This window comes from Desulfobacter postgatei 2ac9, from assembly GCF_000233695.2.
GTDB classification, from domain to species: domain Bacteria; phylum Desulfobacterota; class Desulfobacteria; order Desulfobacterales; family Desulfobacteraceae; genus Desulfobacter; species Desulfobacter postgatei.
This window is the reverse complement of the sequence record NZ_CM001488.1, coordinates 131,892-247,234: the sequence shown is the minus strand read 5'-3', so window position 1 is coordinate 247,234 and position 115,343 is coordinate 131,892. Positions and strand designations below refer to the sequence as shown.

Annotated in this window: 105 protein-coding genes (2 of these 105 cut by a window edge); 61 read left to right on the top strand and 44 right to left on the bottom strand. The window is 46.9% G+C overall.

Annotated features, from left to right (window positions below):
* From DESPODRAFT_RS01295 to DESPODRAFT_RS01245, 12 genes are all read left to right on the top strand, one after another.
* Nucleotides 1-1,714, top strand: the 3' portion of a protein-coding gene (locus DESPODRAFT_RS01295) for a TIGR03960 family B12-binding radical SAM protein (protein ID WP_004070718.1). 818 nt of this gene lie to the left of the window's left edge; 1,714 of the gene's 2,532 nt are visible here — the last part of the coding sequence; the start codon falls outside the window, past its left edge; its stop codon occupies nt 1,712-1,714.
* Nucleotides 1,715-1,739: 25 nt separating this feature from the next.
* Nucleotides 1,740-3,323 (top strand): Rne/Rng family ribonuclease, encoded by a 1,584-nt coding sequence (locus DESPODRAFT_RS01290; protein ID WP_004070716.1) that lies wholly within the window; start codon nt 1,740-1,742, stop codon nt 3,321-3,323.
* A 171-nt stretch (nt 3,324-3,494) separates the two neighbouring features.
* A complete protein-coding gene (gene rpmH, locus DESPODRAFT_RS01285) occupies nt 3,495-3,632 on the top strand; it encodes a 50S ribosomal protein L34 (RefSeq protein WP_004070715.1) in 138 nt (45 codons plus the stop codon).
* A 16-nt stretch (nt 3,633-3,648) separates the two neighbouring features.
* Nucleotides 3,649-3,996, top strand: coding sequence for a ribonuclease P protein component (rnpA, locus tag DESPODRAFT_RS01280; RefSeq protein ID WP_004070714.1), 348 nt, complete (start codon nt 3,649-3,651; stop codon nt 3,994-3,996).
* A complete protein-coding gene (gene yidD / locus DESPODRAFT_RS19150) occupies nt 3,997-4,209 on the top strand; it encodes a membrane protein insertion efficiency factor YidD (protein ID WP_004070713.1) in 213 nt (70 codons plus the stop codon). It begins immediately after the preceding gene.
* 87 nt (nt 4,210-4,296) lie between these two features.
* On the top strand, nt 4,297-5,970 hold the full coding sequence (gene yidC, locus DESPODRAFT_RS01275) for a membrane protein insertase YidC (RefSeq protein WP_004070712.1): 1,674 nt from the start codon (nt 4,297-4,299) through the stop codon (nt 5,968-5,970).
* A gap of 9 nt (nt 5,971-5,979) precedes the next feature.
* Complete coding sequence (gene jag, locus DESPODRAFT_RS01270) at nt 5,980-7,014, top strand: RNA-binding cell elongation regulator Jag/EloR (protein ID WP_004070711.1); 1,035 nt, start codon at nt 5,980-5,982, stop codon at nt 7,012-7,014.
* A complete protein-coding gene (mnmE, locus tag DESPODRAFT_RS01265) occupies nt 7,015-8,391 on the top strand; it encodes a tRNA uridine-5-carboxymethylaminomethyl(34) synthesis GTPase MnmE (RefSeq protein WP_004070710.1) in 1,377 nt (458 codons plus the stop codon).
* A 10-nt stretch (nt 8,392-8,401) separates the two neighbouring features.
* Nucleotides 8,402-9,052: a YkgJ family cysteine cluster protein gene (locus tag DESPODRAFT_RS01260; protein ID WP_004070708.1), complete on the top strand. Its 651-nt coding sequence runs from the start codon at nt 8,402-8,404 to the stop codon at nt 9,050-9,052.
* The gene (locus DESPODRAFT_RS01255; RefSeq protein ID WP_004070706.1) at nt 9,045-9,404 is read left to right on the top strand and encodes a hypothetical protein; all 360 of its coding nucleotides are present in this window, start codon (nt 9,045-9,047) and stop codon (nt 9,402-9,404) included. Before DESPODRAFT_RS01260 ends, DESPODRAFT_RS01255 begins: the two co-directional genes overlap by 8 nt.
* Entirely contained in the window at nt 9,391-10,203 is an 813-nt protein-coding gene (locus tag DESPODRAFT_RS01250; protein WP_004070705.1) for a 50S ribosomal protein L11 methyltransferase, read from the top strand. The genes DESPODRAFT_RS01255 and DESPODRAFT_RS01250 overlap by 14 nt, the downstream gene beginning before the upstream one ends.
* Nucleotides 10,170-10,829, top strand: coding sequence for a thermonuclease family protein (locus DESPODRAFT_RS01245; protein WP_245531983.1), 660 nt, complete (start codon nt 10,170-10,172; stop codon nt 10,827-10,829). Before DESPODRAFT_RS01250 ends, DESPODRAFT_RS01245 begins: the two co-directional genes overlap by 34 nt.
* Before the next feature lie 31 nt (nt 10,830-10,860).
* Here the strand turns inward: DESPODRAFT_RS01245 and DESPODRAFT_RS01240 are convergent, their stop codons facing one another.
* A complete protein-coding gene (locus DESPODRAFT_RS01240; RefSeq protein ID WP_004070701.1) occupies nt 10,861-11,940 on the bottom strand; it encodes a GGDEF domain-containing protein in 1,080 nt (359 codons plus the stop codon).
* Nucleotides 11,941-12,330: 390 nt separating this feature from the next.
* Here DESPODRAFT_RS01240 and DESPODRAFT_RS01230 point away from each other — a divergent pair, with 390 nt between their 5' ends.
* The 3 genes from DESPODRAFT_RS01230 to DESPODRAFT_RS21400 all read left to right on the top strand — a co-directional run bounded on the left by DESPODRAFT_RS01230 (nt 12,331) and on the right by DESPODRAFT_RS21400 (nt 14,169).
* Nucleotides 12,331-13,212, top strand: a complete 882-nt coding sequence (locus DESPODRAFT_RS01230) for an IS630 family transposase (RefSeq protein WP_004070698.1) — start codon at nt 12,331-12,333, stop codon at nt 13,210-13,212.
* Complete coding sequence (locus DESPODRAFT_RS21650; RefSeq protein ID WP_280985105.1) at nt 13,148-13,342, top strand: transposase; 195 nt, start codon at nt 13,148-13,150, stop codon at nt 13,340-13,342. The genes DESPODRAFT_RS01230 and DESPODRAFT_RS21650 overlap by 65 nt, the downstream gene beginning before the upstream one ends.
* A 320-nt stretch (nt 13,343-13,662) precedes the next feature.
* Complete coding sequence (locus DESPODRAFT_RS21400; RefSeq protein ID WP_280985104.1) at nt 13,663-14,169, top strand: ATP-binding protein; 507 nt, start codon at nt 13,663-13,665, stop codon at nt 14,167-14,169.
* A gap of 33 nt (nt 14,170-14,202) precedes the next feature.
* Here DESPODRAFT_RS21400 and DESPODRAFT_RS01215 read toward each other — a convergent pair whose 3' ends face one another.
* The 3 genes from DESPODRAFT_RS01215 to DESPODRAFT_RS20790 form a co-directional block, all read right to left on the bottom strand.
* Complete coding sequence (locus DESPODRAFT_RS01215) at nt 14,203-16,926, bottom strand: cation-transporting P-type ATPase (RefSeq protein ID WP_004070696.1); 2,724 nt, start codon at nt 16,924-16,926, stop codon at nt 14,203-14,205.
* 525 nt (nt 16,927-17,451) lie between these two features.
* The gene (locus DESPODRAFT_RS20795; RefSeq protein WP_004070694.1) at nt 17,452-18,297 is read right to left on the bottom strand and encodes a hypothetical protein; all 846 of its coding nucleotides are present in this window, start codon (nt 18,295-18,297) and stop codon (nt 17,452-17,454) included.
* Entirely contained in the window at nt 18,255-18,857 is a 603-nt protein-coding gene (locus DESPODRAFT_RS20790) for a hypothetical protein (RefSeq protein ID WP_004070686.1), read from the bottom strand. The genes DESPODRAFT_RS20795 and DESPODRAFT_RS20790 overlap by 43 nt, the downstream gene beginning before the upstream one ends.
* 374 nt (nt 18,858-19,231) lie before the next feature.
* Between DESPODRAFT_RS20790 and acsA the strand changes: the two genes are divergently transcribed.
* The 7 genes from acsA to lpdA are packed head-to-tail and all read left to right on the top strand — an operon-like array spanning nt 19,232 to nt 26,532.
* Nucleotides 19,232-20,983: an acetate--CoA ligase gene (gene acsA / locus DESPODRAFT_RS01205; protein WP_040016119.1), complete on the top strand. Its 1,752-nt coding sequence runs from the start codon at nt 19,232-19,234 to the stop codon at nt 20,981-20,983.
* Between the two features lie 22 nt (nt 20,984-21,005).
* Nucleotides 21,006-21,974, top strand: a complete 969-nt coding sequence (gene pdhA / locus DESPODRAFT_RS01200; RefSeq protein ID WP_004070682.1) for a pyruvate dehydrogenase (acetyl-transferring) E1 component subunit alpha — start codon at nt 21,006-21,008, stop codon at nt 21,972-21,974.
* Nucleotides 21,971-22,960, top strand: a complete 990-nt coding sequence (locus tag DESPODRAFT_RS01195; RefSeq protein ID WP_004070680.1) for an alpha-ketoacid dehydrogenase subunit beta — start codon at nt 21,971-21,973, stop codon at nt 22,958-22,960. The genes pdhA and DESPODRAFT_RS01195 overlap by 4 nt, the downstream gene beginning before the upstream one ends.
* On the top strand, nt 22,957-24,114 hold the full coding sequence (locus DESPODRAFT_RS01190; RefSeq protein WP_004070678.1) for a dihydrolipoamide acetyltransferase family protein: 1,158 nt from the start codon (nt 22,957-22,959) through the stop codon (nt 24,112-24,114). The genes DESPODRAFT_RS01195 and DESPODRAFT_RS01190 overlap by 4 nt, the downstream gene beginning before the upstream one ends.
* A complete protein-coding gene (locus tag DESPODRAFT_RS01185; RefSeq protein ID WP_004070676.1) occupies nt 24,111-24,362 on the top strand; it encodes an acyl carrier protein in 252 nt (83 codons plus the stop codon). The genes DESPODRAFT_RS01190 and DESPODRAFT_RS01185 overlap by 4 nt, the downstream gene beginning before the upstream one ends.
* Nucleotides 24,363-24,383: 21 nt before the next feature.
* Nucleotides 24,384-25,199: a lipoate--protein ligase family protein gene (locus DESPODRAFT_RS01180; protein ID WP_157488388.1), complete on the top strand. Its 816-nt coding sequence runs from the start codon at nt 24,384-24,386 to the stop codon at nt 25,197-25,199.
* Nucleotides 25,186-26,532 carry a dihydrolipoyl dehydrogenase gene (gene lpdA, locus DESPODRAFT_RS01175; RefSeq protein ID WP_004070672.1) on the top strand — a complete coding sequence of 449 codons (1,347 nt, stop codon included), beginning with the start codon at nt 25,186-25,188 and terminating at the stop codon, nt 26,530-26,532. Before DESPODRAFT_RS01180 ends, lpdA begins: the two co-directional genes overlap by 14 nt.
* Nucleotides 26,533-26,627: 95 nt before the next feature.
* Here lpdA and DESPODRAFT_RS01170 read toward each other — a convergent pair whose 3' ends face one another.
* The gene (locus DESPODRAFT_RS01170) at nt 26,628-27,536 is read right to left on the bottom strand and encodes an HpcH/HpaI aldolase/citrate lyase family protein (RefSeq protein WP_157488387.1); all 909 of its coding nucleotides are present in this window, start codon (nt 27,534-27,536) and stop codon (nt 26,628-26,630) included.
* Nucleotides 27,537-27,798: 262 nt separating this feature from the next.
* On the opposite strand from DESPODRAFT_RS01170, the gene DESPODRAFT_RS01165 reads away from it, so the two are divergent.
* Together DESPODRAFT_RS01165 and DESPODRAFT_RS01160 are read left to right on the top strand one after the other, a co-directional pair.
* Entirely contained in the window at nt 27,799-29,499 is a 1,701-nt protein-coding gene (locus tag DESPODRAFT_RS01165) for a 4Fe-4S dicluster domain-containing protein (RefSeq protein WP_004070669.1), read from the top strand.
* Nucleotides 29,496-30,317 (top strand): CoB--CoM heterodisulfide reductase iron-sulfur subunit B family protein, encoded by an 822-nt coding sequence (locus tag DESPODRAFT_RS01160; protein WP_004070667.1) that lies wholly within the window; start codon nt 29,496-29,498, stop codon nt 30,315-30,317. The genes DESPODRAFT_RS01165 and DESPODRAFT_RS01160 overlap by 4 nt, the downstream gene beginning before the upstream one ends.
* Nucleotides 30,318-30,373: 56 nt before the next feature.
* Here the strand turns inward: DESPODRAFT_RS01160 and DESPODRAFT_RS01155 are convergent, their stop codons facing one another.
* Together DESPODRAFT_RS01155 and DESPODRAFT_RS01150 are read right to left on the bottom strand one after the other, a co-directional pair.
* The gene (locus tag DESPODRAFT_RS01155; RefSeq protein ID WP_004070664.1) at nt 30,374-30,913 is read right to left on the bottom strand and encodes a gamma carbonic anhydrase family protein; all 540 of its coding nucleotides are present in this window, start codon (nt 30,911-30,913) and stop codon (nt 30,374-30,376) included.
* 14 nt (nt 30,914-30,927) lie between these two features.
* Complete coding sequence (locus DESPODRAFT_RS01150) at nt 30,928-32,349, bottom strand: glycine--tRNA ligase (protein WP_004070662.1); 1,422 nt, start codon at nt 32,347-32,349, stop codon at nt 30,928-30,930.
* Nucleotides 32,350-32,624: 275 nt separating this feature from the next.
* On the opposite strand from DESPODRAFT_RS01150, the gene DESPODRAFT_RS19800 reads away from it, so the two are divergent.
* Nucleotides 32,625-32,783, top strand: coding sequence for a hypothetical protein (locus tag DESPODRAFT_RS19800; protein WP_157488386.1), 159 nt, complete (start codon nt 32,625-32,627; stop codon nt 32,781-32,783).
* 79 nt (nt 32,784-32,862) lie between these two features.
* Here the strand turns inward: DESPODRAFT_RS19800 and DESPODRAFT_RS01145 are convergent, their stop codons facing one another.
* Nucleotides 32,863-34,089, bottom strand: a complete 1,227-nt coding sequence (locus tag DESPODRAFT_RS01145; RefSeq protein ID WP_004070660.1) for an FprA family A-type flavoprotein — start codon at nt 34,087-34,089, stop codon at nt 32,863-32,865.
* Nucleotides 34,090-34,222: 133 nt separating this feature from the next.
* Nucleotides 34,223-35,056: a glycosyltransferase family 2 protein gene (locus tag DESPODRAFT_RS01140; protein ID WP_004070658.1), complete on the bottom strand. Its 834-nt coding sequence runs from the start codon at nt 35,054-35,056 to the stop codon at nt 34,223-34,225.
* Nucleotides 35,057-35,399: 343 nt separating this feature from the next.
* Between DESPODRAFT_RS01140 and DESPODRAFT_RS01135 the strand changes: the two genes are divergently transcribed.
* Genes DESPODRAFT_RS01135 through DESPODRAFT_RS01120 form a run of 4 tightly spaced genes read left to right on the top strand, consistent with a single transcriptional unit; the run spans nt 35,400 to nt 38,132 of the window.
* Nucleotides 35,400-35,609 carry a 4Fe-4S dicluster domain-containing protein gene (locus DESPODRAFT_RS01135; RefSeq protein WP_004070657.1) on the top strand — a complete coding sequence of 70 codons (210 nt, stop codon included), beginning with the start codon at nt 35,400-35,402 and terminating at the stop codon, nt 35,607-35,609.
* Between the two features lie 3 nt (nt 35,610-35,612).
* Nucleotides 35,613-36,764: a 2-oxoacid:acceptor oxidoreductase subunit alpha gene (locus tag DESPODRAFT_RS01130; protein ID WP_004070655.1), complete on the top strand. Its 1,152-nt coding sequence runs from the start codon at nt 35,613-35,615 to the stop codon at nt 36,762-36,764.
* A 1-nt stretch (nt 36,765) separates the two neighbouring features.
* Complete coding sequence (locus tag DESPODRAFT_RS01125; protein ID WP_004070653.1) at nt 36,766-37,587, top strand: 2-oxoacid:ferredoxin oxidoreductase subunit beta; 822 nt, start codon at nt 36,766-36,768, stop codon at nt 37,585-37,587.
* Nucleotides 37,588-37,592: 5 nt separating this feature from the next.
* Nucleotides 37,593-38,132: a 2-oxoacid:acceptor oxidoreductase family protein gene (locus DESPODRAFT_RS01120; protein ID WP_004070651.1), complete on the top strand. Its 540-nt coding sequence runs from the start codon at nt 37,593-37,595 to the stop codon at nt 38,130-38,132.
* 112 nt (nt 38,133-38,244) lie between these two features.
* Here DESPODRAFT_RS01120 and DESPODRAFT_RS01115 read toward each other — a convergent pair whose 3' ends face one another.
* Together DESPODRAFT_RS01115 and DESPODRAFT_RS01110 are read right to left on the bottom strand one after the other, a co-directional pair.
* The gene (locus DESPODRAFT_RS01115; protein ID WP_004070649.1) at nt 38,245-39,039 is read right to left on the bottom strand and encodes a response regulator; all 795 of its coding nucleotides are present in this window, start codon (nt 39,037-39,039) and stop codon (nt 38,245-38,247) included.
* A gap of 26 nt (nt 39,040-39,065) precedes the next feature.
* Nucleotides 39,066-43,907, bottom strand: a complete 4,842-nt coding sequence (locus tag DESPODRAFT_RS01110) for a response regulator (protein ID WP_371905017.1) — start codon at nt 43,905-43,907, stop codon at nt 39,066-39,068.
* Nucleotides 43,908-44,568: 661 nt separating this feature from the next.
* Between DESPODRAFT_RS01110 and DESPODRAFT_RS01105 the strand changes: the two genes are divergently transcribed.
* Nucleotides 44,569-44,937: a pyridoxamine 5'-phosphate oxidase family protein gene (locus DESPODRAFT_RS01105; RefSeq protein ID WP_004070645.1), complete on the top strand. Its 369-nt coding sequence runs from the start codon at nt 44,569-44,571 to the stop codon at nt 44,935-44,937.
* 73 nt (nt 44,938-45,010) lie between these two features.
* Here the strand turns inward: DESPODRAFT_RS01105 and DESPODRAFT_RS01100 are convergent, their stop codons facing one another.
* From DESPODRAFT_RS01100 to DESPODRAFT_RS01090, 3 genes are all read right to left on the bottom strand, one after another.
* Entirely contained in the window at nt 45,011-46,054 is a 1,044-nt protein-coding gene (locus DESPODRAFT_RS01100; protein ID WP_004070644.1) for an FAD:protein FMN transferase, read from the bottom strand.
* A 47-nt stretch (nt 46,055-46,101) separates the two neighbouring features.
* Nucleotides 46,102-46,311: a hypothetical protein gene (locus DESPODRAFT_RS01095; RefSeq protein WP_040015784.1), complete on the bottom strand. Its 210-nt coding sequence runs from the start codon at nt 46,309-46,311 to the stop codon at nt 46,102-46,104.
* Nucleotides 46,312-46,375: 64 nt separating this feature from the next.
* Entirely contained in the window at nt 46,376-47,656 is a 1,281-nt protein-coding gene (locus tag DESPODRAFT_RS01090) for a nickel pincer cofactor-dependent isomerase, group 22 (protein ID WP_004070642.1), read from the bottom strand.
* Nucleotides 47,657-47,925: 269 nt separating this feature from the next.
* On the opposite strand from DESPODRAFT_RS01090, the gene DESPODRAFT_RS01085 reads away from it, so the two are divergent.
* The 6 genes from DESPODRAFT_RS01085 (at nt 47,926) to DESPODRAFT_RS01060 (ending at nt 54,965) form a co-directional block, all read left to right on the top strand.
* Nucleotides 47,926-49,803, top strand: a complete 1,878-nt coding sequence (locus DESPODRAFT_RS01085; RefSeq protein ID WP_004070640.1) for an acetate--CoA ligase family protein — start codon at nt 47,926-47,928, stop codon at nt 49,801-49,803.
* A complete protein-coding gene (locus DESPODRAFT_RS01080; RefSeq protein WP_004070638.1) occupies nt 49,796-50,023 on the top strand; it encodes an RNA-binding S4 domain-containing protein in 228 nt (75 codons plus the stop codon). The genes DESPODRAFT_RS01085 and DESPODRAFT_RS01080 overlap by 8 nt, the downstream gene beginning before the upstream one ends.
* Before the next feature lie 99 nt (nt 50,024-50,122).
* On the top strand, nt 50,123-50,560 hold the full coding sequence (locus DESPODRAFT_RS01075) for a DUF2914 domain-containing protein (RefSeq protein WP_245531981.1): 438 nt from the start codon (nt 50,123-50,125) through the stop codon (nt 50,558-50,560).
* Nucleotides 50,561-50,565: 5 nt separating this feature from the next.
* Nucleotides 50,566-52,014, top strand: coding sequence for a diadenylate cyclase (locus tag DESPODRAFT_RS01070; RefSeq protein WP_004070635.1), 1,449 nt, complete (start codon nt 50,566-50,568; stop codon nt 52,012-52,014).
* A 40-nt stretch (nt 52,015-52,054) separates the two neighbouring features.
* Nucleotides 52,055-53,917, top strand: coding sequence for a bifunctional acetyl-CoA hydrolase/transferase family protein/GNAT family N-acetyltransferase (locus DESPODRAFT_RS01065; RefSeq protein ID WP_004070633.1), 1,863 nt, complete (start codon nt 52,055-52,057; stop codon nt 53,915-53,917).
* A 118-nt stretch (nt 53,918-54,035) separates the two neighbouring features.
* A complete protein-coding gene (locus tag DESPODRAFT_RS01060) occupies nt 54,036-54,965 on the top strand; it encodes a hypothetical protein (RefSeq protein WP_245531980.1) in 930 nt (309 codons plus the stop codon).
* Nucleotides 54,966-55,700: 735 nt separating this feature from the next.
* Here DESPODRAFT_RS01060 and DESPODRAFT_RS21395 read toward each other — a convergent pair.
* Nucleotides 55,701-56,414, bottom strand: coding sequence for a transposase (locus DESPODRAFT_RS21395; RefSeq protein ID WP_371905016.1), 714 nt, complete (start codon nt 56,412-56,414; stop codon nt 55,701-55,703).
* A gap of 73 nt (nt 56,415-56,487) precedes the next feature.
* Nucleotides 56,488-57,063, bottom strand: a complete 576-nt coding sequence (locus DESPODRAFT_RS21390) for a transposase (RefSeq protein ID WP_052314648.1) — start codon at nt 57,061-57,063, stop codon at nt 56,488-56,490.
* A gap of 110 nt (nt 57,064-57,173) precedes the next feature.
* On the opposite strand from DESPODRAFT_RS21390, the gene DESPODRAFT_RS01050 reads away from it, so the two are divergent.
* On the top strand, nt 57,174-57,869 hold the full coding sequence (locus DESPODRAFT_RS01050) for a tetratricopeptide repeat protein (protein ID WP_371905015.1): 696 nt from the start codon (nt 57,174-57,176) through the stop codon (nt 57,867-57,869).
* A gap of 889 nt (nt 57,870-58,758) precedes the next feature.
* Entirely contained in the window at nt 58,759-59,427 is a 669-nt protein-coding gene (locus DESPODRAFT_RS01040; protein WP_004070626.1) for a hypothetical protein, read from the top strand.
* 328 nt (nt 59,428-59,755) lie between these two features.
* Here DESPODRAFT_RS01040 and DESPODRAFT_RS19145 read toward each other — a convergent pair whose 3' ends face one another.
* The 4 genes from DESPODRAFT_RS19145 to DESPODRAFT_RS01015 form a co-directional block, all read right to left on the bottom strand.
* The gene (locus tag DESPODRAFT_RS19145; protein WP_371905014.1) at nt 59,756-60,136 is read right to left on the bottom strand and encodes a CapA family protein; all 381 of its coding nucleotides are present in this window, start codon (nt 60,134-60,136) and stop codon (nt 59,756-59,758) included.
* A gap of 104 nt (nt 60,137-60,240) precedes the next feature.
* Nucleotides 60,241-61,410, bottom strand: a complete 1,170-nt coding sequence (gene alr / locus DESPODRAFT_RS01025) for an alanine racemase (protein WP_004070624.1) — start codon at nt 61,408-61,410, stop codon at nt 60,241-60,243.
* Nucleotides 61,410-62,258 (bottom strand): aminotransferase class IV, encoded by an 849-nt coding sequence (locus tag DESPODRAFT_RS01020; protein WP_004070623.1) that lies wholly within the window; start codon nt 62,256-62,258, stop codon nt 61,410-61,412. Before DESPODRAFT_RS01020 ends, alr begins: the two co-directional genes overlap by 1 nt.
* A gap of 165 nt (nt 62,259-62,423) precedes the next feature.
* Nucleotides 62,424-63,260: a class I SAM-dependent methyltransferase gene (locus DESPODRAFT_RS01015; protein ID WP_004070621.1), complete on the bottom strand. Its 837-nt coding sequence runs from the start codon at nt 63,258-63,260 to the stop codon at nt 62,424-62,426.
* A gap of 113 nt (nt 63,261-63,373) precedes the next feature.
* On the opposite strand from DESPODRAFT_RS01015, the gene glk reads away from it, so the two are divergent.
* From glk to DESPODRAFT_RS01000, 3 genes are all read left to right on the top strand, one after another.
* The gene (gene glk / locus DESPODRAFT_RS01010) at nt 63,374-64,384 is read left to right on the top strand and encodes a glucokinase (protein ID WP_004070618.1); all 1,011 of its coding nucleotides are present in this window, start codon (nt 63,374-63,376) and stop codon (nt 64,382-64,384) included.
* Nucleotides 64,385-64,507: 123 nt separating this feature from the next.
* On the top strand, nt 64,508-65,614 hold the full coding sequence (locus DESPODRAFT_RS01005; protein WP_004070616.1) for a saccharopine dehydrogenase family protein: 1,107 nt from the start codon (nt 64,508-64,510) through the stop codon (nt 65,612-65,614).
* A gap of 113 nt (nt 65,615-65,727) precedes the next feature.
* Nucleotides 65,728-66,525 (top strand): sulfite exporter TauE/SafE family protein, encoded by a 798-nt coding sequence (locus DESPODRAFT_RS01000; protein ID WP_004070613.1) that lies wholly within the window; start codon nt 65,728-65,730, stop codon nt 66,523-66,525.
* Nucleotides 66,526-66,663: 138 nt separating this feature from the next.
* Here DESPODRAFT_RS01000 and DESPODRAFT_RS00995 read toward each other — a convergent pair whose 3' ends face one another.
* Nucleotides 66,664-68,580: an aconitate hydratase gene (locus DESPODRAFT_RS00995; protein WP_004070612.1), complete on the bottom strand. Its 1,917-nt coding sequence runs from the start codon at nt 68,578-68,580 to the stop codon at nt 66,664-66,666.
* 704 nt (nt 68,581-69,284) lie between these two features.
* The gene (locus tag DESPODRAFT_RS00985) at nt 69,285-70,646 is read right to left on the bottom strand and encodes an IS1380 family transposase (protein WP_004070609.1); all 1,362 of its coding nucleotides are present in this window, start codon (nt 70,644-70,646) and stop codon (nt 69,285-69,287) included.
* A gap of 150 nt (nt 70,647-70,796) precedes the next feature.
* On the opposite strand from DESPODRAFT_RS00985, the gene DESPODRAFT_RS00980 reads away from it, so the two are divergent.
* Nucleotides 70,797-71,363 (top strand): Hsp20/alpha crystallin family protein, encoded by a 567-nt coding sequence (locus DESPODRAFT_RS00980; protein WP_004070605.1) that lies wholly within the window; start codon nt 70,797-70,799, stop codon nt 71,361-71,363.
* A 201-nt stretch (nt 71,364-71,564) separates the two neighbouring features.
* Here DESPODRAFT_RS00980 and DESPODRAFT_RS00975 read toward each other — a convergent pair whose 3' ends face one another.
* On the bottom strand, nt 71,565-72,281 hold the full coding sequence (locus tag DESPODRAFT_RS00975; protein WP_004070601.1) for a DnaJ domain-containing protein: 717 nt from the start codon (nt 72,279-72,281) through the stop codon (nt 71,565-71,567).
* Between the two features lie 248 nt (nt 72,282-72,529).
* On the opposite strand from DESPODRAFT_RS00975, the gene DESPODRAFT_RS21640 reads away from it, so the two are divergent.
* The gene (locus DESPODRAFT_RS21640) at nt 72,530-72,838 is read left to right on the top strand and encodes an IS1 family transposase (RefSeq protein ID WP_083843528.1); all 309 of its coding nucleotides are present in this window, start codon (nt 72,530-72,532) and stop codon (nt 72,836-72,838) included.
* Nucleotides 72,839-72,882: 44 nt separating this feature from the next.
* Here the strand turns inward: DESPODRAFT_RS21640 and DESPODRAFT_RS00970 are convergent, their stop codons facing one another.
* From DESPODRAFT_RS00970 to DESPODRAFT_RS00960, 3 genes are read right to left on the bottom strand one after another with little or no spacing between them, the layout of a single operon-like run.
* Nucleotides 72,883-74,244 (bottom strand): restriction endonuclease subunit S, encoded by a 1,362-nt coding sequence (locus DESPODRAFT_RS00970; RefSeq protein WP_004070600.1) that lies wholly within the window; start codon nt 74,242-74,244, stop codon nt 72,883-72,885.
* The gene (locus DESPODRAFT_RS00965) at nt 74,223-74,468 is read right to left on the bottom strand and encodes a nucleotidyltransferase domain-containing protein (protein ID WP_004070599.1); all 246 of its coding nucleotides are present in this window, start codon (nt 74,466-74,468) and stop codon (nt 74,223-74,225) included. The genes DESPODRAFT_RS00970 and DESPODRAFT_RS00965 overlap by 22 nt, the downstream gene beginning before the upstream one ends.
* A 16-nt stretch (nt 74,469-74,484) precedes the next feature.
* Entirely contained in the window at nt 74,485-76,143 is a 1,659-nt protein-coding gene (locus tag DESPODRAFT_RS00960; RefSeq protein WP_004070598.1) for a class I SAM-dependent DNA methyltransferase, read from the bottom strand.
* Nucleotides 76,144-76,429: 286 nt separating this feature from the next.
* Between DESPODRAFT_RS00960 and ispG the strand changes: the two genes are divergently transcribed.
* The 4 genes from ispG (at nt 76,430) to DESPODRAFT_RS00940 (ending at nt 82,898) form a co-directional block, all read left to right on the top strand.
* Nucleotides 76,430-77,524 (top strand): flavodoxin-dependent (E)-4-hydroxy-3-methylbut-2-enyl-diphosphate synthase, encoded by a 1,095-nt coding sequence (gene ispG, locus DESPODRAFT_RS00955; RefSeq protein WP_004070597.1) that lies wholly within the window; start codon nt 76,430-76,432, stop codon nt 77,522-77,524.
* The gene (proS, locus tag DESPODRAFT_RS00950; RefSeq protein WP_004070596.1) at nt 77,508-79,013 is read left to right on the top strand and encodes a proline--tRNA ligase; all 1,506 of its coding nucleotides are present in this window, start codon (nt 77,508-77,510) and stop codon (nt 79,011-79,013) included. The genes ispG and proS overlap by 17 nt, the downstream gene beginning before the upstream one ends.
* Nucleotides 79,014-79,045: 32 nt before the next feature.
* On the top strand, nt 79,046-81,229 hold the full coding sequence (locus DESPODRAFT_RS00945) for a RelA/SpoT family protein (protein WP_004070595.1): 2,184 nt from the start codon (nt 79,046-79,048) through the stop codon (nt 81,227-81,229).
* Between the two features lie 349 nt (nt 81,230-81,578).
* The gene (locus DESPODRAFT_RS00940; RefSeq protein WP_004070593.1) at nt 81,579-82,898 is read left to right on the top strand and encodes a PhoH family protein; all 1,320 of its coding nucleotides are present in this window, start codon (nt 81,579-81,581) and stop codon (nt 82,896-82,898) included.
* A gap of 260 nt (nt 82,899-83,158) precedes the next feature.
* On the opposite strand, the gene rpmB is transcribed toward DESPODRAFT_RS00940, so the two are convergent.
* The 6 genes from rpmB to aroB form a co-directional block, all read right to left on the bottom strand.
* Entirely contained in the window at nt 83,159-83,353 is a 195-nt protein-coding gene (gene rpmB / locus DESPODRAFT_RS00935) for a 50S ribosomal protein L28 (RefSeq protein ID WP_004070591.1), read from the bottom strand.
* Nucleotides 83,354-83,434: 81 nt separating this feature from the next.
* Entirely contained in the window at nt 83,435-84,118 is a 684-nt protein-coding gene (locus tag DESPODRAFT_RS00930) for an outer membrane protein assembly factor BamD (protein WP_004070589.1), read from the bottom strand.
* Nucleotides 84,119-84,120: 2 nt separating this feature from the next.
* On the bottom strand, nt 84,121-85,035 hold the full coding sequence (gene trxB, locus DESPODRAFT_RS00925) for a thioredoxin-disulfide reductase (protein ID WP_004070588.1): 915 nt from the start codon (nt 85,033-85,035) through the stop codon (nt 84,121-84,123).
* An 11-nt stretch (nt 85,036-85,046) separates the two neighbouring features.
* Nucleotides 85,047-85,373: a thioredoxin gene (trxA, locus tag DESPODRAFT_RS00920; RefSeq protein ID WP_004070587.1), complete on the bottom strand. Its 327-nt coding sequence runs from the start codon at nt 85,371-85,373 to the stop codon at nt 85,047-85,049.
* 156 nt (nt 85,374-85,529) lie between these two features.
* On the bottom strand, nt 85,530-86,105 hold the full coding sequence (gene rbr, locus DESPODRAFT_RS00915; RefSeq protein WP_004070586.1) for a rubrerythrin: 576 nt from the start codon (nt 86,103-86,105) through the stop codon (nt 85,530-85,532).
* 74 nt (nt 86,106-86,179) lie between these two features.
* The gene (gene aroB, locus DESPODRAFT_RS00910) at nt 86,180-87,217 is read right to left on the bottom strand and encodes a 3-dehydroquinate synthase (RefSeq protein WP_004070582.1); all 1,038 of its coding nucleotides are present in this window, start codon (nt 87,215-87,217) and stop codon (nt 86,180-86,182) included.
* Nucleotides 87,218-87,429: 212 nt separating this feature from the next.
* Between aroB and DESPODRAFT_RS00905 the strand changes: the two genes are divergently transcribed.
* Genes DESPODRAFT_RS00905 through minE form a run of 5 tightly spaced genes read left to right on the top strand, consistent with a single transcriptional unit; the run spans nt 87,430 to nt 91,059 of the window.
* A complete protein-coding gene (locus DESPODRAFT_RS00905) occupies nt 87,430-88,080 on the top strand; it encodes a response regulator (protein WP_004070581.1) in 651 nt (216 codons plus the stop codon).
* A 36-nt stretch (nt 88,081-88,116) separates the two neighbouring features.
* Nucleotides 88,117-89,268 (top strand): hybrid sensor histidine kinase/response regulator, encoded by a 1,152-nt coding sequence (locus DESPODRAFT_RS00900; RefSeq protein ID WP_004070580.1) that lies wholly within the window; start codon nt 88,117-88,119, stop codon nt 89,266-89,268.
* The gene (locus DESPODRAFT_RS00895; RefSeq protein WP_004070579.1) at nt 89,265-89,954 is read left to right on the top strand and encodes a septum site-determining protein MinC; all 690 of its coding nucleotides are present in this window, start codon (nt 89,265-89,267) and stop codon (nt 89,952-89,954) included. Before DESPODRAFT_RS00900 ends, DESPODRAFT_RS00895 begins: the two co-directional genes overlap by 4 nt.
* Nucleotides 89,955-89,987: 33 nt before the next feature.
* A complete protein-coding gene (gene minD, locus DESPODRAFT_RS00890) occupies nt 89,988-90,782 on the top strand; it encodes a septum site-determining protein MinD (RefSeq protein ID WP_004070578.1) in 795 nt (264 codons plus the stop codon).
* A 10-nt stretch (nt 90,783-90,792) separates the two neighbouring features.
* Nucleotides 90,793-91,059, top strand: coding sequence for a cell division topological specificity factor MinE (minE, locus tag DESPODRAFT_RS00885; protein ID WP_004070577.1), 267 nt, complete (start codon nt 90,793-90,795; stop codon nt 91,057-91,059).
* A 130-nt stretch (nt 91,060-91,189) separates the two neighbouring features.
* Here the strand turns inward: minE and aspS are convergent, their stop codons facing one another.
* Entirely contained in the window at nt 91,190-92,977 is a 1,788-nt protein-coding gene (gene aspS / locus DESPODRAFT_RS00880) for an aspartate--tRNA ligase (protein ID WP_004070576.1), read from the bottom strand.
* A gap of 26 nt (nt 92,978-93,003) precedes the next feature.
* Entirely contained in the window at nt 93,004-94,260 is a 1,257-nt protein-coding gene (gene hisS / locus DESPODRAFT_RS00875) for a histidine--tRNA ligase (protein ID WP_004070575.1), read from the bottom strand.
* 988 nt (nt 94,261-95,248) lie between these two features.
* On the opposite strand from hisS, the gene DESPODRAFT_RS00865 reads away from it, so the two are divergent.
* The 7 genes from DESPODRAFT_RS00865 to DESPODRAFT_RS00840 all read left to right on the top strand — a co-directional run bounded on the left by DESPODRAFT_RS00865 (nt 95,249) and on the right by DESPODRAFT_RS00840 (nt 103,793).
* Nucleotides 95,249-96,442: an ATP-grasp domain-containing protein gene (locus DESPODRAFT_RS00865; protein WP_216594031.1), complete on the top strand. Its 1,194-nt coding sequence runs from the start codon at nt 95,249-95,251 to the stop codon at nt 96,440-96,442.
* Between the two features lie 109 nt (nt 96,443-96,551).
* Nucleotides 96,552-99,272: a CoA-binding protein gene (locus tag DESPODRAFT_RS00860; protein ID WP_004070571.1), complete on the top strand. Its 2,721-nt coding sequence runs from the start codon at nt 96,552-96,554 to the stop codon at nt 99,270-99,272.
* Between the two features lie 116 nt (nt 99,273-99,388).
* Nucleotides 99,389-99,901: a cob(I)yrinic acid a,c-diamide adenosyltransferase gene (locus DESPODRAFT_RS00855; protein ID WP_004070569.1), complete on the top strand. Its 513-nt coding sequence runs from the start codon at nt 99,389-99,391 to the stop codon at nt 99,899-99,901.
* The gene (locus tag DESPODRAFT_RS00850) at nt 99,891-100,373 is read left to right on the top strand and encodes a hypothetical protein (RefSeq protein ID WP_004070567.1); all 483 of its coding nucleotides are present in this window, start codon (nt 99,891-99,893) and stop codon (nt 100,371-100,373) included. The genes DESPODRAFT_RS00855 and DESPODRAFT_RS00850 overlap by 11 nt, the downstream gene beginning before the upstream one ends.
* Nucleotides 100,374-100,376: 3 nt before the next feature.
* On the top strand, nt 100,377-100,520 hold the full coding sequence (locus tag DESPODRAFT_RS20220; protein ID WP_172635710.1) for a hypothetical protein: 144 nt from the start codon (nt 100,377-100,379) through the stop codon (nt 100,518-100,520).
* 194 nt (nt 100,521-100,714) lie between these two features.
* Complete coding sequence (gene ltrA / locus DESPODRAFT_RS00845) at nt 100,715-102,121, top strand: group II intron reverse transcriptase/maturase (protein WP_004072687.1); 1,407 nt, start codon at nt 100,715-100,717, stop codon at nt 102,119-102,121.
* A gap of 19 nt (nt 102,122-102,140) precedes the next feature.
* Nucleotides 102,141-103,793, top strand: a complete 1,653-nt coding sequence (locus tag DESPODRAFT_RS00840) for a FapA family protein (RefSeq protein ID WP_083843611.1) — start codon at nt 102,141-102,143, stop codon at nt 103,791-103,793.
* Here DESPODRAFT_RS00840 and DESPODRAFT_RS19135 read toward each other — a convergent pair.
* The 10 genes from DESPODRAFT_RS19135 to cobT all read right to left on the bottom strand — a co-directional run bounded on the left by DESPODRAFT_RS19135 (nt 103,726) and on the right by cobT (nt 114,678).
* Nucleotides 103,726-104,157, bottom strand: a complete 432-nt coding sequence (locus tag DESPODRAFT_RS19135) for a 2'-5' RNA ligase family protein (protein ID WP_004070560.1) — start codon at nt 104,155-104,157, stop codon at nt 103,726-103,728. The genes DESPODRAFT_RS00840 and DESPODRAFT_RS19135 overlap by 68 nt on opposite strands.
* Nucleotides 104,158-104,257: 100 nt before the next feature.
* Nucleotides 104,258-105,322 carry an elongator complex protein 3 gene (locus DESPODRAFT_RS00835; protein ID WP_004070558.1) on the bottom strand — a complete coding sequence of 355 codons (1,065 nt, stop codon included), beginning with the start codon at nt 105,320-105,322 and terminating at the stop codon, nt 104,258-104,260.
* Between the two features lie 6 nt (nt 105,323-105,328).
* The gene (rnc, locus tag DESPODRAFT_RS00830) at nt 105,329-106,888 is read right to left on the bottom strand and encodes a ribonuclease III (protein WP_004070556.1); all 1,560 of its coding nucleotides are present in this window, start codon (nt 106,886-106,888) and stop codon (nt 105,329-105,331) included.
* 28 nt (nt 106,889-106,916) lie between these two features.
* On the bottom strand, nt 106,917-107,279 hold the full coding sequence (dksA, locus tag DESPODRAFT_RS00825; protein ID WP_004070554.1) for an RNA polymerase-binding protein DksA: 363 nt from the start codon (nt 107,277-107,279) through the stop codon (nt 106,917-106,919).
* A 116-nt stretch (nt 107,280-107,395) separates the two neighbouring features.
* Nucleotides 107,396-108,409, bottom strand: coding sequence for a hydrogenase expression/formation protein HypE (gene hypE / locus DESPODRAFT_RS00820; RefSeq protein ID WP_004070551.1), 1,014 nt, complete (start codon nt 108,407-108,409; stop codon nt 107,396-107,398).
* 17 nt (nt 108,410-108,426) lie between these two features.
* On the bottom strand, nt 108,427-109,515 hold the full coding sequence (hypD, locus tag DESPODRAFT_RS00815) for a hydrogenase formation protein HypD (protein WP_004070542.1): 1,089 nt from the start codon (nt 109,513-109,515) through the stop codon (nt 108,427-108,429).
* A 9-nt stretch (nt 109,516-109,524) separates the two neighbouring features.
* A complete protein-coding gene (gene hypF / locus DESPODRAFT_RS00810; protein ID WP_004070540.1) occupies nt 109,525-111,873 on the bottom strand; it encodes a carbamoyltransferase HypF in 2,349 nt (782 codons plus the stop codon).
* A 9-nt stretch (nt 111,874-111,882) separates the two neighbouring features.
* Entirely contained in the window at nt 111,883-112,113 is a 231-nt protein-coding gene (locus DESPODRAFT_RS00805) for a HypC/HybG/HupF family hydrogenase formation chaperone (RefSeq protein ID WP_004070539.1), read from the bottom strand.
* Between the two features lie 71 nt (nt 112,114-112,184).
* A complete protein-coding gene (locus DESPODRAFT_RS00800) occupies nt 112,185-113,423 on the bottom strand; it encodes a DEAD/DEAH box helicase (RefSeq protein ID WP_004070538.1) in 1,239 nt (412 codons plus the stop codon).
* A gap of 172 nt (nt 113,424-113,595) precedes the next feature.
* Nucleotides 113,596-114,678: a nicotinate-nucleotide--dimethylbenzimidazole phosphoribosyltransferase gene (cobT, locus tag DESPODRAFT_RS00795; RefSeq protein WP_004070537.1), complete on the bottom strand. Its 1,083-nt coding sequence runs from the start codon at nt 114,676-114,678 to the stop codon at nt 113,596-113,598.
* A 42-nt stretch (nt 114,679-114,720) separates the two neighbouring features.
* Between cobT and DESPODRAFT_RS00790 the strand changes: the two genes are divergently transcribed.
* Both DESPODRAFT_RS00790 and DESPODRAFT_RS00785 read left to right on the top strand, forming a co-directional pair.
* Nucleotides 114,721-114,918 carry a hypothetical protein gene (locus DESPODRAFT_RS00790; protein ID WP_040015776.1) on the top strand — a complete coding sequence of 66 codons (198 nt, stop codon included), beginning with the start codon at nt 114,721-114,723 and terminating at the stop codon, nt 114,916-114,918.
* 41 nt (nt 114,919-114,959) lie between these two features.
* On the top strand, nt 114,960-115,343 hold the 5' end (the start) of the coding sequence (locus tag DESPODRAFT_RS00785; protein WP_004070535.1) for an MATE family efflux transporter. The gene runs 1,014 nt beyond the window's last position; only the first 384 of its 1,398 coding nucleotides appear in the window; its start codon is at nt 114,960-114,962; its stop codon lies beyond the right edge, outside the window.

Genomic DNA, 115,343 nt, shown 5'->3' with positions numbered 1-115,343 from the left:
TTGCCAGGCGGGAATGATTTACAGGCCTGTTCGGGAACGAAGCCTGGAAGATCTTCTTAAAATCACCCAAAAATCTCTGGCAAACACGGGCTACTCGGATATCTCCCTGCTCTCTTTGAGCACCGGAGATTATTCGCAACTGCCAACACTCATGGAAGAACTTCTGTTGCTGAGCCAGGGCCAGTGCAATGCCATCAGCCTGCCGTCCATCCGGGCGGAAAAACTGACACCCCAGCTCATGGAACTGATCAAAAGTGTCCGTAAAACCGGTTTTACCATTGCGCCCGAGGCCGGAACCCAGCGCCTGCGAGACATCATCAACAAGAACCTCACCGAAGAGAGCATTGCAAAAACCGTTGAAAACGCCCTCTCTCTGGGCTGGAAAAACATCAAGCTGTACTTTATGACAGGCCTTCCCTTTGAACAGATGGATGATATCCAGGGGATTGCAGATCTTTCCCGGCGCCTGGCCTCCAAATACACCAAAGGAAAGCAGATGATCAACGTATCGGTTACCTGCTTTATACCCAAAGCCCACACCCCATTCCAACGCCATGCCCAGATGACCCTGGAGCAAACCCGTGAAAAACTGCAGTACCTGAAGGACAATCTGCGGCATCCCAAGGTCAATCTGAAATGGCAGGACCCCAAAATGAGCCTTCTGGAAGGGGTCTGGGCCAGGGGAGACCGGGCCCTGTCGCCCTTACTGATCAAGGCATTTGAACTGGGATGCCGCCTGGACGGATGGAGTGACCGTTTCAATTTCAGCCTGTGGGAACAGGCCTTTGAAGCCACAGGCATTGATCCTGCCTTTTATACCTCCCGCCAAAGAACCCCTGGCGAACCCCTGCCCTGGGACCACATTGATTCCGGCATTAAAAAAGCGTTCCTGGAAAGCGAATTAAAAAAAGCCGAACAGATCGCCCTGACACCGGACTGCCGGGAGAACGCCTGCACCGGGTGCGGCATTTGCAACTTTAAAACCATTGCCCCGGTGGTTCAAAAAAATAATGCGGCTCAGGACGCGCTTTCAGATAAAAGCCCGGATAAAAGGATAGGCGCGCAACCGGCCCGCCTGCCGGACGATGCGTTTATCAAATATGAATTGAAATTTTCCAAACTGGAAGACGCCAGATTTTTCGGCCACCTGGAAATGGCGACCATTTTCGAACGGGCAGTCAAGCGCACAGGCTTTGCCGTAAAATACTCCAAGGGGTTTAATCCGTCCATGCGTATCTCCTTTGCAACCGCCCTGCCTTTAGGCATGGAAAGCGAGGAGGAAACGCTTTACATCTATCTTGAAAAAGGATTGAAGCCCCACAGAATTATCTCCGGTCTGAACACCCAACTACCCCGGGGCATTGAGATTACAAACTGCACGCTTTTTCGTAAATCACCGCAAACCCCCATACCCCGGGACCGGGACACCTATGAGATCTCGTTTGAAGCCCCCTGTATCGGTCAGCCCGACCTGGACCGGTTTCTGGCCCTGTCTGAATTTATGGTTGAAGATATCAGCAAAAAGGGTAAAATTCGAAAGACAAATTTGCGAAAAGCGCTTTCATCTGTACGGCTGATATCCCCTATCCGCCTTGAAATGACGCTGACATCCTATAATGAACGCATCGTGAGGCCTGCAGAAATTCTGGCCGGGGGGTTTGATGTTGATGATACAGTTGTACAGGATGCAAGAATAAAGAAATTGAAGGGTTAACTTAAGTAGACCATAAGGATTTGTTATGCTCAAAGAGCTTGTTGTCAATTGTGCTCCCCATGAAACCCGGGTCGCCCTGCTGGAAGACGGGACCATTGTTGAAGTTTTTAATGAACGCAGGGATGACACAAGTATTTCAGGAAACATTTACAAAGGCAGGGTCCAGCGGGTACTGCCGGGTATGCAGGCTGCGTTTGTGGATATCGGATTTGACCAGGCTGCATTTCTTTATGTGGATGATGTACTGGATTCCGCCAGTCTTAAACTGTGCAGACAGCTGGAACAGGACACGGATGCCGAAGAACCGGATGATGGACTGGTGGTTGATGAGATAGACGAAGAATCCGACTCCTGGAAAGCACCCGCACCGGAGTGCGCCATCCAGGGACTTCTTGTGGAAGGCCAGGAAATTCTGGTCCAGGTGGCAAAATCATCCATCGGGTCCAAGGGCCCACGGGTCACCACTCATATTTCCCTGGCCGGCAGATATATGGTGCTCATGCCCACGGTGGATCATATCGGCATTTCCAAGCGAATTACGGATGAAACAGAACGAATCCGGCTGCGGGAAATGCTCAAAGGGCTGCGTAAAAATAATTTCGGCTATATTTTCAGAACCCAGGCCAAGGACATTGATGAAGCCACATTGTCAAACGAGATCGAATTTTTAAACAATACCTGGCAGGATATCCAGGAAAGAAGCCGAACCATATCGGCCACCGCCCTGGTTTACAAAGATCTTAATGCCACATTCCGGGCTGTCAGGGATCTTCTGGCCAATGAAGCGGACAAACTGATCATTGATTCAAAAAGGGAATATGAACGCGTCCAGAATTTTTTGAAAAAACTGATGCCCGATCTCAACCTTTCCGTTGAACTTTACCAGGGAAAGGAATCCATTTTTGACGCGTACAATATTGAAGGGGATATCACCCGGGCACTGAAAAAAAAAGTCTGGCTCAAATCAGGCGGGTATATTGTCATTGAGCAGACCGAAGCACTCGTGGCCATTGACGTGAACACCGGACGGTATGTAGGCAAACGCAACTTTGATGAAACCGTCCTGAAAACCAACCTGGAAGCAGTCAAGGAGATTGCCTACCAGATCCGGCTGCGCAATATCGGCGGCATCATTATCATTGACTTCATTGACATGCGTAAAACCGCCCACAAGGACAAGGTCATGGCCCAGATGCACGAAGCCATGAAAAAAGATAAAAGCCAGACAAATATTCTCCCCCTTACGGAACTTGGTCTGGTTCAGATGACGCGCAAACGCACCCGCCGCAATCTGACCCGGACCCTTTGTGAACCCTGTTTTTACTGTAATGGAAACGGCTACCTGCTGTCGGGCAAATCCATCTGCTACAAAATTTACAGGGATCTGGCCGCCGAAGCCAAGGATATGATGGGCAACAGGTTTACGGTAAAAGTACATCCGGAAATTGCCCAACTTTTCCACGGCAGTGAAAACCATCTACGGGTTTCCCTGGAATCAAAATTTTCAAAACCTATTTCCATTTACCCGGAACCCCATTATCATATTGAGGAATACCATATATTTGAGTCCCTTTCCCCTAATCCTTCAAAAGAAGAAGATCTGCCATAGGGACGATTCAATAACATCCGCCCGCCCTTATTTTTCTATTTGATTTTTAAAAACCAACGTCTGTTTGATTGACATTAATGAATATATGGATTAGTATTCCATGTTTATTGCAGTTTATGCAACTGATATATTGACAATTAATAACAAGACAGGACAAGGAACAAGAATTTTATGAAACGCACTTATCAGCCAAGCAACCGGAAAAGAACTAGAAAACACGGATTCCTGAAAAGAATGTCCACCCCGGGCGGCAAACGCATCATTAATGCCAGGCGGGCCAAGGGAAGAAAAAGACTGACCACAGTTTAAATCTTTCAGGGGTGTATTGAGTAACTTTTCTTTACCCAAAGATGCTCGGCTCCGGAAACGGGCCGAATTTTTAACGCTTTCACAACATGGCAGAAAGATACGAACCAGTTATTTTATAGCTGCTGTTTCCAAGGGAACAGAAAAAAACAATCGAATTGGAATTACCGTATCTAAAAAAGTGGGGAATGCAGTCGCGCGCAACAGAATAAAAAGGCTTGTAAGAGAATATTTCAGACACAGGAAAAATTTTGCATCCGGAACAAACGACATCAGCATAATTGCAAGAAAAGGTCTGACAGCACTGTCCAATAAACAGATTAATGAAAAGCTTAATAAACTTTTTGAAAAAATTGCATCGACATAAATGAGCAGGCCGATGTTATCCATATTGATCAGGTTTTATCAGATTTTTATATCGCCGCTCCTTGGCAACCATTGCAGGTATGTGCCATCATGTTCGCACTATGCCCTGGAAGCGATTCAAAAATATGGCAGTATAAAAGGCAGCATTTTAGCAATAAAAAGAATATTGCGTTGCCACCCGTTCCGACCTGGCGGTTATGATCCGGTTCCTTAAAATAGCTTTAAAAACAACCTGTTAAGCGTCACCTGCTTCCTCTTCTTTACAGTTTTGAAACAACCCCCCTTGTTTTTAGGAGAGAAGATGGATGAGCAAAAACGATTATTCTTAGCTGTGGCTCTGTCAGTTGTAGTCCTTTTCGGCTATCAGTTTTTTTTCGCACCTACACCCCAGCCTGATAATCAAAACCAGGAAGCTCCTTTACAGACGATGGATTCGCCTGTACCCGACTCGGCCAAGGTTTCGAACGTCACCCCGGAGGCAGTACCCGCACCTGTCCCTGGAAACCAGGTCGGCTTACGGGACTTTCGTACTATTACGTTGTCCACCCCCTACTACACCATTGGCGTCAGTGAGCATAAAGCTGCGGTAACAAGCCTGACCCTGAATGATTACAGGGAAACCAATGATGAGGGCTCTCCTGCAAAACAACTGGTAACCAAGGAACTGGCCGATCTTACCGGGGGTATTTTTTCAATTAATACCACCCAGGGCAGTATCAGGGGACTGGCCGATGCTGTTTTCTCATCCGATGCGGACAGCAAGGATATTTCCCTGAACCAAGGGGAAAAAAATATTACCTTTTCCTGGACAAACCCGGACGGTATTACCGTAAAAAAAGTGCTGACCTTCAAGGCGGACTCCTACCTTATCCATTGTAACATCATTGTTCAGAATGGTTCGGACATACCGGTCAACGACGCCATCAGCATCAGTGTTCCAGGTTATTTCGATGAAGAGGTCAAGCAACGCTCCCGGTTCGCATTTGAAGGGCCGGCAGCCTATCTTGACAACAAGTTTACCACCATCGATCCCAAGGATATTGAAGACAAGGACACGTATTCGGGTGTTGTGGGCTGGGTCGGTTACACCACCCGTTATTTCCTGACGGCAGTGATGCCGGACACCCCGGAGACAGCCACCCTGAAGCTCTCCTTTGCCAATGACGTTGTAACCAACCGACTGGTTTCCCAAATGCCCAGATTGGATCCGGATAAACAAAACCAGTTGTCCTTTACCCTGTATATGGGCCCCAAAAGCCATAAAATTTTAAGCCAGTATGACAATTTTTTAAAAAAATCCGTTAATTTCGGTTTTTTTGATATCCTGGCCACGCCGCTGCTCATTGCCATGAACTTTATCCATGACATTCTCCCCAATTACGGGGTGGCCATCATTCTTCTGACCATCTTCATTAAACTGATTTTCTGGCCCCTGGGCACCAAAAGCTACAAGTCCATGAATGAGATGAAAAAAGTACAGCCTTTAATGATGCAAATCCGGGAAAAGTACAAAAACGACAAGCAACGCATGAATCAGGAAATTATGGCATTGTACAAAACATACAAGGTCAACCCGGCTTCCGGGTGCCTGCCGCTGCTGGTACAGATGCCCATTTTCTTTGCCCTGTACCGAATGCTCTACATGGCCATTGAGTTGCGCCACGCACCATTTGTGGGATGGATTCAGGATCTGTCCGGTCCGGACCGCCTGTTTCACTTTAATTTTTCCATCCCTTTCATGGACGCCCCTTACGGTATTCCTGTGCTGACGCTTCTCATGGGTGCATCATTCCTGCTCCAGCAGAAAATGACACCTACGGCCGGAGATCCCATGCAGGCAAAAATGATGATGCTTATGCCCATATTCATGACGGTTCTGTTTATCAACTTTCCGGCAGGACTGGTTCTGTACATGTTTGTCAACAATATCATTTCAATGGGCCAGCAGTATTACACACAAAAGATCTTAGCCTAAGGAGGACGCATGAACCAACCTCTTGAATTTACCGGAAAGAATGTCACATCAGCCGTTGAGGCGGCATGCAGGCAGCTTAACATCCCCAAAAAAGAATTAAAATACAATGTGATCTCAACGGGAACAACCGGTATTTTCGGTATCGTCGGCCGCAAAGACGCCCGGATCCGTGTGACGGTTCCGACCCAAAAGGTACAGCCATCAAAGGAAGACAAAGAGGGCATTCTTTCCATTGTGGATGAGGCCTTTGGCCAGAGCGATCCCAAACCGAAACCCAAACAATCCCCCCCTGCAACCCAAAAGCCGGCATCGAAACCAAAGCCGTTAAAAGAAAAAGAACCGCAAGAGACACCTGAGAGTCTTGATAAAGAAATTCAGAATCCGGAGAACGAGCCGCTACTTGAAGATACTGAGTCTCTACTTGAAGATGATCAGCTGCTATTTGAAGATGATGAGCCGCTACTTGAAGATGATGAAGATACGGGCCGGTGGGATGCCAGCCCGACACCCAGGCCTGAAAAGCCGGACAAAGAGGAACTGCCCCCTGAGCCGGTCTCCCAGGCATCCATTGATCTAGGTGTTAAAACAGTACAAAAAATGGTAGACCTGATCACCGAAGATGCACATGTTGAAGGCATAACCGAGGAGAACAAACTCACTCTTCAAATCAGCGGTGGCAATACCGGCATTCTGATTGGGCGTAAGGGACAGACCCTCGACGCCATGCAGTTTCTTGCGGATAAAATCATCAACCGCCAGAGCGAAGCCCGTGTCAGGGTTAAAGTTGATATTGAAGGCTATATGGAAACCCGGAAGGCAAATCTAAAGCACCTGGCCTTAAAAATGGCGGAAAAGGCCAAAAAAACCGGACGGCCTGCCACCATTAACCAGATGAGTGCCCAGGATCGCCGTATTGTCCACCTTGCCCTAAAGGAAGATGCTCAGGTCCGCACCCAGAGCATGGGTGACGGTTACTACAGACGCCTGGTTATTTTCCCAAAAAAACGCAACTCCTACAGAGGAAAAAAGCGGTTCAAAAAGTAAATGACTGATACAATTGCCGCAATAGCCACCCCGTTTGGAAGCGGTGGCATCGGTGTCATTCGGATTTCAGGACCCACCTCCTTTGATCTGGCTGCTAAAATTTTTTCAAAGACACCGGCCGATGGGGAAAAAAGGGCACCGCAATTTATCTCCCACAGGGTAAGCCACGGCTTTATATGCGACGGAGATACCACGGTTGACGAAGTGCTTGTCATCCCCATGAAAGCCCCGCGTTCCTATACGGCTGAGGATGTTGTGGAGATCCAGGCCCACTCCGGCACCATTGTTCTTCGGCGTATATTAGATCTGCTGTTCAGTCTTGGGGCACGCCCTGCAGAACCCGGAGAATTTACCCGGCGAGCCTTTTTAAACGGCCGTATTGACCTGACCCAGGCCGAAGCTGTGGCAGACATCATTAATGCGCGGTCAGACTCATCCCTTAAATTTGCCGCCTCCCAGAACCTTGGTGTGCTGCGCCAAAATATCCGGGATATGATATCTGTCTTGACTCAGTTTCTGGCCCGACTTGAGGCTGCCATTGATTTTCCCGATGACGCAGGCGCGTTTTCCTACACCATTGAGGACAAAACCACCCTTCAATCCGTTGCAGACAACATTGGGAGTCTTATCCAACAACACAAGGATGCCTGTTTTTTAAAAACCGGCATACGCCTGGCCATCTGCGGGGAGCCCAATGTTGGAAAATCCAGCATCATGAACCGGATTCTGGAAAAGGAAAAATCCATTGTCACGGCCATTCCCGGTACCACCCGGGACCCCATTGAAGACAGCCTGACTATTGAGGGTATTCCCTTTGTCATTGTTGATACGGCGGGTATCCACCAGACAGATGATCTTGTGGAGATCATCGGCATTGAAAAGGCCAGGGATCAGATAGATGCTGCGGATATTGTCCTGTATGTGATTGAACCCGGAAAACCCTTTCCCGGAAAAACCGTATCAAAGATTCTTCCGGAAGATAAGCCGGTCTTTTTTGCCATCAATAAAATGGACCTGGCTGATAAACTTGATATTCCCCAACTGCCCGAAAAATATTCAGACCCTTGCCCCCTCGAGGTTTCCGCGCTCACAGGAAAAGGCATAAATACACTGAGAACAAAACTTCTGGAGACCTGCATCGGCAATCTGGAAATTGGAAATGATGCGGTCATTCCCAATCTGAGGCATAAAAACGCCCTGGTTCAGGCCCTTGGGCATATGACAACGATGATGGAAGGGCTTGAAAACGGTCAGGAGGAAGAGACCCTGGCGCTGGATGTTAAGAATTGTATTGACGATCTGGGAACAATTACCGGAGATACCGCATCTTTGGACATCCTTGATGCTGTTTTCAATAATTTTTGCATTGGTAAGTAAAGGTATACCCATGGACTTAGATAAACATTTTGTAAAATACGAAGCGATTGTCAGCATGATTGACCAGGTCTTTGACCGGGTTAAAAAGGAGTTTCCCAAAGAGGTGTTCTGCAGGGAAAAATGCTCGGACTGCTGCTATGCCATTTTTGATCTGACCCTGATTGAGGCGCTGTATCTGAATCACAAATTTAATGAAAAATTTTCAGGCAATGAAAAGGCCAATCTGCTTGCCATTGCCGATAAAACAGACCGTGCTTTGGTCAAAATGAAGCGAGAGGCATACAAAAAAGTCAGGGAAGGAGCTGATCAGATTGAAATTGTTGGAAAAATGTCCCAGGAACGGGTCCGCTGTCCCCTTCTGGGGGAAAACAATCTGTGCCTGATGTACGAGTACCGCCCTATTACCTGTCGGGTATACGGGATTCCTACCTCCACGGCAGGCGCTTCCCACATCTGTGGCCGGACCAATTTTGTCCAGGGTAAGGCCTATCCCACCCTGAACATGGACAAAATATACACCCAGCTCCAGCTTTTGTCTGCCGAACTGGTAAAAGATATTAATTCAACCAACATTCGGATGCATGAACTGCTTATTCCCGTATCCATGGCCATGGTTACCCTGTTTAACGATGAATTTCTTGGAGTAAAAAAAGATGGCTGAGACACACTTCTCCCGCGAAGAAATTGAAGAAAGAAAAAAAGCCATTTTCGATGCCATGGGAAAACGAGGCCAGCGGCAGATAATCAAAACAGGCTATGACAAATGGGACCCGTTTCAGGAACCCAAAGATCCCATTGACATCCGCAAGGATAAAACCAAACGAACCTCCCAGGAGCTGATCCGTGAGTTTCTCACAGCCATTGATGCGGATGATTATTCCAACAGCTATGCCCAGGGTGCCCTTGAAATGTGCCTTGGCATAATAAATGACGAGGAGAAAATCAGGGGCATGTTTGATTTTGCCCAATGGTATACAAAACTGCTTGTCAAAGAGGGACATGACCCTCTTTGACCGGAAGCGAGCCCTGGGTATTCTCAATGATGCCACGGCACGCCTGACAGCCAGGGCTTATATCCGTCAAATCAGCCGGGAATTTTCCCTGACACCATTCCAGGCAAAAAAAGTGCTTACATCCCTTGTTCAGAGCCAGGATGTGGACTACCAGGATTTGTATGGGTCCACCTATGTCATGGAAAGCTTTTCAAAACCGGTCCGGATCACGGACCGGTTTTTTATTCTGCCCCCTGATATTGAAAGCGTTGCAGGCCCAAATGATATAGATATCCGCATAGTCGCCGGCATCTCCTTTGGTACCGGGCATCACCCCACCACCCGGCTTTGCCTGGCCGCCCTGGACAGACTTTTTTTTTCAACCGGGGCGTCAGATCATCTTCAAGGCTGTAAGGCAGGAGATATCGGCACAGGTTCAGGGGTGCTTGCCATTGCCGCCTGCCTTGCAGGCATGTCCCGGTGCACGGCTTGGGAAACAGACCCCAATGCCGTCAGCGAAGCCTGCCGGAATGTTGCAGCCAACGGCCTTGAAAACCGGATAAACGTCATCCACGACATCATGACGCCCCGGGATTTAAGGCTCTCCCTTGTTATGGCCAATTTAAGAATTCCCACCCTTAAACAGATCGCATCTGATATTTGTTCAATTCTGGTGCCCGGCGGATACCTGATTCTTTCAGGGGTGAGGGCCTGGGAAATGGACGACTTAAAAAATTATTACAGCACCATGGGATTTTCCATAGACTGGGAACGGGAAGAAAAAATGTGGGGAGCCCTAACCCTGACAAAAAAACCATAAAGAAATCCATGCGGCCAGCCATTCAAATTCTTGTAACCGTCCTTTTGGCCTTAAGCGTATCCCAGGCCAGGTGTGATGTTTACAGCTGGATCGACGAAAACGGCATCCGGCACTTTTCCAATGTCAGCTCTCCTTATGATAAAACGGCGACGCAAATACCGGAATCCGTCAGTTCCACCATAGATAAATCCAATTTTACGGTCATAAAAGTTTTTGACGGGGATACGGTTCAGGTTCAGGGGGAGGATCTTGAATTTCGAATCCGCATGGTGGCCATTGACGCCCCGGAGACCGGCGGGTCAAAAAAGAAGGGGCAGCCCTATTCCCAACAGGCAAAAAAGTTTTTAGAACGACTCATTCAGGGAAAAAAAGTCCGCTTGAAACAATACGGTACCGGCGGGTACAACCGGATTCTGGCGGAAATTTTTTCCCAGGACGTGAACATTAATCTGGCCATGGTCCGCCAGGGCCTTGCCGAAGTTTACCGGGGTAAATTACCTAAAACGCTTGATCCCGCTTCCTACAGGAAAGCTGAAGCTGATGCCAGACGCAGAAGATCAGGTATGTGGTCACAGGGGAAGGCGTACAAGAGTCCAAAAACATGGCGGAAAGAAAACCCCTGGTAGCGCCCATCCCAAAACAGCCTTTTTGGCGGGGTCAATGAACTTTTGCCAGGATCGATGATTGTGCATTCTCATCCCTATGCACCTTTATCAGTCCCGGCATAACCGTATTGCGTCCGTTGAATTTTGCTTTATAAAGCATGGAATCGGCATCTTCAACCAGTTTCACGATATCGGCATCGCCCCCCAACTGAGCCACGCCAAAACTGGCAGTCACGCGTATGGTACGATTATTGAACGGGATACGCAATGCGGAAATCTTTTGTCTGAGTCTGTCTGCAAGTTCAATGGCATGGATTTTATCGGTTTCCGACAGGATGGCGATAAATTCTTCACCGCCATACCTGGCAAAAATATCCTCTGTACGTATATTCCGGCGAACCAGACCGCTGACTTGCTTTAACACCTCATCGCCGCCTAAGTGGCCGTAAGTATCGTTTAAAGATTTAAAATGATCCAGATCAAACATGACAACAGACAATGGTTTTTTGTGCCGGTCGGCAGCGGCTGCATGGCCTATGAGCTGGGCCTCAAAAGCCCTGCGATTATAGCAGCCGGTTAAAGGATCAATGGTGGCGGCATCTTTGAGCTGCTCGATCTTAATCTGCCTTGAAAGGGCTGCGCTGCAGCCCTGGAGAACAATGCGGACAACATCATCATGGAATGCGGAGATGGGCCTGCGGGGCATCATATAAAGCCGTGAATAACAATTTTCTTCTTTATGGTCGTAATGCACCAGGGAATCCAGATTGAATTTTTCCAGGCACGCCCCCCGGTCTTTATGCGTATTGAGATAGGTGAGATCCTTGGCGTCCTTAATCTGGAAATCTCTTATGATAATATCTTCTATGGAGCGTTTATACATTCTGGGATCCAGCCAGACATCCACTCCGGCATTCTTTTTATTCACAAAGGCAAATAGCCTGTACCCAAGAATACCTTTCAGGCAGTCCGCCACTTCAGTTATAATTTCTGCGGGAGATGTTTTTCCATTCAGAGCCACAATATGGCGGGCCAGTTTGTTCTGTGCATGGGCCCTATTCAGGGAAGATCCGAATACCAGGCCGAAAACAGCTGATAATTGATGGCTGAATCTATCAAGCGTTGTACTCATGACCCTTCCTTTTTTATAAAATTAAATTTTTTGCCTTTTTGTAAATATTAAAATTATAAAAAAGCAACAATCATGCCAGGCATACTTTCACAAAAATATTCAATTAAATTTAAATACATTACGCCAAATTTGTATTTAACATAAATCAACAAAGAGGAAAAACTTGCAGGGTTCTGCGTCACTGTTCTGTCATCCCCCGCCAAAGGAGTGACGCCGGAAGAGACCTTTAATTTCAAAAGAATATTTTCTTGTTATCTGTTGCGTTTTTGAGTTATTTTAGATGAAAGTTCAAATACCCCTTAACTAAGTAGGTGGACAAATATAATTCCTGTATAATCTTGCTTTGCAACAAATCATTGTTTTTTTAAATTTGCATAGCAAGGATATCAGATGAGACGTACGGGTAAAAAATTTATTTCTCCAATTGAGCCGTTGGCATTAAAATGGCTGTCACTTATTGAATTTTCGGATGAAGAGTCAAACCGTACTAAACTCAGGGCTCAAGCAATCCGATTGAGCAACTCTGGGTATAGTATCAGTCAGATTTCACAAATATGTTTGACCACTCAGGAAACAGTTTCGAAGTGGATTGATGGATGGGAAAAATATCAATTTGACTCTTTAATTGATAAACCACGTTCTGGAAGAACGCCGCTGATCCATAGTGAGATGCATGATGAAGTTATTGATATTGTGAAGAAAAATCCAAGACAACTTAAAAGTGCCATTACTGAAATACAGGAAAAATTTGGTAAAAAAGTCAGCGTAAAAACCCTGAAACGGATTATAAAAAAAAAACTGCGTTGGTGTCGAGGACGGAAATCTCTCAAAAGCAAACGCAATGAGAACGAGTTCAGGGAAGCGCAAAAGGAAATTGAAATCTTGAAAGATGAAGATCAGGCAAATATCATTGACTTGTATTATTTTGATGAATCTGGCTTTACCGGCGTGCCTGAGATTCCATATGCCTGGCAAGATGAGGATGAGCAGCTTTTGCTTCCGAGTGGAAAAACCTCAAGAATCAATGTGTTGGGATTCTTGAATAAGCAAAATGATTTCTTTCCTTGCGTTTTTGACTGCTCAGTTACTTCAGATATTGTAACCGCCTGCTTTGATGCGTTTTCACGTTACATAACAAAAGAACCATTGTTGTTCTGGATAATGCTCCAATACATCACAGCGCCATTTTTAAATCTCAAATTGGGACATGGGAAGAAAGAGGCCTTTTCTATACTTTATCCCCAAATATTCACCGGAGTTGAATCTGATTGAAATTTTATGGAAACATATCAAGTACTTTTGGCTATCAACATCTGCTTATAAAGGATTTGAATTTTTGAAAACTGAGTTGAATAATATATTGGCAAGCGTCGGTAAGGAATTTACAATTTCGTTTTCTTAACCTGGATTTATATTTGTCCATGTACTTATGTACAAATCAATAATTGAAACAAGCCCGGATTAATGCCGTCTTCCGAAAAAAATAACACAGTTCTGAATTTCCCCAGATGCATGAATTTCTTGCGTAAAATTACCCGACTTCTGCAAATTTGGGCTGCTTTGTTTACTGGCAGGATACATTTCATGGCATCATACGGGATATATCAGATCAAAAAAAATTGCAGGTCCTTAAAAAAGAACTTAACCACTTAAAAAAACTAAAAAACCTAGGAGATCTTGCGGGCAGTGTTGCCCATGATCTGAACAACAGCCTGGCAGGCATTGCCACGTATCCTGAAATACTTCTTATGGACGACACCCTGTCCCCTAAAATCCGAGCAAGCAAGCCTTGCCATTATTAAAGAATCCGGCCAAAACGCCTCTGCCGTGGTCAGTGACCTCTTAACCATTTCCAGGGGAATCCGGGAGGAATGCCAGCTCCTGAATATCAATACGAAAGACGGGTACACGGAACAGAATCTGTCCTCGGGCGAATATGTGATGCTTGAAGTGCTGGACGTCGGCAAAGGGATACCTGAAGATTGCCTGAATAAAATCTTTGATCCCTTTTTCAGCAAGAAGAAGATGGGAAGGTCCGGCAGTGGTCTTGGCTTGACTATAGTAAAAAATACGGTTCTCGACCACCAAGGAGAAATCTTTGTTGCGTCTGATGAAAACGGAACAAAGTTCACACTGCTGTTTCCTGCCCTTCGCTCGGAGCTGCCGAAGACAAGTCAACCCGCCTTCATTGAGGAAATCAGAGGCTGCTTAGTGGCGAAGGTATTGTAAATCAAAAAATATATTTGCAGCTTTTAAATCAGGCTATTGTTTAATTTGAATACTTTTGCGACTGATTTTTTTTTCAAGTTCAACCACAACGAAGATGATCAGACTGCTTAACAAGACAAGCCCCCATTGCCTCTGCCCCATTGGAGCGCTTTGAAAAATGGTGTTAAAAACCGGCAGATAGGTATAGAGCATCTGCATTAAAGTCATGATACCCACACCGGCCCAGAGCAGTGGATTACTGAACAGTCCCAGCGTCCAGACCGGATGGGTCATGGAACGGCAGTTGAAAAGGTAAAACATCTCTCCAAATACAAACATATTAACGGCCACGGTACGGGCCAGAGCCTCATTACCATCAGTCAGGGCAATTTCAAGTTCAAAAAAGCCAAAGCTGCCGATCACAAGCAGTAAACTGACCATGACAATTCGTCTAATTAAAGGTGCTGTTAATATCGGCATAGACGGATCTCTCGGCGGGCGTACCATAATGCCGCTCTCCTTAGGTTCAAAAGCCAGCATCAGCCCCAATAATAGGGCTGTGGTCATATTAATCCATAGGATCTGCAATGGCAGTATAGGCAGCTTAGTTCCAAGCATAATGGCGGTAAGAATAACCAAACCTTCACCGCCGTTAGTTGGTAGGGTCCAGGTAATAAATTTAATCAGATTGTCAAACACCCCTCGGCCTTCTTCCACAGCGGCTTTAATGGTAGCAAAATTATCGTCGGTGAGTATCATATCAGCCGATTCTTTGGCCACTTCGGTACCTGCAAGACCCATAGCCACACCGATATCAGCCTTGCGTAAGGCCGGGGCATCATTGACCCCATCGCCGGTCATGGCCACGACATAATTTTTCTTCTGCAAGGCCTCTACCAGCCGCAGCTTTTGTTCCGGTGACACACGGGCAAACACTGCTGTATCATCCGCAGTCTCTGTCAATTGTCCATCATCCAGTTCGCCAATATCAAGGCCAGTCAACACCTCTCGGGTATGATATGAACAGGTGTCACCGCAAAGTCCGATCTGACGCGCGATGGCACCGGCAGTGACGGCGTGATCACCGGTGATCATTTTTACACGGATTCCAGCTCTTTGGCAGGTAGCGACCGCTTCGATAGCTTCTGGTCGGGGTGGATCAATCATCCCTTTTAGGCCAATGAAAAGAAGACCCTCTTCCACGTCGGCATGGGTGATGCGGGTGGTGTCAGGAGGCATCTCTTTTTGGGCAAAAGCCAGCACTCTCAGGCCTTTGTCAGCCATTAATTCCACCCAGTCCGCTACAGCTCCTTGGGTTGGAACATCAGGTTCGCCGTCCGGTCCCATCATTGTGGCACAATCCAAACAGATGCTTTCAATTGATCCTTTGACAAAAAGCAATCGGGGCTTTCCTTCTCCCTGATCGTGAAGGGTCGCCATATACTGACGGGCAGACTCAAACGGAATCGTATCCAGCCGTGGCATTTCCTTTTCCAGAACACTGAGGTCATACCCTGCTTTCATGGCGGATACGATCAAGGCGCCCTCGGTGGGATCGCCTTCCACCCGCCATCTTTCACCGTCTCTCTTAAGTGTAGAGTCATTGCAGAGCAGACCAGCTTTCAAAAGGGCGTGAAGCGACATGTTGGCTGTGGTATCAAATGAGTTTTCCCCAGGTGTAATTTCCCCCTCAGCATGGTAACCCACGCCGGATATCGCATAGCGATGTCCGCCGGCCACGATATCTTGAACCGTCATCTGGTTCTGGGTCAGGGTTCCGGTTTTATCCGAACAGATTATCATTGTAGAGCCTAAGGTTTCTACTGCGGGAAGTTTTCGGATGATGGCGTTACGTTTTGCCATCCGGGAGACACCTATGGCCAGCGTAATGGTAATGGCTGCGGGCAGACCCTCGGGAATGGCACCGACTGCCAACGCCACTGAAGCCATGAATATATCAACTAAATCCTGACCACGCACCAAACCGATCACAAAGGTGAAGGCGGCCATAGCCAGAATGGCATAAAGCAGAATACCGGAAAAGTCATGGATTTTTCGGGTCAGTGGGGTCTCGAGAACATCAGTTGCTGCAATAAGCTTATTGATTCGACCAATCTCTGTGCTGTCACCGGTAGCAACAACAATACCACGGCCGCTTCCGAAAGTTACCAAGGTGGAGGAATAAGCCATGTTTCGTCGATCACCGATGGGCATGTCTGAATTTAGCACGGCCTTTTCTTTTTGAACAGGTACGCTTTCTCCAGTCAGGGCGCTTTCATCTATCTGCAGTTCCCTGGTTTGGATCAATCGAAGATCGGCCGGTACTTTATCGCCGGATTGCAGCAGGACTAAATCGCCGGGAACAATTTGCACAGCCTGGATTCGTTTTTTTTCTCCATTTCTTATGATTGTAGCTTCACTGGTCATGGCGCCGGACAGTGCCTCGATAGCCTTCATTGCTTTATCCTCTTGGATAAAACCGATAATAGCATTGACAATGACTACGGCAAAGATAACCCCGGCATCGACATATTCTGCCAGAAACAAAGTAATTAAGGACGCCGCCAGAAGTATAATGACAAGGGGCTGTTTTAATTGTAACAAAAACCGGATAACCACCCCCTGTCCTTTAGCGCGTGTAAGTTCATTGAGCCCAAACTGTGCCGCGCGGTCCTTAGCCAACTGATCACTGAGCCCTTTTGATTCGTGAGATTCAAGTTCGGAAACAACATCCGTTAATGACAGACTATGCCATAATTTTTCATGAATTTTCTGCATATTTAGCTCCTGTCTTTTTTATCTTGCCGCGTTTTGTTCGCATCGTGATATTATAGTTCCAATACATTTTTTTGTTGGCTTTTTTCCATAAGCACATAGACAAATATAATTTTCTATTACTAAAATAAAGTCATTCTGCCTACCTAAAAATTCCAAAACCTTGATTCTTGAGGTTTTTCCACTCGGAATCAACTGGGCTCATCTTCATCCAGCCAGGTATATGGAATTTCAGGTACACCGGTAACGCCGGATTCATCAAAAGAATACAGATCAATGATCTCTGCATCCTCTTCATGTTTCAATATTTCGATCTCTTTTTGGGCTTCTTACGATTTGCTTTATGAGATGAAATCAGTTCCATACCATGTTGTCTGCAGAGACGCCTGGTATCTTTGATCTTTTTTGCCCCTGCAATCTGTTTAGCACCAATCTTGAACTTGACTGGAAAAATAACATTGACTATTACTCGATGATCCAGTTTTTAAAAATTGACATGGAACGTATCTACCAGTTATTATCCCCATGTTAACAGAATGCTTTATATTTTAATGATGGGGAGGATTGATAATTTCCCCAAGGTTTTAGATTCATGTGTTTTTTGGAATCATTTGACTTTACAAAATGCTCTTTTAAAAATACCGAGATCTGCTTGAAATGGGATTCTGGGTCATCACTGTGAATGATTTGTTCGACAAAGGATAAGATGCTGTCAACTTTGACGATATCACATAGGCTGCCAACAGTTTTTGCGGGCAGTTTGTTATTTATCGAGGCCACCTGGTCCGGATGAAGGAGGAGACAATGATCAACCAACAGACTCAGGGTCAAACTTCTGTAAGACCCATCTTTACCAGGTTGTTTGGTCAAATTTCCCCACCCTTCATTACCCTTGTGGTCTTGAATAAAAACCTCTACTAACCATCTGAGTGTAAAAGCATCTATTATATCAGCATATCGCCAGGTCAGGTCCGAAGCGACAAGGTACCGATAGTCCTCTTCTCCAGTGTATTTTATTGCAATGACAAATCGTTTTTTTCTATGGGCACACACATGTATTCTGGCACTTTTAATAAGTACAACAACCCCTTTGCCTCCGCGTATATGTATGGTTTTTTGAATCGGTTGAATATTTTCAAAATATTTTTCCACTGATTTTTTACTGTTTTTGAATGAAATATTTTGATTGTACCTTATTTGACTAATGACTTGAGCGCTTCCTGCAATTTTTGAAGCCTCATCCATGAACTCAGCATTACCATACAAGGCATCTGCAACAATTGCTTCTATTTTTATTTCAGGGTGTTGCTGTACAAAGGTTTTTAAAAGAGCTATAGAAATACTTGAAATAGTTGGATATTCATCTGATCGCACCGGCTTTTTCGAGCGTTCTGATTTTGGTACTCCAGCCTTTTTAACCTTTTATCCTCCTTGACCCATTCGCTGATTTTTGGATCAGGAACATGAAAGGCGTAGCCTATTGGAATGGTTATTTTCGGTGTTATCAATACCAAAAATACCAAGCCTTGACCCATGCAAAAACCGCCTGTTGATTTGTCTTTTATTTTGTTGGCGCCAAAAATTTTTGTTGTGCATTTACTGCGTTTTTTATCGGAATCATCAATACTGACAACACCTTTGGTGATATCATATACTTTGAAAATAATTTTGAGGCTGAGGTGGAACAAATGCTCCCAAGCAATTTTAGAATGGCGAAACATCCAGGAAAGAGCTGTTTTTTTATACCGTCCTATGCTGATACGGGAAAAAGCAGTCCAATTGATGCTGTTAGTTAAAATGATTCCAGTGATGCAGAAACCCAGCCAGAATTTTTGTGATTTACTTAAGGTCATCCCAGGGGAAGACTCTGTTAACTCAGTATTCAGTGACTCGGTATAATTTTCAACAAACGGCAACAGCTTCTCTATTAACACATCCGCCTCATTTATTATTTGCAGAAATGAAGCATATATCGCAATGGAACCCTTGTATTCAAGTAAAACTTATTTTATTCTGCTCAGTGGAGGCTGGCCAACCGATGGGTGAGATATCAGCTGGAATAGTTGGTATTATACCATCGACTTGACCAGCCTTTACATTTCCCAATATTGTGACATTGTCTAATCCCAAAAAACTGGATCATCGAGTATTATCGTACGAGATTCCAGATTGAATTTAACTTTCGTGATACAAAACAACACTGGGGCTTGAGGATTTCATGGTTGTAAAAGAACAATCACTCCTCAATGCTGCCAATTTATCATTTAACATACTTCTTATTAATCCGGACTTTTCAAAGGACAAAAAAATGGAAAAGAATTGGATCGAAAAAAATATATCTGATCTTAAAGTTACCCCGAACCTGATCGACTATGAAAAAGAGAAAAAATCTTTTGAATGGGAAAAAATAGGCGAACAATTTGAAGGACTGCCCTGCGGAGGGCTCAATATCGCCCATGAAGCCATAGACCGCCATGCCAACTCAAAACTGGCAAATAAAACCGCTTTGGTGTGGCTTGGCCAAAACAGCCAAAAGCAAGAGTTTAGCTTTGCTAAAATGAAAAAAGAGACGGCTAAATTCGCCAATATCCTAAGATCGCTCGGACTTGCAAAGGGCGAAAGAATATTTACCCTCTCGCCAAGAGTACCCGAGCTCTACATTGCAGCAATAGGAATCTTAAAAAACCGAAATGTGATCTGCCCTCTTTTTTCACAATTCGGACCCGAGCCTATTTTACAGCGGATGCTCCGCGGTGATGCAAAAGCACTTCTGACCACAAAGAAACTCTTTGAAAAAAAGATACTTCCTATTATGGATCAGCTTCCCGATCTTCAATATATATTAGTAATAGATGAGCAATATGACCAAAGTGAAAAAATTCTTTCACTGCCTCGCCTTTTAAAAGAGGCTTCCGATGAGTTTGAGATCGAGCCCACCGATCCCGAGGATATGTCTATACTTCATTTTACCAGCGGAACCACAGGAATGCCAAAAGGAGTCGTTCATGTTCACAAGGCGCTTTATACCCACTGGATGAGTGGAAAATATGTATTGGACCTGCATTTAGATGATGTTTTCTGGTGCACGGCCGATCCGGGCTGGGTGACCGGAACGTCATACGGCATCATTGCCCCGTGGCTGCATGGGGTAACGAATATTGCCGATGAAGCAGAGTTCAATGCCCAAAGATGGTATAGCATTTTACAAGATGAAAAAGTTACCGTATGGTACACGGCTCCGACTGCGATCAGGCGTCTGATGAGGATCGAATCCGAACCGACACTTGAATACGATCTTTCAAAGCTGCGCCTGATTCAAAGCGTAGGCGAACCGTTAAATCCAGAAGCCGTACTGTGGGGCCTGGAAAAACTTAAAATGCCGATTCATGATAACTGGTGGCAGACCGAAACAGGCGGTATCATGATCTCAAACCTGATATCACAAACAGTTAAACCAGGATCAATGGGCAGGCCTCTTCCGGGCATTGAAGCGTCGATAATAAAAGTAGAAGATGATGGCAGTGTAACGGAAATAATTGAACCCGGAGCCGAGGGAGACCTGGCCTTAAAACCGGGATGGCCCTCAATGTTCAGGGCATATCTTCATAATGAGGAAAAATATAACAAATGCTTTAAAGGCGGCCGGTATATTTCAGGTGACCTGGCCTATAAAGATGAGGATGGCTACTTCTGGTTTGTCGGGCGTGCCGATGATATCATAAAAACGTCAGGGCATATGGTAGGACCTTTTGAAGTAGAAAGTGCATTGATGGAACACCCCGCAGTTGCGGAAGTCGGCGTTATCGGAAAACCCGACCCCATAATCGGCCAGCTGGTTAAGGCTTTTGTTTCTCTAAAAGCCGGTGTTGAAGCAAACGAAGATCTCAAACGCGAATTGATAGGCTTTGGACGTAAAAAACTTGGCGCTGCCGTTGCACCCAAAGAGATCGAGTTTAAGGAAAATCTGCCAAAAACACGCAGCGGCAAAATCATGCGCAGGCTGATAAAGGCAAGAGAGCTTGGCTTGGCCGAGGGGGACACCTCGACCTTAGAACAATAACCCTCATTTACAGGAGATTGTCATGGATATAAAATTAGCCAAAAAATTTTATTCTCAAATGCTTTTGATACGACGTTTTGAGGAAAAATGTATCGAGCTCTACAGCAGCGAAAAGATCAGGGGCTTTTTGCATCTATATATCGGGGAAGAAGCGATTGCCGTAGGCGTAATGCATGCTTTGTCTGCCGAAGATGCCGTGATCGCAACTTACAGGGAACACGGGCATGCATTGGCTCGGGGAATATCAGCTAAAAGCATCATGGCTGAAATGTACGGAAAAGTAGAAGGTTGTGCCGGAGGGCGCGGCGGCTCTATGCATATTTTTGATGCAAAGCGCAGATTTTACGGCGGCAATGCCATTGTAGGCGGAGGCCTGCCTTTAGCCGTTGGTATGGCGCTTGCGGATAAAATGATGAAACGCGACCGGGTAACAGCCTGCTTCTTTGGAGACGGTGCCGTAGCAGAGGGTGAATTCCACGAATCTCTAAATCTGGCATCATTGTGGCAGTTACCGGTTCTTTTCATATGCGAAAACAACTATTACGCGATGGGTACCGCTTTGGAATTCTCCGAGTCGGAAGTCAATCTTTCCAAAAAAGCGGCAAGCTACCGTATAAATTCTTTTCAGGTTGACGGGATGGATGTGACACAGGTCGCCGAGTCTGCAAAAAATGCCGTTGAAGATATCAAATCAGGCAAAGGGCCCGTGTTTCTTGAATGTCTCACATACCGTTTTAGAGCACATTCAATGTTTGATGCAGAACTTTACCGTAAAAAAACAGAAGTCAATGAGTGGAAAGATAAAGGACCGCTGGTAACTTTTAAGAAAAACCTTGAAGAGAGAGGGTTATGGTCAAAAATCAACGCGCAAGAGATCGAAGATGAGATCACAAAGACCATTGATGACGCCGTGACGTTTGCAGAAAATGGAACACTGGAACCAATCAGCGATCTTGAAAAATTTGTCTATTCACCGGAGGAAGTACAATGAAAGAGAATAACCAGACCACTTACCGGGAAGCTGTACGCGAAGGCATCAGAAATGCTATGCAAAAAGATGATAGGGTCTTTTTAATGGGAGAAGATGTAGGCCGTTACGGCGGATGTTTTGCCGTAAGCAAAGGTCTTTTGGAAGAGTTCGGCAAAGAGCGTATCATTGATACGCCCCTGTGCGAATCGGCATATACGGGCGCGGGTATCGGTGCGGCATTGAACGGGATGAGACCGATCGTAGAGATTATGACGGTAAATTTCAGCCTATTGGCCCTGGATCAAATCATGAACAACGCCGCAACACTGCTGCATATGTCAGGTGGGCAGTTCAACGTTCCTTTGGTTATCCGTATGTCAACAGGCGGCGGAAAGCAGCTTGCAGCCCAGCACTCCCACTCTCTGGAAGGCTGGTATGCGCATATCCCGGGGCTCAAAGTCCTGACGCCTGCAACGGTACAAGATGCCTACAGTATGATAGAATCGGCACTTAACGATCCTGACCCGGTACTTATCTTTGAGAACTCACTGCTTTATAACTCCCAGGGAACTCTTGATACAAATGCCAAGCCTCTGCCCATCAAAAAAGCAGTTGTCAAACGCCCGGGCAAAGACCTGACGATCCTTGCATACGGGATCAATCTTTTCAAAGCATTGGATGCCGCAAAGATATTGGAAAAAGAAGAGATCGATGCCGAAGTGATAGACCTTCGCTCGTTGCGACCCCTTGATGATGAAACGATCATGACTTCCGTAAAGAAGACACACCGCGTAATGATCGTCGATGAAGGATGGAGATCAGGCAGCATTTCTGCCGAGATCATGGCGCGTATCAACGAGCAGGCTTTTTTTGAACTTGATGCACCGATGGGAAGGGTCTGCAGCGCTGAAGTTCCATTTCCTTATGCCAAACATTTAGAAGATGCCGCACTCCCCCAACCTGTAAAAATAGTCGCCATGGCAAGGCAGATCATGGAGGAAGCATGAGCGAATTTCTAATGCCCAGCCTTGGCGCAGATATGAAATCTGCCATATTAATGCAGTGGAAGGTCAAGGTCGGCGATAGAGTGACAAAAGGCCAGGTGATAGCCGAAATAGAGACAAGCAAGGGTGTCATTGAGATCGAGGTTTTCCAGGACGGTATCATTGAAAAGATTTTGGTTGAACCTGAAACCGAGTGCAACGTAGGCACGCCTCTTGCGTTAATACGCTCAGACGAAGAAAATATAACCGTATCGTCAGTAACTGCTGCGCAAGCGCAGACTGAAGCAATTCCTTTAGCTCCTTTAGAAAAAGCCACGCCGGACCGATATCAAGATACAACACCGCCTCAGCGTATCAAAGCCTCACCTGCTGCACGTAAAAAAGCACGTCAGCTTGGTCTTGATCTGGCTGATCTTGCAAAAACAAGTGAAGGAGAAATACACTTAAGCCAGATAGAATCAGTTGCCAAAACCGAATTGAAAACGCCCTCAGCAGATAAAATGCGCCAGGCTATAGCATCTGCTATGAGTCTTTCCAATGCCGAGATTCCACACTATTACCTTTCTGCTTCGGTCAATATGAGTCCTGCCCTGTCTTGGCTGGAAGAGATAAATAAAAATCTTACTATCAAGGCGCGTATTTTACCTGCAGCCATGATTATCCGTGCAGTCGTGCTGGCACTTGAAGCGGTACCTGAATTAAACGGTTACTGGCAAGAAGGTTATCATCAAGTTTGCAAAGAAATTCACCCCGGTATTGCCATTGCACTTCGTAAAAAAGGAGTGATCACGCCGGCTTTGCTCGGTGCAAAAGATATGAATTTGAGCCGGACCATGCAGGCACTGGATGATCTTATCATGCGCACAAGAGCCGGCAAGTTGCGCGGAGCAGAACTGACACAGCAGAGCATTACGATCACAAATCTGGGTGATCTTGGTGTGGAAAATGTCTATGGCGTCATCTATCCGCCTCAGGTTGCGCTTATAGGCTTGGGTAAAATTATCGATACGCCTTGGGTGCAGGAGAACAAAGTTATTGTACAAAAGGTCATGAAAGCTACGTTAGCCGGTGACCATAGAGCTACGGACGGCCGTACGGGGGCGCTTTTCCTTGATAAATTCAACCGCATTTTACAAAATCCCAAGGAGCTGCTATGAACAAAGAACAGATCAAAACATCCATAATTCAGCAGATACGAATAATCGCTCCCGATCTTGAATATGATGATATCCCATCAGATGAAAATCTGCAAAACGCTTTAGAGATCGATTCGTATGATTTTTTACACCTTCTTACTGCTTTATATGAACAGCTTGGGGTACAGGTTCCCGAAGCGGACTATGGAAAGGTTGATACACTAAACGGTATGACAGAGTACTTTGTCGAGCGGATAAAATTGAATTAATCTATGTATGAAGGGTATAGTTTGAAAAGATGGCGGGGAGTTGAAACAGGTATAGCAGAAGCTGGCTGGAATATGGCCGTTGATGAGGCGCTGCTGTATAGTTTCAACCAAAACGACATGCCGATATTAAGGCTTTATAGATGGCACAAAGCGCTTAGTCTGGGACGATTCAGCAAGCCGCATAAAAGCCTTGATATGGAGATGCTTCAAAAACAGAAAATTCCTTTTGTGCGCAGAATGACTGGCGGAGGTATATTTGTACACGGAAATGAACTTTCTTATTCGCTTATAATGCCTCCTGCATTTTTAAAAGGCAGAGGTCCAAACCAAAGTTACGGATATCTGTGCAGATTTCTTATTCGTTTTTATCAAAAGCTCGGCTGCAAAGCCAGGTTTGCAGTTGATATGAAATTAAACACCGCAAGGTCAAATATCTGCCTTGCCTCAAATGAGGCTTATGATATTTTGATAGAGGGCAGAAAAATAGGCGGTAACGCCCAGCGCTATATCAAGCAGGCCTGTTTTCAGCACGGAAGCATACCGTTAAGTTTTGATGAAAGGTGTTTTGAGCCTCTTTTTTTGGAAAATTCAGGTTTAAAGAAAGCAGCATCGCTAATGAAGCTTGGCGTCACAAAAGATCACCAAGAGCTTGTAAAGTTGCTGATAGAGTCCTTTTGTGAAACCTTTGACGTGGATGTTGTAGAGAGTACATTAAGCATGAAAGAAGCGCACAGAGCCAAAAAACTTATGATGCACAAATATGCCAGGAAAGAATGGAATATCGATGCAGAGCAAGTGGATGAGTATTTGATAAGGAGAAGAGATGAGAAATCATGAAGCCGTTGTAATCGGGGCAGGTCCGGGCGGTTATGAAGCCGCTTTGCAGCTGGCAAGAGCGGGAGTAAAAACCCTGGTTATAGAGCAGATAGAGGCGCGTATAGGAGGAACCTGCTTAAATGAAGGATGTATCCCGACCAAAAACTATTTAAGAAGTGCACAATATTTTTCAAAAGCCTCTTTTTTTAAAGAAAACGGCTTGGATATTGAAGTAAGCGGTTTGGATCTAAAGCGTCTTAAAAATAGAACAGACCTTTTAAAGAATGAGCTGAGATCTGGTCTCTTATGGATGATGAAACAAGCCGGCATAGAGTTTTTATACGGCACTGCACATTTTGTGGATGATAAAACTATTGAAGTTGCGGGAGAAAAGATCACTTTTGATAAATGCATCATTGCAACAGGTTCACAGGTCAAAGACCTTCCTTTGCTGCCAATAGATGGCAAAAATATCATTTCAAACCGTGAAATATTCAAACTTGAAAAGCTGCCTGAATCTATTGCTATTATAGGAGGGGGTGCCATAGGATGTGAGTTTGCAACGTTTTTTAACGCTTTCGGCGTTGACGTGACGCTGGTCGAGTATCTATCGCAGCTTGTTCCTTCTGAAGATGCGGATATCGCAGCTGCATTGATGCGAGGGTTTAAAAAGCAACGCATTAATGTCCTGACCTCCTCTTTTGTACAAAAGGCGCAGCAAAAAGAAGATGGCGTAGAACTGCATATCAGCGGGCAGATGCAGGATATTATCATGTGTGAAACAGTACTTTGTGCAACAGGAAGAATCCCGTATACCCAAGGGCTCGGTATTGAAAATTGTTCGGTAAAAGTGAATGAGAAAGGATTTATAGAAGTTAATGAGTCATTTCAAACAGCAAATAAAAGTATATATGCCGTCGGCGACTGTATAGAGACGCTTGCGTATGCTCATACGGCATATGCCGAGGCTAAGATCGCCGTGCAAAATATCATAAACCACTCATCTGAAGTCAATAGCCATGTCACCCCCTCTGTTGTCTTTTCCAACCCGGCAATCGGAAGCTATGGAATTAAAGAAAAAGAAGCCAAAGAGAAGGGATTTGATATAGAAGTGAAAAAGGCCTTTTTCAAAGCAAATCCAAAGGCTAAGATAGAGGGTAACGATTCAGGATTTGCCAAGATAATCGTATGTGCAAACAGCGGTGTGATATTAGGCAGCTCGATAATCGGCGCAGGGGCGGCTGAGATAATTCATGAAATGGTGCTTGCGGTTGAAAAAAAGATCAAGATGGAGGAATTTAAAGGGATAATACATGCGCATCCTACCTTTTCGGAAATATTGAGCTCTTTATAAGTTATTTAACTGCTTTTGTTTTGTATGCCCTTCTGGACATGGGTTAGGTGCTTCTGTAGTATAAAGGAGGTCAGGGTGTCAAGAAGATTTGTTATTTAAACCTTTCCAAGAAAAACTGCCTGATCCCAAACTCTGCGGGCAATGCGAATGGTGGCCTGGTCCACCATTCGGCCGTCCACAGCCACGGCGCCCCGGGACCGATCATCTGCCGCGTCCAGAATTCGCCTGGCCCGCCGGATCTCTTCCGCTGCAGGGGTAAACACCTGGTTGACCGTGTCAATCTGGTCAGGGTGGATTACCCATTTGCCGTCACACCCAAGGGCCTTGGCCAGGGCGGTTGATTTTTTCAGGCCGTCGTCATCCTTAAAGTTTCCAAAGGGGGCATCCAGGGCCATAAGCCCGTTGGCCTTGGCAGCCATGACCATCCGGCTGAGTTGAAAATGCCACCGGTGACCGGGGTAAACCTGCTCCTCGTTTTCTCCGTGGCCGGACAAAGAGACCAGCGCTGCCCCGATGCTGGCCTGATAATCGGCAATGCCGAATGACAGGGAAGAGAGCCTGGCATCGGCCGAGGCAATTTCGTTAATCCGGGAAAGTCCCTGGGCGGTCTCGATACAGGCCTGGATCCGGATCTGCCTTGTTTGTCCCAATGCCATTTCAATGCCGTCCAATAAGCGGCTCGCAAAATGGATATCCGCCTCATGATTTACCTTGGGCACCACAACGGTTTGGAGACGATCACCGGCGGCTTCGGCGACCTGGATCAAATCTTTATAGGCAAAAGGCGTGTCCAGGCTGTTTATGCGAAGGGCGACGCATTTTTCGTTAAAATCCAAAGAACGAAGCGAATCAATAACCGTTTTACGGGCGACTTCTTTTTCATCGGCCGGCACGCTGTCTTCCAAGTCCAGCATGATGACATCAACATTGGAAGCCGCAGCCTTGGCATGCATTTTGGTCTTGTTTCCGGGTACGGAAAGCAACGTTCGGCAGGGTTTATTCATTCTTGTTTTATTTTCCATGCGGTCAATTTAACAGGCAGTATTAGGGTTGTCAAATCCATAAAACCAAGCTGCTAAAATTAAGAATATAAGTATTTACTAAAGACTACAATTGACAATATTGCCTTATTATAATATGCCATCAAGTTGCTTTTGTGCTGGTTTTTGAGCAATATTTATATGGAGTAGCATTTATGTAACATCCCTTGCTGCCCGGATTCGGGCCTTCTGGGATATCATCCTAAATTTTACTGGGAGATGATCAATGCCATTGTATGATTTATTAACCGGTTTCAATCTTTATACCTGGAGCTTTTCTATTGCGTCGGCAGTGTTCCTCATCGGAATCATTTACAGGATTATTGGGTTTTTCCGGTTAAGCATCGGACCGCAGCGGACCGGATTTACTACGACAAGCCGCATCAACGCGTTTTTGTTGGGCCTGTCCGGTATCCTGGTCTCACCTGTCCGGATTCTTCATCTTTTCAAGGCGGTTCTTCTGGATGTCGTGCTTCAATTGCCGCTGATGCGCCAGAATTTTCTGAAGTGGTTTATGCACATCTGTATTTACTGGGGGTTTGCAGGGTTATTTTTCTTCCATGCCCTTGAAGGCTATGTCAGCGAAGTGATTTTCCCAGGTTACCAATCCACCCTGAGCCCTTTTATGTTCCTTCGAAATATCGCCGGTGTCATGGTGATGGTGGGGGTGGGCATTGCCATATATCGCAGGAAAACCAATTTTCGTTTAAAACAGATCAGCAGGCACCGGGATTACCTGGCAATCGCCCTGCTTGGACTCATCATGATATCCGGTTTTGGCCTGGAAGCCGCCAAGATCATCTCTTCCGGTATATTTTACGACATGGTGGAGGAATATGGTTCCTTGGACGAGGAGGAACTTCCGGCGCTTAAGGCCGTATGGCAGGAAGAGTTCAATGTCCAGTTCCCCGGGGAGGTCGTCCAGGTCACCCCGGAACTCATGGAAGAAGGACGTATCCTGAATGAAGACAATTGTACAGTTTGCCACTCCAATCCAAAGGAGGCCTTTGTATCCTATCCTCTCTCCATTGCCATGAAACCTGTTGCCGGTTTTTTCAACAGGCACCGCCTGGATGCACTGATACTGAAGATCCACTTTTTAAGCTGTTTTTTTGGCTTGGCCTACCTGCCTTTCAGCAAGTTCCTGCATATCCTGACAACGCCGGTAAGCCTTATAATTTCAGGGATTGCAGGCCAGCAAATAGAACGCGATGAGAATAAGGCCACCCGCCGGGTTTTTGATCTTTCCGCCTGCACCGAGTGCGGCACCTGCACCAGCCATTGTGCCGTGGGACCTTTATATGAAATTTTTGACAACCCGTGGGTGTTTCCCTCGGAACGTGTAATCCGCATCCGGGAATCTGCATGGGGACGGCCGATGGATCCTGAATCAAGGGATGCCTTTTCCCAGGGCAGTTTTATCTGCACCATGTGCAACAAATGCTCCCAGCTCTGTCCTGCCGGACTGAATCTGCAGGATATATGGAAAGCAACCAGGGATCGGCTGGAGATGGAATCTCTTCCGGATCCCGTTATCCGGATAAGGGAACTTCTCAAAAAACATGAATCTAAAAAGCCCGCACTTGACACGCCTTTGGTGATCAAACCCGGGGAAAACCCTGTGGTTGAATCCTTGAAAAAATCCTTCCAGGGGGCTACGTTTTCAAACTGTTACACTTGCCTGATCTGTACCAATTCATGCCCGGTGGTCGCTGTTACAGGCGAAACCCGGGAGTTCGGATCAGCACCCCACCAGGTCATCCATGCCCTTGTTCTGGGGCAAACCGAACTGGCAAAGGATGCCTCCATTGTCTGGAACTGCCTGACCTGTTATAAATGCCAGGAAAATTGTCCCCAGGGGGTAAGGATTACCGATATTTTTTACCAACTTAAAAACATAGTACACCATCAGGAATTTGGAATATGAAGTACGCGCTATTCTCAGGATGCAGAACCGGATTTGACATTCCCCAGCACCCAAAGTCTGCCAAAGCAGTTTTATCCAGGCTCAATGTTGAGGTGGAAGAGCTTGATTTTGGCTGTTGCGGATACCCTGTTAAAGAGAAAAATATGGATGCCTTTCTTTTGCTGGCCATACGGAACCTGGCCATCGCCCAGGCCCATAATCTGCCTGTACTGACCCTGTGCAAGTGCTGTTTCGGCTCCCTTAAACAGGCAGAATATCATTTTAAAAATGATCCCGACAAACAAGCCATGATCAACTGGCTATTGCAAAAGGAAGGACTGTATTATGACGGGGGTGTCAAAATCCATCACATGCTGACCCTGCTGGACCGGGAGATCGATCAAGACCTTATACGTCAAAGCATCACCCGTCCCCTTGACGGGATAAAAGTGGCCCCAAGCTACGGCTGTCATGCGCTGCGTCCCTCAACCATCACCGGGTTCGATGAGCACCCCGATGCACCGACGATATTTGAACGGATTATCACACTGACCGGGGCGGAACCTGTAAACTGGTCCAAACGCCTGGAATGCTGCGGCAATCCCTTATTGGATAAAAACACCCCTCTGGCCGATGGCTTTATCCTGGCAAAATATGAAACAGCAGAACAGGAAGGGGCGGATATAATCTGTACGGCATGTAATTATTGCCACATGCAATTTGAACACGGCCGGAAGCTTATCCTGAAATCCGGATCAAGCACCCCCCTTCCCGCCATTCTTCTTACACAATTGCTGGGCCGGGCCATGGGGCTTGAAAAGGGTTGGACAGGGGCATAAACATTATCTAAAGACAAAAAAATATCCCCTGCGCTTTCCGAGACAGGGGATTATCATTATTTTTTCATCTCATAAAACAGATCCGTGGAACTATACTCCCTGGCGTGTCCCAGATAGTTATGCGAGGCTTTTTTCATCATCTGATCAATCTCTTCCCGGTTCTCGTAAGCTCTTTTTACTTTGCCCGGCGACCCTGTAACAAGTGAATATGGCGGAATGATCGTTTTTTCCAGGACAACGGTGCCGGCGGCAATGACGCAGCCTTCCCCGATCACGCTGTTGTTCAAGAGAACGGCGCCCATACCGATCAGACAGCGGTCCCCAATCGTGCATCCGTGTACACAGCAGTTATGGCCGATGGTGACGTCGTTTCCGATGATCAAAGGAGTCTCCCTGGCCACATGGCCCATGCAAAGATCCTGAATATTTGTGCGTTCACCAATGCGGATTTCAGCGACATCTCCCCTGAGAACCGTTTGAAACCAGACTGAAGAATCCGGGCCGATCTGCACATCACCTATAACCTTGGCACCAGGCGCTATAAAAACAGAGTCGTGGACCTCCGGCGCAATATTTTTGTATGAATACAGTGTCATAAAATCAAACTTTGTTAATATGTAAATTTTTCCCGGAAAAAGGGCACCAGTTCCTCTATCTTCATCCGCTGCTGATCCATGGAATCCCGTTCCCGGATGGTGACGGCATTGTCATCAAGGGATTCATAGTCAAAGGTGACGCAATATGGGGTGCCGGCCTCGTCCTGGCGGCGGTATCGCTTGCCGATGCTGCCCTGGACATCAAAGTCCATGTTCAGTCCCAGTTGCCGTACCAGGTTGTCAAAGACAGATTTTGCATTGTCGGCAATTTTTTTGGCCAGGGGCAACACCGCAATTTTCACAGGGGCCAACTGGTTGTGAAGATGCAGTACCACCCGGGTATCTCCTTCTTTCATCTCTTCTTCTTCATAGGCGTCGCACAAAAATACCAGAGCGGAACGCTGAACCCCCAGAGAGGGTTCAATGACAAAAGGGATGTACTTTTCCCTGGTTGCCTCGTCAAAATACTGCAGATCTTTGGAAGAGTACTCCATGTGCTGGCTTAAGTCATAGTTGGTCCGGGACGCGATGCCGCACAATTCCCCCCAGCCAAAGGGATAGTGGTATTCAATATCGGCCGTGGCATTGGAGTAATGGGACAATTCCGCCTGGTCATGGTCGCGAAATCTAAGGTTGTCCGGGGTAACGCCCAGGCCCAGGTACCAGTCCATGCAGAATTTTTTCCAGAAGGCATGGAACTCAAGCTCGGTGCCAGGTTTACAGAAATATTCAATTTCCATCTGCTCAAATTCACGGGTCCTGAATACAAAGTTGCCGGGTGTAATTTCGTTCCTGAATGCCTTGCCGATCTGGGCAATGCCAAAGGGGATCTTTTTGCGTGAGGTGGTATGGATATTTTTAAAATTGACAAAGATGCCCTGGGCGGTTTCAGGGCGCAGATAGATCTCCTTTCCTTCGCCTTCAACCACACCCTGCTGGGTTTTAAACATCAGATTAAAGGCCTTGGGCAGGGTCCAGTCAAGGCTGCCGCACTGGGGACAGGTAATGTTTTTGGCATTAATAAAATCTAGCATATCCTGGGGCGGGGTCTTTTCCCCTGCCCAGTTGGCGGGCTGTTCATCAGATCCGTTGTCATGTTGCCAGTTTTCCACAAGCTTGTCGGCCCGTTCTCTGGATTTACATTTTTTGCAGTCCATCAGGGGATCGGAAAAACTGCCCACATGGCCGGAGGCTTCCCAGGTGGTCGGATTCATGAGAATGGCGGCATCCAGGCCCACCATATCAATACGCTCGGTGACAAATTTTTTCCACCAGGCCTCTTTGAGATTTTTAAGCAGTTCGACCCCCAAGGGACCGAAATCCCAGGCATTGGCAAGTCCGCCGTAAATTTCAGATCCCGGATATACGAACCCTCTGCGTTTGCAAAGTCCAACCACTTTGTCCATCAGTGTTGTTTCTTTTTTTGGTTTAGCCATTTTTTACTCCATGTTCCAAAACCGCCCGGATGGTGTCCGGGGCCGGCCCTTTATAATTTATCAATAATGAATGATGCACTGGAATTTTCACGCTTAAAAAGATGTTGAATATACATGATTTTTATATTTTGCTGAACTGTTTTTTAAAATTTTTATCCCCCGAGGGGACAATGGCATAAACGTAAGCCTCCACGGCGCATTATCTGAAGATTTGGGTCCCCTGCCGGGCATTAAGATTCAGGCCGGATTGGATCGTCTGCTCGGGGGACAGGTGTTTGTGCCGAAAACTTTTAAAAAAATTTGCCGAAAATCAGGCGGACACGGCAGATAAAACCCAGCAGGCCCTGATCTCCAAGGAGCTGGAAACCGCGCAAAGACTTGCCTATATCATTGAAGGGGGTTTCAGGCAATATCAGCGCAACCCTTGTTTTTGAATCCGCAAAACGTTTGGACGATTTACCACGAAGGAGACGAAGAGCTGATATCTTCGTGATCTTCGTGGTGAAAGTATTTCTACTCGGTAAACTTAATCAGTTCCTCGCAAAAGGCGTCGATCTTCTGGACCAGGGCCTGCTCATCCTCTCTGGTGGGCGCCCCTTGCCATTCGTAAAATCCGAGCAGATCCCAGCCGGACTTTTCAATTTTGGATTCAAAATCCCGCTGGGCCCCGCCGACCCATCCATAAGAGCCGAACCTGAAAACTTTTTTGTTGGTCACCTTTTTTACAAGCAGTTCGTCAATCACATGGGACATGGGCGGAAAGACCTTGTACTCGTAAGTGGGCATGCCGAAAATAAGCCCGGCGGACTTCCAGGCACCGGCCAGGATATAGCCGATGTCATCGCCCGGGGCCTGGTAAACATGCACGGGAATCTTGTGTTTTCTTATGGTCTCAACCACAAGGTTCAGCATGGACTTTGTACTGCCGTACATGCTGGACCAAACCAGGGTGATTTCCCTTTCTGCCGGCCCCTTGCTGTACTCTGCATAGCGCTTGTAATGGTCAATGATTACGCCGGGGTTCTCCCGCCAGATAATCCCGTGGGAGGGACAGATGATCTTTACATCCAGTCCCGACAGTTTGGTCAGCCCTTTGAGTACAGCGCCGGAAAATGCGGCGACAATATTGGCGTAATAGCGTAACGCCTCATTTTCAAAAAAAGCATGTTTTTCCTCGGAGAGCTGGTCGTCAAAAATGGCGTCCTCCGTCACCTTACCATATGAACCAAAAGCGTCGCAGGCAAATAAAATTTTCCGTTTTGTTTCATAGGTCATCATGGTTTCGGGCCAATGGATGTTGGGGGTTTCAAAAAACTGGAGTTCGTACTCCCCGACTTCCAGGGTCATGCCGTCCGTGATGGCCACGGCCCGGTCGGCCGGCACCCGGCCAAAGGCCTCAAGCAGGGGAACCGCTTTTTTGGTACAGTAAATCAGGCCCTTGGTATTCTTTTTACAAAATTCCCGCAGCCAGCCGGCGTGGTCCGGCTCCATGTGGTTTACCACGATGATATCAATATCCTCCACAGCCAGGGAGAGCCCTTCCATCTGTCCGGTAATGGCCTTGGGAAACCCCATGATGTCCTGGGTCAGATCAATGAGTACGTTTTTTTCACCCTTGATCAGATACGCGTTTATTGAAATACCGTGGGGAATGGGCCATATTCCCTCAAACAGGTAATTCTCGTCTTCGATGTTAACCGCAAGGCGGTAAATATCATCTACTATTTTTTGAAATTTCATTCTGCAATTCTCCTTGCATCAGTTTGTTTTTTAAACAATATATTTAGAATGCCATGTTCAATTGGTAAAATCAATTTCCAGTTTATCAGTTTATCAATATGGTTACGCGCCCTCAACAGGATGTTACGGAATCTCACTTATTACCTGCAGCAAGCATCAGGTAATAAGCACCCTCTTTTTCGCGGCCCCGTTTCATGCACCCGTTTGCAAAAATCCGGCACTTTTCTTTAAATACGTTTAAAGCGACCTGTTCCTGATCCGCAGAAAGGACATTGGACTCAATCAAATTCAGGATGGACTGAATCCGGTATTTATCCTGGGAGTGGCCCGCGGACAGTTGATCCCCATGCCCCCCGGTTTTAACCGTTAAGGGGGTGTCAATCAAATAGACTGGTGTGTCATGGGAAACACGCAACCAAAGATCGTAATCCTCGCATACCGGAAAGTCCTCGTTAAATACCCCCTTTTGCTCAAAGAGTTGTTTTCTGATCATCACAGCCGAAGGGCTGACCAGGCAGAGCTTTAAAGAAGGCTCAAAGATCATGCCCGACGGTTTTTTATGTTTTTTCTTTGGATTGACCCGTTTTCCGTTTCTGATCCAGATTTCCTCGGTCTGGCAGATCATTGCTCCGGGTTTGGATTGAAAAAAGGCGGCCTGGCAGGAAAGTTTATTCGTTTCCCAGGCATCATCGGAGTCCAGCAGCGCAATAAAGCTGCCTTGGCTTTCTTGAATTCCAAGGTTCCGGGCCGCACTCACCCCTTTGTTTTCCTGGACCAGGACCCGGATTTTATCTTTATATCCAGCCAGCAGGTCCCGGGTTCCGTCTGTCGACCCGTCATCCACCACAATGATTTCCCTGTGCGGATAGTCCTGGGCAAGGGCTGAATCAACAGCCCTTTTCAGGGTCCACGCCCGGTTGAAAGTGGGAATAATTACACTGATCGTATCTGTTTTTTGCTCTATCATGCTAAAAACTGTAAAGCATCAAAAAGCAAGAAACAAGCTCCTTAAGGCCCAATTTAAAAAATATTAGAAAAAAGTTGTAAACAGACTTTTTTTTTGGTAGAGCAAGATGGTGAATTTTTAATCAACCATGGGTGAAAAAATTTTAGTGATGCTGAAATTAGATTTACCCTTAAACCTTATGAAACAACTGAGACCAACCTTTCCATATTCGTTATGGACGCCCCTTGGTTCCAATACAAGTTCTGTCCATGATGATGACATTTGGAAAGTTTTGACAAGCACATTTAGATTTCTTTAACACATGCCCAATTTTAATCCGGTTTAAACCGAGGATGAGGAATTTATGGCAAAAGGAAAAAACGTCAAACACATTATTAACAAGAGCTGGTGCAAGGGGTGCGGCATTTGCGTTCACTTCTGCCCCAAACAGGTTCTGGAACTGAACAGCGATGAAAAAGCTGTGGCAGTCCGCCCTGAAGACTGCATTGCATGTAAGCTTTGTGAACTTCGGTGCCCTGATCTGGCAATTCAAATTTTAGTTGAGGAGGAATAAATAATGACTAAGAATATTCAATTTATTCCAGGAAGCGATGCTTGCATTGAAGGCGCCCTTTATGCCGGGTGTGACTTTTTTGCAGGTTATCCCATCACGCCGTCATCAGAAGTTGCAGAAGGTCTGGCTGCTGCACTTCCCAAAAGAGGTGGCAAATTTATCCAGATGGAAGACGAAATTGCATCCATGGCCTGTATCATCGGCGCAGCTCTTGCCGGAAAAAAGGTTATGACCGCAACTTCCGGCCCCGGCTTCTCCCTGAAGCAGGAAGGTATCGGATACGCCTGTATGGCTGAGGTCCCCTGTGTTGTTGCAAATATCCAGAGAGGCGGACCATCCACAGGCAACCCCACCCACGTCGCTCAGGGTGACACAATGCAGGCCAGATGGGGATCCCATGGAGATCACAGCATTATTGCCATGACAGCTTCCAACCTCCAGGATGTATTTAAAATTACGGTTGAAGCCTTTAATCTGGCTGAAAAATACCGGACACCTGTTGTTCTGATGTTTGATGAGTCCACCCAGCACCTGAGAGAAAAAGTGGTCATTCCCGAACCCGGCGAGATCAAAGTTGTCGACAGAATCAGAACAAATATTCCCGTAGGTGAACAATACTATCCCTATCTTACCGATGAAAACGGCCAGCGTCCCATGTCCGACTTCGGTGCAGGCCATCGTTTCCACGTCACCGGCCTTCATCATAACATTATGGGCTTTCCCGACGTCAGTCCTGAGAATGTTAACGCTCTGATCCATCATCTGGTAGATAAAATCGAAAGCAAAGCCAACGAAATCGCCATGTACAAAGAGTACTACATGGACGATGCTGAGTATGTCATCGTTGCCTATGGAACAACAACCAGATCCGCCCTTCAGGCTGCCGAAGACTATCGCAATCAGTTTGGCATCAAGGTCGGCGTTTTAGAGCTTCAGGTTGTATGGCCCTTTGCAGATGAGATTGTCAGAGAAAAATGTGCCGGTGCCAAGGCCGTTATTGTAGCTGAAATGAATATGGGCCAGATTGTCAGAGAAGTAAAACGTGTTGTGGCTGAGCCTGAAAAGGTTTACTTCTCTAACCGGGTTGACAACCAAATCATCAAGCCCGCTGATATTAAAGCGGCGATCAGAATGATCACAGGAAAGGGGGTATAGCATGAGCGATACACAATTTGATGTAAAAAAATATATCCGGGCCCAATTTTTCCCCCATATGTGGTGTCCGGGTTGTGGACACGGTATTGTCATGAGCGCATTGCTCAGGGCGATTGATGATCTGGGACTGAAAAACGACGATGTCTCCGTAGTTTCAGGTATCGGGTGTTCCTCAAGAATCTCCGGTTATCTGGATTTCAACACCGCACATACCATGCACGGCAGAGCCCTTCCCACGGCTACAGGCGTTAAGCTTGCCAACCCCAACCTGAAAGTTATTGTCCCCTTTGGTGACGGTGACTCCACGGCCATCGGCGGCAACCACTTCATCCATGCCTGCAGAAGAAATATCGATATTACCGCCATCGTCATGAACAACCGGATCTACGGTATGACCGGCGGACAGTATTCCCCCATGTCCGGATGTGGTGTAAAAGCAAGTACCGCCCCCTATGGTGTTCCCGATCGTGCCTTTGATCTGGTGGAACTGGCCAAAGGCGCAGGTGCCACTTTTGTTGCAAGAACTACCGTTTACCATGCCAAAGAAGCCCAGAATACAATCAAAAAAGCCATTGAACACAAAGGCTTTTCAGTAGTTGAAATTCTGTCCATGTGCCCAACCCAATTCGGCAGAAAGAACAAGGCCGGTGAGGCGCCCCAGATGATGGAATGGTACAAGGAAGCAACCGTACCCATGGGGTCCAAAAAACTGGAAGAGAATCCCGACCTGATTCAACGCGGCGTTTTTGTTGATGAAGATGTTCCCGAATACTGCGAAGTTTACCAAACAAACGTCATTGACAAGGTAATGAAGAAAGGATAGGCATAATGGAATCAACAGGAATTGTTTTTACAGCTTCTGGCGGACAAGGGGTTATCACTACCGCCATTATCCTTGCCAGAGCAGCTACAATCTTTGAGGGCAAAAACGCTATTCAATCACAGAGCTACGGAGCTGCTGCCCGTGGCGGCGCTACCCGTGCCGACATTTTAATTTCAGACGGCAATCTTTATTACCCCAAAGTTGAATCGGCTGATGTTTTTGTCGCCCTGATGCAGGAAGGCTATAATAAATATGCCCACTTGATTCGTCCAGGCGGCCTCATGATAGTCGACCCAAGGTATGTTAAACCTGGCAATATTAATGCCAAGATCCTAGAGTTGCCTATGTATGACACGGTTGTTAAAGAAATCGGAAAACCGATTGTTTACAGTGTTTGTGTACTTGGGGCTCTGATCGGTGCTACAGGCATCTGTAAACCCGAATCAGCTATAAGTGTTATCCAGGATGCCATGCCCCCAGCTTTCTTTGACATGAACAAGAAAGCTCTGGAAATTGGCATTACTCTGGGAAAAGAGGCTGCTTAAAACCAAATCGACAGATTGAACTTTAAGTTAAGCCAACGATATTAGAGAAAAGGCCGATCCACTAGACAATGTGAGATCGGCCTTTTTTTATGCTTACCCGAACACCGGGCCATCAGGAAAAATTGTCCACCAATACCTGTTTGACTCTGTCTATGATTTTCAGGCACTCATCATCTAACGCCTGGACCTGAACAGTGAGATTGGCGCTTGTAGGGTTCCCGGTACCTCCCTGTGATTCGAGTTGTTCTGCCAGAGTGGCGGCATTATGGGCTGCTAAGTATTTCAACATTCCCTTCAAACGATGTGCATTTTCTTTTAATTCATCATACTCATTTTTTTCAATGCACGCAGTCATCTTGGACAAGAGAGGTGGATAGGTGGATTCGAAGGTCTGCAGGCAATTGTCTAAAAGAGATTTATTGCCTGCCATGATCCGGTTTAGTTGCTGCAGATCTATAGTGGTTTCTAAATCCCGGCTCTTTTGGGGTTTTGCCTCAAAACTTCTCTGCAGGATAACATTTTGAACTGCCTGGTTTAACCGTGTTGGGCTCAGGGGTTTTTTCAAAAACTCATCCATACCGTTATTTAAAAAAAGCGCCTTGTCCTCCTCTGTGGTATGGGCTGTCAGAGCAATGATCGGTGTTCGTGACAGATCTTTGTCCTTTTCAATGGCTCTGATTGCAAGAGCTGCATCAATGCCGCTCATTTCCGGCATCTCCCCATCCATTAAAATAAGGTCAAAGCGATGGGAACAAAACATCTTTAGAGCCTCTTTGCCGTTTTCTGCAATTTCAACCCGGCCTAAATTCAACTTTTTAATCATGCCTTCGACAACCACCTGACTCATTTTGTCATCTTCAACCAGTAAAATATAATACCCACCGGTAAACGCTTTTTTACTATTCATAGTGCCGCCTGATGATTCCATTCATATCAATGATCCAATACTGTAAGACGGGCCGCATAATCTTCCAGATCACTCTTAAGTCTGGAAAACTGCTCACTTATTTCCGGCAAAAGCTGTTCAACTTCTCTTAGATCCCCGGCTTTGCCCGCCACTTCCATTTTGAAGGCGGTTTTCTGAAAAGCATCCGCCGCCACATAACCGGATGCACCCTTTATTTTATGGGCCTGGACGCCACCTTTTTGCGCCTGCCCTTGTTTGATTAATTGAGAAAGAATCTCGATTTGCCCCGGCATGTCATCAAGGAAGGTACGGATGGTGGCTGCAATAAGCTGCTTGTCTTCCATGAGATTGGCTCTCAGCGCCTCCGGATTAAAGGTCTCCGTCCCATGTTTCTTATCTTTTTTCTGAACCACGGTGGAGCGTTCCGGATTACGCGGCTGGATACGATTAATCCACTTTTCGATCTTTTCAGCCAGGATAATTGGATCTACAGGTTTGCTGATATAATCATTCATGCCTGCATTCAGGCATTTTTCCCGGTCACCGGCCATGGCATTGGCCGTCATGGCGACCACCGGGATATTCGGGTTAATAACGTTGGATGCTGTATTGCGGATCATCCGGGTGGCCTTAAGGCCATCCAGTTCGGACATCTGCAGATCCATCAATACCATGTCATACGGTATTTTTTCAAGGGCGCGGATCGCCTCAATACCGTTTGCCACGGCATCCACAGAGTAACCGAATTTTTCCAGAATGCCCTTTGCAACGATCTGGTTTGTGATATTGTCTTCTGCCAGAAGAATCCTCACATGGGGCTGTTTGATTTCACCATTTAAATGCCGAATGCGGGCATTTTCTTCCTTGCCGGCCTGTCCGCCGGAGAGAACAGAGGCCAGCGTGTCTGAAAGTTCCGAGTAACGCACCGGTTTGGTAAGGTATCCTGAAAAACCGATGGATTGAAAATAACGCGCATCCCCACGCCGGCCTATGGAGAGCATCAACACCAGTTTGATGTCTGCCCCGAACGCCTCTTTTTTGATGGCCAGGCCAAGCTTGTCCCCGGTCATGCCGGGCATCTGTATATCCAGTATCGCAAGGTCATAGAGTCTATTTTCCTGTGCCGTGCGCTTTATTTTTTCCAAGGCGGCTTTACCATCTGCCGCTTCAGATACCTTTGCCCCCATGCCGACCAATTGTCTTACTAATGTTTCCCGGTTGGTTCGGTTATCATCAACAATTAAAATACGGACATTTTTTAATGGATCCGGCATGATTTTCTGCTCATGGCCGGTTTCAGCAGATGACGGCGGCTGTTTAAATTGGGCCGTAAACCAGAACAGGCAGCCTGAATGGAGGCTGTCCGATGGACGGCTTGCCAATTTGTTGATTTCGGGAACCGGTGAAATAACGCCGATATCTCCGCCCATCAGTTGGGCCAGTTTTTTAGATATGGCAAGACCCAGCCCTGTGCCGCCGTATTTGCGTGTAATGGAAGCATCCACCTGGGTAAACTGTTCAAACAGATGACCCTGTTTTTCCGGGGCTATACCCACACCGGTATCCTTTACGGAAAAGTAAATGAGGACCTCTTCTTTGGTTTGATGCTTGAGGTGCGCCTGTATCACCACCTCACCGGCGTTGGTAAACTTAATGGCATTATCAGTCAGATTCGTCAGGATTTGCCGAAGGCGGCCAGGATCGCCCTGAAGCTGTCCCGGAACCTCGGGCGATACCTCGCAGATCAACTCCAGATCTTTTTCATGGGCTTTCAGGGCCATCATATGGGCAAAATCATCCAGAAAGGGGCGCAATTCAAAATCCAGAATTTCCATATCCAGTTTGCCGGCCTCAATTTTTGAAAAATCCAGAATATCGTTGATCAAGGTCAAAAGAGCGTCGGCACTTGCCTTGACATTGCCGGTGAAAAGGCGTTGTTCATCGGAGAGATCCGTATCCAGCAGCAGCCCTGTCATACCGATGATACCGTTCATGGGCGTCCGAATTTCATGACTCATATTGGCCAGGAACTCACTCTTTGCCCGGGTTGCCATCTCAGCTCCGGCCGCCATCCGTTTTGCCAGGGCTGTCTGGTTTTTCAGATGTTCGTTAACGGTTATTAATTTGTTTCTGGCTTTTTTAAGCGCCTTGTTGGCCTGCTCAGTTTCCACTAAAGACCGCTGCAGCCTCTCCTGGTCCTGTTTGCGTTCGGTGATATCCGTATGGGTACCAAACATCATGAGTGGTTTACCATCATGGGTTATGGAAATCACCCTGCCTTTATCCTGCACCCAGACCCAGTGTCCGTTTTTGTGCCTCATCCTGCATTCAGCATCGTAACGGTCCAGTTCTCCTGAGAAATGCCGATCTAAAAGGATTTCTACCTTTTTTAAATCATCCGGGTGCGCCAGATGCGTCCACGTGTCAATCGAAACCGGCGACAGCTCCCCAAGGCTGTAACCGCAGATCTGGGCCCATCGCTCATTAAATACTGTTTCACCGGTCTGAACATTCCATTCCCAGGTTCCGACATCCGTTCCCGTAATTACGTTGGCCAGGCGTTCACGCTCCCGGCGAAGGGCATCTTCAGCCCTCTGCTGCTCTGTGATATCCACAAAGGTTTCCAGAAGAGCCGGCTGTCCGTTATAGGTAAAAGGCCGGACGGTTTTCATAATGGGAATTTGACGACCGGCTGTATTTAAAAGCATCCGTGGGCTGTTGTCCATCATCTGCCCAAGGTCCGTGATGGGGCAGGCTCCTTTTTCCGTTGGACAGATATATTTCATGCATTCATTGCCGATGATCCTATCGGGATCCGTACCGATGAGTTTTGCGGCTGTCGGATTGACATAACAGATCAGATGATCCGCCCGGCTGATGATAACCACGCCGGCATCCAGATGTTCAAGAATTTCCCGTTGCCGAGATTCTGTCTCCATCAGGGATGCCTGGGTCCGGGCCAGCTCTTTGAAACTGTCATCCGCCATCGCTGCGATGGCTTGAAATTCATGAAAGGTATAATCAGCAGCATTAACATCATGATCTGAAATGGCTTTCTGAAGCAGAAAAAGCTCTTTATCAATACTTGCGGTCAAACGGCGGGAGACCAGTCTTAAAAGGAAAATCACGCTTAATGTCAGGCTGAAAATAATTAAAAGTTCCACAATAAATTCGTTGCGCTGCTGTTTTGCAAAAAACTGACTGTTTTTTTCAATATCATCCAGGTAAAGGCCGCTTCCAATCACCCAGCCCCAGTCATTCATTTTCCGTGCAAACGAAATTTTCGGCACCCCGCGCCCAAGACTGGGCTTGTTCCATTTATATTGAACAAATCCGCCGCCGGCTTTACCGGCTGCGTCAATCAAGCTTTGTGCGATTTTTATACCGTTGGGATCAGTGATGTCCAAGAGGTTTTTGCCGACCAGTTCAGGCTGGATTCGATTAAGCAGTACAACCCCCTGATCAGTGAAAACAAAAAGATACCCCTCCCCGTGGGCATAAACGTAAGTTTCCAGACCTTTAAGTATTTGGTTTTTAATGTCTTGGATTGAGGCACCTTTCCGGCCCAGGCGGTAACGTTCATAATTGATATAATCCACGGCCCGATTGACCATGGTCCGGATCAGATCTTTTCTCTCATTAAAAATGCTGTGCCGTATCTGCGCCATCTCATTTTTAGCAGCAAACCAGGATTGAACAGCCAGACCCGTCACCAAAACAACGCTCAGAAGAATAAGCGCCTGGCGCACATTGCTGCGAAATACGTCAGGCATAGACCGGGAGAAAGAACGGTCGGTCTTTGAAAAGAGTCTGATCAGGTTGTATCCCGCCACTGCAAAAAGCAGCATCCCCAGCCCGGCGGCAATGGCAACGGCCCATGTTTTTGAATCCGGACGGTTGCGGATTTGGGTATCCTGTGGCAGCAGATCGGGATTTAAACCATGGGAACGAAGTTTGTCCCATAGGAAAATAGGGGCATTGGGACTGTCTGTGATCACAGGAGGAATGTTTTTTTGCTGCAGAATCTTCAAGGCCAGTGCGCCGGCTCTTAGTCCCTGATCCCGGGAACTGGCCAGCATCCCGCCGACAATGCCGTGGCCCAGGTAAAAATCCCACATGCCGTATACCGGGGCAAACGTGGCGCGATCGACCAGCTCTGCCGCCGTCTCATAGTTATAGTATACACCATCTTTATCCCGGTTGAAGAGCACCAGAAAAACGGCATCGTTCGGCGATACCGCGGACAGATTTTGCTCAAGTTCAACCGTGGACAATCCCCGAAGCCACACCGGCGTAAATCCAAAGCTGTCGGCCGTCAAAGCCGCGTCCACTTCTTTTGCAACAGCTTCACCGGTGGGTGTTGTTCCGGTAATGAGGTAAAGTTTTTCCGCTTTTGGCTGGAGCAGGCGAATCAGTTGGAGGGTCCTGACGGGATCGGTTTTTTCCACCACGCCGGTGATGCGATGCTCAAATCCTTCAAGGAGGGTTGGTTGAAAATTATTGATGCCGCAGAAAACAATCGGAACGTCAGGAAAAAGATTCTTCTTGTAACTTTGAAGGAAAGTGAGGGCATTGTTATCGGAAAGGATCAGCAGATCAATGGGAAGGGTTTTATATTTCCAGTTCAGATATTCAAGAATGTGAGATCCTGCCGCTTCGAGCGGCTGACGCTTGCTGTCCAGATACTCAATGAAAAATTCAACGGACTCGCCTTCCAGCGCCGTTCTTATACCTGCTTCGATATTGTCGGTCCAGGAGAATCCTTTGTGGTAAGAATGCAGTATTAATACCCGTTCTGTGGTGTATGACGGCGCAGTGCCCATCTCATAGGCTGCGGCATCCCCGGCAAGAACGGCCAAACACAACACACAACAGGCAATGAAAAATCCATAAAATGGGTGAGGCAACCGGAATTGCATGCAATAAAAAATCGTACCGTTTAGTTACACCATTAAATTAGAACATTAAAAATAACCGCTTTACATATAAAATCAGAAAATCAGAATACATTTAACGGTTTAGAATTGCAAGACAAGAGAATGGGGGTTTTAATCTCATCATCGGGGAACTGAGCAAGATCTTTTGCCGTTATTTTTCGTGGATCCGCATGATATTAAATTTGGGCGTCACACATATAGCACCAATCTTAATCCTGTTACTGAACGCTTTTTTTTGGCACGCCTTTATGATACATATATTATCAGTATCTACGCTGGATGTTGGCGTCGATAATTCTTATGCGTCCGCCTTGATAGTTCTTGGGATATGGATTTTTGGGGAATTTATGAAGGTCATTTAGCAATTGAAACAAATCGATAATCATATGACGACGCAATTAACATATATGGATCGTGCAGCAGGCGCAATGTACGGCCTGTTTATTTGGGGATGCCCTGGCAATGCCGCTTTCCCTGTTGGGCTGAGATTTGGGTACATGGGTTGCTCAATCCCCCGGAAATTATTTCTATGGAGATGCTGGGCTAAAATTGGCGTTACAACAAGAGATAGATAAAAAAAGGAAGCTTAAAAATGGAACTTAAATCTTATTTTGAGAGTACGGACGGAACAGGTATTTTATCGACTGCGGACAGCAATGGTAATGTCGATGCGGCTATTTATTCACGGCCTCTTTTTTTGGAGGATAAGATTGCATTTATAATGCGGGATCGCTTAACGCACAAAAATCTTGAATCCAACCCCCATGCAGTCTATCTGTTTATAGAAGAGGGGCCGGGCTATAAGGGGAAGAGAATCTATTTGACTAAAGTCAAAGAAGAGAAAAATTCAGAGAGGATCGCTTCTCTAAAACGCAGGAAAAAAGATTCAAATCCCGATGAGGATAAATTTCTTGTATTCTTTGAATTTAATAGTGAAAGGCCTCTGGTTGGTGATAATTAGGATCCCTGCTTAAAATTAAGATCAATTTCGGGATGTTAAAGAAATTCCATAAAGCTTGAAAAATTTGAGTAACTTACCCGGACTTATTTATAAACTTGAATCCGGATGACCGCAATGCCGTTCTTTTTCTTCCCTCCTGGCGGATGATAAGGCATTCGGTGTTTTCAAGGCTGTTGATAAGGGCCAGAGCCTGATGGACATCCATGACCATAAGTGCTGTGGCAAGACCATCAGCCCAGGTGCAGGTATCGGAAATAACCGATGCCGATACCACACCGTTTTCAACCGGATAACCGGTTTTCGGGCTGATAATGTGGGAGTATGTGTGCCCGTTTTTTTCAAAATAGTTTCTGTAATTGCCACTGGTGGCAATGGCTTTGTTATCCAGGCGTATTTCTTTATACAGACCTGAATTCAAAAACCCTTTTTCGGGATTTGTTATGCCCACAATCCACGCCGTGCGATGCTTATTTTCTCCTGCGGCGGCCAGCTCCCCGCCGATTTCCACAAGATAGTTATCGATTCCGCCTTCCCTGATCAGGCGGGCAATTTCATCCACGCCATACCCTTTGGCTATGGAACCTAAATCCAGTGTTATGCCGGGCATTGTCTTGGTCAGGTTATGATCCCCGATTTTAAGCTTGTTAAAGCCAATACTTTTAAGTGCTGTTTTAATCTCCGCCGGTTTCGGCGGCTTGTCCCGCCGCCCTTTTGTGCCGAATCCCCACAGGTCCACCAGAGGTTTGACCGTGCCGTCCCAGGCCCCGGATGTCAAAGTATGCAGGCGACTGCACTGCTCAAGAACCTGGTAGAAATCTGCCGATACCCTGAAAATTTGATCCTCTGGCGCGGCATTGAACCGGGACAGTTCGCTCTCTTTTTGGTACATGGATAAACAGGCATTGACCTGTTTTAGGCGAAGATCAATTTTTTCCTGCCATAAGCTTTTCGACAGCGGTTTTGCGGAAATAAGCTTGATGGAATAGGTGGTGCCCATTGTCTGGCCGGTAAACACATACTCCTGGGTTGCCAAAGACCGGGCAGGTAAAAACAGTGTTGTTCCCATGAGCAGCATCAGTGCAAATATAAATGTTGTCATATACTTGGTTTCAGGCATGGATATTATTCTCCTGGTTTTGTTTGTTTTATTCGGACAGTCCGGTCCTAAAATACCGGATTAAGTGTTTTTAAAAGTCTTGAACCGGCAATCACCGATCGGACTTCCCGTTTGAACGCCGTGTGCCGGTTGTACTTTTGTTTGCAAAATTGATCGAACAGGTTTTGGGCGATTTCAGTCTCGCCTTTTGCAATGGCCTCAATCCGCTTTAAAATCTCCTCTTTCAATGCCTGTATGTCGTCAAGCAGCTGATCCACGTCTGCAACAGCGTTGATTATGTTCTCAGCTCCCGGAGACCGGGCCTTAATTCTGTTTTTATCCTTAAATTATAAGATCTCCGGATGAGGAGAATGAGATCCGGCAGGGAGTCATCTCCTTAAGGCAGGATAGTTTTTGGGTTTCACGGGCCAGTCCTTCACTCACAAGCAAATCCGTCGTGTGCATGGTGTCCCTGATAATCACCGCCCGGACCTTTTCAGGGGGCACCGGACCAATGGTTTGAAACCCTGCCTGAACGGCCTTTTCCTCATTGGGCAGCCGGACCGGAATGGATGCTTTTTTAAGAGACATGGCGGTCAGGGCATTCATGAGCGTGGCCTGGTAATTCATGCCTGCAAAGACTTTTTCGGTAATGATGTCTGCATTGCCCAGGCCGATCGCATTGCCTGCCGTGTTTGCGGACAGATCCAGGATCACCAGCCGTTTGACATCAAGGCTTTGGGAAAAATCATCTTCCATTAAATCACAGGTCCTGCCCGTGACATTGGGGTCCATGCCTGACCCGCTGATCTCCTTGCCGATTTGCCGGACCACCAGCAGATCCAGATTTCTATACGGCAGGCTGGGGAAATGGGATTTGGCCAGGGTTAAAAGGTCCGGTTCCCTGGTGCTGATTTTGGCCGCCGGTATCACGTCAATTTTCATAACCTGATCATAAGCGTCCTCCACCACACCGATGCCCAAGCAAAGGTTGGTTTGTTCAATAATGGTATCGCCCATGGCTTTGAGAAGCGTGTGAAATCCGTATTTCAGGGCAAAATTATGATAGGTCAAGGCGCCCGTGTGTTTACCCATGCCCACTACCAGCATTTTGTAAAGCCCGCTTTCCACATCACCTTTAAATTTGGTATGGGGCTTGATGCGGTTTATGCAGATGCTGTGGTCGGCTTCCATGGCCTTTTTTGAAAAATAGACAGGCACGTCATCAAACACGGTTCCGACTTTAACTGCATCCATTTGTGAGGCAATTGTTGCCTGGCATATTTTACTTGTAACGCCTAATTTTGCCAGGGTCTTTTCCTGGCCTTCGGGCGTGGCGCTGCCGTGGCTTCCCATGGCGGGAATGATGACAGGGTGGGCCCCTTTTTCTTTGATGCTCCGGCAGATTTGCGACACAAGATCCGCAATTTTGTTAATGCCCCGGCTGCCCACGCCAACGGCCACGGTCTGTCCGGGTTCAATGGCTGACTGATCCAGTGCCTTTGCCAGTTGTGCTTTCAGGTCGTTTGCGGGGTCCGGCAGTGCCATGGACGGCAAAGCCAGTTTTACCCGGTAAAATCCGGGGAAATTAAATTTTTTTTCAAGATATTCTGGGTATCGCATTTTTTGACTTTTTTAACCGACCTTCCAAAATAATTTTTGCAGCCGCTTTGAATTGGAGCCTGGAAATCAGGCGACCTGACTCTGATATATCAGACTCTATATTCTTTGGCCATGCCGGGATATTTTTTTTGTCTTATCTCTATACACCTTGTCACGGTACGGTATATGATTGCTTGCACGGCAGGCAACAATTAATGAATGATGCCTTGTCTGCGTCAAAAGGGGTGATTCCCCCGTCAATAGAATTAACAAGATGACTGAGGATCAACATGCAGTTGGATATTGATTTTGATTCCATTGAACAAATTTTTTCCAACGCCTGGGGGCAGGGCCGGGATTTTCTTTTTGAATCCGAAGTATACGAGCTTTTGGCGAAGTCCGGGTCAGAAACGTTTCCCCGGACCCGTCTGATCAAGCGCGGAACTCGAATTGCGGATGATGAGCTTGTGGCCATACCGGGGAAGAAAATCGTGTTGAAAATAGTCTCTCCCTATATCGTCCATAAAACAGAAGTGGGCGGGGTCCGGGTGGTGGACAATGAACCCGATAAGATCCGTTCCGCCGTGCGCCGGATGTTCTACGAGGTGCCGGAAAGCTATGCAGCCGGCTTGGCCCGTACCCAGGAAGGCCTGCCTGTGCATTATCAAGGTCTGACCGGTGACGCCCTGACAGCTGCAGTTTCCCGGGATGTTAAAGGCGTACTCCAGGTGCAGTATATGCCCCCGGATTCTGCAGCCTTTGGCAATGAACTCATTGTTGGACTGCGTCACACCCGGGAATTCGGCACCATATTATCTGCCGGATTGGGCGGTACGGACACGGCGTTATATGCCAAGCGATTCAGGAAAGGCCAGGCCATTGTGGCGGTCTCCCCGGCCATGTGCACAGGGGAGCGTTTTTTCCGGTTGTATCGCAAGACCATTTCATACAGAAAACTTGCCGGTTTAACCCGTGGACAGCGCCGTATTGTTACGGATGAGCAATTGGCGGAGTGTTTTGAGTCTTTTATCCGTATCGGTAATACCTATTGCCGTGAAAACCCGGAAGCTGTTTTTATTATAGATGCGCTTGATCTCTTTATTGTGGCTGTGGGGGCCGATCAGGTCCCTGACCTGGTCGAGGATATCATAGAAAAGGATGCTGCCCATGCCGTTATGCTTATTGCCGGAGGCTTAGGGGAGACCCCTGACAGCCGGGATAGGGCCGAACAGGTCGTGGAGGCGATCTGTGCAGCCCGCATCCGTCCGGATACCGATGGCGGTCCGGTGTTTATCGGTGCCAATTGCATGGGGGTGATTTCTTTGCCCGGAAATTTTGATACCTGGTTTATTCCTAAAGAAAAATTGCCCAAGAACGGATCCTGCCCCAGGTCATGTTGCGTGGTGTTTTATAAGGCCAGCCGGACCCCGGAAGGTAAAGCCGCCACCTCCAGCCATACCGCCTCCATCGCCGGGGACTATATGGTCTGCGAAAGCTGTGTTTCCCAGCCCGGAGCCATTGTTGCCAGAACCTTCAATGAATTTCAGGCGCTTATGCTTCTGGCCGAAACCTTAAATACCAAAATTATCCATGGCAACCGCCTGGCTGCCGTCAGCGGTGCCGGGTTTGAAGCCGTGGGAATGGCTGATTCCATCCAAAGCGATGATTTTACCATGGAGTTTGCCCGATTCGGCAATAAAACAGTAACTGACGTGCGGTCTGTGCTGGCTGCCAAGGGGCTGGACCGTCTGGTCACGATATCCAACCCCCTTGATATCAGTCCGGCGGCCGATGACCAGGTTCACGGCGACATTGCCGAAATTCTTTGCCGGGACCCCGGCGTTGATGCTGTAATTCTCAGTGTGGATCCCATGTCTCCGGCCATGAAGACATTGGACACCGACCCGGAAGACCGGTTTTGCATGCACCATAAAGGTGCGATTCTCCATCGGCTCACACATCTGAATAATACCAGTGAAACCCCCATTGTGGCTGTGGTGGACGGCGGCAGGCTTTACGACCCTTTGCGTGACGCCCTGATTGCAGGCTGCATTCCTGTTTTCAAAGTCTGCGATGGTGCTGTGGCGGCCCTCTCCCTTTATATTCAGGGCCGGTTGCGCGCCAATGCCGTCCGTATGTCAAAAGAAGAAGGTGTAATCCATGACTGAGAACAGAATCGTTTATATTACCCATGCACCTGTGGAATTGTATAAGGTGCTCAAGTTTGAAAATTTTGCGTCCAGCGGGGGCGAGGCCAAGTATATGATTGCCGACGGGCTAGTCCGGGTAAACGGGCGGGTTGAAACACGAAAAAGGAAAAAGATTTTTCCCGGCGATGTTATAGAAATTTATGACAGTTGTCTTGAAATGAAAATGGCTCCTGTCTAAATGAACCCCAACTTTTTTTTTCTCTCCAACCGGTATATAGTTTCAACTATGTTTAAATCTTATGAAAGCGTAGCGTGTATGATCACAAAAGAGCGTAATATGCCAGATTTCAATGCAAAAAAGTCTTCTTTTTTGCTTTCCCGACTTCTCCTTGTTTGCGGACTGGTGGGGTTTTTGTTTATAGCGCCCGGTGTCGGCCTGGCAGACCAGCCCCGTGTGGTTTTGGCCGATGCCGTTGTGTGTGAACGCATATCCAATTTCAGGCCGGTGAATCCGGCCGTTGTATTTTCCGTTTCCCAGGGAGAGGTTTTCTGTTTTTCCGAATTTGATCCGGTGTATGAAAAGACAGCGATTTTTCATAACTGGTATAAAAACGATAAGCTTATTTTTTCCATACCTCTTGTTCTTTCCGTACCCAAATGGTCCTCTTTTTCAAGGGTTCAGATGCGTGCTGCAGATAAGGGGCCCTGGCGGGTCGAAATTCGGGATGAAGCCAATAATATTCTAAAAACCTTAAGATTCAGCATGTCTGATTGATACCCATGGAACAACTGATTTTATTATTTTCCGGATGGCGCTGGCAGGATGTGCTGGATATTGTATTTAACGCATATATTCTGTTTCGTTTGTATGTACTGTTCCGGGGGACCAATGTCCTGCGTGTTCTTATGGCTGTGGTGGCGATGTGGGTCATCGGTCGTAGCGCCAACGCCATGGGGCTGATCATTACCAACTGGGTCCTGCAGGGCGTGATCACCGTGGCGACGTTTATCATCATCATTGTATTTAGAAATGAAATATCAGGGGTGGTCAGAACACGCAGCCTCAAATTTTTTCTATGGGAAGTTCCAAGGGCCCAGATCAATACGCCGGTGCGCATCATTACGGATGCTGTGGTGGAACTGGCCCGATCGAAAATCGGGGCATTGATCGTGATGCCGCTTAAAACAGGGGTGGACAGCATAATTTCCTCCGGGGTGGATATTAATGCATCACTTTCCAGGGAAATGCTGGTTAATATTTTTTGGCCCGGTGCGCCGCTTCATGACGGTGCTGCCGTCATCCAGAGGGGAAGGATTACCCGGGCCGGGACAATTTTGCCCTTGTCCCAGAATCGAAATCTGGCCTCCAAATACGGCACCCGGCACAGGGCGGCTCTGGGGCTTACTGAGCAATGCGATGCCCTGGTGATTGTTGTGTCTGAGGAACGTGGAAAAGTATCCCTTGTACAAGACAATCAGATTCATGAAATCAGGGACCCTAACAAGATTGAATCGCTAATAAAACAATATACCGGCGGGCCTGAACCGGTAAAGGGAATGCGCAGGCAGAACCGGGAACTGCTTGTTGCTGCCATGGTCTGTTTTTTATGTACCACAGGTCTGTGGCTGAGCTTTTCAAGAGGCATGGAGACATTGGCCAACTATGATGTTCCCATTGAGTTCATGAAGCCTGACAAAAAAATGAACATTATTGATGCATCCGCTTCCAGGTCCAGGCTTCTGATCAGCGGTGCACGGCCTTTGGTCAACTCCTTGACTTTGGATCGGATGAGTATCAAGATATCCCTTAACGGAACCGTTGTGGGAAAAAACAAACTGACCATTACCCGGCAGAATGTCCAGTTGCCACCGGGTATCCGCCTGAAAAACATTGAACCGGATCAGGTGGAAGTGACCCTGGACACCATGGCGGAAAAACAGGTACCGGTACAAGCAGACTTTTCAGGAAAATTGCCGGACGGCGTTATCATGACCAGTATCCGCGTTATCCCTGAAACGGTCAAAATCACAGGCGGCGAGATTGCCCTGGACAACGTAAGCACCGTGTTTACCGAGAAAATTCCTCTGACAGAGTTAACAACCTCTGGCGTTATTAATGTGGGATTGGTCATGAGCCCTGCCACCCTGCGGCCGGATGAGAAGCATGAAAAGGTACAGGTTCGATATACCATCTCAGAAAGGAAGAATCATGAGGACACCCAAAACTGATAAAATTATCTAATATGCATTCCACTACAGGGAGGGAGTTATGTCGGAGAAAAACCTGAGCAATTGGGAGAGTCGTCTTGTGCCCCCGGATAAGGTTTTAAATCATATCCGGCCCGGAATGACCGTGTTCATCGGCACAGGGCCGGCTACGCCACGACGGCTGATCCGTACATTGCTTGATGTGGACAAACATAATATCAGGGATCTTGAGTTGATGCAGCTGGCTGTGCTGGGGGAGACCATTTTGTCCATTGATCGCCTTAATGCCCCCAACTACCGGTTGAAAACATTTTTTTCAGGGGGATATGTGGCCTGGGATACCATTTCCACCGGCCAGGTGGATCTTATCCCTGCCTATTCCTCTGAGATTCCGGAAATCATCAGATCCGGCAGAATCAATGTGGATGTGGCATTTATACAGATCACCCCGCCCAATGATGCCGGATACTGCAGTCTGGGTCTTGCCGTGGATGTGGCAAAAGAAGCCATGTACAAGGCAAGCCTTGTGGTGGGTGAGGTGAATGAGGCAATGCCCTTTACCTATGGGGATACCTTTGTCTCCATAGAAGAGTTTGATCTTCTGGTACGCGCGGACCGGGAGCCGATCACCTATACTCCTGAACCGGTTACCGATGTTATGAAAAAGGTGGCTGCCAATGTGGCCAATGAAATTCGGGATGGTGACTGCATCAACTATTCCCTTGGACCCTTGTTCGAAGCGCTGGTGCCTTATTTGTCAGATAAAAAAGATCTTGGCATTCATTCCCTTTATTTTACCGATGCAGCCGCAGAGCTTGTCAATTCCGGGGCTGTCACCAATAATCGAAAATTTCTGTTCAGGGGCAAATCTTTGGCATCCTATGCCCTTGGCACCAAAAAATTGATGAAATGGCTGCATAAAAATCCTCTGGTGGAGTTCCAGGGTATTGACTGGGTGTGCAACTCCCAGCTCATTGCCCGCAACCCCCAGTTTGTCGCCATATATGAAGGCCGCAAAGCCGATCTCCAGGGCAGGGTTGCCTTTCCCTTAAGAGGCGCCGTGATTTCAGGCCCTGGTGAAGGGATTGATTTTTACAAGGCCGCAGAAGCCTCCAAGGATGGCAACACCATCGTCGGTATGCCCAGCCGTAATGAAAACGGCGAGTCCAATATCCTGTTCAGTATAGAGAAATATGTCAATCAGTTGCGGTTGCGTGAATCGATTCATGTGCTGGCCACGGAATACGGGGTGGCCATGCTCAAATGGCGTCCCTTGCGGGAACGGGCCCAGGCCATCATTGATGTGGCCCATCCCGACGATAGAGAGGATTTGATTAAAAAGGCCCGGGAAAAAAAAATCCTCTATTCCAACCAGATTTTTGTCAGCCGTTCCGGCCATCTGTATCCGGCATATATTGCCCATACCAAAACCTTCAAGGGTGATAAAACAGTCCGGTTTCGGGCCATGAAGCCTTCGTATGAAGAATCCATGCGCCGGTTTTTCTACCGCTGTTCAAATGAAACGGTATTTTATCGCTTCTTTTATTCCGTAAAAACCATGGGTCACGACAAAATGCAGGCGTATGTCAATGTGGATTATACCAAAGAGTTCTCCGTGGTGGGATTTGGTGGAAAAAAGGGCGAAAATCGGATTGTTGCCGAGGCACGACTGGTTGGCAGCGATGACGGCAAAGCCGGTGAAGTGGCTTTTTTGATAGATGAAAACTACCAGGGTGCAGGGGTGGGGTCCTATTTAATGTCATTGTTGGTCCAGGAGGGGAAAAAACGCAAACTTGAAGCGCTCTATGCCGAGGTTCTGCCCGAAAACCGACCCATGATCAAGGTGTTTGAGAAATCAGGCCTGCCGTTGAAATCAAAGTTGGAGGGCGGGGTCTACCATATTACCCTATCCCTGAGCGGTTGATGCTGAAACCGGTTTGTCGGGCTGTATCAATAGTTATTCATAAAAAATTTAGGTTTTTACCAGTGCTGCCGATATCATCAGGAAAAGAAAAAGTCGTTAAAACCGTTAAATCAGGAGAATGATGATGAACAGCGTGTCGCAAGCTAACGCCTACGGTCTGCATAACCGGGCCGCATTGTCAAACAACAGTCGTGCTTCAAGTTCAAGCGAACTTTATGTAAATTCATATTCAAGCCTTGATGCGGGATTGACTATCCAGACACGCGAGGGGGATGTGGTTACCCTCTCCAGCACCCAAGATTCCCAACTTGAAGCCTATGAATACAGCAGCCGGGGCATCATCAGCAATAAAGACGGCTATGCTGCAGCCTCGTACAATGTCCGGGAAATTACCTTAAGTACCGGAGAAACGTTTTCATTTACGGTGGAAGGGGATTTGAACGAAGAGGAACTTGAGGATATTGAATCCATTATAACCGGTGTGGACAACATTATCGGAGAGATGATGGAAGGAGACATGATGGATGCGGTTTCCGAGGCCATGCGCATGGGATATTACGATTCAATTTCTTCCTATGAAGCCGATATCACGGTGACGTCCGGATATGCCATGTACAGTCAAGAGCAGACCGCCACCACAGGTGCCCTGGGACAGGACCTGGCCGCAGCGTATCTTGAGGATTCCGATACTGCGGGTACAGATGATGGCGGAACCACGCGCATGGCTCGTAATCTGGCAACTTCTTTTATGGATCAGCTCTCCGAGCTTCTGGAAAAACAGCAGGAGGAATCCCTGGCCCGGGCGCGTGAACCCTTAAGCAGCCTGTTTGATCATTATCTGGAAACCCAGAAAGCGAATGAAGCCAGTCAGGCACAGGCCGGTGAGGATGAGGCCCTGGTGGATGAGAGTCAGACGGATAACGGGCGAGCGGACAAATCTAAGCCCTCCTTTTCCAATCTTCTTGAAATGGCAGCTCAGGCAGTTGACCGGACCATTGCGGACATGCTGAAAAAAGCCTTTGATAATTCTTTGAAATCCTTTATTTAGGTTTAGCGGCTCGGAATAATTTAATCCGGGATCTGTTTATACTTTAATAATATTTGAACTGACATTATCAATATCAGAAGTAGTCAACGCCTTTATTCACAATGTTCTTGGTGACACATAATAGACAAAATACTCGCCTTGTTCAAGGTTCAATCAGAGGCAGGAGTATAATATATTAAATGTAATCAATGCGTTCTTGGAAATGAAATTTAACAGGGTATTAAATTGACTGTTGATTTTTCGGGTTAGGGCAGGTTAATGTCCAATTAAGTTGGCTTTCAATAGGCTTAAATCATAGAATAACAAAGCCTTTAGTTGATTTTTATGGCGTAGATGCTCCTGGAGGACAAAAGTTCCACAATTGTGGAACTTTTACAGATGGGAAAGAATACGATATAAATGACGGATATTTAACCTTAACATTGGGGCATTAATGAAAAAGACATTAATTTCTATTATTATTTTTGCTGCGTTATCTATTCCCTGGATTCCCGGCATAAAATTTGCTTAGCCAACCCTTGCGCTCTGATACATAAAAATCTGCTGAGGCTTGGCCTCTGCAAACCCTGACCCAAGATCATATTTGATGACTTATTGGCCAGCAATCTTAGCTAATCCATTTTTTTACTGAACTATACTTGATTACCCATGGTCAAATCACGCCAGATAGGCACAGTTCACCATTAGCGCTCTGCGCATAACTTCTCCATCCCGATTTTTTACCCAATAATGTGCTTATCCTGGAGAACAACGTAACCGGTACAATACGTTCTCAGCCAATTGGGCAAACGGGTTGATCTTACCAAATGAAATGCTCCACCGCCGACCACTATATATTAAACGGCCAGCCATATACATTAAATCCTGCATAACTGTTCTTAACCTCCTTCGTGAGACTTTTTTTCTACGGTTGATCGGAAGATTGTTCTCATCCTGCTCCTCAAGGCTAATTTGGCCTATGATTCTAAGAATGTTATACGCCAAAAGAGCAAGATGGAGAATCAGGCTGTTGCTGCTAAAACGGCAACTGGGGAAGCGTTCTAACCCAAGATCACTTTTGATTTCTGAATGAAATTGTTCACTGGTTCCATGATCATGGTATAAATTGATGACCTCTTGGGGGCTCAGCCCGGCGATGGTAACCCAATAGGTCTCGACTTCAATTGTGGGAAAAAGCAGGGGCTCCCCTTTTTCTTCATATCGTTCAGTCACTTTGAAGACAATCGGACGTGGCAATGCCCGCCCTTTTGGGTCAACAGTTGTTTGCCCGACCCACACACTTTTGTGTCCACAGCGAATCAATCTAACGCTTTCAGTATTCTGGGCCAGGATAAGCCAACCATCCAAAGATTCTTTACGTAAATTGCGCTTAACCAAGACATCAACACCTTCGCATGTTTTTATTACTTCAAAATTATCCTGACTGTCATTTCCTGAATCAAGACGGATAAGAAGAGGTTCCTGGGTAATCTGCCTGGTTAATTTTAATATTTCTTGAATGAATTCCGGGGTGTTTTTTTGACTAATGCTGGCTGCCTTCTCTAAGCTCTACATTGATTAAGTATCCTTCAGTTCCTAAATATCCGAACATTGGTGCATAGCCATCACAGCCTTTGTATGTCCTGGAAACTCCCTCTTTTTTCGTTTTTGAATTGTCAAAAGGGCTAACGTCCAGATCTAAGGGAATATAATTGCCGACACTCGTCTGAACCGGTGAAATGGCGGGTGCTTTGCCTCGAATCATTTCAACTGAAGCCTCCTTGATAAGTTCATTGGCAGATTCCCCGATCAGGTCAATGCGTTCACGCAATGTTGATTGAGAAGGACAATTGCTGATTCCCAGAGATTGTGTAAAGAAAAATGGATCCTGCCTGAAAATTTCAATAGCGATATAGTCTGGCTTACCAACACAAATAAGTCCCAACATGGACGAAAGGATCTCTCCATGAGAAATATTAGGATCAACACAATGTACATCCGGTAAATTTTTGAACCGCTGGGCAAAATTAATCGACTTAAGCAATGCACCTACAGGGAGCAATCCGCTTTGACTGACAAGGTTTTCATTTCCATGTTTTACATTGATAGTGGTCGGCATCGGTCTTCACCTCCGAAGTGAATGTTTTTTTAATGCCATTGTATTAATTTTATATTAAAATTTCAATATGTTATAATTAAAAAAGCAATCTTTATGCCGCTAACTCAGGTATTCCTTATTGTACGGCGGTAGCGAATGATTTATCAAAAAATATTAAAAACGCACAATTAGGTGACAAAAACGCTCAGTTCGAGGTAGGGGAAAGCTGCCGTTCTGGCGTTGGTATCCCACAGAACTATAAACAAGCCTATATGTGGTTTAGCCTGGCAGCCGCTCAAGGACATGAGGAAGCTAAGGAAAGGCAGAAAGAACTCGAAAAGAAATTAACCCCTGAACAACTTGGAGAAGCTCAGGACCTTGCTCTTTATACGCAGTTAGCTATATCAGAAAAAAACAACCTGCCGCCAGTTATTGCTGAGGAAAGCATTGATGGGAAGTTTATATTGTCAGAAACAGAAGGGGATCTATTCATTGTCACCGGGATATTAAAAAATCCTGCGGCACATGACATATCGCATGTAAAACTAAAAGGGGTGTTGTTTACGTCTGACAATATCGAAGCTATTAACCGGACCGTCTATTGTGGGAACACAATAGATGAAGCCAATTTAAAAAAAATGAAGATCACTGAAATCGAAAAACAGCTCATGACTGAAAATAGATCTATAAAACCAGACGTGTCATCACCATTCATGTTTGTCTTCTCAAATCTCCCAGACAATTTGAAAAACTTTAAGGTCTCTCTCGTAGATTTCAAAAAAGAATCAGACAAAGGGCTAAGTAAAATTGACAAAGATACGGAATAAACTTCCAACTTCATTTTTTTTACCATTAACCAAAAACCCTGAAAGGCCCTAAAATCAACCTCCCAGGTTTTTAACTAAATCCCAGCACAAAAAAGCAAACTTCGAACCTGTTAACACATCAACCGACTGTTATAAAAGCTGATACTATTTTTAAAAACCTGAGATTAAGTGCAAGAATAGCCCAAAAATACGAAATTCCCTAAGATTGCCAGAACCCCCTTGACACCCACCCAAAAACCACCAAGGCCCTCGCCAGTCCCACCAGTTCCCGGTTGACCCCGGCTAATCCCGCCTATAAACCAATTCCCTCAAATTGCCTGCCATTTCACAATTTTGAATACTTTTCTTTAAAGGTTTAAGAATGGTAAGATTCAAAAAGTGTAACGTTGTCCCACTGAATCAGTGACAAAAAACTGTAACGTTTGCCTGGGTATTATCCCGCCGCTTATCCTGCTGAAATTTAAAAAAGTACCCAGCTTATCCCGCCGCATTACCCAGCTCCTGAAATTTTGCTTGTAGCGGTCAAAATATCATGCTATCTGTTCAGATGACTTGAATTTATAGAAGCATACAGGTGTCGCCAATTGGCGACATTTTTTTCAGCCTCAAAGCATTTTTGTTATAACCTATTGACTTTACATATAGTTTTTAATCCACCTTCATGGCTCATTTTTGAAACGTCAGCCTAAAAATCAGATTTTTCCTGAACGTTACAATATTTTGCAAATTGTATTTTTTGCATCGTTCTTGCAACCTTCTGATTTTACATTAAATACACAAGTTACCTTAAAAAAAGGCTTCAAAAAAAGCGTTACAATATTTGAATCTCATCATAAGAAAAAATCAATGAGACTTTTTGAATTTATTGTCATGTAAAAGGATTGCTAATATGGGCATAAAAATAGCCAGATATATAAGTAGTTTGCTATCGGTGAAGAACTTATATATTTTTTTTGCAATTGTTTTTGTCGCTTTTGTGATGAGTGGATACTTTATGCTCAGTGTTGCATCAAGTACGAAAGACGTTTCAATAATTTCTCAAGTATTTTTGGGATTGGCCGCTCTTATAGCATCAATAGCGGCAATGATTAGTTTTAAGGCTAAATTTAATCAAGAAGTAGCACGCAACCTTGAGGAGGAGATACAGACGCTTTATGCTGCAAGCATGTTTTTAGCTATAAATACGCAACGAGTTGAATATTATAAAAAATTCATAATCCACCCTCAAAAAGATATTGATTTACTCAATAAGTATAAATATCTTTTTGAGGGTCTAAGCTCAATGATTGAAAATGCAGGCTTGCTAAAATATTTAGGAGAATCTTTAATTAGCGAATGCATCGGTGCACACGATAAGTTATTTTTTGTCCAATTATTGAATAATAAAATGATCTGCAATCCAACCCTTCCCCCAATATCAACGACTGCGGGAGATATAGATTTCATTATTGCTTTTATGAAACGATTCAAAACTCGTATTGATTTGGTTTATGAAAAACAAAGGAAGTCATTCGCCAATATTCCCCTTGAAGACCCTCATTTCACGAAGTTTAAATAAAATGTTGTTCAGGATTCGAGGAGATAAAAAAGTCCTTTCAAAAATCAATTTAATAGAACATACTCCTTCTTTTTTAGGATGGCAAAAATCGACTTTTGGTGACCTGAAATTGACCAAGCACTAATGGTATGATCAATCACTCCCAATGATTTCAGAAACGTGATAAATGGCAAAAGAAAGGCTCGGTGCTTTTGTTTTAGAAATATGACCTACCTTTTTATTGAGTCTCAAAAAACGTTCGTTTGATAAAACCGATTTCGACATTGTTATTCTGAACGGAATCTTGATACTTTCCGTATCTTAAATTGCCCTCTTAAAAAACATAGTCTTAGAGCTTTTCTACAGTAATCAGGCAATGCCGTACCGCGCCAGGGCCGAGCTGACGATATGGTCGATCAGGGTGCGGTAGTCTTCCATTGCGCCTTTTTTTGATGCGGGTACAGGCCCCTTTAATGTCCCATCCGGCCACACCCGGTCCGGGCCCGGCTGCGGTCAGATCTTCTCCTTCGCTGATGTTGACAATGGCAATACGAACCCCTTTGGCTTCCATCATCAGGGGCGCTTGAGCTTCTGCTTTGGTCATGCCGGCGCATGTGCCGGCGATGCCGTGGCGATCCAGGAGCCTGACGGTCTGCTGGAACCCCTCAACACCAAAATCAAACATGTGGTTGTTGCCCAGGGTGACGGCGGAAAACGGCACGGCGCCCAGTCTCCGGCAATGACCAGGGTCGCGGCATCTGTTGGCCCGGCATCCTGGGACCAGGAACCGGTCTGAAAGTTAAAGCGGTTTGTATTTGGCATGGGAAGGTTTTTTTACACGTATGACACAGGCATCCGCCCGGTCAGGCCTGCCGTGACCTCGTAATTGATGGTGCCTGTGAGACCGGCGATGTCGTCCGCCGTAATCCGTTCATTTGCCTGGGTACCGAGAATGGTGACATCATCTCCGGGTTTGATTCCCGGAATGTGCCCCACATCAATCATGGTAAAATCCATGGTAACCCGGCCCACAATAGGGGCCTTTTGGCCTTTGATCAGCATCTGTCCCTGGTTGGACAAAAGCCGGCTGTACCCGTCTGCATACCCGATGGGCACCGTGGCAATCACCGTGGGGGCCGCTGTGACGTGGGTGGACCCGTAGGAGATGCTGAAATCCTTGGGCACTGCCTTGACATAAATGACCTTTGCCGTGATGGACATGATCGGTACAAGCTTATGCCCTGTGATGTCCACCTCACCGGACGGGGCCATCCCGTACATGGCAATGCCCGGGCGCACCATGTCAAAATGGGCTTCGGGCAACTCAAGAAGCGCTGCGGAGTTGGCTGCATGGCGGATTTCAGGGTGAATTCCCATATCCGCCAGCATGGCAACCATGTCATTGAACCGGGCCAGTTGTCCTTTGACATGGGTTTTGTCGATCATGTCCGCCTTGGCAAAATGGGTGTAGGTGCCTTCCACCTCCATTCCCTTTAGGCCCGCAATCTCCCGGGCCTGACCTATACCCGCCGCCTGCCCGGACTCCTTTATCACTACGTCGGGATGAAGAAACCCCAGGCGCCCCATGCCTGTATCCAGCTTGATATGAATTTTAAGCGTGGTGTTTAAGGCTTGGGCCGCGGCAGACAGGGCCCGGGCCGTTTGGATATCAGCCACGCTTGCCCGGATGCCGTGGGTTGCAAGAAAGGAGACCTGTTCAGGCAGGGCGTCTCCTAAAAGAAGAATGGGCGCCGTGATACCGGCATCTCTCATGGCAACGGCTTCCGAGATCCGGACCACGGCAAGAAAATGGCTTCCGTTTTCCAGTGCGGTTTTTGCGCACTGTATCCCGCCATGCCCGTAAGCATTGGCCTTGACCACGGCGCAGAACCGGGTACCGGTTGGCGTAAGGCTTTTGAGGGTTCGCACATTCTGTCCAAAGGCGGACAGATCTACCTGCACCCGGCTTTGGGGCTCAAGGAGACCCGCTTTGGGGGTATTCATCAGTCTGCCTTTCCAAGACCGTAGGCTGTTGTGTATGCTTTCCAGTCTGCCATCAGGGCAAGGGTTTTTTTTCCGGGTTTGCCGTCGGCAATAAGCGTATCATCGACCTGGATGACGGGCACAATCTCTTTATTTGATGCCGTGATAAACATTTCATCCATGCCGGCCAGATCTGTCTGGGGGATAAAATCCAGGACAATGTCATATTTTTTTTCTAACAGCTCAAGAACCGCGTCCCGGGTTACGCCGGACAGAATGCCGCTGGGCGGGGTGATCAGGGTGGTGCCTTTGAATGCAAAAAGATTGGTGGTGGTGCCTTCCAGCAACCGGTTGTCCTTGTCTTTGTATATGGCTTCAACGGCCCCAAGGCTGCGGGCCTTTTGCTGGGCAAAGACGGCTGACAGATAGTTGCTGCTCTTGGCTTCGGGAATAAATCTTTCCATGTCCACGGTGATGATTTTGGTGCCTTTGGTATACCACCATTCCGGCAGTTCGTGCTTGGGCGTGGCCATAACCATGAGGATACCGTTGCCCTGGGGGGTTACGCCGTCAGAGCTGATGCCGCCGGTGTAGACGATGCGGATATTTTCCTCTTTGTGGTCCGGGTTCTTTTCTATGGTCTGCATGACAATGTCGCAGATCTCTTTTTTCGAATGGTTCAGTTCGAGTCCGATATGGCGGGCGGAATTTTCCAGGCGGGCCACATGTTTTTCCAGACGAAAGGGGCGTCTGTTATAGGTGATCAGAAAATCAAATACACCAAATCCCCTTAATACGGTGATGTCTTTTACAGAAAGGGTGGCCTCGTCTTCTGATACGAATTTGCCGTCAATATAATAAGTGTCCATGGGTTGCTCCGTTTATTGCAAATGTACCTTTACTTCCGCCAGGGAACTGACTGCCAGACGCGTCAGGTGTGTGTTTAGAATTAACTGATATAGAACATGGTGATTGGCGTCAATAAAGATTACACCAGACCCATAAGAATTTAAAAAACATGGGTTAAATATTTTTTAAGAAAAATTGGATTTTACCCAGATATTTTCCACGCACAGCACAGCCTGTTCTTTGAAATTTTTTTCCATGTTTGCGCCGAAACTCCCGGCATTTTCCCCGAAAACCAGGCTCGGGTTCAAAGGGTCTGTGCCCCTGGCCTTTTTGATGGCATTTACCTTTTCCCACCAAAGCGCTGCATGCGTTGTTTTATCTTCACTGAAAATAAGTTTGAATCCGGCGTTTTCTGCATACGCCTCAATGTTTTGCCGGGAGCAGAGCATGGAGGCCGCCGCATTACCGGCCCAGGGGACAGGGTAAAGGGGGGCGGGCCCTGGGCCATCCACAATCTCGTGCAGGATCAGTTTGCCCCGGGGGGCCAGTACCCTTGAAAATTCGGCAAAGACCTTTGGTTTATCTTTTATGTTGAGCAATACGTGCTGGCAGAGCACAGCGTCAAAAAAGTTGTCCGGGTAGGGTAAGGCCAGCAGGGATCCGTGTTGAAAGTTAATGATACCCTCCTTTGCAAAGCCGCACCACTGGTTTAACATGCTTGCGGTTTCAATGAACTCTTCGGACAGGTCAATGCCATGGACAACAAGACCGAAATTTTGTGCCAGAAGCCGGGATGTGCCACCAATACCGCAGCCGGCATCCAAAATGGTCATGCCTTTGTCCAGACCGGCGTGTTCCATCAATTCGATGGTCGCAGGGGCTGCACCCGTATGAAGCTGGTCAACCGGGGCAAGATCCCGCAGACTGATCTGTCCCGGAATTTTGCCTGCTTTTTCAAGTACCCGGCGAATTTTCGCCCCAAGCGCCGGGCAGGTATAATGGGTTTTGATCGCATCTTTCATATAGTATTTTCCTTATTAACGCTCCTCAACTTGTTGCAAAAAGCCTATATATATAAGAAATGTCATTGTCAAACAGATTCCTAACCTTTTTTATTGCACAGGGGGGAAGGCCCATGATTCTTGCAGGGGATGTCGGCGGCACAAAAACAGTGCTTGCGATTTATGCCGGCAAAACGCAAGTGCCGGCAAATCCGGTTTACGAAACCCGCTTTAAAAATGCAGATTATGCATGTTTTGAAACCATTCTTAAAGAGTTTTTAGATCATACCGGTGCAACCCCCCAAGCTGCCTGTTTCGGGGTGGCAGGGACGGTAAAAAACCGCCGTTGCCGGATCACCAATCTGCCCTGGGAGATCAGCGCCGATGAAATTAAAAAGAGCTGCGGTATCCCTGAGGTCTCTTTGATTAATGATTTGAAAGCCATTGCCGTTGCAGTGCCCCATCTGGACAAAGGCGCCCTGTTTACATTGAATCCGGGAAAATCGGACCCTTTGGGAAACATGGCGATTGTTGCTCCGGGCACGGGCCTGGGCATTGCCTTTCTGGTCTGGACAGGTGCCCGTTACCGTGCCTTTGCCAGCGAGGGGGGACATACGGCCTTTTCTCCACGGGATTCCCGGGAGGTTAACCTTCTGGCGTTTTTAACCCGGCGCTACGGCCATGTCAGTTTTGAACGCGTATGCTCGGGCAGTCAGCTACCCAATATTTATGAGTATTTTCTGGAAAAGAAAATTTTTCCGGAACCTGCCTGGCTAAAGGAAAAACTGGCTGCAGCGGCAGACAGAACCCCGGTAATTGTGGAGACCGCCCTTAAAAAAGAGGCTGATATTTGCGTGGCCACACTGGATATGTTTGTCCATGCCCTTGGCACAATCACCGGCAATATGGCTGTGACGCTTCTGCCCACAGGCGGCATCTATCTTGGCGGCGGCATGCCGCTGCGCATCCTCAAAAGGTTGACTCAACCTGATTTTTTAGGCCGTATCGCCGACAAGGGACGGTTTGTTTCATTGTGCGCCGATATGCCCGTCCATGTGATTCTTGATCCCAAGGCAGCCCTGCATGGTGCTGCCTGGTATGGTTTTGAAAATCTCAAGTTCGGGCCTCCGGCACCCAATCAATAACAGATCAATTTTTATTGCGATAACTTATCCCTTCATATTTCATGGGTTTTGCGTTTATATTGAACTTAATTTGAAGTTTATCCCTGATACGCTCTTCGGCAACAACAGAAAATAGGAAGACATATGGAACAGAAGATTAAAAAAATCATGGTATTGGGATTGGGAAAAGTAGGGGCTTTGGTGGGCACCCTGCTCAAAGAAACCGGTTTTGAGGTAACCGGAGTCGCTCTGAGGGAAAAAGATGGGCTGCCGTTTCCCTCCAAAGCCATGGATATAGGCAAAATAGAAAAACTGGAAGAAGAGCTGTTGGGTATGGATGCCGTCATTTCCTGTATGCCCTATCATTTAAATAAAAAGATCGCCTCGGTCGTTTGCAAAAAAGGCATTCATTATTTTGACCTGACCGAGGACGTTCCTACCACAAAAGCAATTATTACCATGAGTAAAGATGCCAAATCAGCTATGGTTCCACAATGCGGCTTGGCTCCTGGTTTTATCTGTATCATCGGGGCATCACTTGCAGAACAATTTGAAAAAATTCGCCATATCAGACTACGGGTCGGGGCCCTTCCCCACCATCCAACAGGGCTTTTGGGATATGCGTTCAACTGGTCACCGGAAGGGGTGGTTAACGAGTATCTCAATGACTGTGAGGTCCTTGAAAATGGTGAGAAAAAATGTATTTCTCCCCTGGAGTGGTTAGAGACCATTGTTATAAACGGGGTACAGTTGGAAGCCTTTACAACCTCAGGAGGGCTTGGCACCATGTGCGACACATATGCGGGCAGGGCTAAAAATATTGATTATAAAACAATCCGGTATCCTGGTCACGCAAAGCTCATGAACTTTATTTTCCATGAACTGCTTATGCGGGAGGATCGTCAGTATGTCGGAAATCTCCTGGCTAATGCTAAGCCGCCTGTCAGCGATGATGTTGTCTTTATTCATGCCTCAGTGGAAGGCGTGAAAGGCAGCCTTATGCGGGATGAATATGTCAGAGCCTTTTATCCCGTTGAGATAGCAGGCCGGATTTACCGGGCCATTTCCTGGACTACGGCAGCCTCGGCCTGTGCCGTCATAGAAATGGTAAGCAATGGGTCTTTACCCGATAGAGGGTTCATCCGGCAGGAATCCATTCCGCTCAATGCTTTTCTGCAGACCAGTAATGGCAGGCTTTATAATAATGAACCCCATGGCGGGGATATCTTTAAGCGCTTGTTTGGTAATTGATGAATTGTACTATTCGTTACAATGGCCGACACAGGGAACTATTCATTGCTTTTTGCCTTGATTTTATATATTCGTCATTTTTGTGCAATTGATTACGGATAAAGGAGTGATAGATGGTTTATATAGTGTTGTATCTTGCCGTGGGCGGCGTGGCCGGTGTGCTGGCCGGGCTTCTGGGTATTGGTGGCGGTCTTGTGATTGTCCCCATGCTCACTTCGGTTTTTACGCACCAGAATGTGGCCCATGAGGTCATTGTTCATATGGCCCTGGGCACGTCGTTGGCCAGTATTTTGTTTACGTCGATTTCCAGCATGCGTTCCCATCATAAACACAACGCTGTGGTCTGGCCTGTGGTATTCAGAATTACGCCGGGTATTCTGGTAGGGACGTTTACAGGAACCTGGATTGCCTCCATGCTTTCCACCAATTTTCTTAAATGTTTTTTCGGCATTTTTTTATACTATGTGGCCACCCAGATGCTTATGGGAATAAAACCCAAACCCACTCGGGACATCCCCGGCACTGCAGGAATTTTTGCGGCAGGCAGCATCATCGGCGTATTTTCGAGTCTTGTGGGTATTGGCGGCGGTACGCTGTCCGTGCCGTTTCTGACCTGGTGTAATACCAAGATTCACAAAGCCATCGGCACTTCCGCAGGTATTGGGTTTCCCATTGCCGTAGCCGGGTTTATAGGATATGTGATTAACGGGCTTGGCGCCCCGAACCTGCCGCCCCTGTCCCTGGGGTTTGTTAACCTTGGCGCTCTGGCAGGAATTGTTGCCGCATCGGTACTCACGGCACCCATTGGGGTAAAACTTGCCCACAGCCTGCCCGTTGACAAGCTCAAACGTGTTTTTGCCGTACTGCTGTATGTGGTGGGTACAAGGATGCTGATCTCTGTGTTCTGGTAATATCAGGTTTATTTACTGAGTATCCCTATTTGAAACCTTATAACGAAAAAAGGGGATAATCACAGATTATCCCCCTTTTTATTTTATGTCTGCCGAGGAATGGTGTTTCCCGGGCGTTGTACTTTAATTATACAACGGTTATCCCTTGAAGGTTGCTTTAAACTGAGCCAGAGCACCACCGAGTTTCAGGGTGGGGATCACGTCTAAGTCAAAAGCGCGTTCCAGCGGAAATTTTTGGCCGTTGACTTCAAGGAACAGGTCGCCGGCCAGATCTTTGGCATCAAAGGATACCGTATCGCCCTGTTTGATCTTGTCGTAGTCAGCCGGGTTCTTGAAGGTCATGGGAACGATACCGAAGTTAACCAGGTTGGCCACATGAATACGGGCAAAAGATTTAACGATAACCGCGCGGATACCAAGCCATCTTGGGCAAAGTGCGGCATGTTCACGGGAACTTCCCTGACCGTAGTTTTCAGCACCAATGATGAAGCCTTCTCCGCCGGCGTCTCTGTGAGCCACAGCGCGTTCTGCGAAGGTGCCGTCAACCAGTCTGTAAGTAGCCTGCATTGCGTATTCTTTAACATTGGAGCGCAGGGGCAGGTATACACCGGCAGGCTGAATGTCGTCAGTACTGATGTTGTCGCCAAGTTTCAGCAGAACTTCGCCTTTTACAACGTCGGGCAGGGGAGAGAACTCAGGCAGAGCCATGATGTTGGGTCCGCGAACAATGCCTTCGGACTTGTCGGCTTTATCCGGCATGATAAAGGAATCGGTGTCGATAACCGGCGGAACGACGTTGATGGCAATGTCTTTTGCTTCGGGTACGGTGATTTCACCGGTCAGGGCACTGGCAGCTGCAACAAGCGGGCTGATCAGGTGACACTTGGCATCGTCTGTTCCTGAACGTTTCGGGAAGTTACGGTTGAAGGTTCTCAGAGTGATACCTTCGCTTGGGGGGGAACCGCCCTGGCCGATACAAGCGCCACAGCCATTTTCCATGATCCTGACACCGGAAGCGAACATCATTTTGATGTACCCTGCGTCTGCAAGCTGCATGGCAACGGATCTGGAACCGGGATAGAGCAGGGTGTCAACCTTTACACGTTTGCCTTTAAGCGTTTCTGCAAAGGTTGCGATGTTTTCAAAAGAGCTGTTGGTGCAGGAACCGATACAAACCTGGTGAATTTTGGTTCCGGCATGATCTTTAACTTTTTCAACATTGCCCGGAGAGGGATAGATGGCGATCAGCGGTTCGATTTCAGACAGGTTAATATTGATTTCAGCGTCATAGGAAGCGCCTTCGTCTGCGGACATTGCTTTGTAGTCGCCGCCGCGGCCGCGGCTTTCCAGGAAAGCCTTGGTGTTTTCATCACTGGGGAAGATAGAGGTGGTGGCACCCATTTCAGCGCCCATGTTGGTGATGGTGGCACGTTCGGTCAAGGAGAGGGTTTTAACGCCCGGGCCTGCATATTCAAAGATAATGCCCTTGCCGCCTTTTACGGATACAATTTCGAGCATCTTCAGGATGACATCCATGCCCATACAGTTTTTGGGCAGTTTGCCGGTCAGGTTAACCCTGGTCACCTTGGGCATGGGCATGGTGTACATGCCGGTAGCCATTGCCAGGGCAACGTCATATCCGCCTGCACCCATGAAGATAGCACTACAACCACCGGCATTAACGGTATGGCTGTCAGCGCCAACACCTGTCATACCGGGTTTAACAAAGTTTTCCATGTTTGTGAAATGGCAGATACCGGTTCCGGGGGGGGAGAAGATGATACCGAGTTTTGCGGCAACCGTTCTCAGGTACTGATGGTCATCCGGGTTTCTGAAACCGGATTGAAGCATACTGTGATCAACAAAGTTCACAGAAAGGGGCTTTACTTTAGATACACCCATTGCTTCCAGCTGAAGCATACACATGGTACCGGTGGCATCCTGGGTGAAAGCTTCATCAATCTTGATTTTGATCAATTCCCCGGGTGCCGGCAATGCAGCAGGTTCAACCAGGTGATCCTTGAGGATCTTATGTGTCAAACTTAAAGCGCTCATTTTACCTCTCTTTATTTATGGTTATGGTTATGATTAATGCCTCGATCCAGACGGAATTCACCCTCTTAAGCCGAGGACTTAAATCTTTGCCCCTGTGTTAGTACGATTGTTATGAGCTGCAAGCACACCACTCACGATTCGAGAATGTAGGATAGGAAGATACTTTTTGTCAAGGAAAGTATTAAGGATAATTAAATTAAATGATTAAGTTTGGTGTATGGCCTTTAAGGACAGGGGGATTCCATGTCACTCGTTCATAAATTGATATTAAATTTCAAATGGTTAATCAAAGTATATAAAGGGTGTTCAGTTTTTTCTGAAGAAGATTCATGGTCCCGAACAATCTTTCAATCTCACTCATTGTTGTAAACATAATTCTCCTCCTTGAATATAATCAGAAATAAATCTTGACACAGAAAACGGTCACATTATTTTTTATAAAAAAATAAAACCTGGATTCCCGGCATAAAATTTGCTTAGCCAACCCTTGCGCTCTGATACATAAAAATCTGCTGAGGCTTGGCCTCTGCAAACCCTGACCCAAGATCATATTTGATGACTTATTGGCCAGCAATCTTAGCTAATCCATTTTTTTACTGAACTATACTTGATTACCCATGGTCAAATCACGCCAGATAGGCACAGTTCACCATTAGCGCTCTGCGCATAACTTCTCCATCCCGATTTTTTACCCAATAATGTGCTTATCCTGGAGAACAACGTAACCGGTACAATACGTTCTCAGCCAATTGGGCAAACGGGTTGATCTTACCAAATGAAATGCTCCACCGCCGACCACTATATATTAAACGGCCAGCCATATACATTAAATCCTGCATAACTGTTCTTAACCTCCTTCGTGAGACTTTTTTTCTACGGTTGATCGGAAGATTGTTCTCATCCTGCTCCTCAAGGCTAATTTGGCCTATGATTCTAAGAATGTTATACGCCAAAAGAGCAAGATGGAGAATCAGGCTGTTGCTGCTAAAACGGCAACTGGGGAAGCGTTCTAACCCAAGATCACTTTTGATTTCTGAATGAAATTGTTCACTGGTTCCATGATCATGGTATAAATTGATGACCTCTTGGGGGCTCAGCCCGGCGATGGTAACCCAATAGGTCTCGACTTCAATTGTGGGAAAAAGCAGGGGCTCCCCTTTTTCTTCATATCGTTCAGTCACTTTGAAGACAATCGGACGTGGCAATGCCCGCCCTTTTGGGTCAACAGTTGTTTGCCCGACCCACACACTTTTGTGTCCACAGCGAATCAATCTAACGCTTTCAGTATTCTGGGCCAGGATAAGCCAACCATCCAAAGATTCTTTACGTAAATTGCGCTTAACCAAGACATCAACACCTTCGCATGTTTTTATTACTTCAAAATTATCCTGACTGTCATTTCCTGAATCAAGACGGATAAGAAGAGGTTCCTGGGTAATCTGCCTGGTTAATTTTAATATTTCTTGAATGAATTCCGGGGTGTTTTTTTGACAATGCTGGCTGCCTTCTCTAAGCTCTACATTGATTAAGTATCCTTCAGTTCCTAAATATCCGAACATTGGTGCATAGCCATCACAGCCTTTGTATGTCCTGGAAACTCCCTCTTTTTTCGTTTTTGAATTGTCAAAAGGGCTAACGTCCAGATCTAAGGGAATATAATTGCCGACACTCGTCTGAACCGGTGAAATGGCGGGTGCTTTGCCTCGAATCATTTCAACTGAAGCCTCCTTGATAAGTTCATTGGCAGATTCCCCGATCAGGTCAATGCGTTCACGCAATGTTGATTGAGAAGGACAATTGCTGATTCCCAGAGATTGTGTAAAGAAAAATGGATCCTGCCTGAAAATTTCAATAGCGATATAGTCTGGCTTACCAACACAAATAAGTCCCAACATGGACGAAAGGATCTCTCCATGAGAAATATTAGGATCAACACAATGTACATCCGGTAAATTTTTGAACCGCTGGGCAAAATTAATCGACTTAAGCAATGCACCTACAGGGAGCAATCCGCTTTGACTGACAAGGTTTTCATTTCCATGTTTTACATTGATAGTGGTCGGCATCGGTCTTCACCTCCGAAGTGAATGTTTTTTTAATGCCATTGTATTAATTTTATATTAAAATTTCAATATGTTATAATTAAAAAAGCAATCTTTATGCCGCTAACTCAGGTAAAAAGTAATAGTTTTAAACCTAAACAGAGGAGGTATACGATGAACATTAAAAAATGGGTACCCTGGAACTGGTTTAAAAAAGAGGAAGAGGATGCGGGTAAAATGGTGCCGGTAGCACGTGAAAAAACAGGAAAAAGCGCAAGCGTTCCTGCCCATCCGCTAGAGCAGTTTCATCAGGAAATTGACCAGCTCTTTGATCGGGCGTTTCGCGGGTTCGGGCTGTCTCCATTCAGCCCTGACCAGTCGTTGGTTCCAACTTTTGCCGACGGCATACTGAAACCCACCCTGGATCTTGGCGCCACTGACAAGGAATATACCGTTACCGTTGAGATACCCGGTGTGGATGAAAAGGATGTCAAACTGGAAATCATTAACGATACCCTGACCATCAGCGGTGAAAAGAAACAGGAAAAAGAAGAAAAGGAAAAAAATTTTTACCGGATGGAACGTTCTTACGGTTCTTTCCAGAGGATTTTGTCCCTTCCCGAAGATGCGGATCAGGACAAAGTCAAGGCTACATTTAAAACAGGCGTATTGACTGTAACCATGCCCAGAAAGGCACTGCCGAAATCCAACGTAAAACAGATTGAGGTGAAAACCGCATGAAACCATGCAGTGTTTTAATGAATTGCCACAAACTTTATTCAAAAAGGACGGCGTTCTCCGTCTGACACTGCCCAAGGACAGGAAATGCATGCCCTCGCCGGATCAAGGTTCAGGCAGGTGATGGCTCAACACGAGACCCGGTTCAATCAGAACCGGGTCTTTTTTCAAATTGCTCATTTGGTCTATAAAAAAAATTTTAGTTTAAAGGATTTCACTGATACGAAAATGTACCGTTAAATAAAAATTTTTAATTCCATACGTATCCAGCGGCAATTGAACCAAATGATGGTCTGATATACCTGAAGGGTAGTTGATCATGACAGGATACTCGCCTGACACAACACCTTGACCACGACATCGCCGGCATTCGTACATGCCAACCCATCCTTGCCCGGAACAGGCCGGACATTTGAGTTGCGCCGGCAGTGTTATTTTGATTCGTCCACCCTGAAACGCCTGTAAAGGTGTCAGCGTGATAACAACATTGAGGTTCTCAGGATGTTCGCTTTTAGGACCTGGTGTCTGGCTGAAATTGCTGAATATCTTGTCAAATAATTCATCAAATGACGATTGATACGTATGAAAAGACCTGGCAAGGCTTGCCGCCCCCAAATTCACGGGCTGTTGCTGACCAGGGATTAGAGGTTCTGCTTGTCTGCCCGGGCCCGATTGGATACTTTCTGCATACCGGGATCTTAACTTATCTTTTTGTATTAAAACCTCAAGATCATGGACACGTCTTTTAGATGGATCGGACAGTACTGAATATGCCTCCTGGATGTCAAGAAAGGGAGAATGGTTATCTCCGCCGTAATGATCCGGATGAAACTCTTTGACAAGTTTTCGATATGCGTCTTTGATATCATCCGGTGTTGCTTCTGAAGGAATTCCTAAAACAAGGTAATAGTTTTTTTGCATAACATCACCTCCTGATAAAAATGCTTCAATAGAACATCCATGGGCTGACCTGAGATATCAACTTCCAGGCATAGCCCACAAAAAAAGCTTGAAAGATCTGACTAACTTACCCAGATTTTTTTATAAACAATATCAAAATTAAAACAGTGCTGTGGCTTTCTCAAGAGCAAAAATAGATATAAAAATTAACGTGTCAATATAATTAAAATTATGATTAATATTTTTACTTACAAAGTAATGCGGGTTCATTGTTTTTTTGGAATAAGGGCAAGCGTAATTTGCCTACCGCAAGAGATTTACGGAAAAAAATTACAGAGCTGGGCATCACGGTTGACACGATTTATACGGACGACTGGACAAGTTTTGTAAAAACCTTCAAATCCGACAATCATGTTACGGGGAAAGCCAATACTGTTGGAATTGAAGGAAATAATTGCAGATTGAGACACAGAATTCGACGTGCATTTAGAAAAACGTGTTGTTTTTCCAAAAACCTTTATAACCATCTTAAATCATTTGAGTTAGTCTTTTTTTATATCAATTTTGGTCATGTATAAAAAGCATAGCATACTTTTTACATCACCACCGTTTATGGTTGTATTCATATTACCTCCTTGTTGACGGATTCCGCAACATTAACGGCAATCTCTCCGGAGATGAGTTCTGGGAGTAGGGTATCACGGAGTTGGGTGAGGGAGGAAATCTGATTTTCATTATTCAAAATTTGTTGATCAAATCCCCCTATAAGTCTTGAAAACTCTTTTAAATTCTTAGCATTAGGATGAATAATTTTTATATTTTTTAAGGCCTTCTGATTAATCGAGCCAAACACTGTACCTTCTGTGTCAAAATTATTGAAATATTGCTCTAATTTTTTAAGGGTATAATAAGTATATGCCTCGCACCCTGATTTATGACGTAGGGCGGCCAACCCTCTGCCAATGCAACAAATTGTCGCAGCCTTGTTAACATCTCCAACAGGAGCTCTTACACTTAATAGGGTGTCTCCTTTTTGGGCAAAGCGTTTTGGTGCTGTGCAGAAAACCCGATTAACAGGATAACGCCATTTGAAATCTCTTCGCCCCTGAAAGAAAGGAGTTCCTTCCTGATTTTTGTTATAAGTATGTCCGGGCGGAGATTGTCCCATTGTTACAATAAACTCAACTCCGATAGTTGAAACGCCCCATCCCTTCGGAATCAACCCTAATTCGGAGTCGGTGAGTTCGTCGGGGAAGAGGGCGGCGGTCGCGCGGAGATGGACAAGCTGGTCAGGGCAGATGTGGTCGAGTTCGGCGTCGGTTTTACCGCTGATGGCGCACATGGCCGCGCGTTCCGGGTCCTGGCCGTTTGTTTTTGCCTCGATCCTGGCCTTGACCGGTTCGAAATCCACAAACCACGATTTGAAAATGGCCTGGGCCATCTCCTCCAGGGTCTGGTTGATCTGGCGGTTGAGTTGACCTTTATCGTCGATCGCGCTGAGTATTTCAGCGATTCTATCTTCAACATCTCCACCAAATCGCCGTATCTCAAGATCATTGATTGCTTTTAAACTGAGCGTTTTTTGTGTGCTGCCAACTACAGAAAATTCGATTTGGTTTTTTACCTGTGGTGAATTAAGGGCAATGTATAAATAACGAGGATTGATTTTAGGGACTATGGCGGTTGTGTTTTGTCCAAGGCAGAAATTGCTATCGTCTACCAATGCGGTTAATCCATACGACCCAACCCTGGTAATAATTATGTCGTTCTTTTTTGGTTTGTACCGACGGGAGAACTCAGCAAAGACTTCATCACTTACTTTTAGAGTATCTGATAAATCTAATTTCCCATATTTAACATCTGTACACCGAACCATAGGGAAACCTGTCTCCGAATATTTCGGTGTCTTATGCAGTGAATCGATAACATCTGCTACTTCTGATAATTTGCTAAAGTTAGCACTCACCCCTCCCAACTCCTGCAAAACCACTCCTTGCCATGCTTCCGAAACTTCTCATTATTAATAGTCCTGTAGATCAGCAGATCCACCCGCTGGGCCATGGGAAGTCGGTCAATTTCAGCCCCGAGCCTGGCCTGGTCGGAGATGGTCAGCTCATCCCCATACAGGGCCAAATCCACATCTGAGGTCATGGAAAAAGTTCCCATGGCTTCAAGAAAAATTTCTGTATCATCTTCACTATTGCTCATTACTATTTCCCCGTGTTCAAATTTTATACCCCAGTCCGGCCAGATTCTGTTTAATCTGCTCTTCCAGCTTGGCACTCTCATTAAACTGCCCTGAAAGCCGGGCCGTCAATCGAGCCATCTTATCGGCAAAGGGTTCGCCGTCCTCCTCCGCTTCCGCAGCCCCCACATAGCGGCCCGGCGTCAGCACATGGTCATGCTTGGTAATCACGTCCAGTTTGGCAGACATGCAGAACCCGGCCTCGTCCGCGTATCCTTCGCCTTTCCGCCAGGCATGGAAGGCTCCGGCAATTTTGTCGATCTCCTCCTTCTTGAAATCCCGCAGCACCCGGTCCTTCATGTAGCCCAGGTTGCGGGCATCGATAAACAGCACTTCGCCGGAGCGGTCCCGGAAACTGTTGCGCGCTTTCTTGTTGCGGGTCAAAAACCAGATACAGGCCGGAATCTGGGTATTGGTGAAGAGCTGGCCGGGCAGGGCCACCATGCACTCTACAAGATCGTTTTCGATCAGCGCCTTTCTGATCTGGCCCTCGGTGTTGGTGTTGGAACTCATGGAGCCGTTTGCCAGGAGCAACCCCATGGAACCATTGGGGGCCAGATGATAAAACATGTGCTGGAGCCAGGCAAAGTTGGCGTTGTTCGTCGGCGGTCTGCCGTACTGCCAGCGCGGATCATTATCACTGACGCCGGTGTTCCACTCCTTCATGTTAAAGGGCGGATTGGCCATGATGGTGTCGGCGCGCAGGTCCGGGTGCTGGTCATTGGTAAAGGTATTGGCCGGTTCCTTGCCGAAGTTGAAGTCCAGGCCCCGGATCACCATGTTCATGGCTGCCAGCTGCCAGGTGGTGTGGTTGTACTCCTGGCCGTAGATGGAGACACTGCCGAGGCTTCCGCCATGCGCCTTGATAAACCGCTCGCTCTGCACAAAGAAGCCGCCGGAACCCATGGCCGGATCATATACCCGACCCCGAAAGGGCTGCAGCATCTCGACAATCAGAGAAACAATGGATTTCGGGGTGTAAAACTGGCCACCCTTCTTGCCTTCGGCCAGGGCGAACTGACCGAGAAAATATTCATAGACATGCCCAAGGATGTCCTTGAACTGCAGGGTGTCGTGGGCAAAGGGAATCTGGGAAAGCAGGTTGATCAGCTCAATAAGTTTGGACTGATCGATCTGCAAACGTCCGTATGATTTATTCAGTACACCTTTTAGCTTTGGATTGTCCTGTTCAATGGCCTCCAGGGCATCGTCGATGAGCCGCCCAACACTGCGGAAGGTGTAGGTGTGGGTCTTGCCGTTTTTGATCTTGATCCCGGTGCCCGGCGCAAGGGTGGCATTGTCGCGCAGGATCTGCCAGCGGGCCAGCTGCGGCACCCAGAAGACGTTTTTTTCGGTGTAATAGTCCCGAATCTCCAGCTCGTCAGCGATCTCGGCCTGGTATTCGGCCTCGGCGTAATAATCCCCGGGATCAAGAAAATAGTCATGCCCGGGCGTGTTGAACTGCTCGGTCAGCTCCTGCCGCCGCATGTCAAAAGCGTCCGAAACATATTTGACAAACAACAGCCCCAGGACCGCATGCTTATACTGGGCCGCATCCAGGGTGGCGCGCAGCTTGTCCGCCGCATTCCACAGCTTTTTATCCAGGGAATCAAAAAATTTTTGTTCTTTATCCGGCATGGGGTTTATTTTCTTTTGCTTGGAAATTGATTTTTGGAAAGGCTCGCTAATTAAGGTTTTTGGAGAATATCCTGACTGCCGCATGAATGGCAAGGGAGAAGTTAAATTTGCCCCGACATGATGGGGGCTTAAAGATTCTGTTGGTGTTATACCGGCCTTTGGCCCGGCATCAATATCTTGAAAAAACCGGTCCCGGTATGATAATGGATTGATTATAAAAACATGCCTGCATCTGAAAAACTGCGATGCAGGCAGTTGCTTTTTTAAAATAAGGAAGGGTTTTTTTATGTCGCTGCTCAAAGAACGCCGGAAAACCCGGCAGATAAATGTGGGATCACAACCTGTGGGCTCCGATGCCCCGGTCTCGGTTCAGTCTATGACCAACACCCAGACCCAGGATGTGCAAGCCACTGTAAATCAGATATTGTCCCTGGAAAAGGCCGGGTGCGAAATTGTCCGGGCAGCTGTGCCGGATATGGAAGCGGCCAAGGCGTTAAAAAAAATTAAAGCGCAGATTCACATCCCCTTGATTGCCGACATCCATTTTGACTGGCGTCTGGCTATTGCTTCGGCCGAATCCGGTGTGGATGGACTGCGGATCAATCCAGGCAATATCGGCACGGCCGACAAAATAAAAGCAGTGGTGGACTGTGCCAAGGCCCACAAGCTTCCCATCCGCATCGGGGTAAACGGCGGATCTTTGGAAAAAGAGATTGAGAAACAATACGGTGTCACAGCCAGGGGCATGGTGGAAAGTGCCCTTGCCAATATTCGGATTCTTGAGGATCTGGGGTTTTATGATATTAAGGTATCCCTGAAAGCTTCGGATGTGGCGCGCACCGTGGAGGCTTACCGGCAGCTTTCACCGTTGACCGACGTGCCTCTTCATGTGGGGGTCACCGAGGCCGGTGGCCTTTATGCAGGCATCACCAAGTCCGCCATCGGCATCGGCATGCTGCTGTCCGAAGGGATCGGAGACACCATCCGGGTCTCCCTGACCCGGGACCCGGTGGAAGAGATCCGTACCGGGTTTGAAATTTTACGCGCATTGGGTCTGCGCCAGCGGGGTCCGGAGTTGATCTCCTGCCCCACCTGCGGACGGTGTAAAATAAATTTGTTTAAAATTGCCGAACAGGTAGAAAAAGCTTTACTTGAGCGCTCAGCACGGATTAAAGTTGCTATTATGGGATGCGTGGTCAACGGTCCGGGAGAAGCCAAAGAAGCCGATATCGGCATTGCCGGGGGCGACGGCAATGGAATTTTGTTTAAAAAGGGGAAAGTCATCCGCAAAATTGATCAGGCGTATCTTGTGGATGAACTCATAAAAGAGATTGATGCAATGACCTTAAAGGCGGAGGAAGTAAATGGGAAAGAAAGTTAAGACAGCCATCACCCCCACAAGGGAAGAAGATTATTCCCAGTGGTACCAGGAGGTGGTAAAAGCCTCGGACATGTCGGAAAATTCGCCGGTCCGCGGATGCATGGTGATCAAACCCTGGGGATATGCCATCTGGGAGAACATCCAGCGCCAGATGGATGCCATGTTCAAGGAAACCGGGGTAAAAAACGCCTATTTCCCATTATTTATTCCTCTAAGCTACCTTGAAAAAGAGGCCGAGCATGTGGAAGGTTTTGCCAAAGAGTGTGCCGTTGTCACCCATCACAAGCTGGAAAAGGGCGAAAACGGCCGGCTTGTACCGGCCGGAGAACTGGCCGAGCCGTTGATTGTCCGGCCCACATCCGAAACAATTATCGGCGAGTCCATGTCCAGATGGACGTCATCCTACCGGGATCTGCCTATTCTTTTGAACCAGTGGGCCAATGTGGTGCGCTGGGAAATGCGTACCCGTATGTTTCTGCGCACCAGTGAGTTTTTATGGCAGGAAGGACATACAGCCCATGCCACGAAAGAAGAGGCCATGGAACGGACCCTTCAGATGCTGGAAATTTACGCCAAATTTGTTGAAGAGAGACTGGCCATGCCGGTCATCAAAGGCCGTAAAAGTGAATCCGAACGGTTCCCCGGTGCTGACGACACCACGTGTATTGAAGCCATGATGCAGGATAAAAGAGCGCTGCAGGCCGGCACCTCCCATTTCCTGGGCCAGAACTTTGCCAAAGGCTCCAATATTAAATTTCAGAATGAGGAGGGCCAGGAATCCTTTGCCTGGACCACATCCTGGGGAACGTCCACCCGGATGATCGGCGGCATGATCATGGTGCATTCCGATGATGACGGTCTGGTGGTTCCGCCCCGCATCGCCCCGGCCCATGTGGTGATCCTGCCCATTATCAAGAAAGGGGCTGACAATTCAGAGGTCCAGGAAAGTGCCCAAGCACTTCAAGCCGCGCTAAGACAGCAAACCTTTCACGGCCTTCCGGTTGAAGTGGAGATCGACAGCCGGGACATCGGCGGCGCCAGGGGGTGGGACTGGGTGAAAAAAGGCATTCCGGTGCGTGTGGAGCTTGGCCCCAGGGACATTGAAAACAACAGTTTGTTCATGGCCCGCAGGGATACGGGTGAGAAAAAGGGGATTAATAGAGAAGCGTTTATAAATACCATTGCCGATATCCTGGACGATATCCAGGAGACCCTGTTTCAGCGCGCCCAAGCTTTTCGGGAAGCCAACACCTTTTCCATTGATGAAAAAGACCAGTTTTATGATTTGTATAAAAAAGCAAACGGGTATAACAACGGTGCGTTTGTTCTGGCCCACTGGTGCGGATCAGACCAATGTGAAGAAAAAATAAAACAGGATCTGTCCGTAACCATCCGGTGTATTCCCTTTGACAGCCCTGACGAAGCGGGATCTTGTATTTATTGTGGCGAAAAAAGTGATCGGCGGGTACTTTTTGCTAAGGCTTACTAAGTTTAAGGTAGCGCGGCAACCGGTGGCATAAAATGATTCGAATCACCGACATATTGGACAAAATCTATGAATACAGTCCAGATGCGGATGTCTCGCTCATTGACCGGGCCTATATCTATTCCGCCCGGGTTCATGAAGGTCAGGTCAGGCTTTCAGGAGAGCCCTATCTGTCTCATCCCCTGGAGGTGGCCAATATTCTGGCCGACATGAAGCTGGACATGGAGAGTATTGCTGCCGCCCTGCTCCATGATGTAATTGAGGATACCCCTGCCACCAAAGAAGATATTGCTGATATGTTTGGCCCAGGGGTAGCCCATATTGTGGAGGGCGTGACCAAACTGTCCGCCCTGCATGCATCCACCAAGGTGGCCCAGCAGGCAGAATCCCTGCGTAAAATGATCCTGGCCATGGCAGATGATATCCGGGTGGTGCTCATCAAATTAGCAGACCGTCTGCACAATATGCGGACCCTTAAATACCACAAAAAACCTGAAAAGCAGGCGGCCATTGCCCAGGAAACCCTGGATATCTATGCACCCATCGCCGCACGTCTTGGCATCTTCTGGATTAAAAACGAACTGGAAGAGATTGCCTTTTTTTACACCCTGCGTGAAGAGCATGATCGTATCCTGACCCTGGTCAATAAGGCTAAGGACGAGCAGGAAGCGTATATTAATGAGGTCTCAGCCTCCCTGCACTATAAAATGGAAGAGATGGAACTGCCCTGCCAGATCAAGGGACGGTTTAAATCCTTTTACTCCATTTACCAGAAAATGTTGTCCCAGGGTCTTGAGTTTGATGAGGTTTATGATCTCATTGCCTTTCGAATCATCCTGGATACCGTGCCCCAATGTTATGCTGCCATGGGGGCGGTTCACTCCATGTGGAAGCCCATATATTATAAAATAAAGGATTATATCGGCAATCCCAAGCCCAATATGTACCAATCCATCCACACCACGGTAATCGGCCCCAAAGGTGAGCGGGTGGAAATCCAGATCAGGACCCATGAGATGGACCGGGTGGCAGAATCCGGCATTGCTGCGCACTGGTCATACAAGGAAGGGACCAGGATTGACGAAAACACCGGCGAACTGTTTGCCTGGATCCGGAATCTTGTGGAGAATCAGGAAAATCTTAAAGATCCGGATGAATTTCTTGAAAATGTGCGCATAGATCTCTATCCCGGTGAAATTTACGTGTTTACCCCGGTAGGAGAGATCAAAACCCTTCCCAAAAAAGCCACACCCGTTGACTTTGCCTACCGGATTCACACGGAAGTTGGGGCCCAGTGCACAGGTGCCCGGGTCAACGGCAAGCTTGTCCCCCTGTCCCATGAACTGCGCACCGGCGATACCATTGAAATTATAACCACCAAAGGACACAACCCAAGCCGGGACTGGCTCAATTTTGTTAAAACAGTTAAGGCAAAGACAAAAATCAGGGCCTATATCAATGCCAGGGAAAAGGAGAGAAGCTATTCCCTGGGACGGGAAATGTGTGAGAAAACATTTAGAAAACGAAATCAAAATTTCAATGCCCTGATCAAATCAGGTGATATCGCCAGGGTGGCGGACATATTGGGTTTCAAGACGATTGACGACCTGATCGCCCATGTGGGGTTCGGACAAATGACAGCACTTCAGCTGCTGAAACGCGCTGTGCCGGAGTTTGAAAAAGATTTAGAAGACGCCGATGATGCCCTCATTGAAAAAATAGTTTCCCGCCCTTCGGACAAACAACGGACCACCGGGATCATTGTAAAAGGACTTAATGATATTCTGGTCAGATTTTCAAAATGCTGCAATCCCCTGCCGGGGGATCCCATAATCGGATATATTACCCAGGGCCAGGGGGTGGCCATCCACCGAAAGAACTGCATTAATATTTTAAAAATGAGCAGTGAGAGGGTTATTGAAGTCGAATGGGCCAGTGGTATTAAGGAATCATACCCTGCGTCCATCTGCATCAAGACAGACGATCGCCATGGCCTTTTGGCCGACATTGCTGCTGTCATTTCAAAGGCCGGTATCAATATTTTAAACGCGCACTCGGAAACATCGGTCGAGGGTATCAGTATTTTTTATTTCACTATCATGGTGGAAAGTTCCGCGCAGCTTAAAAAAGTAATGGCAGAACTTCGCCGGGTGAAAACCGTTAACGAGGTTAAACGGGTCATCACTGAAGATATTACGTCAGGCTCGCAATCAAAATAAAACACCATCCATATTATTTGCCGTTTAAAGAGGCTTTTAAAATTGTAATATTGTTCTGCCTTCATCATTTCCTAACCAAACTTTATAATAATTAAACAAAGAATTGTTTAATTATGCTCAACAGCCTGTCAGGATCGTCGAGCCTAATCTTCTTAAATAGGGCTGACCCGGCCCGAACATTAACGCTTTAGCCTGGAATATTATGGTAAACGTTTTCAATTTACCACTCCCCGCCAGAAGACCGGAAAGGAAAGGTCCGGTAACCAACCTCCTTGCTCTCGATCAATACTTGAATCAACCACACCTTGAGAGCCTGTTTAAAAATTTTTATTTTAATGCGGAGATCTGTATGAAAAAAATTTTTATCCTGGATACCAACGTCATCCTACATGACAGCGGATGCATTCATCAATTCAAAGACAATGACATTTATATTCCCATTACGGTTATTGAGGAACTGGATAAATTTAAAAAAGGGAACAATGTCATTAATTGCAATGCCCGGGACTTTTTAAGGACCCTGGATGCTTTATCCTGTGATACGGTGCTCAACGGCGGGGCGCCCATTGATAACGGAAAAGGCAATATTGCCATTCGCCTGGATACCCCCTTGGATCCCATAATTAAAAACAATTTTAATGAAATCACCCCGGATATCAGAATTATAAATACTGCCTATTCCATTGCCAAAGAAAATGGTTTTAAAAATGTTGTTTTTGTAACCAAGGACGTGAACTTGCGCCTGAAAGCCCGCTCCATTGGTTTAAAAACTGAAAATTACAACTCCCAGTTTGTTGAAAACATCTCCGAGATGTACACGGGTATGAAGGTGGTGAATAACATCAGCTCCCAGGTACTGAGCGACCTGTATCAGAAGCCCTATGAAACCCAAACCGCAAGCCTGGGCCAGGAAGTTGCTCTTTTTGCCAATGAAAATGTGATACTGAAAAACGGATCCAAATCAGCCCTGGCCTATTTTGACGGCGCAAGTCAGACCGTCAAATTGATTCAACCCAGAACATGCTACGGCATCAAACCGCGGAATTCGGAGCAGACATTTGCCCTGAATGCCATGCTTAATCCGGATATATCCCTTGTTACCATTTCCGGCAAAGCAGGTACCGGAAAAACCCTGCTGGCTCTGGCCGCCGCCCTGGCTAAAAAGCAGTTTTACCGCCAGATTTTCATCGCCCGGCCTGTGGTTCCGCTGAGCAACAAAGATTTAGGGTTTCTTCCCGGCGATGTGGCGTCCAAGCTGGACCCCTATATGCAACCCCTGTATGACAACCTCTCTGTTATACAGAATCAATTTAATGAAAATGGTTCCAACGGAAAAAATATCAAGGAGTTAATAGAAGAGGAAAAGATCGTTATCACACCGATTTCATATATCAGGGGCCGATCTATTGTACGGGTCTTTTTTATCGTGGATGAGGCCCAGAACCTGACGCCCCATGAGGTAAAAACCATCATCACCCGGGCAGGGGAGGGTACAAAAATTGTTTTTACAGGGGATATATTCCAGATAGACCACCCCTATCTGGATACCCAAACCAATGGCCTTGCCTATATCATAGAAAAGATGAAGGGACAGAAGATTTATGCCCACATCAATCTTGAGAAAGGTGAGCGTTCTGAATTGGCCGAGTTAGCTTCAAAAATATTATAGCCCAAGGTTGAACAACAAAATTCCGGGTATGCGAGAGCATACCCGGAATTTACTGATAATATTTTTAATTCTATAAAAGGGTAATAATTTATCAACCCTAATAGCGAATTTTTATTTAGAGTTGCGCAGGAACCCGTGTTTGGAAAAAAAGTCACCCAGATTCAAGGCTCATAAAAATTTGTAACCGGAGCAACCTGGAAGGTTGTAAGGATTGCAAATTTTTATGCAACGTCGCACATGGGTGACTTTTTGTTCAAACACTAAGAGGCTTTGGTAACTTTTCCTGCCTTGATGCAGGATGTGCATACATCTATTTTTCTGACGCAACCCGGCTTAATCACCGCACGAACTCTCTGGAGATTGGGATTGAAGCGCCTTTTATTGAGATTATGGGCATGGCTGACATTATTGCCGACCATTGGTCTTTTTCCACAGATTGCACATTCTTTTGACATATTTATACTCCTAATAAAATCGCTCTATCAAAATTAAAACCCAAAATGAATACAACATATTAAAATAAAAGTAAAGGATTTTTATTTTTCGTCGTTGTTTTCGTCGTTGTCGGATTCGACTTCTTTAATGTGTTCAGACACCCCGGGAATTTTTTCAAGGGCGATCCGGCTTTGATCTGTCCCTGCATAGTTTTCCACAATATACTGGTAACGTTTAAGCGCAGCTTCGTATTTTTCTGTTTTATTATAAAAATTAGCGACATAGAGCTCATGAGCGGCCATATTATCGATGCAGGCGTCAATATGCGCCAGAGCCTCCTGGCTGTGCTCATCTTCCGGGAATAACCGGATCAGCCTTTCAAACTCAGCCATGGCCTTTTTTGCAGGCGTTTCATCCCTGTCGATGGTATCTATCTGATTAAACCAGCACATGGCGATTTGATTGATGATATAGGGCACAGCCTCATTTTTGGGATGCATTTTCTCAAAGTTTTCATAGGCGGCAATAGCCTCAGGATACTCCTCAAGATGAAAATGCGCATCGGCAATCTTTAATTCCGCCAGAATGGCATATTTACTAAACGGATACCAGTCTTTCAGGTCGGTATATGCCTTGATCGCATCTTCGTAATCCTCATTTATAAATGAAGCGGCGCCTTCTGCTGCCAGCTGCTGGGCATTTTTGTTCATCTGATGCTTTTCTTCATACAGGGAACACCCTGACAGCAAAAGAAAGACCAACCCTGTAATGAAAAATTTTTTCATTTTTATAAGTTCTCTATATAATGCTCTGCACTGACCGCAGCTATAGCACCATCTCCCACAGCTGTTGCAATCTGGCGCAAAGGCGTATCCCTGACATCGCCGATGGCGAATACACCGGGTACGTTGGTCTGCATTTTTGTGTCCACAACAATAAACCCGCTTTCATCGGTCTTCACATCACCTTTTATAAATTCGGTGTTCGGCAGAATACCGATCCAGATAAAGCAGCCGTTCGCTTCAATTTGGGACTCATTGCCGGTTTTTAAATTTTTGACATGAACTTTTTCAACGCCAAAAAATCCATCCATACCCGTCACTACACTATCCCAGAGGAATTCAATTTTGTCGTTGGCAAAAGCTCTTTCCTGAAGAATCTTAGTGGCCCGAAGTTCATCCCTGCGATGAACCACATACACTTTTTTAGCAAATTTGGTGAGGAAAATGGATTCCTGAATCGCTGTATCCCCGCCGCCTACCGCAACTAGCACCTTGTCCCGGAAAAAAGGCCCGTCACAGGTGGCGCAAAAGGAGACTCCTTTACCCATGAACTTCTCCTCACCGATTCCGGGTCTTTTGGGCGATGCGCCCGAGGCTATGATCAGGGATTTGGTTTTGATGCGTTTTTCCTTGAAAATAACTTCCTTGATCGTTCCGGAAAGATCAAGCCCCTGAACCTCTGCGGTTTCAATGTTTAAACCGAGAGTCAACGCCTGCTCTTTTATTTTTTCGGCCAGGTCATATCCGGAAATCCCTTCGGGGAATCCGGGATAATTTTCAATCCAGTCCGTTACAAGGATCTGCCCTCCAGGCACAGCCTTTTCAATCAGTAAAACATTCATCCGAGCCCGGGCCGCATACAGTCCTGCGGTCAGACCGGCGGGCCCGGCACCGATGATCACCAGATCATATTCACTCATTGAAAACCTCCTTAAAGAACGCTTTTGATGGCCTCTTCAAGTTTTTCCTTTGCGACCATGCCGGTAATCTGATTGACAACTGCTCCATCCTTAAAAAAGATAAGGGTTGGTATGGCCTGTACATTATGTTTGCTGGGGCTTATGGGGTTGTCGTCAACGTTGACCTTGGCAATGGTTATCTGATCACCAAATTCATTGGCTAATGCTTCAAGGGTAGGGCCAATGGCTTTGCACGGGCCGCACCAGGGTGCCCAGAAATCGACCATAATCGGCTTGTCAGAAGTTTTTAACAATTCGTCGAAGTCTTCATCATTGAGATGAATAATATTTTCGGCCATAGCTATTTCCTATTTTAGGTTAAAATTGCCGTAACTATAAGTTCATAATCGGGTTTTGTCAATTTGGGACGTCAAAATTCAGCATTGCTGTTAAAATTTAGGGATGCGCCTTGCCAAACAAAAGAACAAAGCGCATCCCTACTTGGGACTTTTCGATTACCAGTTTTCACCCAGGACCTCAAAATGAGCCTGGGGATGGGCACAGGCCGGGCACATTTCAACGGCTTCAGTCCCTTCATGCAGATAACCGCAGTTTCGACACCGCCAGGTGACCGGGGCATTCTTTTTGAAAACCGTGCCCGCTTCAATATTGGCCGCCATGTCATTGTATCTTTTTTCATGCTGTTTTTCAGCAACAGACACCATTTCAAAAACCAGGGCAATGTCATCAAAACCCTCTTCCCTGGCAATGGCGGCAAACGCTGGATACATATGGGACCACTCTTCATTTTCTCCGGCCGCAGCCGATTTCAGATTCTCCAGTGTGGTGCCAATGACACCCGCAGGAAAGGTCCCGGTAATCTCGACCTCCCCACCTTCAAGAAATTTAAAAAAGCGCTTTGCATGCTCTTTTTCCTGATCGGCAGTTTCGGCAAAAATTGCAGAAATCTGGACATATCCGTCCTTTTTAGCCTGACTGGCAAAATAGGTGTAGCGCATTCTTGCCTGGGATTCACCGGCAAAGGCGGTGAGCAGGTTCTTTTCTGTTCTGGTTCCTTTAAGACGTGCCATAATTTCAATCTCCTTCATTCCTTGTTTATATGCGGTGAGTTACCGCAACCAAAGTTACTCTTTTTTAACGAATATTAGGCAAAATATCCACGAATAAAAACGTTTAGGTCATCATAGCTGATCTTTTCCACCCTGGCCTGTCCGATCTGTCCAAGAAAAACAAAAAAGAGATTATGGCCTTGTTTTTTCTTATCCCTGGATGCCGCCTCAATGATTTGTTCCGGGGGAAAATCAAAGGTAACAGGCAGCCCAAGTCCTAAGAGCAGATCTTTGATTCGGTCCACATCCCCTTGATTGATGTACCCTCTCTGTTGGGAAAATTGTGCTGCCGCGACCATTCCTGCGGCGACCGCACGGCCATGGCCGCAGGGATTCAATTTTTCAAACGCATGTCCGATGGTGTGGCCGAAGTTAAGCTTGCGGCGTTCCCCGGTCTCCCGTTCATCTGCCTGGACCACACCGGATTTAATGGCCACTGAAGCCGCAACCATCCGGAAAACCGTTTCCCGGTCCCGGTTCAGGGCTTTATCGCGGTTGTTTTCGACAAATTCCAGAAGGTGCCGATCCTTGATCAGTCCATGTTTGACAATCTCGGCCAGGCCGTTGGAGATTTCCCTGTCCGGCAACGTGGAGAGCATGTCGATGTCACACAGCACAAATTGGGGTTGGCTGAAGACCCCCACCATATTTTTAAAGGCATCCAGATTGACGCCGTTTTTGCCTCCGACGCTGGCATCCACCTGGGAAAGAAGAGAGGTTGAAACAAAGCCGAAACGGATGCCTCTTAGAAATACAGACGCCACAAAACCGGCAATGTCACAGACAATGCCCCCGCCGATAGCCAGCAAAAAACTTGACCTGTCGCATCCGGCCTTAATCATTTCCCGCAGAATATATTCTACCGTAGCAAGGGTTTTTATCTTTTCCCCGGTTCCGACGGTGATCACATGACCGGCAGGGAATGATGCGCCGTAATGCTTGAGGATGTTTTCATCGGTAACAATAACCACAGAACCCTGATCCGGCAGGTAATCTCCTACACGGGACAAGGATTCTCCCACATGGATGGCGGATGTTCCTTGCCGGCCTTCAACTGTAAAGGTTTGAATCATATTTTTTACCTTGGGAAATGGTCTGGTTGGTATTCATTTTCTTCAGTTAATATTATTTTTAGTTCCATATGTTTTTAACAATATTCGCGGGTATGGGCAAACTAAAAAAAATTGCGGACTCAACCGCAGCTTTTTAGTGCAAAGATAATTTAATTAATATTTGATTTTAATCAATCTTCAATATAGACTTTGATAAAATATTTTGGAGCCATATGCAGTTAAAAGTTCTTATAACTGACGACCATGCCATTATTCGGGAGGGGTTAAGAAGCCTTCTGGAAAACAAGGGTATACAGGTCATAGATATTGCAAAGAACGGCAGAGAAGCGGTTGAAAAGGCAATCATCCTTAAGCCAGATATTGTAATGATGGACATCTCCATGCCTGATCTTAACGGTGTGGAAGCTACAGCCAAGATCAGGAAAGAGGTTCCCCATACCAGGGTGATCGCGCTGTCTATGCATTCGAGTAAAAAAATTGTTGATAAAATGTTTGATTCGGGCGCTTCCGGCTATATTCTTAAGGTGTCTGCCTTTGATGAAATCTATGATGCCATCCAGGAAGTTCTCCGTACAAATTTTTACCTGACACCCGTCATTGCCAGAATGTGTACCAACGACCTGGGTAAGGATCTGAGCGCATGCAAGGCTCAAACCCAATTCAATAAAATTTCCCGGAAGGAACGCAAGGTCCTTCAATTGATTGCTGAAGGCAAAAAAACCAGAGATCTTGCCGAGACACTGGGTGTAAGTATTAAAACCGTGGAGACCCATCGAAGAAATATTATGAAAAAACTAAATATTTTCTCAGTGGCCGGATTAACCAAGTATGCCATCCTTGAAGGCATCATCGACCTGGAATAGACACCGGCAAGGACGATACACCAGGATACGGACTGAATGGAACATATTACAACTGCAACCCAGTTTGAGAAAACAGATGCTGTGGAGGCGCTTGCCAACGGCATTGCCCATGACGTAAACAATCTGTTGACCGCCATCAAGGGGCATGCCTCTTTGATGCTGAATAATGTGAATCCCACAGACCCGCTCTACGGCCATATTATTGAAATTTTGTCCAGCGTTGACAAGGGCTCTGATCTTGCCAACCAACTGCTCGGCTTTGCCATGGCCGATGAGGTCTATTTAACACGCATGGATGTCAATAGGCTGGTTCGCTCTGTGTTGGAAACCCTGAATATGAAGGGACTCCGGATCATCCTGGATGTAAGTCTGCATGCTAAGCCTTTAATTATCAAAGGCGATCCTGAAAAAATTAAACAGGTGGTCACCGCCATAGTCAATAATGCATTGCAGGCCATGCCCGAAGGGGGCAAACTTTCCGTGCGCACGGAAGCTGCCGCAATTCTTAATGGTACGGCAGACGCCTTTGGATTGGAATCGGGTTTTTTTTGTAAAATTACCATATCCGATACGGGTATCGGCATGGACAGCGCCACCCTGGAAAAAATATTCAAAGCCTTTTATTCCCACAACCATAACCAGTTCCCCGAAAAAAAGGGGCTGGGTCTTACTTTTGCCAAGAAAATTGTAAGACATCACAAGGGCGTCATTGATGTATGGAGTTCTTTAAATGTCGGTTCTTCTTTTTCCGTTATTCTCCCCCTGGCAGAGGACAACCACCACATAGATGACCTGCCGTCTGCCCAGGAAGAACTGAAGCTTGGCCATGAGTGCGTGCTTCTGGTGGATGATGAACAGCGCATTCTCAACGTTGGACGTACAATATGCAAGGCCCTGGGCTATACGGTTTTCACAGCCGCTTCCGGCAAGGATGCCTTAAAAATCTACGCAGAAAAAAAGAACGACATAAATATTGTGGTTCTGGATATGATCATGCCGGGCATGGATGGGCTGGATGTCTTTATGGCGTTGAAAAAACTTAACCCCGATATTAAGGTTCTGCTCTCCACAGGATATGCTATTGATGAAAATGCCCAGGAAATGCTCAGGCAGGGTTGCAAGGGATATATTCTCAAACCCTATTCCGTGGTGGATTTTTCACATAAATTAAGAGAGATCCTTGAATGATAAATTTTGATAACACCGCTCCTGTCAAACTCAAAGGTGCCGGTAGCGGGTTATGGATTACCATAGACCCCTCCCACCCGGAGTCTGAAATCATTGCTGAAATTGACAGATTATTGGACAAACTCAAACATCTGGCCATAAATGCAGATGTGACCCTTGATATCGGTGATGCAAGCGGGCAGGAGGAACTGATTGACAGGATAAAATCACACCTTGAACGCGATTTTGAGCTCGGCACTATTTCGACTTCCCCCAAAAAACGCTCCATTCCCACCGAACGGCGCCGTCAAAGGGATCTGTCCAAGGGCTGGAACCATCATAAAAGTGACGTGCTTATGCTCAGGGGCAGGGTACGCTCGGGTCAGAAAATCAATGCCAAAAAACATCTGGTAATTACAGGAGACGTGAACCCGGGTGCAGAGCTTACCGCAGGCGGCGACATTATAGTGCTCGGGACTCTGACAGGAAAAGTCCATGCAGGATACCCGGAAAATAATGGGGCCATGATATTCTCCCTGGCATTTAATCCAAGTTTGGTAAAGATAGGACTGATAACAGCCACCGGAGCCGGCGAGTCAGGAAGGCAGGGTCCCGAATTTGCGTGTGTGGAGCAGGGGGGCATTGTGGTTAAAAATTATATGAAAGAAAATCCGTTTAAACGGATGCCCTGGCCGGAAGTGATTTAAAGAAAAAACAATCATAATTATTGAGGTGTAATTTTGGAAGGAAAAATTATTGTCGTAACATCTGGAAAGGGCGGCGTGGGAAAAACAACAGCGACCTCTTCCATTGGCGCGGCCCTGGCTCTTGAAGGAAAAAGGGTCGCCATTGTGGATATGGATATCGGACTGCGCAACCTTGATGTGGTCATGGGCCTGGAAAATCGGATTGTTTTTAATATTGTAGATGTGGTCCAGGGCCGATGCAAGATTGACCAGGCAGCCATTCGGGACAGACGTATTGACAATCTTTTTCTAATCCCGGCCTCCCAAAGTGATAATAAAGATGTGCTGACACCGGAAGGAGTTGAACAGGTGGCCAACGATTTGCGCACAAAATTTGATTATGTGATCATGGATTCTCCGGCCGGAATTGAAAGAGGGTTTGAAAACGCCACGGTCGGCGCCAATGAAGCGATTGTGATCTGCACCCCGGATGTCTCCGCCGTCAGGGATGCAGATCGGGTTATCGGCCTGTTGTATGCGCGCTCTATAGAGCCCAAGCTTGTTGTCAACCGTATAGAGCCGATGCGTGTGGAACGTGGTGAAATGCTCAGCCATGAAGATGTGCTGGATATATTGTCAATTGAGCTGGCAGGACTTGTGCCCATGGATGAAAAGGTTCTCATATCCTCCAACACCGGTACGCCCCTGGTGCTTCAGAATGATTCTATCGCCGGACAGGCCTTTCGCAGGATTGCTAAACGTCTCAATGGCGAAGATGTTCCCATTGAGGTACCGAACCGAAAAACCAGTGTATGGCGCAAATTGAGTAAAACTTTTGGGTTAAGATAAGGAGAATTGAATGCTGCAAGAATTTTTGAGACGGTTCAGAGGCCAGAAAAGAAGTAGTGACGAAGCAAAAAAGCGTCTTCAATTTTCTTTAGTTTACGACAAACTTGAAGTGAACGACACTATTTTGACTGATCTTCAGACGGATATCGTTAATGTGATATCAAAATATTTTGAAATTGATAGAGATGCATTGGAGCTTAAGGTAAAAAATGACAACCAGGTCTCTGCCCTTGTGTTTAACACCCCTATTCTCCACGTGAAAAGAAAACAGGCCTGATCCATACACTCTATTTCAGATGCGTTACCTGATCGGGTTGCCTTTTTCCTGCTCTTAATTCTGGTCTTGCTTGAATTTTCGCCCGGAAACAATTTGTTTCCGGGCGGTTTTAAATTTTCACCCTTCTTCCTTAATCCAGTGGCTTTACCGTTTTAATGGCCAGCTCCTGGAGCTGGGCCGCCGCAGCTTTTGAGGGCGCCTGCGTCATCAGGCAGGTGGCTTTCTGGGTTTTTGGAAAGGCAATGACATTGCGGATGGAATCCTCACGACAAAGCAGCATAACCAGACGATCCAGGCCAAATGCCAGCCCGCCGTGGGGAGGTGCGCCAAACGTCAGGGCTTCCAGCAGGAACCCGAACTTCTCCTTTGCTTCTTCCTCACCGATTCCTAAGCATTTGAGGACCCGTTGCTGCAGTTTGCTGTCATGGATACGGATACTGCCGCCGCCGATTTCAACACCGTTGAGAACCAGGTCATAGGCCCGGGAGTTAACTTCCAGGGGAGTGGTCTCCAGTTTGTCCAGGTCCGATTCCGTGGGTGCGGTAAACGGATGATGAAGCGCCTGGTAGCGTTTTTCCGTTTCATCATATTCAAACATCGGAAAATGGGTGATCCAGGTAAATTTGAACTCACTGTCATCAATGAGCCCAAGTCTGCGTGCCAACTCGTTTCTCAACTGACCCAGGGCCTCATTGGTGATTTTGGGCTGATCTGCCACAAAAAAGACAATATCACCGGGTTCAAGATCCAGGCGTTTCTTCAATGCCTCTTTTTCATCATCAGAGAAGAATTTTGCAATGGGGGACTGCCACTGATCGTCTTTTATTTTTATCCAGGCAAGGCCCTTGGCCCTGTAAACGGCTGCAAATTCGGTGAGTTCATCAATCTGTTTTCGGGTAAAATCTGCACAGCCCTTGACATTGATGGCCTTGACCAGGCCGCCGTTTTTAACCACAGAGGCAAACACTTTGAAGTCCGCATTGGCCACAATATCGGAGACATTTTTCAATTCCAGGCCAAACCTTAAATCAGGACGGTCTAACCCGAACCGGTCCATGGCCTCGGCCCAGGTCATGCTGGGGAAAGGTTCGGGGAAGTCCAAATCCAGCACCTTTTTGAATATGGCCTTGATCAATCCTTCGCTAATTTCCATCACCTGGTGTTCATCCACAAAGGAGAGTTCCATATCGATCTGGGTGAACTCGGGCTGGCGATCCGCCCGCAGGTCCTCGTCCCTGAAGCATTTGACAATCTGGTAATACCGGTCAAAGCCGGAAATCATCAAAAGCTGTTTGAAGAGCTGGGGAGACTGGGGCAGGGCGTAAAAATCGCCCTGGTTAACCCGGGAGGGGACCAGATAATCCCTGGCGCCTTCGGGCGTACTTTTGGTTAGAAACGGGGTTTCAATGTCCACAAACCCTTGGGCGTCCAGATAATTTCGAACGGTCATGGTGGTTTTGTGACGGGCCAGGATATTGTTTTTTAGCTGGGTACGCCTTAAATCCAGATAACGGTACTGGAGTCGTATGGTTTCCGATGCATCAACCCGGTCTTCAATCTGAAAGGCCGGTGTTTTGGCCCTGGAAAAAATCCGCAGCTCGTCCACAAGCACCTCTATGGCACCGGTGGTCATCCTGGGGTTGACCATGTCATCAGGTCTTGCCGACACTTTTCCTTTGATGCCCAGGACATATTCGCTTCTGATTTCCTGGGCTTTTTCATGGACATTCGCGGAGAACGACGGATCAAATACAATCTGAGTAATGCCTTCCCGGTCCCGAAGGTCCACAAAAATAACGCCGCCGTGGTCCCGGCGGTGCTGAACCCACCCCATGAGTACGACGTCCTGACCAATGTGGCTGTCTCCCAACTCAATGCAGGAGTGTGTGCGTTTCATATCTCCAAGTAAATCAGTCACTTTAATTCTTAAACTCCATAACTATATTAATTTTTAATTAATTGTGCCAAATCATTCACCAGATTATCCAGGCCGATTTCCGTTTGTTCCTTGGTAGCCATATTGCGCAGAACAAGTTTTTTTTGGGCAAGTTCATTGTCCCCGATAATGAGAACAAAAGCGGCATTAACCTTGTTTGCCCGTTTCATCAACGCTTTCATGCTTTTTCCACGGAAATCCGAATCTGTTCTTATGCCCATGGTATTCAGTCTGCAGGACCATTCAAATGCATATGCCTGGGCATCTGCTCCCAGGCTGACAATAAAAAGGTCCGGGCCCTTTTCACACACCTGGGTGTCAAGTTGTTCCATAACTTCCACCAGACGGTCAAAGCCGATGGCAAAGCCGATGGCCGGTGTTGAAGGCCCACCGAGCTCTTCCACCAGACGATCGTACCGGCCGCCGCCGGCAACGGCGGACTGGGCACCAAGCGTTGTGGTCTGAACCTCCCAGGCGGTACGGGTATAATAGTCAAGTCCACGAACCAGGGTGTCGTCAATCATGAAATCCACACCAAGTTTTTCAAGACTGGTTTTCACGGTTTCAAAATGGGTACGGCAGTCCGGGCACAGGTGATCCACTGTGGCAGGCGAGCCCTCAAGGGCCTGCCTGCATGTTTCTACTTTACAGTCCAGTATCCGCAGCGGATTTTTAACCAGCCTGCGTTTGCAGTTCTCACACAGATTGTCTTTTCGCTCGCCTAAAAAATCGAGCAGGGCTTTTTGAAAATCAGGACGGCAGACGGGGCAGCCAAGGCTGTTGATATGGGCCGAAAGGCCTTCAAGCCCGAGGCGGCGCAGCAAGGTGTGTAAGAGAAAAATCAGTTCACTGTCAATATAAGGGGATTCAACCCCAAAAACCTCTGCATCAATCTGGTAAAACTGGCGATAGCGACCCTTTTGCGGCCGCTCTCTGCGAAACATGGGGCCTGTCAGATAAAACTTGCGTACCGGTTCGGCAGCATACATTTTATGTTGGATATATGCCCTGCAAATGGATGCTGTGGCCTCGGGCCGCAGTGTGAGCATATCCCCTGTTCTGTCTTCAAAGGTATACATCTCCTTTTCGACAATATCGGTCGTTTCTCCAATACTCCGGGCAAACAGCGCTGTCTTTTCCACAATAGGGATACGGATTTCCCTGTATCCAAAGGATTCAAACAGGGCTGCCGCTTCTTGTTCCACCTTTTGCCACAGAGCAATTTGTTCCGGTAAAATGTCTCTGAATCCACGTATGGTCTGCATGCTTTTATATCTTTAACCTTTTACGTTCATTTCTAAAAAAATATACAGCCGATCTATATAGTTTAAAATCAGCGTCTTAGTCAACATATAATAAAAGGTCGGATATTGGCCATCAAGGCGAACGGGTCAATATTCGTTGGATGATTTCCCGAGCCTTGAAAGTTAACGGATACGGCAGTCCACCCCACGGTTAAAAAAATAAAAATTTTTGTTGCGCTTGATAGATCGAGCCGCTATAGTGGCTTTGAGTTCAAAAAAGCCACCACCAACGAGTGCAACCAAATATGTCACTATGCATGTTATCATTCAGGAATGAAAAAGAAAAAACATTAAGTGGTTCCATTCCCTTAACAGATCTGTCTGTATATCTTGCTAAACTAATTAATTCAGGCAATCCATTGCACAATCAGGCAATCCATTTCACAATTGCCGTCGGCATAAAGATGATAACTGTATCGAGAAACAAAACAATAATGCCAAATGATAGTTTTTATGAGCTAACAAATTATTTATTTTAAATAAGGCTAAAACCCCATGACTGCCACCTGTTCGTTTTTTTATGGAAACATATTAAATTTTGGTGGTGAATTTTGGCTACACTATCCTATTGACAAAACGGAAGTTCCTATCCTATATAGACTTAAACTTGATAAGAGATCTTTAAAACGACTGTTTAAATTTATTCAAATCCCAAACAGAAAGGAGGGCTTGGTGTGGGAAGACGTTTAGGGGGAGCTTTAAACCTTACTTGCGACGAGAAGGAGCAACTAACGATTCCTGAATGCAATATTTGAATGGATGATATTGCAGTAAGGTCAAGTTAGGTGTTCGAAAATAATCAGCATTTTGTTTTCGTAAGAGAGCAGGATGTTAAGATTGAAGTCTGTTGGTAATATCGAATGAATTGAGAAGTTCTTTTTAATTAAATTCACTACATTATCAGGGAGGAAAAATGCAACTAACTGGATTAAAATACGGAAAGCAATTGATGGATATCGTTGATTTCCCTGTAGCAGAGACCCTGACAGAAAATGCTACCAAAGAACAGATTGAAGCGCTGATCAAAAAAGGCGGCAAAGTCGTTGTAAAACCGTCTTTCATGGGCAGTGCCGGTAAAAAAGGAAAAGCAGGGCTGGTAAAAATTGTCGACAACTATGCAGACGCCAACCAGGCCAGAAAAGATCTTTGCTTTGCCGAATATAAGCAGGGCAATACAACACATAAGGCAAACGGCTGCACATTTGAAGAATTTGTCGCATCAGATTCAGAGCTTTATGTAAGTATTACAACATCTACAATCACCAGAACGCCGACCATGCTGCTGATTGTTGAAGGTGGTGTTGAAGTTGAAGAGCTGCCGCCCGAGAAAAAAGCGATCATTCCGTTTAACCCCAATGAAGGCCTCAGAGGTTATCATGTGAATGATGCCCTGATCAAACTGGGATGCCCCAAAGCCTTCATCAGTCCGCTGGTACAGCAGATTCCCAAACTGTGGGATCTTTATAACAATTATGGTCTGACCATGATTGAGATCAACCCCATTCGTATGCAAAAAGGCAAACGTCCCGTTCCGGTTGCCTGCGACGTTAAAGCCGCTTTTGATCAGGACGATCCCGCACATACCCGCATCAAATTCCCCAATGAAGTATTTGCTACGGAATTGACCGAATTCGAAACTGAAATCAACCAGCTGAGAACCTATCAGGGACAGAGCGACGTTGTGGAACTTAACCCCAACGGAACCATCCTGCCCTTCATGTTCGGCGGTGGTGCCAACAGTGCTGCCACTGAGGTTCTGGGCGACAAAGCAATGTTTTCATCTGACTTTGGTGGAAACCCGCCCTATGCAAAGATGAAAGAGATTGCAAGCATTTGCTACAAGCACTTTCTGAAGAATGCCAACATTGTTCAGATTATTGGTGGTAAAGCTAACAATACCGATATTTTCGTTACCATCAAAGCGATGCTGGATGCCCTGAGAGAAAACATTCATCTGAATCCTAATGTTCACGTTATAATCGGTCGTGGTGGACCAAACGTCGTGCAGGGAATGATTTATGCCCGTGACCTTCTTGACAGTATGAAAGTTCCTTACAAAATGTTCGGTTTCGACAGTAGTATGATTGGTGTATTGAATTACACCCTGGAACTGGATGCATGGATTACAGCAAATAAAAAATAATTAATTGCTGAACCAAAAACAAAGGTCAAAGGTAATCTGACGATTTAATTATAAATCAAAAGCATTTTAGCAAATTAACCAGAAAATAAATCATTTTATTGGAGACGCTATGAGCCAAACTAATCCCTTCCCCTACTACGTGGGAGTAAATAATCTAGAAGAAATAGCAAATAAAGAGACCCGGTGCGTAGTGATGAACCTTCTGGGTGGTGAAAGTAAAGGCGTAACCCCCACATCACACGAATTCAGCGGCGGTAACATTGTTGCTGGTGTTCAATACGGAAAATCCGGTGGAAAACTGGAAACCAAAATCGGTGATATCCCTGCATACGGCAGTATTAAAGAGATTATTGACGCCGGTATCAAATTTGATACAGGTGTTATCTACCTGCCGCCCACAGCAGTTGCAGCCGCAGCTGCCGAGCTGATCGCCCAGAATCCCGACCTGAAAAAAATCGTTATTTTGACTGAAAAAGTCGGTGTAAAAGATGCTGCGTTTATCCGCGCCATCGCACAGGAACATAAAATTGACGTATTTGGCGGAAATTGCCTGGGTATCGGCAACTCCTGGGACCAGGTACGTGTTGGTGGCGCCCTGGGTGGTAACAACCCGGGTGAATCCCTTGTAAAAGGCAGCGTTGCTGTTTTCAGTAACTCCGGTAACTTCAGTACCACCATCCCTGAATACCTGAAGACTGCCGGTTTCGGTACATCCACCGTACTGAGTTCCGGTAAAGACCTTTATATCCACTTTGCCTTCCCTGAATTCCTCTATTGCGCAGAAAATGATCCGCGTACCAAAGCGATCTTCTGCTATATTGAGCCCGGCGGATATTACGAAAAAATGGCCCTTGACTGGATTGCCGACGGCACCATCAAGCTGACCAAACCCATCGTAGCTTGCGTAACCGGTCGCTGGAAAGCAAACCTGAGCCGCGCGGTTGGTCATGCCGGCGCCATTGCCGGTGGCGGTGATGATGCCCTTGCAAAAGAGAAATGGTTTGATTCATATTTTGGTGTTGAGATGTTCAACCCTGACAAACCCAAAGCGTCCAAAAAGGGTGTCAGAATTGAATCCATCCAGGATGCGCCGACAGCTATGGCCGCTGTTTACAAAGAGATCGGTGAAAATAGCGATTTCCCACCCAAAGGCGACTTGAGCCTGAAACCCTGGTTTGTAAATGATCAGGGCCTGGATCTTCCTGCAAAACTGAAAATGGCTGCCGTTGAAGCCATGGAACCCTACAACGATGCCATCAAAAAACTTGGTAATCAGGTGGGTGCCCAGCTGACCAGAGAATCCATGCGCAACAAGTCCGGCGCAAGCCGCATGAATTCGAAAACCGACGTTACCGAAGTACATGGTGTTCCGGTTCTTGATCTTGTTGTAAAACACTTTGCCCTTTCCAACTTCTTTGCCGTATCTTCTGTAATGCCCGATGAGAAATATCTGCCGCTAGCCAATGCCATAATGAACTATTTTACAGCTGTGGGTACGCAGTACATGGATATTACCGCCCGTGCCCGCGCTAATGGCGCCCTGCCTAACGCTTATCTTGGCGCTGCAGTCTTAACATCCGGTAACTGCAAGCTGTATCAAGACATGACAGAGATGACCCAAAAAATGATCGATCTTTTCTATGTCGATATCTTTGGCGATGCTTCTGTAAACGATACGCTTGTTGCTGAAAAAGTGGCACAGAAGATTATGCCCCAGGGTGAAACAACAGCTAAAGAAGCAGAAGTTGCTGCATTCTTCGGTAAACTGCTGGCCAAAGAAGGTTTGGAAACCATCTTCACCAAATATGCCCAGAAATATGCCGAAGCAAACAGTGATGTAAACAAACTCAGCCTGCTTCTGGCTGCCATGAGCTTAAGCGTTATCTGGACGCCTCTGGTTGACAGGCAGATGACCCGTGAAACCGCTCATGAAGTTGCTACATATCTGGCATGCAACGGCGTCCTTGTCGGTTGCTGCGCACCCCAGTATGAGGTCAACGATTTCTACAAATCCTTGGTAGAACTCAGCGATCTGTCCGTGCTGAATACTGACTTTGCAACAACCTGCTTTAAACTGCTGTTCAACCGTGATTGCAATGCAAGAGAACAGTTTGCCACCAACGGCCTGCTCAACCTGCTGATGTCCAACGGCCCGGGCACCATCAGTGCCAAGGGTGCCAAGGAATCCGTCAGTGGCGGTAACTATATCGCTACATGCTACTCCGGCTGGATGAACAACACCGGTCGTGACCATGGCGGCAACGGTTTTGAAGCCATCAAGTTCCTCAAAGATGCCTTTGGTGACTTTGATCCGTACCTGGAACCCGATGACGCCAAGCGCGATGCCAAGATGAAAGCGATTGCCCAGGCCACTGCAGAAAAATACCTGAGCACCAAACAAACGGCAAAACGCGAAGGTATTATGAACTACTTCAAGGTACCGTGCGTAAACCATCCTGTATTCAAAGGAAAACCGGTTAACTACGATCCGCGTGAAGTTTTCATGGACAAACTGTTCGCTGAAAGAAACGAGATCAACCACTTCCAGGTATTCTATCATCACCTGGTTAAAGCGATGTTTGAAGTTGGCGCTACCAAGAACGTATTCTGCGTGAATATTGATGGCGTTATCGCAACCATCTCCCTTGACCTGCTCTGGAAAGATGTAAACAGCGGAAAAATTGATGCCAAAGCTATGCAGGATATCGCATTTATCTTGTTCCTGCTTGGTCGTATGGTGGGTTGCTCTGCTGAAATTGCTGACCACAAAGCTCGCGGTATGATCATGGATTGCCGTACGCCTGCAAGCCAGGTTGAATTTGTTGGCTAACATCCAATTGTTTTTAAGGGAAAGTTAGTTTTTTAACTTTCTTTAAGATCTACAAAAAAACTGAGCTAAGTTTTAACGAACTTGCTCAGTTTTTTTGTTTTCAAAGGAGCGGTTTCGTGAAAGGTTACGTTCAGGTTTACACGGGCAATGGTAAAGGGAAAACAACCGCCGCTATCGGTATCGCAGTCAGGGCGGCCGGTGCCGGGCTTGGGGTTTTCATTATTCAGTTTATGAAAAACGGCCTCTATTCTGAAATAAACGCACTTAAAAAGTTCGATAATATCTTTGTTGAACAATATGGTGCCGGGCAATTTGTTAAAGGCAAACCGTCTGATGCAGAGAGAGCCAAATGCCGGCAAGGGTATAAACGGTTATGCAGCATCATTGAAGCCGGACAACATGATCTTGTTATCGCTGAGGAGGCCAATGTCGCCTGTTTATGCGGTTTACTTTCAGAGGAAGACCTATTACATATGATTGATATAAAACCTGAGCATACTGAACTTATTTTGACCGGACGCGGCGCTCCTGCTGCCGTTATCGATAAAGCAGATCTTGTAACGGAAATGAGAGAAATTAAACATTATTATCAACAAGGTGTTGCGGCCAGGGTGGGAATTGAGAAGTGACGTAAACAAAATCAATGCGGAACAGGCCAATAATATTCCGACATTGGCAGATCTTGCAGTAAAGTACGGAACCATCTCCCAGGATCAGCATGGGTACCTGATACAACTTTTCACCTTTAAAAACGGGCAGGCCGGTTATGAGGATCTGTTACGTGATGAAGGCATGGCAACGCCCTATCAGCTTGGGTTGCTTAAGCTGATTCAGGAGTACCTTATTGTTCGCAAAAGCGGCGAAGAATTCGGTAAAATTGCCATTGAAAAAGGCCTTGCCACCACGGAAGATATCAATCAGGCATTGGAATTACAAAGAAAGGTATTTAAAAAGTCACGACATAAAAAACTTATCGGTGACATTCTTGTTGAAACCAGGATTTTAACAATCAAACAAAAAGATCTGATCCTCAAGGAGCAGAATTTATTTAATAGATATGGTGATGACTGTGTGCCACGAAGGCAGACACTGTTGCAATAAACAGTGCAGCCATGCTGCACAAAAGATGAGGGAAGGCCCCTCGAAGCCGCCATGCAGGTGGAGGCTTCAAACCACCGTAAGCTGCGCCGGTTAAGAGCCGGGGTGGTGAGCGTTACGGAAAAGGCAGGACAAGATCTTGTCAGGTAGGTTCCAAGGAGACGAACGCAAGTGAATCACTATTGAAGTGTCGAAAGCGTAGGGATGAGGTCAAAACCGGGGGGTAGTCGTTAACCCGGGATAAGTTCGGCGGTTACCTGTTTACTGGCCGGGCGGCCTCCGGCATAAAGGTGGCGTGAACTTGGGACAGGCTTTTGTGTGGAACGTGGGAACCTGTCGCCCTGATGCTAAGGGAGAAATACAAGCGGAGGACCCGTAAGTATGAGAGTACCGATGCAGGGCACAGGGGCGGAGCGACCCGTAGTAGTGATGAAGATTCTGTAATGGAATTGGAGCGAAGGGGAAGCATTGACCAGCTTGAAGTAAAGAAAACAACTGGAAACAGGAGGATTGGATTGAACCAAGCAAAGCCGTTTTGTATTCCTAAACTTGAGGTTATGGAGGCATATGAACGGGTTAAAGCCAACAAAGGGGCTGCCGGTGTAGACGGACAGTCAATCGAAGAGTTTGAGTCTAACTTAAAGGACAATCTTTACAAGCTCTGGAATCGGATGTCCTCCGGCAGTTATTTCCCTCCTCCGGTAATGAGGGTGGAAATACCCAAGGGAGACGGTCGAATGAGGCCGTTGGGAATACCGACAGTGTCGGACAGAATCGCTCAGCAGATAGTCAAACAGCAATTGGAGCCGGAATTGGAAAAACATTTTCATCCGGATTCGTATGGCTATCGACCGGAGAAATCTGCTTTGGATGCAGTTGGGAAAGCCCGGGAGAATTGCTGGAAATATGACTGGGTATTGGATCTTGATATTAAAGGATTTTTCGATAATATTGACCATGATCTTTTGATGAAAGCAGTTCGGTATCACACGGATGACAGATGGGTGCTTCTGTATATAGAACGGTGGCTGAAAGCCCCTGTGATGATGACAGACCACACACTATTCCATCCAAAGAAGGGAACCCCGCAAGGAGGTGTTATCAGTCCCTTGCTGGCCAATCTCTTTTTGCATTATGCATTTGACAACTGGATGGAAAGGCAGTGCCCGGCCACACCGTTTGAGCGTTATGCGGATGATGCAGTGTGCCATTGTAAAAGCCTTGCCCAGGCTGAATATTTGCTTAGAAAGCTGAATGAGCGAATGGAGAATGTGGGACTGGAATTACATCCGGAGAAGACGAAAATAGTCTACTGCAAGGATACAGACCGGCAAAAGGATTATGCCCTGACAAGTTTTGATTTTCTGGGTTATACATTTCGTGCTCGGAAATCAAAGAACCGATGGGGAAAATTCTTCATTAATTTTTCTCCTGCTGTCAGCAATAAAGCAGCAAAAGCAATTCGGCAAACCTCACGAAAGTGGAATTGGCCCAGGCGCAGTGACAAGAGCCTGGAAGATTTAGCCCACATGTTCAATCCTGTCATTCAAGGTTGGATTAACTACTATGGCAGGTTTTATAAATCTGCACTCTACCCGGCCTTAAGGTGCCTGGATCGCCGGTTGGTGATTTGGGCAACAAGGAAATACAAACGTTTTAGGGGACATCGACGAAGGGCAAGTCAGTGGCTGGCTCGAATTGCACGAAGACAGCCAAATTTGTTTGCCCATTGGAGACTACTCTATGCATAGGCTGGTCAATAGGAGCCGGATGAGCGGAGACGTTCACGTCCGGTTCTGTGAGGGCCTGAGGGGGTGGTTCCCTCGGGCTACTCGACTATCAAATAAACAAAGCAGACCACCTGAAAATGCAGAAAAGGGCAGGGGCACGGAAGTTGAAAATCAGTTTGAAATAAGCATTTCCGTAAGTTCAGATCATATGGGTGCCTGGATAGAAAGACGCAAACCTGATGAAATTGTGATCACATTAAACCAGGTTAAAGATGCAGTCATGACAGATGGTATTGTCAACGGTATCTATCCTGATTCTTTTATCCAGTGTTTTCTTGATTCCGGTGTTAAAAAATTTCCAGTAGCCCGGGTGGATTGTTTTGATCTTTTGAAACGGCAAGGCCTGCTTTCTTTATACATAAGTGAAGATAACGGCAAACCAATTGAGAAGAAGAAAGGTGAAGTTCTCATAGAACAGAAAGTTACTGCCATGGAAGTTCAAGTGAAGAACTTGTATGGTGAACAGATGAACGCGTTAGCAGCGAATGGTTTTGCTGTTCGTTGTGGAGAAAATACCAGATGGTCAAGGGACAAGTTAAAAATTCTTGCCGGAAAATCAGGTATGGCTGGGCTTTCAGCCGATAGAAAAGTATTTATTCATCCTGTGCTTCATCTCCTGGAGGATGCTGACTATCGTCACGGACCCATCGAACCGTATGCCGATTTATCGGTATCAGGGGCGATCATCGGTGCATATCCAATAACAGCAGGCAAGGTAAGCGCCGAAGAAATTTGGGATGCAAATATTGATGCCATAGGTGATATCCGTGCCGGGGTCGGTATTACGAATTCGATTATCCGTGCCCAGGGAGATGTTCATGCCCGTTATCTGCATAACAGCAGAATAGAGACCTTTGGCAATCTATATGTTCAAAATGAGATCATTGACTCACAGATCAGATGCGGTGGGAAATTTGAAAGTCCAACATGCAGGGTTATTTCTTCAAAAATTTATGCCAAGGGCGGGGTTATAATTTCAGGCGTCGGAAGTGAGCGGGCAGCACCAAGTACGATCGTTGCAGGCGGCGAACAACATGTTGTGGGGCTTGTGCAAACCATTCTGGATATAATGAATTCAATTCTTGATAAGTTGGAAGAGCTTAAAGGTGAACAATTATACCAGCAGGCGCAGGCCGACAAAATTTTCAAGAAAATGATCAAGCTTAAAAGCTTTCATGACAAGACCCAAAAAAAGAAAGATGTGTTGTTATCTGAATTAAATAGAAAAATGGAAACCCTCAACAAGAAAACTCTGGCTAACATCCAAAAGCTCATTTCAACCTACGATAAAAGAGTAAACAGTTCTCTGGTCACATTGAAAACAATGAATGCCACCAAAAAAGAGCATGATACATGTGTGGTGGAACTGGAAAAAGAGATTTCCATATTTACTACCCAGGCAAAAAAAGAGATTTTTTCACATGAAACGACACTCTTTGCCTATTTGGAAAAATCAAAGGAAAGAAATGGCGTTCCGATTATTGAGATTACGGGAAAAGCATATGCGGGTACCACTCTGGGTGGTGTTTACCAAACAGTGTTACTTACTGATGATCAAAACGGTTTCACGGTTGAAGAGGTGTGGCCTCAGGGAAGGTATCCTGAGTTGCAATTTTTAAAGCGGGGAAGATAAAAGATGTTTCTATTTCAGATTGCCACAGAATAAAGACGAGTGGACAGCCCCTGACGAATGAAGCCGGCTTTTTATCAGATGGACCTGGGTTGATCAGTCGGTTAAATGTTATATTAAACCGGGACTTATCGGCAATCGCTTCGGATAGTATTGCTTTAATGCAGGGTAGGGCTTGCTGTGAAATATTTCCGAGAAATTTTAGGGTTAGATGAAAATTTTGAGCTGAAGGCCATCTTGCATCAATGCCGGAGGAACGAATTGCAGTCTGGATTTGACCTATTTGACGCTTCATCTGCCCGTCAAGAACGATTGCGATAAAACATCGGATTGTCTCGTTTGTTTTATGGCTTTTATCAGGAGTCAAGCATCTCTCCAAAATGTTTCATGTGGAACAAAGGTTGTGTAAATATCATCTGTACGCATGATTTTTTCTTTCAACTTAGAAAGATAATATAACTGTTGAATTATACGTTTAAGATGCGGGCATGAACCTTATCTATATCCAGGGAATCAACCCGTTCAATGTAAAAACAGATCCCTGGGTATGCTTGGGTAAGCCGGTCTATATTCGTTTTCCGGTCACCCTGGAGCCGGGACAAAGACCTGGGGTGTACCTGGAGAACAACACTCTTTTTTTCACCTGATTCTCCAATCCCTTGCCGGCCTGTTAGGAGCGTGCCGATTTGTTCGCAGGCCTGGTCAAACATAAGGGCGGATAAAACCAGATGACCAAAAGCCGGATGCCATGGACCGGCAATCATCTGGCCGGCGTCATCCATCATCGGTGTGGCCTGAAGCCCTATGCGTGCTACCGATACCCCGGAACACCTGAAAATTTTGACCATTTTTTTTGTCTGAGTAACAGCCTGGTCAAGACTTAACGGCACATAACGTCCGGACCGGTACCATTGGGCAAGCCTGGAACCATTCAGTACCAACAGAGGGTATATCCTAGCAAGATCCGGTTTAAGTTCCGATAGTTCCTTTGCTGTACGTACAGCACCGCAATCGTTATCGCCGGGCAGTCCAACCATCACCTGCACCCCGGTTTTAAGGCCATTTTCCTTAAGCAGGGCCAGGGCTTTGCGGGTATCCTCACTTGTGTGCCCCCTTTCGGCCAGGGCAAGTACTTGATCATCCATGGACTGGACACCCAGTTCTACGGTTTCAAGGCCAAGTGGCCGGGCAAGATCTATAACCTGGCGAGTGATAGTATCCGGACGTGTGGAGCAGCGAATGGCATGGATTTGGCCCTGCCGGATCCATGGCTGTACCGCCTTAAGCAGTGTAAGGATTCTGGCTTTTTCCAGCCCAAGAAAATTGCCGCCGAAAAAAGCCAATTCCACTCGGGAACGATTTTTTTTAAACTGAAGATAGGTATGGATAGCATCTGACAGACGTTCGGTCTCATTGTCAAACTTCTGCGTTTCGGACGTCTGTTTTGCGATCAGGCGTTGGTTACAAAATACGCATAAATGGGGGCATCCTTGGTGGGGAATAAAAAAAGGGATTACCAGGGGCGGGGACATAAAGGCTTAATCAAAATTGCGGTTCAAAATAGCCAGCGCTTTTTTGGCGGCATCCTGTTCAGCAGCTTTCTTGGTTTTACCAGTACCCATGGTGGAAATCGAATCCAGATTCAGGCAGATCTCAAACGTTTTGTCATGGTCAGGACCCTTCTCTTTTGCAAGGGCATAATCCGGGGTTTTGCCAAAATGCTCCTGGGTAAATTCCTGGAGACCGCTTTTATAATCAATGAAATCAGATGAGGCCAGAACCTGCTGCACGGGTTCTTGAAAAAGACGGTTCACCATGGTTTGTGCTCTTTCAAATCCGGCATCCAAGTACACCGCTGCAACCACAGCCTCAAAGGCATCTGACAGAATCGAATTTTTGTCACTGCCCCCTGAAAGAGATTCTCCCTTACCCAGCTTAATAAAGCGGCCCAAATCAATCCTGCGGGCAATGTTCGCCAGTCCTGTTTCACTGACAAGATTTGAGCGCAGCCGGGAAAGGTCACCTTCCTTTTTTAAAGGATCGCTTTCCATAAGCAGATGCCCCACACATACCCCTAGCACGGCATCGCCGAGGAACTCAAGGCGCTCATTATCCGTATCGCAGGTATTCTGATTTTCATTAAGATAGGAGCGATGACACAGGGCGTTGGATAAAAAGGCCCGGGACTTAAATCGGTAATCAAGGTTTTGTTCCAGCAGATCCAGACGGGGAACGGACTGGACTTCCAGTACTCGTTCGTTCAATGTTTTGAACACGGACATGGCTATATTCAAATTGCCTCTGCCCCGGCCCAGATCCACCCCTTTATTGAAACTGCCATGGAAATCAGACCCTCCCGTAGCCACCAGTCCTTTACTGTGTACAATTTCAGACAGATGTTGTCGCAGGGCTGAGTCATGTCCTGAATAATAGACTTCAATGCCTTCAAGTCCCTCCGCGACCAGCAGATTCACAAAGGTATCCAGATCATGGGGACGTTGAAAATCAATGATTCCCGGATGGGCCAGAACCGGCAGACCACCGGCATCAAGAATCAGCCGGATCGCTTCTTTGCAGGATATTTTAAATTTATCAACATAGGCGGGTTTGTTTTTACCCAGGTAAAGATCAAAGGCCTGGCGAAAATCAGAGACATAGCCTTTTTCCACAAGCAGTTCGGCAATGTGGGGGCGGCCTGTCTGGCTGGCGCCAAAACGACTTTCCACCTCGTCCAGGGTAATGTCAAATCCCAATGCATTAAGTTTTTTAATGATTTTGGGATTCCGCTTGGCCCTGGCCTCTGCCGCACGAGTCAGTGCCTCGTTCAACCCACAGTCATAAACGGAAAATCCATATCCAAGCATATGAATGCTGCCAAGGGATTTGAACTCAGGCGGAGGAGAACACGAAATTTCAACACCGGTGATAAATTCAACCGGATATGAATGAACAATATCTTTTATTTCCAGAATTCCGGCAACGGTATCGTGGTCAGTCAACGCAAGTGCCTCAATGCCGGTGTCTCTGGCCAAATCAAGGATCTGTCTGGGCGTCAGAGACCCGTCCGAGGCAGTTGAATGTGTGTGAAGATCGATCAAATCCTGCTGTAAAGCCTAAGAGGGGAAATTAAATTCCCAGAGCCTTCTCCATGTTCTCTTCACGGGTTTTGCAGGTGATGCACTGGGTTGTCACCGGCCGGGCTTTGAGGCGTTCTATGGAAATTTCCTCCTCGCAGCTTTCGCACTGGCCGAATGTACCGTTTTCAATTCGCTCTAAGGCCTTTTTGATTTTTTTAATCAGTTTGTGTTCCCGGTCCCGGATGCGCAGTTCAAAAGTTCTGTCCGCCTCATGGGAGGCCCGGTCCGTAGGATCAGCAAAGTTCTCCTTGGGCTGGGTCATGTCTGTAACGGTTGTGTCGGCATGGGAAAGCAACTCATTGAGCCGTTCAGTTAACAACGCTTTAAAATAATCCAAATCTTCTTGTTTCATAGTGTTGTCCTTCTCTTAAATATAGATTTTGCACGACACCTACAAAGTTCATTATTATATGTAGATATGTTATTACTGTAAAGCGTTTTTGTCAATATCTGGATTTCCTATTTAAATCAGCAGATCCGGGGCAGCTGTTCGCCGGTTAGCATATCCACAATCCGGGTGCCGCCGATAAGCGTTTCCAACACCACCCGGCCGGGGTCCTGATCTGTAACCTCTCCGACAATCACAGCCTCTTTGCCGAATTCATCCCGGCGAATAATATCCAACACCTTCTTGGCATCCGCTCCAGGTACAATGGCGATGAGCTTGCCCTCATTGGCCAGGTAGAGGGGGTCAAACCCTAAAAACTCGCAAATGCCCCGGACCGGACCGCGCACCGGCAGACGGTCCTCAAAAAGCTGGATGCCCACCTTTGACTGGACGGCAATTTCGTTCAATGTTGTACCAACGCCTCCACGGGTGGGGTCCCGCAGCACGTGAACCGAACAGCCTGATTCCAGCACCGCTTTGACCATGTGGTTTAAGGGTGCAGAATCGCTTTTTATATCTGAATCAAATTTTAGCCCTTCGCGTTCGCTCAATATGGTGACGCCATGATCGGCAATTGTACCTGAAACAATCACTTTATCGCCGGGTCGCGCCCTGTCACCCGAGACATTGACCCCGGCCGGAATAAGGCCGATCCCGGAGGTGTTAATGAATATTTTATCAACCTTTCCCCGGGGCACCACTTTGGTGTCGCCTGTGACTATCCGGACCCCCGCCTTTTTGGCAGCCCCGGCCATGGATTGAAGGATGCGTTTAAGGTCGGAAATCTTCATGCCTTCTTCAATGATAAGCCCGACTGATATATATAAGGGGGTTGCCCCGCACATGGCTACATCATTGACAGTACCGTTCACGGCAAGTTCACCAATATCCCCGCCGGGAAAAAAGATGGGGTCCACAGTATAGGAATCCGTTGAAAAAGCGAGCTTCCCCGCGGGTACTTCAAAAATTGCGCCATCGTCCTGTTTCGCCAATAGTCCGTTATCGAACAAAGGCAAAATCAATTCCGAAAACATGGCATGGGAAACCTTGCCCCCGGCACCGTGGTCCAGAAGGATTGTATCATTATCGTTCATGGTATGTTCCTTGTATCTTATCTGCTGTATTTATAAAAAGCCGCACAGGCCCCTTCACTGGAGACCATGCAGGGGCCCACAGGGTGGATGGGGGTACAGGCTTTTTTATACAGTCGGCACTGGTCCGGTCGTTTCAGTCCCATTAAAATTTGGCCGCAGTCGCACCCGGCCGGCTCCGGGGTATCCGGAATCGAGATATCAAATTTTCTGGCAGCGTCAACTTCATGAAACAAGTCTCTCAGCACCATGCCTGAATCCGGAATATTGCCAATCCCCCGCCAGAGGGCGTCGGCTTTTTCAAACACCTGATCCATGATTGCCCGGGCTTTGGGGTTCCCGGCATCAGCCACGGCCCGGGGATAGGCATTTACCAGCCTGGGTGCTTGGGAGGCATTTTGTTCCACCAGCATGAGTAATGCCTTAAGGATATCCACAGGTTCAAATCCTGTAACCACCGCAGGTATCCGGTATTTTTCAAAGCTCGGGGCAAATGCGTCAGGCCCTGTGATCACTGATACGTGCCCGGGCAGAATAAATCCGTCTATCTCCACGCCGTCGGTCTCCATGAGCGCGGCTAATGCCGGCGGAGTCAGCTTGTTTGCGCTATAAACGCTGAAATTATTTATCCCCTGGGCTTTGGCTGTGAGTATTCCCCCTGCAATGGTCGGAATGGTGGTCTCAAAACCCACTGCGCAAAATACTATCTCTTTGTCCGGATTTTCCTTTGCCACGGACAGGGCATCAAAAATGGAATAGACCATCCGGACATCGGCACCCTTGGCTTTTTCCGCAGCAAGGCTGGACCCGGATCCCGGCACCTTCATCAGATCACCGAAGGTGGTCAGGATCACATCAGGCCTGCGTGCCAGCATTACATAGGCGTCAATGTCCTTTTGGGCGGTTACGCACACGGGACAGCCGGGGCCTGACAAAAGGGTAATGGTGTCGGGCAGTACAGAGCGGATACCGTAGCGAAAAATGGCCATGGTATGGGTGCCGCACACTTCCATTATCCGCAACGGGCGGGCGCTTTTTTCACGGATACGGGCCACCAGGGCCTTTGAAAGTTCAGGATCTTTGAATTCCTGATTATATGTCAAACTCATGAAAGACCTTTAAATTCCATTCATTTTGCCTTGAAGGGCCCCGGCCGCCATGGCCTGACCCAGGGCAATACCGCCATCGCCGCAGGGAACAATACTGTGGGTATATACCTTAAAGCCCTTGGTTTTAAGCATACGGGTTATGTGGGAAAAAATCGTATCATTGTTAAACACCCCGCCGGACAGAACCACCCGGTCAAGTCCGGTTTCCTGAGCAACCTTCACGGCCGCATCCACCATCATGCCGGCCAGGGTCAGATGAAACCGGGCCGCAATCCGGCCCCGGGGCACACCACGTTTGATATCGGTTACCATCTGTCGTACCCATAGCCCGGAATTGATAATAAGGCAGCCGTCAGCCCCGGTTTTCATGTCAAAGGGATACGCCGCCGTTCGGCAGTCTTCAAAATCTGCAGCCGCCTCCAGGGCAATGGCTGCCTGGCTGTCATAGGAGATTTTGTGGCAGAGCATCAAAAGGGCGGATACGGCATCGAACAAACGTCCTGTGCTGGATGTCATCGGACTGTTCACCTGTTGTTTCATCATCTGAATTAAAAATGCAAGCTTGGATGTATTAAGAGACCGGACAAAGGGGATATCCAGATCCATTATTCCTGACCCATATACCTTATATAACAGGGACGCCGCCATGCGCCAGGGTTCCATCACCGCCGCATCCCCTCCGGGCATGGGCAGGTAATTGAGCCGGGCCCGGCGCTCAAACCCCTCATAGGTGCAGGCCAGGACTTCACCACCCCAGATGTGACCGTCCGTCCCCAGGCCGGTGCCGTCCAGGGTCAGGGCAAGCACCTTGCCGTCCAGATGATTTTCCGCCATGCAGGAAAGGGCATGGGCGTGGTGGTGCTGAACCCCTATCAGGGGCAGACCCTGACAGCTAAGCATTTTGGCGAACCGGGTGGAAAAATATCCCGGATGCAGGTCATGGGCCACACACATCGACCGGATATCCAGGATTTTTTGCATATGTTCAATGGTGGCGCTATAAAAATTATGGACCTGCACCGATTCCAGATCTCCGATGTGCGGGCTTAAAAAGGCGTAGCGGTCCCTGGTCAGACAGATGGTGGATTTCATACCCGCCCCGCAGCCAAGGATATTGGCAAACCCGTCTTTTACAGGCGGTGTGATATCCACAGGCAGGGGGGCATATCCCCTGGATCTGCGCAGAAACCGCACCTTACCCTGCTGAATTTTGGCAATGGAGTCATCGGCCCTAAAGTATATATCCCGGTTGTGGAGCAGAAAATAGTCGGCAATATGGGAAAAGGCATCCAGCGCATGTGCATTGTCAATGGACAAGGGCTCGCCGGACCGGTTCCCCGAGGTCATGACCAGAATATCGGGTCCCTTCTCCAAAAGCAGATAGTGCAGCGGTGTATAGGGCAGCATGATACCAAGACAACGATTGTCCGGGGCCAGATTCGGGGCCGGACCCGTGCTCACGGATTTGGACAAGGCCTTTTTTTTCAACAATACAACGGGCCGCTGATAGGATAAAAGCAGCGCTTTTTCATCCCCATCCATGCAAACATGGTGAAACAGGGAAGAATCCCAGGCCGCCATCAAGGCAAAGGGTTTATGGGGGCGTTTTTTTCTTTGGCGCAGCCGTTCAACAGCCGTCTCATTGGCGGCATCCACAGCCAGGTGAAACCCGCCCAGCCCCTTGACCGCAACAATTTTTCCCTGCCTGAGAAACTGGGCTGCAAGTGCCATGGCCTGTGCCGGGTTCTTCCCGTCCACCTGTTTTCCCTTATTGTCGAGCAAAAACACCTGGGGACCGCAAACCGGGCAGGCATTGGGTTGGGCATGGAACCGCCGGTTTAATGGATCTTCATATTCTTTCCGGCAGTCCGGGCACATGGCAAAGGATTTCATGGCGGTTTTTGGCCGGTCATAGGGAATATCCCGGATGATGGTGTATCTTGGCCCGCAATTGGTGCAATTGATAAAAGGGTATTCAAACCGGCGGTCAGCGGGATCCTGCATCTCTTTGAGGCAATCGGGGCACACCCCCACATCCGGGGAGATCAAGGCAGATCTGGTCTGGGTATCCCGGCTTTTAACAATCTTAAAATCAGTCAGCTCCAAAGGCTGTGTATCCGTTGATACCATGTCTGAAATCTGCGACAGCAGCGGTTTTTTTTCCAAGACATCCAAAATAAACGCATCCAAATCCTTTGGCGCACCCTGGATAAAAATCGCTACACCAAAATCAGTATTGGACACATGGCCGCAAAGATGGTGCGCGCAGGCTAAACCAAATAAAAAAGGGCGGAATCCAACACCCTGGACCACCCCTGAAATTTCAATCTTTTTTGCCGCGATACCGGAAGAACCCATTTACAGACGTCAGGCCGGGTCGCCGCCCAGTTCAAGTATCCTGCGCATGTCTTGAATGGTTTGCAAGGCAGCTTCTTCATCTACCTTTGAAATGGCAAATCCGGCATGAACAATAACATAATCCCCGATCCCTGCATCGTCGAGCAACATCAGGCTGGCCTCACGGACCACCCCGTCCACCGCTACCTTTGCTAGGGTATCGTTTATTTCAATAATTTTTGAAGGTACAGCCAAACACATATGTTCTAAATTACATCCTATTGTTTTTATTTTTAAGTCATTAAACGCAGTATATCATAAAATGAGGTGGTTCATTTACCGGTTTTTCGACGCCCTTTTTTCTTTTCCCACTCTTCGTTTGCCAGAATCATTTCTCTGATATTTTTTGATGTTTCCGTGACCTCAACCGTAAAGGTATATTCGTCCTTGGAAACGGTTATTTTTTCTATTTCCTTACCTAAAAAATCCTGGATTTGTGTTAACAGATCCTTCTCCTCACTGCTGCAAAATGATATGGCTTTGCCTTTGGATCGGCCGCGACCGGTTCTGCCGACCCGATGGACATAAATTTCTTTTTGTTCCGGAAGATCATAATTGATCACATAGTCAACATTGGGGATGTCAATGCCCCGGGCTGACACATCCGTGGCAATCAGTATCTTGTCATCACCCTGCTTAAACCGGTTCAAAACCGCCAGTCGCTCGTCCTGATCTTTTTTGCCATAAATGGTCAATGCATTTATGCCCGCTCTTTCCAGGGCTTTGGCCACCCGTTCGGCCCGTACGGTCGTCCTGACAAAAACCAGGATTTTGCTTTCCGGATTTTCCCGGATGAATTTGCGCAGGAAAAAGCGTTTGTCGTCCATTTCCACAAAAAGGACATAGTGGGATACATTTTTTGATACCGGATCTTCAGGTGATATCTGGATCCGTACGGCAGATGACTTAACCTGTGAATAGGCGAGCTTCTTAATGTTTTTGTCTATTGTTGCTGAAAAAAACAGGGTTTGGTGCCGTTGTTTTAAAAGTCGTTTGATGCACTGGATATCATCAAAAAATCCTTTGGCCAGCATTTGATCGGCTTCATCAAGGATTAAAATTTTAACCTGTCGGATATCAATGGCTTTCTGGCTGATCAGGTCAAACATGCGGCCCGGCGTGGCAATCAGGATATCAACCCCTTTAGTAAGGGTTTGAATCTGATGCTCCTGTTCCACACCGCCGAAAACGGCAAAGGGATTCACCCTTGTTTTGCGGCATAACGCCATAAATACGTCCTGTATCTGGACGGCCAACTCTCTGGTGGGAACCATAATAATACTTTGGATGCCCTGGTCTTTTTTGGTTTTTTTCAGATTCAGGATGATATCTATAACCGGTACCGCAAATGCCACGGTTTTGCCGGTTCCAGTCTGTGCAATAGCCAGGACGTCTTCCCCTTTTAATATAGAGGGAATCGCTTTGTACTGAATATCTGTAGGCCTGATAAGCCCCTGGGCTTTCAGATTTTTTTTCAGGGTGCTGTTTATTGCATAGGTGTCAAATTTCATGTGGTTTTGCCTGTCTTGGGGTGGTTAATTAAAGGTATCCAGGTTGCAATGTCAATGACTGAAGGGAAAAAGGTAATTTTATCCGGCCTTCACACTGGATTGAAGCTATAAGGTAACCGTTTAAGCCTAAAAAGAAAAGGGGTCGTAGAAAAAATGAACAACGTTACCCAGGCTACGAGGCGTGGGACGAATAGTGTTGTTTATTGGAGACACACACTTCTTCAAAGGTCTTAATATCCGCAAGAATGCGCGTGGCAAGATCCAGAAGCGCCATACACACAGCAGCACCTGTACCTTCCCCAAGACGGAATTTCAAGTCTATCAAAGGCTCCAGACCCAGGCGGTCGTGCATATATTTATGGCCGATCTCCACGGATTTGTGAGAGGCAAACAGGTAATTTTTTGCGGCCGGGGCCAGTTCACAGGCAATCAGGGCGCCTGCCGTGGATATCAGTCCGTCGCAGACCACCGGAATGCCTTTAGCGGCAGCACCGATCACCAGCCCAGCCAAGCCGCCGATTTCAAGACCCCCGACCTTGGCCAGCACATCAAGGGGATCCTTGGGATCAGGTCTGTTTATCTCCAGTCCCTTTTGGATTGCAGCAATCTTTTTGGCAAGGCCTTTATCGTCAACCCCTGTGCCACGGCTGGTCAGGCTCTCCACCGGCAGGCCTGAAAGTGCCGCAATAATGGCAGTAGAGGGCGTGGTATTTCCAATGCCCATATCCCCTGTGCCCAGAAGATCCACAGGGGTTTGGGCGTGCAGTTCGTTGACGATTTCAATGCCTGCTTCAATGGATTTAACCGCCTCTTTCCGGCTCATGGCAGGGCCCTTTGTAAAATTGTCGGTGCCGTGCTTCACTTTTTTATGAAAAATGGGAAGCACGGGGTCAAAATCATAATTCACACCGATATCCGCGGCTTTCACCCGGGCCCCGGCATGTCTGCCGATGATGTTGACGGATGCCCCGCCCCCGACGAAATTAAACACCATCTGGGGCGTTACTTCTGCGGGGAAGGCACTGACCCCTTCCTCAACCACACCATGGTCACCGGCGCAGGTGATGATCTGTTTATTGGTTAAATGGACGTCAATGGTTCCTTTAATGGCGGCCAGGCGAGCCCCGATATCTTCCATAATTCCAAGGCTGCCCGGGGGTTTTGCCTGGTCCTGAAGACGCTGTTTGGCCTTTGCAAACGCTTCCTGATTAAGTTCGGGTTTGATGATCGAAATGGTCTGTTCAAGCAGGGACATTGTTTTACCTCATGTTAAAAGTGGGTACCGTAAACCTGTCTGATGTCAAGGTCAATAATTTTCAGTATTCAGGTCCCAAAGAGATATTGTCCATGGGGAACCGGCCCGGATATTGTTGATGATCTGACAGAAGATGCGGACAGGTTCAAGGCCGGTTTTGTGGTGGGCATTGGCGGGATATCCTATTGGCGTGTATATAATCTGCGGCTGGAAATTGCCTTGACCTGGCCCCCATGCTGATATAGGGTTCCTTATTTTGATTTAAAGCAGGCCTTTTTTATATGTCCGCCACAGATAGGGATAAGGCAATCCCCCCCCAAACTTTTTTACGCCTGCTTTTCAGTCTGGCGCTACCCATTTCCCTGCAATTTCTTCTGACCAGTTCCATGGCTGTGATAGACATTCTCATGATCGGTCGGCTTCATGATGCAGCCGTGGCGGCCGTGGGCATTGCCAATCAGTTTGTTTTTATCTTTTTTGTTATCCAGTTCGGCGTTCACTCAGGCATTGCCATATTCACAGCCCAGTACTGGGGCAAAGAGGATCTCTCACGGATCCACCAGTTATCCGGTCTTGGTATCCTGGCAGGATTTGCCATCGGTTCCGTGTTTGCCGGTGCAGCGCTGTTTTTTCCGGCAGCCGTGATTTCACTCTTTTCCAGTGAT

What these genes read in the sequence shown, in the direction of transcription:
- DESPODRAFT_RS01290 (WP_004070716.1), top strand. Translation starts at nt 1,740, where the DNA reads ATGCTCAAAGAGCTTGTTGTCAATTGTGCTCCCCATGAAACCCGGGTC.
- rpmH (WP_004070715.1), top strand. Translation starts at nt 3,495, where the DNA reads ATGAAACGCACTTATCAGCCAAGCAACCGGAAAAGAACTAGAAAACAC.
- yidD (WP_004070713.1), top strand. Translation starts at nt 3,997, where the DNA reads ATGAGCAGGCCGATGTTATCCATATTGATCAGGTTTTATCAGATTTTT.
- yidC (WP_004070712.1), top strand. Translation starts at nt 4,297, where the DNA reads ATGGATGAGCAAAAACGATTATTCTTAGCTGTGGCTCTGTCAGTTGTA.
- jag (WP_004070711.1), top strand. Translation starts at nt 5,980, where the DNA reads ATGAACCAACCTCTTGAATTTACCGGAAAGAATGTCACATCAGCCGTT.
- mnmE (WP_004070710.1), top strand. Translation starts at nt 7,015, where the DNA reads ATGACTGATACAATTGCCGCAATAGCCACCCCGTTTGGAAGCGGTGGC.
- DESPODRAFT_RS01260 (WP_004070708.1), top strand. Translation starts at nt 8,402, where the DNA reads ATGGACTTAGATAAACATTTTGTAAAATACGAAGCGATTGTCAGCATG.
- DESPODRAFT_RS01255 (WP_004070706.1), top strand. Translation starts at nt 9,045, where the DNA reads ATGGCTGAGACACACTTCTCCCGCGAAGAAATTGAAGAAAGAAAAAAA.
- DESPODRAFT_RS01250 (WP_004070705.1), top strand. Translation starts at nt 9,391, where the DNA reads ATGACCCTCTTTGACCGGAAGCGAGCCCTGGGTATTCTCAATGATGCC.
- DESPODRAFT_RS01240 (WP_004070701.1), bottom strand. Translation starts at nt 11,940, where the DNA reads ATGAGTACAACGCTTGATAGATTCAGCCATCAATTATCAGCTGTTTTC.
- DESPODRAFT_RS01230 (WP_004070698.1), top strand. Translation starts at nt 12,331, where the DNA reads ATGAGACGTACGGGTAAAAAATTTATTTCTCCAATTGAGCCGTTGGCA.
- DESPODRAFT_RS21650 (WP_280985105.1), top strand. Translation starts at nt 13,148, where the DNA reads ATGGGAAGAAAGAGGCCTTTTCTATACTTTATCCCCAAATATTCACCG.
- DESPODRAFT_RS01215 (WP_004070696.1), bottom strand. Translation starts at nt 16,926, where the DNA reads ATGCAGAAAATTCATGAAAAATTATGGCATAGTCTGTCATTAACGGAT.
- acsA (WP_040016119.1), top strand. Translation starts at nt 19,232, where the DNA reads ATGGAAAAGAATTGGATCGAAAAAAATATATCTGATCTTAAAGTTACC.
- pdhA (WP_004070682.1), top strand. Translation starts at nt 21,006, where the DNA reads ATGGATATAAAATTAGCCAAAAAATTTTATTCTCAAATGCTTTTGATA.
- DESPODRAFT_RS01195 (WP_004070680.1), top strand. Translation starts at nt 21,971, where the DNA reads ATGAAAGAGAATAACCAGACCACTTACCGGGAAGCTGTACGCGAAGGC.
- DESPODRAFT_RS01190 (WP_004070678.1), top strand. Translation starts at nt 22,957, where the DNA reads ATGAGCGAATTTCTAATGCCCAGCCTTGGCGCAGATATGAAATCTGCC.
- DESPODRAFT_RS01185 (WP_004070676.1), top strand. Translation starts at nt 24,111, where the DNA reads ATGAACAAAGAACAGATCAAAACATCCATAATTCAGCAGATACGAATA.
- lpdA (WP_004070672.1), top strand. Translation starts at nt 25,186, where the DNA reads ATGAGAAATCATGAAGCCGTTGTAATCGGGGCAGGTCCGGGCGGTTAT.
- DESPODRAFT_RS01170 (WP_157488387.1), bottom strand. Translation starts at nt 27,536, where the DNA reads ATGAATAAACCCTGCCGAACGTTGCTTTCCGTACCCGGAAACAAGACC.
- DESPODRAFT_RS01165 (WP_004070669.1), top strand. Translation starts at nt 27,799, where the DNA reads ATGCCATTGTATGATTTATTAACCGGTTTCAATCTTTATACCTGGAGC.
- DESPODRAFT_RS01160 (WP_004070667.1), top strand. Translation starts at nt 29,496, where the DNA reads ATGAAGTACGCGCTATTCTCAGGATGCAGAACCGGATTTGACATTCCC.
- DESPODRAFT_RS01155 (WP_004070664.1), bottom strand. Translation starts at nt 30,913, where the DNA reads ATGACACTGTATTCATACAAAAATATTGCGCCGGAGGTCCACGACTCT.
- DESPODRAFT_RS01150 (WP_004070662.1), bottom strand. Translation starts at nt 32,349, where the DNA reads ATGGCTAAACCAAAAAAAGAAACAACACTGATGGACAAAGTGGTTGGA.
- DESPODRAFT_RS01145 (WP_004070660.1), bottom strand. Translation starts at nt 34,089, where the DNA reads ATGAAATTTCAAAAAATAGTAGATGATATTTACCGCCTTGCGGTTAAC.
- DESPODRAFT_RS01140 (WP_004070658.1), bottom strand. Translation starts at nt 35,056, where the DNA reads ATGATAGAGCAAAAAACAGATACGATCAGTGTAATTATTCCCACTTTC.
- DESPODRAFT_RS01135 (WP_004070657.1), top strand. Translation starts at nt 35,400, where the DNA reads ATGGCAAAAGGAAAAAACGTCAAACACATTATTAACAAGAGCTGGTGC.
- DESPODRAFT_RS01130 (WP_004070655.1), top strand. Translation starts at nt 35,613, where the DNA reads ATGACTAAGAATATTCAATTTATTCCAGGAAGCGATGCTTGCATTGAA.
- DESPODRAFT_RS01125 (WP_004070653.1), top strand. Translation starts at nt 36,766, where the DNA reads ATGAGCGATACACAATTTGATGTAAAAAAATATATCCGGGCCCAATTT.
- DESPODRAFT_RS01120 (WP_004070651.1), top strand. Translation starts at nt 37,593, where the DNA reads ATGGAATCAACAGGAATTGTTTTTACAGCTTCTGGCGGACAAGGGGTT.
- DESPODRAFT_RS01115 (WP_004070649.1), bottom strand. Translation starts at nt 39,039, where the DNA reads ATGAATAGTAAAAAAGCGTTTACCGGTGGGTATTATATTTTACTGGTT.
- DESPODRAFT_RS01105 (WP_004070645.1), top strand. Translation starts at nt 44,569, where the DNA reads ATGGAACTTAAATCTTATTTTGAGAGTACGGACGGAACAGGTATTTTA.
- DESPODRAFT_RS01100 (WP_004070644.1), bottom strand. Translation starts at nt 46,054, where the DNA reads ATGCCTGAAACCAAGTATATGACAACATTTATATTTGCACTGATGCTG.
- DESPODRAFT_RS01090 (WP_004070642.1), bottom strand. Translation starts at nt 47,656, where the DNA reads ATGCGATACCCAGAATATCTTGAAAAAAAATTTAATTTCCCCGGATTT.
- DESPODRAFT_RS01085 (WP_004070640.1), top strand. Translation starts at nt 47,926, where the DNA reads ATGCAGTTGGATATTGATTTTGATTCCATTGAACAAATTTTTTCCAAC.
- DESPODRAFT_RS01080 (WP_004070638.1), top strand. Translation starts at nt 49,796, where the DNA reads ATGACTGAGAACAGAATCGTTTATATTACCCATGCACCTGTGGAATTG.
- DESPODRAFT_RS01075 (WP_245531981.1), top strand. Translation starts at nt 50,123, where the DNA reads ATGCCAGATTTCAATGCAAAAAAGTCTTCTTTTTTGCTTTCCCGACTT.
- DESPODRAFT_RS01070 (WP_004070635.1), top strand. Translation starts at nt 50,566, where the DNA reads ATGGAACAACTGATTTTATTATTTTCCGGATGGCGCTGGCAGGATGTG.
- DESPODRAFT_RS01065 (WP_004070633.1), top strand. Translation starts at nt 52,055, where the DNA reads ATGTCGGAGAAAAACCTGAGCAATTGGGAGAGTCGTCTTGTGCCCCCG.
- DESPODRAFT_RS01060 (WP_245531980.1), top strand. Translation starts at nt 54,036, where the DNA reads ATGATGATGAACAGCGTGTCGCAAGCTAACGCCTACGGTCTGCATAAC.
- DESPODRAFT_RS21390 (WP_052314648.1), bottom strand. Translation starts at nt 57,063, where the DNA reads ATGCCGACCACTATCAATGTAAAACATGGAAATGAAAACCTTGTCAGT.
- DESPODRAFT_RS01040 (WP_004070626.1), top strand. Translation starts at nt 58,759, where the DNA reads ATGGGCATAAAAATAGCCAGATATATAAGTAGTTTGCTATCGGTGAAG.
- alr (WP_004070624.1), bottom strand. Translation starts at nt 61,410, where the DNA reads ATGAATACCCCCAAAGCGGGTCTCCTTGAGCCCCAAAGCCGGGTGCAG.
- DESPODRAFT_RS01020 (WP_004070623.1), bottom strand. Translation starts at nt 62,258, where the DNA reads ATGGACACTTATTATATTGACGGCAAATTCGTATCAGAAGACGAGGCC.
- DESPODRAFT_RS01015 (WP_004070621.1), bottom strand. Translation starts at nt 63,260, where the DNA reads ATGAAAGATGCGATCAAAACCCATTATACCTGCCCGGCGCTTGGGGCG.
- glk (WP_004070618.1), top strand. Translation starts at nt 63,374, where the DNA reads ATGATTCTTGCAGGGGATGTCGGCGGCACAAAAACAGTGCTTGCGATT.
- DESPODRAFT_RS01005 (WP_004070616.1), top strand. Translation starts at nt 64,508, where the DNA reads ATGGAACAGAAGATTAAAAAAATCATGGTATTGGGATTGGGAAAAGTA.
- DESPODRAFT_RS01000 (WP_004070613.1), top strand. Translation starts at nt 65,728, where the DNA reads ATGGTTTATATAGTGTTGTATCTTGCCGTGGGCGGCGTGGCCGGTGTG.
- DESPODRAFT_RS00995 (WP_004070612.1), bottom strand. Translation starts at nt 68,580, where the DNA reads ATGAGCGCTTTAAGTTTGACACATAAGATCCTCAAGGATCACCTGGTT.
- DESPODRAFT_RS00985 (WP_004070609.1), bottom strand. Translation starts at nt 70,646, where the DNA reads ATGCCGACCACTATCAATGTAAAACATGGAAATGAAAACCTTGTCAGT.
- DESPODRAFT_RS00980 (WP_004070605.1), top strand. Translation starts at nt 70,797, where the DNA reads ATGAACATTAAAAAATGGGTACCCTGGAACTGGTTTAAAAAAGAGGAA.
- DESPODRAFT_RS00975 (WP_004070601.1), bottom strand. Translation starts at nt 72,281, where the DNA reads ATGCAAAAAAACTATTACCTTGTTTTAGGAATTCCTTCAGAAGCAACA.
- DESPODRAFT_RS00965 (WP_004070599.1), bottom strand. Translation starts at nt 74,468, where the DNA reads ATGAGCAATAGTGAAGATGATACAGAAATTTTTCTTGAAGCCATGGGA.
- DESPODRAFT_RS00960 (WP_004070598.1), bottom strand. Translation starts at nt 76,143, where the DNA reads ATGCCGGATAAAGAACAAAAATTTTTTGATTCCCTGGATAAAAAGCTG.
- ispG (WP_004070597.1), top strand. Translation starts at nt 76,430, where the DNA reads ATGTCGCTGCTCAAAGAACGCCGGAAAACCCGGCAGATAAATGTGGGA.
- proS (WP_004070596.1), top strand. Translation starts at nt 77,508, where the DNA reads ATGGGAAAGAAAGTTAAGACAGCCATCACCCCCACAAGGGAAGAAGAT.
- DESPODRAFT_RS00945 (WP_004070595.1), top strand. Translation starts at nt 79,046, where the DNA reads ATGATTCGAATCACCGACATATTGGACAAAATCTATGAATACAGTCCA.
- DESPODRAFT_RS00940 (WP_004070593.1), top strand. Translation starts at nt 81,579, where the DNA reads ATGAAAAAAATTTTTATCCTGGATACCAACGTCATCCTACATGACAGC.
- rpmB (WP_004070591.1), bottom strand. Translation starts at nt 83,353, where the DNA reads ATGTCAAAAGAATGTGCAATCTGTGGAAAAAGACCAATGGTCGGCAAT.
- DESPODRAFT_RS00930 (WP_004070589.1), bottom strand. Translation starts at nt 84,118, where the DNA reads ATGAAAAAATTTTTCATTACAGGGTTGGTCTTTCTTTTGCTGTCAGGG.
- trxB (WP_004070588.1), bottom strand. Translation starts at nt 85,035, where the DNA reads ATGAGTGAATATGATCTGGTGATCATCGGTGCCGGGCCCGCCGGTCTG.
- trxA (WP_004070587.1), bottom strand. Translation starts at nt 85,373, where the DNA reads ATGGCCGAAAATATTATTCATCTCAATGATGAAGACTTCGACGAATTG.
- rbr (WP_004070586.1), bottom strand. Translation starts at nt 86,105, where the DNA reads ATGGCACGTCTTAAAGGAACCAGAACAGAAAAGAACCTGCTCACCGCC.
- aroB (WP_004070582.1), bottom strand. Translation starts at nt 87,217, where the DNA reads ATGATTCAAACCTTTACAGTTGAAGGCCGGCAAGGAACATCCGCCATC.
- DESPODRAFT_RS00905 (WP_004070581.1), top strand. Translation starts at nt 87,430, where the DNA reads ATGCAGTTAAAAGTTCTTATAACTGACGACCATGCCATTATTCGGGAG.
- DESPODRAFT_RS00900 (WP_004070580.1), top strand. Translation starts at nt 88,117, where the DNA reads ATGGAACATATTACAACTGCAACCCAGTTTGAGAAAACAGATGCTGTG.
- DESPODRAFT_RS00895 (WP_004070579.1), top strand. Translation starts at nt 89,265, where the DNA reads ATGATAAATTTTGATAACACCGCTCCTGTCAAACTCAAAGGTGCCGGT.
- minE (WP_004070577.1), top strand. Translation starts at nt 90,793, where the DNA reads ATGCTGCAAGAATTTTTGAGACGGTTCAGAGGCCAGAAAAGAAGTAGT.
- hisS (WP_004070575.1), bottom strand. Translation starts at nt 94,260, where the DNA reads ATGCAGACCATACGTGGATTCAGAGACATTTTACCGGAACAAATTGCT.
- DESPODRAFT_RS00865 (WP_216594031.1), top strand. Translation starts at nt 95,249, where the DNA reads ATGGATATCGTTGATTTCCCTGTAGCAGAGACCCTGACAGAAAATGCT.
- DESPODRAFT_RS00860 (WP_004070571.1), top strand. Translation starts at nt 96,552, where the DNA reads ATGAGCCAAACTAATCCCTTCCCCTACTACGTGGGAGTAAATAATCTA.
- ltrA (WP_004072687.1), top strand. Translation starts at nt 100,715, where the DNA reads ATGCTAAGGGAGAAATACAAGCGGAGGACCCGTAAGTATGAGAGTACC.
- DESPODRAFT_RS00840 (WP_083843611.1), top strand. Translation starts at nt 102,141, where the DNA reads ATGAGCGGAGACGTTCACGTCCGGTTCTGTGAGGGCCTGAGGGGGTGG.
- DESPODRAFT_RS00835 (WP_004070558.1), bottom strand. Translation starts at nt 105,322, where the DNA reads ATGTCCCCGCCCCTGGTAATCCCTTTTTTTATTCCCCACCAAGGATGC.
- dksA (WP_004070554.1), bottom strand. Translation starts at nt 107,279, where the DNA reads ATGAAACAAGAAGATTTGGATTATTTTAAAGCGTTGTTAACTGAACGG.
- hypE (WP_004070551.1), bottom strand. Translation starts at nt 108,409, where the DNA reads ATGAACGATAATGATACAATCCTTCTGGACCACGGTGCCGGGGGCAAG.
- hypD (WP_004070542.1), bottom strand. Translation starts at nt 109,515, where the DNA reads ATGAGTTTGACATATAATCAGGAATTCAAAGATCCTGAACTTTCAAAG.
- hypF (WP_004070540.1), bottom strand. Translation starts at nt 111,873, where the DNA reads ATGGGTTCTTCCGGTATCGCGGCAAAAAAGATTGAAATTTCAGGGGTG.
- DESPODRAFT_RS00805 (WP_004070539.1), bottom strand. Translation starts at nt 112,113, where the DNA reads ATGTGTTTGGCTGTACCTTCAAAAATTATTGAAATAAACGATACCCTA.
- DESPODRAFT_RS00800 (WP_004070538.1), bottom strand. Translation starts at nt 113,423, where the DNA reads ATGAAATTTGACACCTATGCAATAAACAGCACCCTGAAAAAAAATCTG.
- cobT (WP_004070537.1), bottom strand. Translation starts at nt 114,678, where the DNA reads ATGTCCCTGCTTGAACAGACCATTTCGATCATCAAACCCGAACTTAAT.
- DESPODRAFT_RS00790 (WP_040015776.1), top strand. Translation starts at nt 114,721, where the DNA reads ATGTCAAGGTCAATAATTTTCAGTATTCAGGTCCCAAAGAGATATTGT.